Raw genomic sequence first — 114,284 nt, 5'->3', positions numbered from 1 at the left:
GCCCTGCGCGAATCCGTGCTTGCGCTGCTCGCACCCGTCATCATCGTCGGCGGCATCCGCTTCGGCATCTTCACGCCGACGGAAGCTGCAGGTATCGGCGTCGCCTATGCGCTGGTGGTCGGCCTCTTCGTCTATCGCAAGCTGACATTCTCCAATATCTTCAGCCTCTTGCGCGATACGACTGAAATGAGCGGTTCCATCCTTATCGTCATCGCGGCTGCCTCGGTGTTCGGCTGGATTCTAACGGTCGAGCAGGTTCCGCAGCTCGTGGTCAATGCCATTACCGGCGCGACCGAGAGTGCCACCATCGCGCTCATGCTGATGATGGTTGCCGTCCTCGTGCTCGGCACCTTCATGGAATCGATTGCCATCATCCTCATCCTGGCGCCGGTCTTCCTGCCGGTGCTGCGGGTCTACGAGATCGATCCCGTCTATTTTGGCGTGCTGTTGACCATCAACCTGGCAATTGGCGCCAATACGCCGCCGCTCGGCATCGACCTGATGGCGGCGTGCCGCACCGGCGGAATTCCGATGTCGGCTTCCTTCCGCTACCTGCTGCCGTTCATCGGCGTCATGACGTTCATCATGTTCCTGTTCGTTCTCTTCCCAGGTCTGATGACGCTGATGTCCTTCGGCATGTGAAGCGTTTCGTCCGCAATCGCATTTGAAAGGTGAACCATGTCGTTCGCACAAGATACCCGCGTCAAAATCGATCGCTTCTGGTCGACGATTGAAAGCTCCGCCGAGATCGGCAAGGGCCGCCCCGGCGGCCTCGCTCGGCTCACGCTGACCGACGACGACCGCCGGATGCGTGACATGTTCGTCAGCTGGTGCCGGGATGCCGGCCTCAGCGTCGAGATCGACGAACTCGGCAACATCTTCGGCCGGCGCGAGGGCCTTGACCCCTCGCTTGCGCCCATCCTGATCGGCAGCCATCTCGACACGCAGATCAATGGCGGCCGCTTCGATGGCATTGCCGGCGTGCTCGCCGGGCTCGAAGTCGTTCGTACGCTGAACGATGCGGGCCATGTCACCCGCCGGCCCATCGTCGTCGTCGATTGGACGAACGAGGAGGGTGCGCGCTTCTCGCCGCCGATGGTTGCCTCCGGCTGTTTCGTGGGAGCCTACGATGTCGATTGGGTGAAAGACCTGATCTCCGACGACGGCGCGCGTTTCGGCGCCGAGCTTGAGCGCATCGGCTACGATGGCAACAGGCCCTGCCGCGCCGGCGAGATTGACGCCTATTACGAGCTGCATATCGAGCAGGGGCCGATCCTCGACCTTGAAAAGCGCGATGTCGGCGTGGTGACGGGTGGATATCCGAGCTACGGCATGCGAGTGCGCTTCACCGGCAAGACGGCCCATACCGGGCCGACACCGATGGACTTGCGGCGCAATGCGCTGGTCGCTGGCGCGCGCTGGCTGACCGCGGTGGACGATATCGGCTGGGATTTCGCCGTCGGCGACGGCAAGGCGACGGGCGCGCGGCTTGCCGCCTGGCCAAATAAGCCGGGCATTCTGTCCGACACCGCCCAGGCGATCTGCGACGTTCGCCACCCCGATCCCGCGACAGCCCGGGTCATGGGCGAAAAGATGCGCCGCGCGGTTTTCGAAAGTGCGGCCCGTGCCGGCTGCGAAGCGGTCATCGAGGACGAATGGTTCTGGGGCGGCGACATCTTCGACCATGCGATGGTCGATGGAATTCGCGCGGAAGCAGTGCGGATGAACTACGACTGGCGCGACATCCAGTCCCAGGCCGGGCATGACGCCTATTTCCTCGCCCGGCATTGCCCGACGGCGATGATCTTCACGCCCTGCAAGGGCGGCATCACCCATAACAACGACGAAGACTGCGATCCAGACGACCTCGCACCGGGTCTCAATGTCCTGTTGCACGCCGTCGTGGCGCGCGCCGACCGCTGATGGAGCGAGGGTGCCGAATAGGCACCCTCAATGCATATCGGGATAGAGCGCACGCAGTTCCTGCACCAGGTCGATGAAATGCTGCTCCGCGCGCGAATAGGCGCAGTCGGGATGCGTCACCAGGAAGACGTCGGCACCGAGCGGATAGCCCTTGATTTCCAGCGGCCAGAGAAGGCCGTTCGCCACCTCGTCATGTACCGCCGTCAGCGGCAGGATGCCGATGCCGAGCCCGGCAACAATCATTCGCCGCACTTCCTCGAGGTTGGGGCTTTGCCCGCTGATCCGCTCGCCAAGGCCAAGGCTCTGGCTGAGCACCGACATGGGCTCGAGACCCATCCCCCCGGTGGCGCAGGTGAAGGACACGAAGGATTCCTGGCGCAACTCCCGCTTTTCCACTTCCTTTCGGCCGAAAAACGGATGTTCCGCGCCGCAATAGACGCTGAACTCTTCGCGAAACAGCAATTCGCACCTCAAGCTGAAGACCGGGCGTGCCAGCAGGCAGAGGCCTATCCCGCATTTCTCCGTCTGGATCCGCTTGATCGTGTCCTGACTGTTCTGGACCTCCATGATCCAGGTGACGGAGGGATAGCGCTGGTGGTAGAGGCGTAGTGCCTCGTTCACGAGCGGGGATTCCAGGTTCGAGATGATCTGGATGCGCACCTCGCCGAATTCTTCGACGGTTTTTTCCTGCGTGAGATGGCCGATACGTTCCACTGCGCGGAAAATCTCGCCGCATTCCTCGTAGACCTTCTGTCCGCGCGCCGTCAGCTCAAACTTCCGGCTTCCGCGCAGCACCAACTGACACGCCAGGTATTCCTCCAGCCGCTGCAGCGCCTGGCTAACCGATGGCTGGCTCATGTTCAGCCGGGCTGCTGCCCGCGTGAGACTACGCTCCTCGGCGATCATGAAGAACGACCGCAGGAGATTGAGATTAAGATCTGTCAACATCGGGCCAACCTAGCGGTTAGCACCGAAGCCGGCAATGCGATGTAAGCAGAGTGAATGGAGATGTGTGCTTTCAGGGCAAGTTGTGCGCATTTATCCGCATCGCCAAAGCCCGCTGACTCCGATCTGCGCCCTGAAAAATGATCCTTTTTTAAAGTTTCTTATTCCAGCAGCGCCTCGCATTTGCTCTTGAAAGAGCTGCATTGAACGGCCACATAGGGCCTATGCAAATAGGCACGATTATCAGGATGTCGAGGCTCGTCGATCAAGCATGCTCCCCTACCCGGAGCAGGTAGCCTTGATTCTGTAACGCCGCCACAGACCCGCCGCTCCGGGAACCACACGATCAAACAGTGCGGTTCATGTCGCGCCTATACGGCGCACCAATGGAGCGTATCCATGTCCGTGTTCCGGTCTCGTCCGATCTGCGTCACCTGTCATCATCAACTTCCCGGCGCTGCCACCCGGTGCCCCTGGTGCAAGACCCCCGCCATTACTGTTCGTCGTGTGTCCAGCGCTGTTCGCGAATGGAATGTGGGATCGCCCCGTTCCGGTTGTTTCGACGGGGGCGACGGACGATGAGCTATTCGACGAAAGCCGACGCCCCCGCCTTGAGAGCCAGCGGCGTGGACGATTTGCAGCAGGTCGGCGTTTTTCCCTGGCGCATCCGAAGCGACGGCGAACTGAGGGTCCTGCTTATCACCTCGCGCCGGCGGGGGCGATGGATCATGCCCAAGGGATGGCCGATGAAATGTTGTTCGCCCCTCGTCGCGGCTTCGCGGGAAGCCTTCGAAGAGGCCGGGATTTTCGGGGATATTTCGCTGAAGCCCGTAACGACCTATCGCTACGTTAAGGCGTTGGACGACGGTTCGCGGGCTTCTTGCCGCGTTGCCGTGTTCGGCATGAACGTGCGTGGCACGCTCAGCCATTGGCGCGAGAAGGAACAAAGGCAACGCCGGTGGTTTTCCCTGGCGGCCGCAGCAGACCAACTCGACGATGCCGAACTTGCCGCGTTCGTGAGGGCACTTGATGCCGCGCCGGAGCGTCTGGAAGCCTTCAGCCGGTCCGGCAGGCACAATCTGCCCTTCAACGCCCTGCGTACGACCGGCAACTGAGGACGCTCCGATGTTTCCAACGGGTTTTGTCCGCCGCTGCCGACGGGCCTTCATCTCTCCCATTCGCAGGATCAGCACCGGACGCTGACAGCCTGGCGCCACTACCTGCGACGGCAAGAGTGGCGCCAGGAGTTTGCCAGATCCGAGACTATAACCTGCGGAGCAACGCCGGCCCATTCTTGCTCGGCCGTTGCTCATTTTTTAGAAAGTGCCAACAATGAGCTTCCGATACACCCACACGTTCCCCATCAGCGGCCCGAACAAGCTGCCCCGCTTCAAGCAATGGGCGACCGAAAACATTCCGGGCGTCGCCCTGTCCCTGCCGCCGCAGGTGCCGGTCAAAAGCATGGCCCTGACAGTGCGGCTGAGATCCATCGAGGACCGCAACCTGCTGATCGGGAAACTGGAAGGCGTTAGCTTCTAGGAACGTTACCAGCAAAAGTGCCTGGCGAGTTTGTGAATAAAAACGCGCCAGGCACCTGAGACGGCGGCGAACGACTGGCTTTTTACCGCTTCCTAAACATTCGGCTCCACAAGGACGGTTATGGGAGTGGTCGTGTCGTTCGCCGTGTATGCCTGCACGCACCCCGATACACCGACATCCCTCGACATCAGCGACTTTTCGGATCAGACATCATGGTAAAGGCCTTCGTTTCCAATCAACGCTATGCAGCGTTTCTCTTTTTCGGGGCGGCGACGTTTGCCTCCCTCGGCGGGGCCCTGATCTACAATGGCTGGCTGCTCTTTGTCGCTGCGATTTGCGGCGCGTTGTTCCTTCTCGGCGTTCACGATCTGCGCCAGCGCAAGCACGCGATCCTGCGCAACTATCCGGTGGTTGGGCACTTGCGCTTCCTGCTCGAAAGCATCCGACCGGAAATCCGCCAATACATCATCGAAAGCGACAACGACGCTGTTCCGTTCAACCGGCAGGATCGTGGTCTCGTCTATCAGCGCGCCAAGGGCGTGGAAGACAAAAGGCCCTTTGGTACGATCGAGAATGTCTATGGTTCAGGCTATGCCTGGCTCACCCATTCCGCCACCCCGGTCACCATTGCCGATACGGATTTCCGGGTGCGTGTCGGCGGCCCGGCCTGCAAACAGCCCTATAGCGCCAGCCTCTACAACATTTCGGCCATGAGCTTCGGTTCGCTCTCGGCCAATGCCATCCTCGCCCTCAATACCGGGGCAAGGAAGGGTGGTTTCGCCCACGACACCGGGGAAGGCAGCATCAGCCGTTACCACCGGCAGGGCGCCGGTGACCTGATCTATCAGATCGCATCGGGCTATTTCGGCTGCCGCGGCGATGACGGCCGGTTCTCTGCAGAAAAGTTCGCAGAGCTTTCCGCCGATCCCCAGATCAAGATGATCGAGATCAAGCTGAGCCAGGGGGCGAAGCCTGGCCATGGCGGCATGCTGCCGGCCTCGAAGATTTCGCCCGAAATTGCTGAGGCGCGCGGTATCCCGATGGGTATCGACTGCATGTCGCCTGCCGCGCACAGCACATTTTCAACGCCGATCGGCCTGATGCAGTTCGTCGGCCAACTGCGTGAACTTTCGGGCGGCAAACCGGTCGGGTTCAAATTGTGCATCGGCCATCGCCGGGAATTCATGAGCATGGTCAAGGCCATGTTGCAGACCGGGATCGTTCCGGATTTCATCGTGGTCGATGGCGCGGAAGGCGGGACGGGTGCTGCCCCGGTCGAGTTTGCCAACCGTGTCGGCATGCCGATGCTTGAGGGCCTCACCTTCGTTCACAACACGCTGCGGGGCGCAGGCATTCGTGATCAGGTCAGGATCGGGGCTGCGGGCAAGATCGTGTCGGCCTTCGACATTGCCCGCACGTTGGCGCTCGGCGCGGACTGGTGCAATGCCGCGCGCGGCTTCATGTTCGCGATCGGCTGCATCCAGGCGCAGTCCTGCCACACCAACCAGTGCCCGGTCGGGATAGCCACGCAGGATCCGGTACGCCAGCGCGCGATCGACCGCGGCGATAAGAGCGACCGCGTCGCCCGCTTCCATCGCAACACCATGCGGGCGCTGGGGGAAATCGCTGGTGCCGCCGGCCTGAACGATCCCAGCAATTTCATGCCCTACCATTTCATGTTCCGGCAGAAGGATAACGAGTTTCTCGACGGCAACGAGGCCTATCCCTATCTTCCCGAAGGCTTCCTCGTATCGGGCGCGGAAATTCCGGAACTCGCCGATTGGTACGATCGCTGGGACCGCGCCGGCGCTGACAGTTTTGCGCCACCCGAAATCCCGCACGGGCCGTTTCGAAAGCGCAAGGCGGCGTAAAGGCCCGAGGATCGGGTCCGCCAAGGTGTTTATTTCGAGAGCTTAGCTTATAGAATGGCGTTTGCACACGGATCTGGAATATGGCGGATCCCGATCTTTGATGATGTGGGCTGCGCCAGTCTTTGCGTCCCGCGATCGGGTTTCTGGCGTGTACAGGGAAGCGCCCGGTTGAGGACGACGAACGACAACCGCAAACGGTCGCGGGGACATCCGGCGCCCTTCCAGCCATCGGTCTGCTGTGAGAGACAAGGACCGAGCCATTGAGAAACGCAACATTGAAAAAAATTACCGCCATCGCCTGCGTCCTGATCGCCGCCGTGTCTCTGGTAGGCTGCGCGCGGAACTCCTGCAGGGATTGGCCAGGAACATGTATCATTCAATAAAGAATAGTGCTGTCGTGGGCGACATTACGTTGTCTGCGGCTTACCAATCTTCATTGATCAGAAGCCATTGGGCCATTTCCCACGACCGATGGAGACGGGGCGTCACCATAAAATCTGTCGTTGTTGTCTTTGATTGATGAGGCCGCGTACGATTCTTTGAAATCTTGTTTCGACCTCAAAAAATCGGAACTGCGATCTATGTTCTCAAATGAGCGCAATTCCGCTTTCGTGTCGTCAAGTTTTTCGGTAGCGTAACGACGCTCTTAATGGGAGAAGTAGCGTAATGGCGCTTGATATTGCGAAAGAACTCGGTTCACAGCTGCAGACGACCCGTAAAGCAAGGGCGATGACGCAGCCGGATCTTGCGCAGCGCGTGGGCCGGGACCGTGCGCGGATTTCCGAATTGGAACGAGATCTCGTTCATAGCCGCAAGGGCAAGGACCGATTGGCCCTTCTTCTCGACTGTTGCGACGCTTTGGGTGTCATGCCGCTTCTGGTGCCGAAGGAACGATATGCGGATGTAGCGGAGTCTTTAGCCCCCAGACGGGCCTCATCAAAAAGGGGTGATGAGTACAACGAAACGTTCGAAAACCTCTTTGTTGATCTTTCCGATGACGAGGAATCTTGATGGCGAAGGAGAGTGCAGTTTTAGCCGTTAGGCTGGTTCGGCCCGACCAAAGTATGGTTCGCGTCGGTACACTTTCGCGCGACAGCACCGGCGCGTCCGCCTTCTTCGTGGACGAAGCATATTTTCGCGATGACCAGCGGCCAATTGTAAGTTTAAGCTGGTATGTCCCCGGCGACGAAGAAGCGTTTTGCTGGTCGCGGTGACAAAATCGGTCTCAATGGCTATCTGCCGCCATGGTTTTCCGGCCTATTGCCCGAAGGCGCACTGCGTGATCTCGTCATGAGTGAGATGGGACCTGGCGATCACGACCAGTTCGATCTCTTGATCCGTCTCGGGGCAGATTTGCCGGGAGGAATTATTGTCACGCCTGAAACAGCGGTGCCCTCGTCTGTTGGTCCGATCGAAGTTCAAAGTATCCGCGGCGTGGCCGCCCCTTTGCCTGAAGGAGCCGTGAAATTTTCCTTGGCTGGCGTTCAACTCAAATTTTCGGCAATTGCAGATGGCGATCGGATTACTGCGCCGGGGCGCGCCGGCGAAGGCCGGTGCATTTTGAAAGTACCAACGAAGCAATATCCCGGTCTTCCAGAGGCCGAGTATGCCGCGATGACCCTCAGCAAAATGCTCGGGATTGACACGGCAAATTGTCGCCTAACGTCGACCAAGAATATCTACGGCATAGATGAGAGGCTTCTCAGCGAGGGGGAAAACGCCCTTGTCGTCGATCGCTTCGACAGGCCTGGTGCAGAGCAACGCATTCATATGGAAGATGGTGCTCAAATCGTGGGTGCGGTAGGGGAGCGGAAATACACCATGGCGACCTATGAAACGATGCTGAATATGATAAAGCGCTTTAGTACGGACTGGCGTGCTGACGTCCTTGAGGGGTTTCGCAGGATGGTTGCCGATGTCCTCATTGGAAACGGTGACAACCACCTGAAAAACTGGTCTTTTATTTTACCAGCACCGGGCGTGATACGGCTGTCGCCGGCTTACGATATCGTCCCTACAGTCTTGTTCGCCCCTGGTGATCGGCTCGCATTGAAAATGGCGGGAACTTACGATTTTTCCAAGGTCAGCCTGCATCGCTTTCGCCGGATTGCCGACTTCCTGGAGTTGGAACCGGACTGGATCGAAAAAGAAATCAAAAAGTCGGTGAGGATAGCTCTCGATAACTGGCCTGATATGCTGAGGACATTGTTGCCGATAAAGGCCGCGGAGAACCTGTTATACAGAATGAACCAAATGCCGTTAGTCGCCGAAAGCAAGTCGTAGGCTTACCGCAGGAAGAAATCCCTTTGCCAGCTCTCGATCGGAGCGTGCTCGAATGGAGCGCGTCTTACTGGCAATGCCCCAAGGGGGTACCCGGTTGGAATGTTGGCGCAAGCTCGGCCTGCTGGCCACCGCCGGCGTTGAAGCCCGCCCGTTCCGGCAAATGGAACCTGCCGCAAACGCGTTCAGCCACTCATAGTTGCCTGCAGTCGCGGCGTCTCCACCGGAGAAAAACCGAAACGCTTCTTATAGCAGGTGGCAAAGTACTGGCTGGACGAGAATCCGCAGTCGAAGGCGACGTGGGTAACGGATTGCTGACCACTCTCGAGCAGTTGGCGTGCCGCCGTGAGTCGCAGCATCTGCAAATAGCGAACAGGCGTCATGTTGGTCAGTACCTGGCAATGCTGGGTGAACTGGGTGCGTGAGAGATTGCACTCGGCCGCCATGTTCTCCAGCGTCCAGTCTTCGTCGAGCGCGTGTCGTAGTCGTTTCAGGAAAATCTCCACGGTGCGTTTCGAGCTCGCAAGGGCAAGGTCCAGCACCGGCGACTGGCTTTCCAGCATCTGGCGGAACTGCAGCAGCATCATCGAGATCAGCAGGCGCAGCCTCGCTTCGCCGCCCTCGATGTCGCCGCCGGCGACCACCTCGTGAATCTCCAGGAAGGTGCGCGTGACGTCGCGTGAAGCGAGATAGGAAATCTGCTCGTTTTTCGACAGGAGTTCGCTCAGCCTTTTGCGATCCCGCTCCGGCCAGCCGATCCAATCGGGCCATAGCCAGGTCTCGTGCGGGCGGCGCACGCCCATATCCATCAGGACCCAGATGATATGGCTGGCGCCGATGGTCGGGTCGCCGAGCGCATGCAATTGCCATGGCCGCACGACGAACATCTGGCCTTCGTTGAGCGTGGTTTTACGGCCATCCATCGTGACGGTCAGCGAACCGCGCGCCAGATAAGCGATCTTGACACCCTCGTTGCAATGTTCGCGCAGGCCCCAGTCCTGCGGCGTCGTCGCGTCCCAGCCGCCGACAGAGCAGACTTGTGGCAGCGCCTTGCCGAGGTCCGTCCCCGGATAACCTCGCCTCGTCCAGGCATTGAGCGCGACCTGTCCGGCAAGCGACGCCTTCATCAGGTCCTGGCAGTTGCCGGCATAAAGCAGGGCGCCCGGCTCACGGAAAACAGCGGGCCGGCCGACGGCCCGTTCGTTGTTGGCTTTGTTCATCACTCTCCTCCGCCGATGTTCAAAATTTACCACTCCTCTATTTCGAACGCGGGCAACCATTTATTGCGCAATACTTGACCATCATCAAGTGACAAATCGAAGCACCGGTGATTTGCCGTTGAAACTCAATGGCATGGAGGGGAAACAGGGAGGATTTGCCGGTGCGGATAGGCTTCCACACGGACGCGTTCAATTCGGCCTACTGGTCGTTCGAAAAATGCTTGCAGTGGGCGAACGACCACGATGTGCACTTCATTGAGTGCGGCTTGATCGACGGCGTGAGCTGGATTCACGGCCTCGGCTACCAGCCGCATGTCGCGCTCTACGAAGACCCCGCACTGCTTCGCCGCAAGATGGACCGATACGGCGTGCGCTTCTCCCAGGTCGATGCCGCCTATCCGCTTTCCGGCGAGGACGGTCCGCTTAGGGGTGTGCCCTATGTGCTGAAATCGATCGCCTGGGCCGCGCAGGCCGGCAGCCCCTGCGTCGACACGACGGATGGGCTGCACATGCCGGAGGGCTTGAGCGAAGAGGAATCGATGGCGCTGATGAAGCGCAGCTACGAGAAGATCATCGAGGTCGCGGAGGCACACGAGATCATCGTCAATATCGAGCCGCACGGGCATTTCACGACACGCCCGGAATTCATGGCACGCATGCTGGACTTCGTCGATTCGAAGTGGCTGCGTATGAACATGGATACCGGCAATACCTTCATCGCCGGCCAGGAGCCGACCGAGTTTCTTCCGCGTTTCATCGACAAGGTCAGCCATGTCCACGTCAAGGACGTGTCGCAATCGCTGGCAGACGCAGTGCGGGGCGGACAGACCGGCATTGCCGTCAGCCATTGCGCGCTCGGCGACGGGGTCAATGCCGACAATATCAGGGCCTGCCTCGCCCAACTGCATGACCATGGCTATGACGGCGTGCTCAGCCTTGAATGCGAAGGGGCGGCGGGGCCGATGATCGAGAAGTCGCTGGCCTGGATCCGCGCCACTTGCCGTGATCTCGGCATCAAGCTGCATTGAGCGCGCCATGAAACTCGGCATCAACCTTCTGTGCCTGACGGATTTCGTCGAGGACAGTCATTTCGATAACATCGGTCGGCTGCGTGATCTCGGTTACGACGGCGTTGAGGTGCCGGTCCTCAAGGGCGAGGTCGCTCACTACGAGCGCCTGGGCAAAAAACTCGACGCCCTCGGACTTGGCCGGTCGACCACCTCGATCGTGCCGACACCGGAGGCCAGTCCCATCAGTGGCGATGCCGAGGTTCGGGCGCGCGGGCTTGCCCATCTCGACTGGGCGCTCGATTGCGCCATCGCGCTCGGCGCCGAAAGCATGGGTGGGCCTTTTCATGCGCCGATCGGCGTCTTCACGGGCACCGGCGCCAGCGAAGACGAGTTAAAATACGGTGCGGATGCACACCGCGCGCTGGCCGAGCGGGCAGCGACCCACGGGATCTATTTGAGCCTCGAGCCGCTCAACCGCTTCGAGACCTATTATCTCAACACGATGGAGCAGGCCCGCGCCTATGTCGACCGGGTCGGGCATCCCGCCTTCAAGATCATGTACGACACGTTCCATGCCAATGTGGAGGAGCGCCGGCAGGAAGAGGCCATCCGGCTGATCGGTCCGGATATCGGCGTTTTCCATGTGTCGGAAAACGACCGTGGCATCCCAGGGCGGGGGCACATAGACTTCGCGGCGATGTTCACCGTGTTGAAGGAAATCGGTTATGACGGCTGGTTGACGCTTGAGGCCTTCGGGGCCGGCCTACCGGCGATTGCGGCGGCGACCCGCGTCTGGCGGCCGCTGTTTCCGGATTTCGAGACGCTTTTCTCCGAAAGCGCAACGTTCATTCGCAAGACATGGGCAGCAGCATGAACAATCCCGCAATCGAGATGCGCGGCATCACCAAGAGTTTCCCCGGGGTAAAGGCGCTGAAGAGCGTAAGTTTTTCCGCCTATCGGGGTGAGGTACACGCGCTCGCCGGCGAAAACGGCGCCGGCAAGTCGACGCTGATGAAGATTCTCTCCGGCCTCTACCGGCTGGATGGCGGCGCCGTGGTCGTCAGCGGCGAGGAGCGGCATTTCACCCACCCGCTGGAGGCGATCCGCGCCGGTATCGCCGTGATATACCAGGAATTCTCGTTGTTGCCGGAGCGCACCGTCGCACAGAACATCTTTCTCGGCCGCGAGCCGACGCGGCTCGGGCTGATCGACCACAAGGCGATGAACGCAGAGGCACGGCGCGTGCTGGCGCTGTTCGGTTCCGCGCACCGGATCGAGCCGGATACGGTCGTGGCGGACCTCGATGTCGCCAGCCAGCAGCTGGTCGAGATCGCCAAGGCAGTGTCGCTCGATGCGAAGGTTATCGTGATGGATGAGCCGACCGCGGCGCTCAACGAGGCGGAATGCGAGGTGCTGTTCGGCCTCGTCGACACGTTGAAGAAGCGGAATGTCGCGATCATCTATATTACCCACCGCATGCGCGAGATCACGCGGCTTGCCGACCGGGTGACCGTTCTGAAAGACGGCGAGACGGCCGCGAGCTTCGATCATGTGCCGGAACCCGATACGATCGTGCGCGCCATGGTTGGCCGCGATATCGGCGATTTCTATGCGGCACCTGCGACGCCGCAGGAGATCGGCGACGTCGTGCTGTCCGTGCGCCATGCCGGCAACGACCGGCTGAAGGATATTTCCTTTGAGCTTCGCGCCGGTGAGATCGTCGGTTTTGCCGGATTACAGGGGGCAGGGCGGGTGGCGCTCGCCCAGGCCATCTTCGGTTTTTTACCCTTCACCGAGGGCGAGGTTTTGCTTGTCGGCAATCCGGCGCTCTTCACCAATCCACGCGACGCTATCCGCGCCGGTATCGGCTTGCTTCCGGGCGATCGCAAGGCCGAAGCGCTGGTGCTGATGCAGTCGGTGGCGGATAATGGTTTGCTGACGTCAAGGGCACTTTCCGGGCTCGCCGGCAAGGCCGATGCGACGCCGTTTACCTCAGCTGAAGAGATGAACAAGCTGCTGCACGATCTTGATGTCAGGGCCGGCAGCTTCTCCCAGGAGATCAAGGCGCTTTCGGGCGGCAACCAGCAGAAGGCGATCGTGGCGCGCTGGCTGGCGCTCGCACCGCGGCTGTTGATTTTCATTGAGCCGACGCGCGGCATCGATGTTAATGCCAAGGCCGGTATCTATCACCTGATGCGCGATCTCGCGCGCAAGGGCACGGCGATCATGATGGTGTCGTCCGACCTGCCGGAGGTGCTGGGTGCTGCCGACCGCATCCTAGTCATGCGCGCCGGCGAACTCGTGGCCGCGTTCTCGCGTGGCGTGTCGGAGGCCGATGTCATGCTCGCGGCGACCGGCGAAGAGGCGGTGGCGGCATGAACACGGCGACCCTCACCAAACGTCCTGCCTGGCGCATGGAGCGCTATGCACCGGCTTTGCTGCTTGCAGCAGCGCTCGCCATCTATATCGCGATCGCGCTCGGCCTCGGCCTCACACGCTTCCTGACGCCGGAAGCGGCGATCTCGATCCTCAACCGCTCCATCGCGCTCGGCATCACCGCCGTTGGCCAGACCTTTGCGGTCCTCGTCGGATCGATCGACCTGTCGGTGGCGCATCTGATCTCGGCGTCCGCTGTCGTTTCTTCGGCGATCATGAACGGCGATCCGGCGATGATGGTGCCTGCCATTCTCGCCGTGCTGCTGATGGGTGCCGTGGTCGGCACGCTCAACGGGCTGATGATCACCAAGCTGGAAGTCAATCCGCTGATCGCGACACTTGGTATGGCGCTGATCATCCAGGGCTGCCTCGCCTCCTTCCATGGCCGGTTTGGCGGCTCGGTGCCGGATGCGTTCCAGTATTTCGCCTATGGCGAGGTGCTCGGGCTGCCGGTCAGCCTCATCGTGCTTGTGCTCCTCGTGCTGGCGGCCTGGGCTGTGCTGCGCTTCACCCGCTTCGGCTCGAACATCTATTCGGTCGGCGGCAACCGCGATACGGCGCGCGCTGCCGGCATCAAGACGACGCGGGTGGTGATGGCAAGCCACATCATCTGCAGCCTCTGCGCCTCACTCGCCGGCCTCTATCTCGCAAGCCGTCTCAAATCCGGGTCGCCGTGGATAGGCGCGGAAGGCGCCTATGACCTCGAGTCGATCGCGGTGGTTGTCATCGGCGGCACGATCCTGTCCGGCGGCAAGGGCGGAATCTGGGGTACTGTCGCGGGCGTCATCATCTTCTCGCTGATCGATTCGATCTTCAATCTCGCCGGCGTCGATGCCTTCGCAAAGCAGGTGATGCGCGGCGTCATCATCGTCGCTGCCGTCGCTTTCTACGCCGTACGTTCGAAGAGGATAGTGGCATGATCCAGGAAACCGTCGGTTCCGCAAAGGCGCCCGGCGCGACGAACAGCGGTCGTCTGCCGAAGATCAATCCCGTCTTCTTCGTGCTCACAGCGCTGCTTGTCGCCATCACGCTGTCCAACCCGAATTTCGTCGAGCCCACCGGCTACATGAATTTCCTGAAGCGGGCCGCACCGCTTGCGATCCTTGCTGCCGGTCAGATCTACGTCATCGTCTCCGGTGGCTTCGATCTCTCGGTCGGCTCGGTGATCACGCTGACGGTGGTCGGTTCCTCTATGCTGCTCAACAACAATGCCGATGCGAGCTGGTGGGTAATCCCGGTCATGTATGCCCTCGGGCTTGCCGTCGGCGTGGTCAACGGCCTCGTTGTCAGCTATCTGCGGGTGCCCTCGCTGATCGCGACGCTCGGCATGATGATCACGCTGAATGGCGCGGCGTTCATGTGGTCGAGCGGTTCGCCGCGCGGCTACCTGCCCGACACGTTCCGCTTTTTCGGGCGCGTGAACATTCAGGGCATTCCGCTCATCCAGTTCCTGCCGGTGGCATTGCTCGTGCTTGTCGTGGTCGGCCTCTGCCTGTTCTGGCTGATGCACCGCACCAATCTCGGGCGTCTGCTGCATGCGATCGGCGACAACCCCCGCGCTGCACAGATGTCGGGCGTTCCCTTGGAGCGGGTACGCATCATCGCCTTCGTCATCTCGTCGCTGAGTGCCGTGACGGCTGGCATCCTGCTCGGCGGTTTTGCCGGTGTCTCGACCGATGTCGGCGTCGGCTACGAATTGCAGGCGATCACCGCCTGCGTCATCGGCGGGGCGCAGCTTCTCGGCGGGCGCGGCTCGGTGCCGGCGTCGATCGCCGGCGCGCTGACGCTGACGGCGATCTTCACGCTGCTCAATTTCATCGGCTTGCCGAAACCGGTGCGCGACGTCGTGCAGGGCGTGATCCTGATCGTCGCCGTCGTGCTTGCCACCTACCGGCGCAACCGCGCCGGCCGGACCTGAATTTCGCCGGCCGCAAGGCCGCCGGGAGGAACCTGACTATCATGATCAAATGGGAGTGAGACATGAAAAAACTGCTGACCGCCGCCCTTTCTGCTGCCCTGCTTGCCAGCACGGCACAGGCCCAACAGCTGAACTTTGATGACCCCGCGGAATTTGCCCGCCAGCGCGAAATGCTGACGGCGAAAGCCAATGGTCCGGAGGGGGAACCATGGGTGCAATATTACGGTGACCAGATGGCCGACACCACGCAATACAAGAAGGAGGGTCCCTACACGATCTGCTTCTCGAATGCCGGCGTGAACAATGCTTGGCGGGTGACCGGCTGGACCAACATGCAGGCCGAGGTGAAGCTGCATCCGGAGATCAAGGAACTCATTCATGTCGATGCCGAAGGCTCCGACGACAAGCAGATTTCCGACATCGATGACCTGATCAACGGCGGCAAGTGCTCGGCGCTGATCGTCTCGCCGAACACCACGGCGGCGCTGACGCCCGCAGTGGAAAAAGCCTGTGCGAAGCTGCCGGTCATCGTCTTCGACCGCGGCGTCAACACCAAGTGCCCGGTGACCTTCATCCACCCGGTCGGCGGCTACGGTTTCGGCATCCAGGCCGGCGAGTTCGTGGCGTCCACCGCACCGGCCGGCGCGAATGTTTTGATGCTGCGGATCGTGCCCGGCGTCGACGTGCTGGAAACCCGCGCCTCTGCGGCCAAGCGCATCTTCAAGGAGAAGGGGCTGAACGTCATCGGCGAGGAATTCACCGAGGGCGACAACGCCAAGACCAAGTCCATCGTCGAGGACTATCTGCAACGCGGCTCGATCGATGCGATCTGGATGGATGCCGGCGCGACGGCCGTCGCCGCACTGGAGGCCTTCGAGGATTCCGGCTTGCCGCTGCCGATCATCACTGGCGAGGACCAACAGGACTTCCTGATGAAATGGAAGGCAGAGGGCTTCAAGGCAATCGCGCCGACCTATCCGACCTATCAGTGGCGCACGCCGGTCATCGCGGCCGTCAAGGTGCTGAAGGGCGAGGCGGTGCCGGGGCCAGAATGGGTAATGCCGCAGCCGGCGATCTCCGCCGAGACGCTTGACCAGTATGTGAACGACAAGATGCCGCCGCTGCACCACGCGATGTGCGGCTGCGAAAAGCTGCCCGACTATCCGGCAGCCTGGGGCGGGAAGTAACGACAATCTTCGAGCCGCGCGGTCGGTGCGGCTCGATCCCCACGTACACTCACGACGGGAACGATGACTGGTGCGCTTCAAGTCGACACGTCAATGCCACCGTTTCGTCTCAAGCCACAGTCAGATCGCAAATCTTTTCCACCTTCATCGCAAACATCCACCCGCAACTGATCACAGCCAGATTCGAGCCCGCGCGATCTCTACCTGGCGCGAAATCGCGTGGTCGAACGCTGCCTGAAACGCGGATGTAAATCCTCCCTGCGAATTGCGGCAAGTTAAGGCGACGCCCTCGTGCGAGAAAATATCGACAGCTGGAGCCTTTTGAAAATGCTGGGACTCAGAAACGGACATTTTCCGGATGGTTGGAGAAACCGGGGTACAACGCTAGGTTTTTCGCCCATTCTCCCTGTGAAAGAGCATCAGGATGGCGAAGAAAATCACGATGCCGCCGACGACGACTGCAAGGCGGATCGGTTCGCCGAACATGGCCAGGCCAAACACCAGCGCCAGCGGCAAGCGGATAAAGTCCACCACAACAAGAAGCGATGCGTCGGCGAGCTTCATTGCGCGCGCAAAGGCAAGCTGAGCCATCAGGCCGCCAACACCCTGAAAGGCCATCAGACACAGGGCATAGAAAGATGGCATCTGCCAGACCGGGAGTGCGATCAACAAGGCAACCGGAACAGTGATGACGAGATTGAGCCAGGCGATACGCAGGGGATCCTCGCGGCCCGCTGAGACTTTCATCAATAGAGCGACCGCCGCCAACCCGATTGCGCCGGCAAGAGCCCAGGCAGCACCGGCGTTCAGCGTGGCGGCGCCCGGCTGCAGCACGATCATGACGCCGGCAAAACCAAGCACAAGGGCGGCGACACGGGCAGCGTAGAATTTCTCGCCGAGGAAGAACACCGACCCCAGCATCACGAAAAGCGGCATGGTGAAGGCAATCGCTGTCGCGGCAGCGAGCGGCATCTGCGTGACTGCCATGAAGCCAGCCACCAGTGCTAGGAGTTTGATTACCGCGCGAACAGCGTGCACCCAGAAGAAGGTGTTGGTGTCGCTGTAAAGCTTGCTGCGCGGAAAGATAGCATAGATCGCGATCAGACTGAACAGGTTGCGAAAGAAGACGATGCAGAGCGGATGAACTTCGCCTGCGATCAGCCGGACGATGACGCCGTCCATGGCGGCGACGAAAGAGTTTCCGGCCATGAACAGGGCACCCGCGACGATCGCGGGTACGGCGTAGGATCTCATGCGGGCAGCGGCACGGGAGCGGCCTCCCATTTTGGCCGGGGCGTCGCGTTCATGAGCTGTCGTGTATAGGCGTGCTGTGGATTGCGGAAGATATCCTCCGTCCTTGCATGCTCGACGATCGCGCCATTTTTCATGACGATGATGCGATCTGCGAAATGCCGTACGATCGGCAAGTCATGCGTAATGAAGATATAGGCAAGGCCCAGCCGGTCGCGCAGTTGCGCCAGGAGATCGATCACCTGCACCTGTACGGAAACGTCCAGTGCCGAGACCGCCTCATCGCAGACGATCAGTTCCGGATCACAGGCAAGGGCGCGCGCGATCGCGATGCGCTGCCTCTGGCCGCCGGAAAACTGGTGCGGATAGCGGTCGGCATGTTCCGGCTTCAGGCCAACAAGGCCAAGCAGTTCGACGACGCGGTCGCGCCAGCGTGGCTTGTCGAGAATATCCTTATGGATACGCCACGGTTCGGAAACGATGTCGAAAATCGTCATGCGCGGGTTCATGGAGCTGTAGGGGTCTTGGAACACCATCTGAACCTTGCGGCGGAAGGCGAGCAACTCCTTCGGCTCCATCTTGAAAATATCGCGGCCGTGAAACAGCGCCTCGCCACTGGAGACATCGTTGAGACGCAGGAGAACCCGCGCCACAGTCGATTTGCCAGAACCGCTTTCGCCGACGATACCAACGGTCTCGCCCTTGGCAATCGTGAAACTCAGGTCCTTCACCGCATGCAATTGGATACTCTTAGCGAAGAAGCCGGAGGAAATGCCGTAGTATTTGTTGAGGTTCTTCACCTCTAGGATTGGCTTGCCGACATCGGTCGTTGAGCGACGGCCGGTTCCGCCGGTGGCATCTGCATGGGGCAGGGCGTTGATCAGGGTTTTGGTATAGCTGTGCTGCGGGTTTTCAAAAACTGCGCGCGCCGGGCCTTCTTCGACGATGCGGCCGGAATTCATGACGATCACCCGGTCGGCCATGGACGCTGCGACTTCCAGATCGTGGGTGATCATGATGATGGCCAGCCCATCCTCGGCCTGAAGTTTTTTCAGGAGATCGAGAATCTGTGCCTGAACGCTGACATCGAGCGCGGTCGTTGGCTCGTCGGCGATCAGGATTTCTGGGCGCAGGGCAATCGCCATGCCGATCATGATGCGCTGGCGCTGGCCGCCCGAGAACTGGTGCGGATATTGGTCGATGCGCTTTTCCGGCTCCGGTATGCCAACGCGGCCCAGAATGTCGATCGCCTTGGCGCGGGCCTGCGCACCTGTCGCCACCCCGTGGGCGGAGAATACTTCAGCCATCTGCCAGCCGATTGTGTAGACCGGGTTGAGATGTGACAACGGATCCTGGAAGATCATTGCGATCTTCTTGCCGTTGAGATCGCGTCGTTCTTCGACGCCGCAATCGTCGAGTTTCTTGCCACGATAGGTGATAGTGCCCGAACAGATTTCGCCCGGTGGTGTGTCGATCAGACCCATGATGGCGCTGGCGCTGACCGATTTTCCGGACCCGGATTCGCCCAGGATCACCAGCGTCTCGCCGGCATCGACATGGAAGCTGACGCCGTTGGTGGCGCGGAAGGCGCCCCCTAGCGAGAGGAAGTCCACGGTCAGGTCCTTGACCTCAAGCAGATGTGCTGGCGGCAATTGGAAAGCGGTCATGTGCGTTTCTCCGGAATTCCCTTTTTCGAGCGGGCAAGTTCGATGCGCCAGCGTTGCTGCGGATCGGCATAGGTGCGCCACCAGTTCGAGAGAATATTGAGCGACAGGGTCGTGAGCAGGATGGCAAGACCCGGCCAGAAGGCGATCCACCAGGCAGTGGCCAGGTAACCCCGACCTGTCGCGACCATCGCACCCCACGTAAATTCCGGTGCCTGGATGCCCAGGCCGAGAAAGCTCAGCGAGGACTCAGCCAGGACCACCGTTGCGAAATCAATGGCACCGATGGTGACGAGGGTCGGGAGAACGATCGGCGCGATATGGCGAAAGATGATCCGCATATGCCCGGCGCCCAGCGCCATGGCAGCACTGACGAACATGCGTTCACGGACCTCGAGCACCTCGGCACGCGTGGTGCGCAGATAGATCGGAATGCGGGTGACGGCAAGGACGATAACCAGATTGGTGACCGAAGGGCCAAGACTGAACAGCACGATCAGCGCCAGGAGCAGCGATGGGAAACTCATGACGATATCGGCGACACGCAGGATGACATTGCTGAGCAGCCCGCGGGAATAGCCGGCGATTAGCCCGAGGAAGCCGCCGATCAGCATGGAGAAGAACACGGCGAAAAGCGCGATGCCCAGCGTGTTTTGCGCCCCGACAATCAGGCGGGCCAAAAGACTGCGGCCGAGCGTATCGGCGCCAAGCACGTATGCCCAGCCTTGAGCAAGACTGAAGGGGGCCATGTTGCGGGCACGGAAGTTCGGCTTGTCGATCAAGTTGCCCATCAGCCACGGGCCGAAGATGGCGCAGAGCACCACGAGCGTCAGGAAGATCACGGCGGCCAGAGCCAGCTTGTTGCGCGCAATCAGACGAAGGGCCTGAAAACGCCCGGCCGTTTTCTGTTTGGTGTCTGCAGGTATGGTCATCGCTGGCATACTCATTTCGCTTGAAACCTGATGCGCGGGTCGAGCCTTGCATAGAGAAGATCGATCAGGATGTTGAGAACGAAGATCGCAATGGCGGTGATCAGCACCGTCGCCTGGATCAGGGCGAAATCACGCCGAACGATCGCATCGATCATCAACTTGCCGATCCCCGGCCATCCGAAGATGGACTCGACGACCACGGCGCCGTTGACGAGGCTTGCAGCAAGATCGCCGGCAACAGTGATAACCGGCAGCAGCGAGTTTCTGAGCGCATGGCGAAAGATGATCTGGGTTCGTTGGACACCCTTGGCGCGGGCGGTCTTCACATAGGGCGAGGCAAGCGCGCTGATCATCGTGCCGCGCACCACCTGCACCAGTAGACCGAAAGGACGTAGCGTCAGCACGAAGATCGGCATGATCCAGTGTAAGGGCGTGCCGGTGCCCGAAGTGGGCAGCAGGCCGAGGCCGACGGAAAAGACGAGAATTGCAACGATCGCCACCCAGAAATCCGGAGCGCTGGCGCCGGCCAGGGATGCGGTGCTCGCAATCCTGTCGAAGAGACTGTCCGGCTTTGCTGCGGCGAGCGAGCCGACCACGACGGCAAGAACGAGCGCCAACGACATGGCGATGACGGCAAGCTTCAGCGTCTGCGGAAAGGCTTCTAGCGCCACCTCCATGGCTGGCCGGTTGCGGCTGAGCGCCGTGCCGAAATCGAGATTGGCGACACCAAGCAGATAGCGTCCGAACTGGACGTAGACCGGATCGTTGAAGCCGTTGGCTTCCGAGAAAGCCTGACGCTGAGCTTCCGAGGAATCCAGCGGCAGATAGAGATAGGCCGGATCGCCCGTCAGGCGGGACAAGAAGAAGACGAGGACGAGCAAGCCGATCACAGCGATCAAGCTCTGTGCCGAGCGTCTCAGAATAAAGCCGAACACTGCCATTTCCTTCCAGAATGAAAAAAGAAAAGGCACGGCGGATCGACCGCCGTGCCTAGGCAAGGTTAGTCCTTGAGCTTGATCTGAGACAGTGCGATTTCGCTGTTTGTCTTCAGGTCCGGCTTCCAGTCGAGACGGTTTCCGACCCGGACATAGCCGATCATGTGGTACATCGGGACATCAGCAACGATCTCGTCGTGGACCTTGAGGAAGGCTTCCTGAAAGAGTTTTTCGCGCTCGCCGCCGGTGGCCGCCATCGCTTTTTTCAGGACCACGTCGAGTGCCGGATCGGCGATCGTTGAATACTGCCCATCGCTCAGGAACATCACCGGAGCAGTAAAGCCAGCGTCGCCGGTATTGTTGTCATGCTGCTGCTGGAAGAGGGTCGGCCCGCGGCCCTGGGGGAAGGGTTTGTCGAGGTAGCGAACCCAGTCTGCAGCCTCAAGCTGTCGCAGCGAAACCTTCAGGCCGATCTCCTGCCACATCGCCATCATCGCTTCGAGGGATTCAGCGGAATTCGGGAAGAAACCATTGCGGCCGATGATGACAATTTCGGTATCAACCGGGACGCCGTCCTCTTTGGCCTCTTCGATGAGCTTCTTTGCCTGATCAGGGTCGTAAGGCCATGGCTTGATGTCCGGGTTATGGCCCAACACGCCCGGAACGACCATCTGCGAGGCACGCAGCACGTCCTTACCGAACAGTGCTTCACCCATGCCATCCCAGTCGATGGCGAGATTGAGGGCCTTGCGCACGCGCACGTCGTTGAGCGGCGGAATTTCCGCGTCGATGCGCATGCGGGTGGTTTCGGAATTCAGATAGGCAAAATCGGTCGAGGTATTGGTGGCGTCCTGCACGGCAAGCGACGGTGTCATATCCGCTTCGCCCGATTCAACCATTGCAGCGCGGATGGCTGATTCACCGCGCCAGACATAGGTTGCCTTGGCCACTTCCGGCTTTGCGCCCCAGTAGCTATCGCTGCGGGCAAGAACGATCTGCTCGTTGGTGGCGCTTTCCAGCGTGTAGGGCCCGGTGCCGACTGGCGCATTGGTTTCGCCATCGAACGGCATGTTGGGGGAGACGATTTGAACAGTGCCGAGCAATGTCGGCATGATCGGAAGCGGCGTGTCGGTGGCAATTTCAAGCGTCGTCGCGTCAATCGCCTTCGGTGTCAGTTTGACGTCGCCGAACTTCGAGCGGCTGTCGCATGTCAATTTCGGATTCATGAGCCGGTTGATTGACTTGGCAGCGGCCTCGGCGTTGAAGTCAGCGCCGTCCTGGAACTTGACGCCTGATTTTAGATGAATGCGCCAGGTGAGCTCGTTGACCTGTTCCCAGCTTTCGGCAAGCCATGGCGCGACCGTGCCCTTCTCTGGTTCGATATTGGTCAGCGTCTCGGTAATGTTGGAATTGATCACGCGCCCGATATCGGAGCGGATCGACCGACAGGGCTCAAGATTGGCGGGCTGCTCCGGCAGCACGATCTTGACTTCTCCTTCGGCCGCATGGGCGGCGCCGGCAAACAGGATCGACATCAGTGCAGCCGATACACCCCGGGAATACTTGGTGGTCATTGTCATTCTCCTCCTGGTCAAAGACCGTGATGCGATGGTGCACGGGCCGCCGCATCGGTATGCGCGGCCCGGATACAGTGCCTCCACACTGTCAAAACACACTAGAGCACTAATGTATTAGTCTAGGTGCGACGAGCTGTCAACTATTGGCCGGCCATCCGTTTCTTAAGGGTCGAAACCCGGGAAATGGCTTGATTTTCGGCGACTTTCAAAGCGTCAACCGCAGCCTGGACCGGTTCCAATTTTTCCACAGGAAGGTTTGAAACCATTGGCATAAGCGGGCCGGTATCTGCAATTCCGGAAAGCCGCAGGCCGTCATGCAAAACTTGCAGGCCACCGAGATCGAGGCGAATCTTTTCGAACTCCAGGAAAGCCCGGCTCAATTCGAGAGCCTCGGCTGCTCGGCCGGTCTTGTAGAGTGTCAGCAGTTCGGATGCAGCCACCGGTGCAATGCAGACGGCGCCAGATGTGTAAGTCGTCAGCTTGCGCAGTCCAAGATGGTCATGAATTGGGGTTTCCCCCATGCCGCTCGCCAGATGGTCCGTCCCGATCGCAGATAGGACAGCATCAAGATAGGGATCCTTGGAGGCGTCGGATTTCTCGACGGCGTACTTGACGAAGCTTACGGCTTTTTCTGCGACCAGCTTTGCCAGTTCGTCGGGATCTGCGTAGTGTTCCCGCTTCAGATAGAGGATAAGGCCGGTGCCGAATGCGTCGGCAAGTTTACGTACGCCGTTGGCGACACCTGCCGGGTCGGCTGGGAAGTTTGTCGGCAGGACCATGACATTCTTGAAGCCGAGATCGCGTGCAATGGGAGCCTGCGCCATCGCCTTGCCGAAGTCGGGGCCGATGGAGGTGATGAGGTGTGTCGTCGGTGCGGCCGCTGCCTTGATGCTTCGCATCGCAGACCGATAATCTTCAAGGCTGAAATGATAGAGATTGGCATTACCGCCATAGAGCAGGATATCCACTCCACCGCCTTCGATATGCTTGATGATGGCCTCGTTGGCGCCCGCATTCACCGAGTAATCAGTGTTTAGCGCAATGGGAGGCACGGCGACTACAGACGAGGCGTAGTCGGCTTGCGTCAGTGCTTGTTGCATAGTTGACCCTCCTAAAGTCAACTATCCTTACTGAATTAAAGAAAAGTTGTAAACATAAATTACATATTTTGGCATTTAAGGATCCAGATCACCATTTGTCATCCGTCGACGGGCCTGAAGAATATGGCTTTCCATTGCGACGCGAGCCCAAATGGGGTCCTTGTTGCGGATGGCATCGACAATGTCTGCATGCTCTCCGATCACCTTTCGCGCGCGTGCCGGAGATCCTGACCGTGTTAACGACAACGAGACGTTCATGAAGCTGCTCAACGACACGTCCGGACCTTCGAGAGCCATGCTGAAAAACTCGTTTCCAGTTGCTTCCGCGATCGACAGGTGGAAACGGCGGTCGCTTTCCGGCAGCAAGAGGCCGCGGGCGACTTGGCTGGTGAATTGCTCGTGCGCTTCGACGATGTCGCCCAGCGCCTTATCTGTGCGTCGTTCGGCTGCGAGTGCTGCTGCATTGCCTTCGACGCAAAGCCGAAGCTCCTGGTAGCGTAGAAAGCGGGAAATATCTGTCAGGTCGGCAAGATCAGGCAGGTTTCGGGACGGTGTGCTGAGGACGTAGGTGCCGCTTCCTCGACGCGCTTCGACGAGACCATCCAATCGCAGTCGCGCCAGGGCGTCGCGAATAACCGGACGAGACACGCCGAAACGGTCGCAGAGATCGCTCTCGGATGGCAGCTTGCTACCCGGTGGAAACGTACCTTTCAAAATATCCTGCAAAACATGACCGTAGACCTGATCCGCATAGCTGGACGGCCTTATTTCCGGTATGTTTGCAATAGGAGCGGTGTCTTCCGTCAAGAGTGCGGTACCTTCTGCGAAAAATGCCACTAGGGGCGAAGCGCTTCACACTAAAGCATTAATGCATTAAGACAGTCAAAGACGATTTGAAAAGGAAGATGTCTTTGACCTCCGATTTGCCCTTTGCCAAGCATCGTAGTGGCCTGGATCGCACGCGCCAGATTGCTCCGCAGATCGTCGAATATCTTCGCGAGAAAATTCTAGAACTTGAGCTTGCGCCCGGCACTGCTCTGTCCCGCCTTGAATTGCAAAAGCAGTTCGGTCTGAGCCAGACCCCTGTTCGCGATGCATTGATGCGTTTGGAAGAGGAGGGGCTTGTCACGGTCTATCCTCAATATGCCACGTTGGTATCGAAGATCGATATCAACCTGGCGAGGCAGTCGCATTTCATGCGGCGTGCCGTCGAGCAGGAGATCGTCCATGAACTTGCATCCAGGCCGGATCGTCGATTTATCAGTCGCCTGACCGCTGCAAACGAAAAGCTCAAGGCTCTCGTCTCTTCCAACGAATACGGGGATTTCCTGCGCCGCGACCGTGACTTCCACCATATTCTCTATGAAGAAGCAGGACTGGAAGATATCTGGCCGGTGGTTCGGCGTCACAGCGGTCACATCGATCGGCTTCGCCGGCTCAACTTGCCTAATGTCGGCAAGGCGCGCGTTGTCGATAATCACGATGCCATCATCGAAGGTATTGCTGCCGGGGTCCCTCAAAGGGCCGAGGAAGCGATGAAAATTCATCTCTCGGGGACGCTGTCGATGGTTGATAGCATCGTCGAGCGCTATCCGGATTTCGTTCAGCTCTGACGGCGGCAGGGTGAATTCTACCACCCGTGTCCGGAAAAACCCCGCCCGATGCTCAGGCCGGGTATCCATCGCCATTCCGTTCTAATTTTCCATATTCTTATAGCAGGTGAAGGGTTTGATCGTCACATAAATGCTAATGCATTAGTGTATTGCCGTTCCCTATTGCCTGTGCTAATCCGGAATTCGAGAAAAAACACGATGTAGGAAACACCGATGTCCAAGACAGTGAGCGCACTGCGCAGCGCACGATGGTTTGCTCCTGACGACCTTCGGTCCTCGGGCCATCGCTCGCGCCTGATGCAGATGGGGTATGATGAGAAAGATTGGGGCAAGAAGCCGATCATCGCCATTCTCAACACGTGGTCCGATCTCAATGCTTGCCATGCGCATTTCAAGCATCGTGTCGAGGATGTGAAGCGCGGGGTATTGCAGGCGGGGGGCTTTCCTGTCGAGCTGCCGGTCCAGTCCCTGTCTGAAAGTGCGCTGAAGCCGACGACGATGCTCTATCGCAACTTCCTGGCGATGGAGGCGGAAGAGCTTTTGCGCGGCCATCCTGTCGATGGCGTCGTGCTGATGGGCGGTTGCGACAAGACTACGCCCGCTCTTGTCATGGGCGCCGTCAGCGCCGGATATCCGATGATTTTCCTGCCTGCGGGGCCGATGTTGCGCGGCAATTACAAGGGCGAATATCTGGGCTCCGGCTCAGATGCCTGGAAATATTGGGATGAACGCCGTGCAGGTACGATCTCCGACGAACAGTGGACCGGCGTCGAGGAGGGTATTGCCCGCTCCTACGGTCATTGCATGACCTTCGGTACGGCCAGCACAATGACGGCGATCGCCGAATCCATGGGGCTGACGTTGCCGGGGGCAAGCTCGATCCCGGCCGCCGACGCCAATCATATCCGTATGTCGACCCGCTGCGGTCGCCGGGCCGTCGAGATGGTGTTCGAGGATTTGACGCCGGACAAGATCATCACCCGTGAATCCGTCGATAACTCCGTCGCTGTTGCCATGGCAACAGGCTGTTCCACCAATGCTGTCGTGCATCTGATTGCCATGGCACGCCGCGCCGGGGTACCATTGACGCTGGACGATCTCGACAAGGCGGGCCGCATCACGCCAGTGATCGCCAACATCCGCCCCTCCGGCAAACAATACCTGATGGAGGATTTCTACTATGCCGGCGGCCTGCGGGCACTGATGAACGAGATGAAGGACAGGCTCAGTCTCGACGTCATGACGGTCAGCGGCTTCACGCTCGGCGAAACGCTGGAGGGCGCAGAGGTCTACAACGACGATGTCATCCGGCCCCTGTCCAACCCGATCTATCACGAGGGGTCGCTGGCGGTCCTGCGCGGCAACCTTGCGCCCGATGGCTGCGTCATCAAGCCATCCGCCTGCGAAGAGCGCCTGCGCGTCCACGAAGGCCCGGCCCTCGTCTTCGATAGCTATCCGGAGATGAAAAAGGCAGTCGAGGACGAAAATCTCGACGTTACCGCCGACCATATCATGGTGCTGCGCAACGCAGGTCCAAAGGGTGGTCCAGGTATGCCGGAATGGGGCATGCTGCCGATCCCCAAGAAGCTGATCAAGCAGGGTGTGCGCGACATGCTGCGAATCTCGGACTCACGCATGAGCGGTACCAGTTACGGCGCCTGCATTCTCCATGTGGCCCCGGAAGCTCACGTCGGCGGACCGCTAGCCTTGGTGCGCACCGGGGACATCATCCGCGTCGACGTGCCGAACCGCTCGATCGACATGTTGGTCGACGAGGAGACGTTGGCAAGGCGCCGCGCGGAATGGGTCGCGCCTGCCGACAAGTTCGAGCGCGGTTACGGCTGGATGTTTTCGAAACACATCCTGCAAGCCAATGACGGCTGCGACTTCGACTTCCTGAAGACGGAATTCGGCAAGTCCGCCGGCGAACCCGACATTTTCTGAGTGCCGATTACGGCCAAGCATTTCTGACTGGAGGAACTTATGACCGATTACATTCTCTCAGACGCGACGCGAACGAAATACGAAGGCGTCAGCACCGCAACACTCTGCACGGCGCTCTTCAAGCGCGGTTTGCGCAACCAGTTCATCCAGGATGTACGGCCGCTCTCGCAAAAACCGAAGAATATGGTCGGCCAGGCCTTCACGCTGCGCTATATCCCCGCCCGCGAGGACCTGAACCAGCTTTCTGTGTTTCAAAACCCGGATCATCCGCAGCGCGCGGCCGTCGAACAATGCCCGCCGGGCTCGGTGCTTGTGATGGACAGCCGCAAGGATGCACGGGCCGCCTCCGCCGGTTCAATCCTTGTTTCGCGCCTGATGGTTCGTGGCGTGGTCGGCGTCGTCACGGATGGTGGTTTTCGCGATAGCCCGGAAATTGCCGAACTCGATATCGCCGCCTATCACAGCCGGCCGTCGGCGCCGACCAACCTGACCCTGCATCAGGCACTCGATATCAACAAACCGATCGGTTGTGGCGATGTCGCCGTCTGGCCGGGCGACGTTGTCGTTGGTGACCGCGAAGGCGTGATCATCGTTCCTTCGGGCATTGCCGACGAGATTGCCGAAGAGGCCGTGGAAATGACGGCGTTCGAGGATTTCGTCACGGAGGAGGTTCTGAAGGGCCGCTCGATCATTGGTCTTTATCCTCCGACAAAAGACCAGACCAAAATCGATTTCGCCGCATGGCGCGAAACAAAGGGGCGGTAAGCGCCGCCCCGAATTTTTCCACCAAGCGATGGGCAGTTTCATGCACAAAGACATCACCATTCTTCAGGCAGCACACCTCCCGGAAAAGACCGAGCGGGAACTGAACGAGACCTTCGATATCCTGCATTTTCCAGAGGACCATGACGAAGGCGCACGTTTACTAGCCGAGCATGGGCCGAATATTCGCGGCATTGCCGTGCGTCATGCTCATATCGACAAGGCGATGCTCGACCTTATGCCGGCGTTGGAGATCATTTCCAGCTACAGCGCAGGGCTGGATGGAATTGACGTCGAAGCCGCGCAGGCCAGCGGCATCGCAGTTCATAACACCTCGAAAATCCTGGCAGAGGATGTGGCCGATCTTGCTGTCGCGCTTGCCATTTCAGTAACGCGCGGCACCGTTCGCGGCCATGATTTCGTGCGGCATGGGAATTGGGAGAATGGCGGTACGTTTCCGCTCGGCCGCTCGCTGCGCTCCTTGAAAACCGGCATTGTCGGCCTTGGTCATATCGGCTCCGCCATAGCAAGGCGCCTGCAGGCCATGGGCGCGACCGTCGCCTATCAGGGGCCACGGAAGAAGCCGTCCGATCTTGCCTATTTCGCCACCGCCGTAGAACTCGCCGAATGGGCCGACCTGCTCATCGTGACCTGCCCGGCCATGCCGGAAACAATCGGCCTGATTGATCAGCAGGTTTTGGACGCGCTCGGCCCGGATGGATTTCTCGTCAACATTTCCCGCGGCACCATCGTCGACGAGGCGGCGCTGATTGCGACATTGGCGCGCAATGGCATTGCCGGCGCTGGCCTTGACGTCTTCGAGAAAGAACCGCACGTGCCGGAGCCATTGAGGAACGATCCCCGCATCGTGCTTTCGCCGCATATGGGAAGCGGCACGCGTGAAACGCGGCAACAGATGGGCGACCGGCTGGTCGAGGCGCTGCGCGAACATTTCGCCGATCGGTGATTTTGCGGACTTGTATTTCAAGCCGGCCTGCGTCGAAACCGATGCTTTTTGAAGGAAACCAACATGTTCAACAATCTCATCGCCGGTGAATGGGTCGTGGGTGCAGATGCCATTGAGAATATCAATCCCTCGAATACGAATGAGGTGATTGGTCTTTACGCGCGGGCGAGCCTCAAAGACGCCAAGACCGCGATCGCCGCTGCCAAGGCCGCGTTTCCGGCCTGGTCGCGCTCGGGCATCCTTGAGCGTCACGCGATCCTGAAGAAGACGGCCGACGAAATCCTCGCCCGCAAGGAAGAGCTGGGCAATCTGCTTGCCCGCGAAGAAGGCAAGACGCTTCCGGAAGCCATCGGAGAGACGATCCGCTCGGCACAGATCTTCGATTTCTTTGCTGGCGAGGCTTTGCGTCTCGCGGGTGAGACGCTGCCGTCGGTCCGTCCGAACATCGGTGTCGAGATTACCCGCGAGCCGATCGGCGTCATCGGCATCATCACGCCGTGGAACTTCCCGATCGCCATTCCCGCCTGGAAGATCGCGCCGGCGCTCTGCTACGGCAACACCATCGTCTTCAAGCCGGCCGAACTGGTGCCGGGCTGCTCCTGGGCGATTGTCGATATTCTTCATCGCGCCGGTCTGCCGAAGGGCGTGCTCAACCTGGTCATGGGCAAGGGTTCTGTCGTTGGTCAGGCGATGCTCGACAGCCCGGATCTCGCCGGTATCACCTTTACCGGCTCGACCGGAACCGGCAAGCGGGTGGCTGCCGCCTCCATCGAGCATAACCGCAAGTTCCAGCTGGAAATGGGCGGCAAGAACCCGATGGTCGTGCTTGACGATGCCGATCTGACTGTTGCCGTCGAGGCTGCGGCCAATTCCGGCTTCTTCTCGACCGGCCAGCGTTGCACCGCCTCCTCACGCCTGATCGTCACTGAAGGCATTCATGACAAGTTCGTCGCCGCACTGACCGAAAAGCTGAAGACGCTGGTGGTCGACGATGCGCTGAAGGCTGGCACCCATATCGGCCCTGTTGTCGATGAGCGTCAGCTTGCCACTGATACCGACTATATCGCCATCGGCAAAAAGGAAGGCGCCAAGCTCGCCTTCGGCGGCGAGACGATCGAACGGGAAAATCCGGGCTTCTATCTGCAGCCGACGCTGTTTACCGAAGCCACCAACCAGATGCGCATCAGCCGCGAGGAAATCTTCGGCCCTGTCGCCTCGGTCATCCGCGTCAAGGATTACGAGGAAGCCTTGTCGGTCGCCAACGACACGCCGTTTGGCCTATCGGCTGGCATCGCCACGACGAGCCTCAAGCATGCCACCCATTTCAAGCGCAATTCGGAAGCCGGAATGGTGATGGTCAACCTGCCGACCGCCGGTGTCGATTTCCACGTGCCGTTCGGCGGCCGCAAGGCTTCCTCCTTCGGCTCGCGCGAGCAAGGCAAGTATGCAGCCGAGTTCTTCACGGTGATGAAAACGGCCTACACGCTGGCGTAAAATCGCTGATATCGGTCTCCCACTCTTTGATGGGTCCTCCCTCACGTTGGCGAGCCGATCCACCAGCGTCCCGGATTCTCCAGTGTAACCTGCAACAATCCAACGCCACCATATCGCAGCCAGTCCTCTGGGGAAGTTCATGACGAGCCTTCAGCTTAGTCTTCGACGTCCGGTTTTCGCAAGGTTGCGAGAACGGCGGCGGTGTCATGTTCGGGGATGTCGCCGATCGCGCTCATCTTGGCATCGAGCTTGGCAAGCATCGCGGCAAAGATGTCGGCGAGCGCGGGATCGTTGGCCCGGTTGTGCAGCTCGAACGGGTCCGTTTCGCAATCGAAAAGTTCCCATTCAGGCGGCTCGTCGCCGGCATAGGCCCCCAGCTGACCAAGCGGATCATTGTACCAGTAGATTAACTTGTAGCGGCCGTCGCGCACGCCGTAATGGGCGAAGGCGTTGTGGAATTCGTCCTTGTGCATCCAGTAGCGATGATAGGCAACGCGCTGCGGATCGGGAGCGACGGTCTGTTCCAACGTCGAACGCATGCTTTCGCCCTGCATGTAGCTTGGCGTCGCCAGCCCCGCATAGTCGAGGAATGTCGGTGCGAAATCGACGTTGGTCGCGATCACCTTCGAGGTCGATCCTGGCTGGATCCCGGCCGGATAGCGGATCAGAAACGGCATCTGCAACGATTCCTCGTACATGAACCGCTTGTCGAACCATCCGTGCTCGCCCAGGAAGAACCCCTGGTCGGACGTATAGATGACGATGGTGTTCTCGCTCAGACCCTCAGCATCGAGATAGTCCAGAAGCCGCCCGACATTCTCGTCCACGGCGGCTATCGTCTGCAGATAACGCATCATGTAGCGCTGATATTTGAACAGATCCAGCGCGGCCGCGTCGGTGAAGACATAGGCCTCGCCAGTGTTCGTGTCGATCAGCCTGAGTTCCTGGCCTTCGGTGATGCCCGGAACCTTGCGCTGCGACCAGCCGGGCAGAAGAAGGTCACCGACTTCCTCGCCGCCCTCCGGCTGCACAAGCCCCAGGTCCTTGTAGGTCATGTCCGAACGGATGCGCATCTTGGCGGCGGCCGCAGCTGCGGCGCGGTTCGAATAATCGTCGCCGAACGTCTCGGGGACGGGCAGCTTGCCGTCGGCATAGAGATGGCGATGGCGCGGATGCGGCTCGAAGCTGCGATGGGGGGCCTTATGGTGGCACATCAGGAAGAACGGCCGGTCGGCGTCGCGCCGCGCCAGGAAAGCCAGGCATTTGTCGGTGATGATATCGGTGGCATAGCCCTGTTGCGCGTGCGGACCGGTACGGTCGATCATGACCGGATCGAAATACTCTCCCTGACCCGGCAGGACGGACCATTCGTCGAAACCGGTGGGCTCATGGGCCTTGCCTTCCCCCAGATGCCACTTGCCGAAAATCGCGGTCTGGTATCCGCTGGCGCTCAGGTGTTTGGCGACGTTCGGCAGACGGTTGTCGATATGCGTGTCGAGCGTCGTGACCAGATTGACGTGGTTGTAGGTGCCCGTCAGGATCGCCGCCCGGCTCGGCGTGCAGATCGAATTGGTCACGTAGCAGCTGTCGAGGCGCATGCCTTCATGTGCAATACGGTCGAGATTGGGCGTGCTGTTCAGACCGGCGCCATAAGCGGAAATCGCCCTGGCGGCATGGTCGTCCGACATGATGAAAAGGATATTGGGTTTCTGGGTCATTCGAGGCTCGCTAAAATGTGCCCGACGCAACGCCAAGCGTCGCGTCGGGCAACTGGAAACTAGTTACCGGCGTAAAGGTCCGCCAGATAGTAGTCCTTGGGATCGAGAGGGTTCTGGAGCTTGCCGAACGAGACGAACTGCTCGTTGAGGCCTTGCAGCCATTTGAACACGGTGCCGTCCTTGGTCGCGGTTATGAACTCGGCCGACGTCAGGAACTGGCCGTTTTGGCTTTCCGTAACCAACGGCTCGGCGGGAACACCGAGGAACTTGGCCGTGATCTCGACCGAACGCGGCACGTCCGCAGCGCGGAAGTCGTTGGCTTCCTTGGTCACGGCGATGAATTTCTTCACCAGCTCGGGGTCCTTTTCGGCCACCTCGTTGCGCGCTACAAAGGCGGAGGGGAAGGAGTTGGCGGGGTAGAAGTCCGCGCTCTTGGCGACCTCCATGAGATCCGGAACCGTCTTCTTGATGATGCCGACCAGCGGATACCAGATGCCGGCGGCATCGATCTGCTTGGAGGCGAAGGCCGATACGACGGTCGGCGGATCCATCTTGATCACTTCGACGTCGGACAGCTGCATGCCGGCCTTGGCCAGCGCCAGCCGTAGCAGCATGTCGCCGGACGTGCCCTCGGGAACGCCGATCTTCTTGCCCTTCAGGTCTGCCATCGAGTTGAAGCCTGCCTGGGCGATGACCCGGTCGGACAGGCCGAGCGCGTTCATCGCGACGATCTTGGCCTTGCCGGTCGCCGGCAGCCAGAGGGCGCCCGGACCGACATATCCGAAATCGAGGCTGCCGGCGCCCAGCGCCTGGATCTGGATGGGGCCGTTGGTAAAGACCTTGAGTTCCGGTTCGAGGCCATGCTTGGCCCAAAGGCCCTGATCGCTAGCGATCGCCGTCAGGCTGGTACCGAAATAATCGGCGATATAGCCGATCCGCACGGGGGTGGCCTGGGCGAAGGCGCCGCGCGTCGTCAGCGACAGCGCCGGGACAGCGAGCGCGCCGGCCGCCGCGGTGGTCAGAAAATGACGTCTGGTCAGTGTCATGTCAGAGTTCCTCCTCTTGGATGCTTGGTTCGATCTGGGGCTTTTGGTGGTAGACGGCATGCCAGACCCGGTTGCGGATATCCGCGAACGCCTGCGACAGGCGAATTTCCTCGGTGCGCGGATAGGGCAGGTCGACAGGGATGATGTCATGAAGGCGGCCGGGACGCGCCGCCATGACGATGACGCGATTGGCGAGATACACAGCCTCGTCGACGTCATGGGTGATGAAAACCACGGTACGCCGCTCGCGGGTCCAGGTATCCAGCAGCTGGTCCTGCATGTTGACGCGGGTCAGCGCATCCAGGGCGCCGAAGGGTTCGTCCATGAGCAGGATCGAAGGGTTGACCGCATAGGCGCGCGCGATGGCGCATCGCTGCTTCATGCCGCCCGACAGGGTTTTGGGCAGCGCGTCGGCAAAGTCGGTCAAGCCGACCAGACCGATGAAGTGATCCGACACGCGCCTGCGCTCGGCCGCCGGCATGCCCTTGATGCGAAGGCCGAACTCGACGTTCTGGCGCACGGTCAGCCAGGGAAAGAGGGCATATTGCTGGAAGATGACACCGCGCTCCGGTCCCGGACCGTCAACGCCCTTGCCATCGACAAGCACGCGGCCGTCGGAGACTGCGGTGAGGCCTGCCGCGATGTTCATCGCCGTCGACTTGCCGCAACCGGAGGGGCCGACCACCGTGACGAACTCGCCATCGGCAATGTCCAGCGACAGGCGGTCCAGCGCGAGAAAGGCACTGTTGCCCTCTCCGAAGCGCCGGCTGACATTTTGAAACGAGATTTTCGGGTCGGCGATCGCGGAAAGTGTCATCAGACGCGCTCCTGCCATTGGGTGAGCCGGCGCTCCGCTGCCTGTACCATGCGGTCCATGAGAAGCCCGAGAATGCCGATCGTGATCAGGCTGACGAAGATCGTCGGCAGGTCGTAATAGAGTTGCGCCTGCTGCATGCGGAAGCCGAGGCCCGACTGCGCCGCAATCAACTCCGCGGCGACCACGGTCGCCCAGGCCGAGCCAAGACCGATGCGCACACCGACCAGAATGAACGGTGTGGACGCAGGGATGATGACCCGCGGGAAGATGACACGATCCTTCGCGCCCAAAACGCGGGCGGCGTTGATCAGCGTGCGATCGACGCTGATCACGCCCTGATAGGTGGCGACGACGCAGGACAGGAAGGACGCGAGAAAAATGACGAAGACCTTCGGCGCTTCATCGATGCCCATCGTGACAATCGCCAGCGGAATGACCGCCAGCGGCGGGATCATCCGGAAGAACTGGATGTAGGGCTCGATCAGGGCGCGCGCCACGCGGTACCAGCCCATCAGGAAGCCGACGGGAATAGCCAGGGCGACGCCGAGCATGAACCCCGTCAGAACGCGGCGCAGGCTGGACACGATATCGATCAGCAGCTGACCACTCGCGATCAGCTCGATCCCGCGTTGAAACACCTCCACCGGCCCCGGCAGCACGACCAGCTGTGCTGCGGTGATCGCCCACCAGACGGCGACGCCGAATGCAAAGGCAATAAGGTTGAGGAGGATCGGGGGCCAGTCTGCAAGCGATCGGCTCCGTGCGGGTTGGTCGCCAGCGGACACTGCGTTCATTGCCTCACTCCAGAATAGAAAAAATGATCCAGGGCCACGACCGCGCCGCCGATCGCGCCGGCAGGCGGGCCAAACCCCGAACGTTCGATCCGCAGGACATCGCGCATATGGGGCATGACCCGGGGCGGCAGATTTTTGAGCAGATGATCGAACAGGCTGTCCGGGGCTTCACCCAGATGGCCGCCGAGAATGATCAGGTCGGGCGTGAGAAGATTGATGGCGATGGCCAAGGAATCGGTCAGCCGGTCGAGCGTCGGCGCCCATGCATCCGTTGCCTCCAGGCACTGCATGAGATTGCCCGGAGCCTGTCCTTCGAGACCGACCGCGCGCATCAATACGCTTTCGTTGACATAGCTTTCCAGGCAGCCGTGGTTGCCGCAGCTGCAGAGCGGGCCGTCGCGCGAAATCTGGATATGGCCCAGTTCGACTGCGCCATGGCCCCCCGGCCGGAACGGCATGCCGTCGACCACCAGTCCGGCACCCAGCCCGGTTCGCAAGTACACATACAGCACCGCCGGAACGTCACGGCCGATGCCATATCTGACTTCGGCGAGCGCCATGGAGCTGACATTGTGCTCGAGTACGACGGGAAGGCCGGTTTTCGCCTCGAACATGTTGGCCAGTGGCAAGTTGCGCCATCCGGTGTTGATCGAGGCAAGGATGGAGCGCTGGTCGGCATTCACTGGACCCGGCACGGCAACGCCGACGCCCAGCAGGGAAGGGTCGCCCGCCTCGCGCATCAGCCCGGACAGCATCTCGGCCGCACGCGACACGACATCGCCGGGCTCCGTCTCTCTGAGCGAAAAATCAAAGGACGCAGTCGCCTTGGCGCGGGCCTTGAGATCGGTGATCACAATCTGCACCAGCCCGGCGCCAAGATGGAGCCCGGCGACATGGAAGGCATCGGGGATGAGCTGGATGGCCTGTCCAGGCCGGCCGACGCCGGTGGTTTCGGCAGTGTCGCATTCCGCCACCACGCCGTCGCGCAACAATTGGGCGGTGACGTGGGTGAGGGTGGTGGGCGACAGTTTGCTGGACCGCGCCAAGGCCGCCCGGGACTGCGGACCGCGATCCCGGAGAATGCAAAGTACCTGCCCGTGATGGATACCCATAGCCCACCTCCCATTTAATTTCTAAAGTTTAGAAATTAATCTACGCTCCTGTCAACACGTCAATGTTCGATACGAGAAAGGTGCAATGATCCTGACCTCCAACCGCGGTTTTGCAGAATTGGCGATGTCTTCGGCGACGCTGTCGTTGCAACACCGCTGCTGGACAGGCTGCTGCATCATGCTGTCGTCATCCAAATCGAGGGCTCAAGTTACCGTCTGCGCCAGCATGCGATGTTAATGCCGGAACATGTCCGGTCCAAAGCTCTGATAACGCCTCCCTCTTACGCTCCACCACCACGGCCACGGGGCAGGCCTCCGAAAAAATGGCCAGTCCTCCTCGTCCGACGCGGCATGATTGGGGAATTTTACCTCCGCAGCCCCTTGTAGCTACGGTCCGCACCTTGCCGACTGTCTCTGCGTAATCGCCGATGATATCGCCGCTGACCGACAAGGAGGAGCTATCGAGGAAATCTGTGCGGAAATAGCCCGGCTCGATGACCGTGACGTGAATGCCAAGCGGTGCCAGTTCGTCATGCAGAGCTTCGCTCAGGCCCCCGACGGCAAACTTAGTCGAGGAATAGACACCGAACCCCGCGGCGCCACGTTGCTGGTAGCAGCTTTCCGGAATTGAGAAAGGTCGTCGGATCGAGAGAGTGACGATGTATGGACAAAATGGGGCCATCAGCAGTTGGCGCGAGTTGAAGTCGGCCGCGATTACGGTTCGATCGATGCTCGGTGTCAGCCCGTCTGCATATCAGGATGCCTGCTACGCAATGGGGCCTGAAATGGCCGCCGCGGCGACGGCCTGCATTCTGGAAGGGGGAGGCCACATCAGTTCGGCCGGAGGGTATTTGCGGGATCTGACACGGCGAGCCAGGAAGGGCGAGTTTTCGCTTGGGCCGATGCTGATGGCGCTCGAGCGAATGGCGGAGCTGAGCAGAAGACGGGATGAAGGACGCCGCGGGGGAGGGCGTGAGAGTGCACGCGGTCAAGCGTCAATAATTCGCCGATCTTCCGCTGCAGTTTCCCTCAACCCTGGGTGAGCCGAGCGTTGTGATCGGAAGACGAAATGTGCAGCCACGCCAGCGTGCGATCCAAGCGTATGAGACATACGCATAGAGCGAGCGTTCTCTAAGCTTTCCGGATTGTTACATCGATGGACCTCAGCGCTGCAATGAGGTCGGGATGTCGAATAAGATTTACTGCGGGTGTTGCTTCAAGCTTGATTGAGACGGCGCGGTCATAAACGGCGACGCATTCAGCCGATGTCAGTCTCGACGAATAGAGGACGCCAGGTGGCCAGACGCCGGCGTACTGTATCGGGCGCGTGTGGTCCGTAGTGCGGAGAAACCCTTGGTCACGCAGGCTCTCCTCGACCGCGGCCGGCATGCCGTGGTCTGGATCAGCGTCCCGCTGTAGTGGCTGCCACAGGTGATGCGCGACGAATTTCAGGAGCAGCGCTTCAGCGCCGGCCAGGGGAGAGAGTTTTTCGTCGTGGCGAGCGACCATGCCTGTAGGTAAGCAAGGTCAGAAGTCAGAGCGCGCAGCGTGTTTTCGCCCATGCCCTCGTTGACCAGGTGACGCAGCGTTTCGACATCCTGGTCGGTCAGCAACTCTGCCAGCTCGTCGCCGCGTTCAATCGGCAGCACGGCAGCGATGGTGTCCAGCGCTTCGGTGCGGTTTTCGATCGAACGTGACGACGATCTGTTCATTTTGGAAGCTCGTCCTTGTCCTAAATTACATCGAGGGTCGAAATCTGATTATTATTTGCAGATCTTCTTCGGCCGTTTCAACCAATCACCAACGTTGTCGCCCTTCACCAGACCCTTTCGTGCAGGATCGCGTCAAACGCCAGATCGGTCGAGACGAAGGTGCAATGCTCCAGCCGCACCTGGGCGGCAAGAATGCGGTCCCACGGATCTCTGTGATCCCAATCGAACGCCGCTGCGAGCTCGGCATGCAGATCGGAGATGGCAAGCGTCTGCAAGCCGCTGGCTGCAACGGCCGCTCGCAGTTCCTGTGGCTTGAGGTCGAGCTTGTTGAGGCGCATCTTGTTGTCCAGCTCATAGAACGACACTGCGCTGACCAGGACAACGTTGGCCTTATCCTCGGTCAGCGTTCGCGCCCTTGAGGAGAGGCGATTGCTTCCGATGGTCCACCAGTAGATGGCATGGCTGTCGAGCAGGATCTTCATTGCGTACGGCCGCCGTCATCAGGTTTGCCTTGCCAAACGCCGGTATCGTCATTCCAATCGCCGGCGTCGATCGCGGCCTGTTCTGCATCGGCTGTGTCGAATAGATCGTCTGGTAGACCCCGCTGCCGTAAGAGACCGAAAGGTCGTTTACCGCCGTCCGCGGCGGGACCAATACGGGCGTAAATTTCGTTGCCGCGCATGATGACGATTTCCTCGCCCTGGTTGGCGCGCTCAAGCACCTCGGCGAAATTCTTGCGCGCTTCGCTGATCTTATAGCTGGTCTGGGGCATCGTGCGCTCCGATGTTTTGCTCTCATGGCCATTTACTATCACTGCCCCGGCGCGTGTACAAGCCTCCTGTACAGATTACTTACGATAAGAGGTACTTATCGATGGTTATAACCTCCGCTCCGAATAATACCACGTGAGGAATCACAACATCACTATAGATTTTTAACAAATCATTTACTATGATTTCAGTGACTTACGATCTCGCGAAAATCAGTATGATAGCCCTGATGCGGCCGGCTTTCGACGCCGGCATAGCGCTCACCCGGCTCGACGAGCGCATTTCTCGCTCGCCCGTCGGCGGCGGCTGGATCGAACGATCCCATTTCAGCGACGCCTGCGCCTCGCTGTGGATCGACGGCGAGCTTGTCCACCTCGAAGACCTCGTCCTGCACGATGCCAGCCATGATATCCGCACCCCGACCCACGAACTCACCATTGCCCGCGACGTCTTGCGCACCCGCCGGCGCATCGCCGGGCAGCCGCCCGGCTGGGCGCTCAGCCCGGACGGTCTCCGCAGCCTGCGTCGCCACAACGTCGTCGCCGGGCAGGCGTGGCCTGCACCATCAGTGGGTGAGGACGGCGGCGTTGGGCGTGAAAGCGTCTCGGTGCATGCCGATGCGGCGGGAGACGGGGAGGGGGAATACGACGACGCCAGCGTCTTCGACGCCGAGCTGGCCGCCATCGATGCGGTGTTGGCGCGCTCGGAAGCGGTACTGAAAAACGCTGCCGATCCGACAAGTCGGTCGCAGGATCGCGATCCACTCGTCTACGATCCCGACTGGGACGAGGACGCGCGGCTGGAGAGTGGCGCGCCGTGCTGCGACAGACGGATCATCTGCCGGCGGTGTTTCGGGCCATCGTCGCACTCGATGCCTAGAACGAGATTTTGGTCCTGCAGCATGCGCCTTGGCTCGGCCGGTTGTTTGCCGCCTCGATCCTGCGAGAAGCCAGCATCACATCAGGTACCCATCTCGCCGCCATCAACCTCGGCCTCAAAACCATCCCCGTCGATCAGCGCCGGCATCGCGACCGAGAGACGCGGTTGCTTGCCATTGCCCATGGGATGTTGGCAGCTGCCGACATCGGTATGAAGGAGCATGACCGGCTGACGCTGGCGAAAACGATGTTCGAGCGAAAACTCGAGGGGCGTCGGACGTCTTCAAAATTGCCGGAACTGGTCGAGCTCGTCATGGCGAAACCGCTGGTGTCGGCAGGAATGGTGGCGAAAACACTTGAGGTGACGCCGCAGGCGGCGCGGCGGATCGTTTTGGAACTTGGCCTCAGAGAGATGACGGGGAGGGGGAGGTTTCGGGCGTGGGGTGTATTGTGACAAGCCGATAGCGACCTTATATCGTTCGCCGGAATCTCGCTGGCCTCATAGTCGGTCAATGTTCTCTGGTTTGTCATAGACCGGCAAAAATACCGGCAATATGATTGCTTGAGATGCAACCTATCGCTATGTTCTCAAAGAGAAATCAAACGGCATTAAAAGCGGCAAAATATGGTCACCTTGGCGAGCATGGAACCACTGCTTCCCGACAGCAACAAAGAGTTGGAAGACGTCGCCATCGAACTTACCTCGGCGGCCAATCGGTTCGCGGCACGACTGCACCCGATTATGCGGGCGTCGGTCGGAGACCTCGTGCGTTCGATGAACTGTTATTACTCGAATCTCATCGAGGGACACAACACGCTTCCTATCGACATCGACCGCGCAATGGCAGGGGAGTATGCGCAAGAACCAGAAAAACGGAACCTTCAGCTTGAGGCGCGTGCCCATATTGAAGTGCAACAGCTGATCGATAGCAGCGAAATGCCTTTTCCTGTTCTGTCGCTCGACGGCATCTGCTGGATACACGGAGAATTCTGCCGGCGGCTACCCGATGAGCTGCTCACCGTCCGCAATCCAGACACGGGCGAAGAAATAAAAATGGTTCCCGGGCAGCTGAGAACACGGCATGTGAAGGTCGGCGAACACATTGCGCCGGAGCCTGACATGATCAGGCCGCTAATCGGGAGGTTTGTCGAGGCCTATTCATTCAAGATGCTTTCCAAGTTGCAGAAGATCATCGGGGTTGGCGCATCTCATCACCGCCTCGCGTGGATCCACCCATTCTTTGACGGCAATGGGCGTGTCTCACGGCTATTTTCTCATGCGCTTCTTCGAGATCTCGGGATCGGTTCAGAACTGTGGTCTGTGTCACGAGGGCTTGCCAGAAATGTCTCCGACTACAAGCGGTTGCTTGCCCAAGCTGATCAGCCCCGCCGCGGAGATCTTGATGGACGGGGCAACCTAACTCAAGCTGGCCTGGCCGAATTCACCTCCTTCTTTCTGACCTGCTGTCTGGACCAAGTCACTTTCATGGAAACTATTCTCAAGCCAGAGGAGCTGTTGAATCGAGTCGAAGTTTGGTGCGCCGAAGAAGTTCAAATGCAGCGGCTTTCAAAAGGCAGTTGGCCGCTGTTGCGTGAAGCTATTCTTGCAGGTGAATTCGCGCGCTCGCAGGTACAATCTCTGACAGGATATCAAGAACGGCAAGCCCGCACCGTCCTATCCGGTCTGCTGGACCGCGGTGTACTCACTTCGCCCAGCTCAAAGGGAAAAGTCCGTCTCGGTTTCCCGGTGGAAATAATCGAGCGATGGCTTCCGCGTCTCTACCCGGCCGTTCAATAGTCGGGCGCTCGCCGAGGCGAAGGTCGATCAGCTCGAGGCCGAAGAAAAATTCTGGGCCGCGGCGGCCCGGTACGCTTCGGGACAGCCCAATCCAGCTTGGCTGCCAACGGTCACGACCGATGCAGAATTCTACGAGCGATTGAGAAAAGAAGCGGAAGCCGGCGCTGCTATCCAAGGCCTTGGGATACTAGACAAGGTCAAGGCCGCCGCCAAGAAGCTCAAGGGCGGCGCGTCAAATCTAGTCAATGGTCCGATAGCCCGGGCGGGATGCGAAAAGATCACGCCAGGCCTTGCGATATTAATCGGCGACGTGTTCCGATATCTGCGCGAGGCGGATCCGCGCCAAAAAATACGTGAGGTCGTCTCGAACGACATCATTGCGGCCGCAAAAGATCTCAAGCAGGGCGAACCGCTTGTGCTGATTGGTCATAGCATGGGAGGCATCATTCTTTACGACCTTCTGTCTGATCCAGAGGCAGTCGCAGAGATGTCGGGGGCCATTGGGCGCGATCTCAAGGTCGATCTCTTCCTATCCGTCGGTTCAAAAATCGCCCTGTTTGAAGAGATGAAACTGTACAAGGCAAGCTCTGCCGACTACTCCGCTGCGGGCAAGCGTGTTCCGCCGCCCGCGGTCGTGCAAGCGTGGTGGAACGCTTTTGATAAGATGGATGTGCTGTCGTTCGTCACCGAAACCGTGTTCGATGGCCCGAAGGATTTCTCGGTCGATACGGTCGCTGGCGTGCGGGATGCCCATGGCGCGTATTTCCTCAGCGCCATGTTCTACACGCGTCTCAACGTTCGGCTTAAAGAAGCTGGGTTGCTCAATTGACAACAGTTTATTTGCGGCCACCTGCCGATCACCCGCAGACCCACGTCTTCATTATAGGATGTGGGCGGTTTCCAAGCCTTCGCCCCGATGGCTCAGCAAATGCCGTCGCCACCACCGCCGGCGCGAGGGCGCTTGCGCGCATTCTAATCGACCAAGCAGACGCATTGGTAGCGCCACTGGGTTCGGTCGAAGTTCTGCTGTCCGATGCTACCGCTCAGCCTGGGCAAGATTTGCTGGGCATAGGCCTCCTGCAACATGATCCGCGGCCTGACGATCTAGTGTCGCCAGCAACCGAAGCCAATTACAGGACCGCCGGTGACTTATGGGTAGGCCGTTGCAGGCCCGGTGACCATATGTTCTTTTATATGGCCTCGCATGGCGTGGCCAACAGCGATGCGACTGCGGTTGGCGTGCTGGAGGATGTCAAAAGCGCCGCGCACCGTCCCTGGAGCCAATCCATCAATGTCACCCAGCTTGCGACAGCACTGCCAATCCTCGGGGCGGATGGCTGCTGGGTGTTCCTTGATGCTTGCCAAGAGGTCGTTCCCGAGATCCTGGAACAGGTCAATGGTGTGCAAAGCCAGCCTCTCATTACGTATAGCGTAACTGACTTGGCCAGGCGGCGGACAAGCTCTGTTGCATTGGCAGGTTCGCGCTTGGGAGGAACCGCGTGGGCGCCGACCGATGGCAATCCTCCGTTCTTCACGCAAGCACTGATCGAGGCGTTGCGTGGGGCTGGTGTGGAATTCTTTGCTGGTGAGGGCTGGATGGTGACCGGCTTGCAGATCCTGTTCAATCTGGATCACATCGCAAATGCAGCGCTGAACAATGCGGGTTTGCAGACAGAGTTCCTCACGCAATTCAATCGGAGAGTTAAGCTCCTCCGCGTCGCTGCACCGATGATCCCGGTGGTGGTCAGGACAGCCACGGAAAATCATATGTCCGTTGCCGTTTCTGTTACCGCTTCCGACGGCAACGGCCGGACGTACACGAAGGTTGGTAATGACCTTGCCTGGAGATTTCGCGTGGAGCCCGATCAGGCTGTCTTTACGGCGCAGGCGCAGTTTGCGGGTCCTCACCCTGTTTACCAGCCCGCTTCATTTATCGCCGCGCCGCCGGCGCAGATCGTGGAGCTGACCGAATGACCCAAGGCGAAACACATGTTGTTCGGCTAATCGGATCAAGTCCCGTTCCTTATCGGTTTCAAATCGTGGGTCCACCGGACCGGGGTGTGTTGGCCGAGATCCTCAGCGACGCAAATGGGGAGGCGGAAGCGAGACTCGAGACGGGACGCTATGTTTGTTACGCCGAAAACCTCTCACGCGGCACAGCGGAGACAGCACAATTCGCGATCCTTGACGGCGATCCCAATGACCTGAGCGTCCGTGTTGGAAATGGGAGGCGAGGCGAGGGGCTGCTCTTGCAGAACCTTCGGCCCAGCCGAGCGACTGCCTACCAAGCGCTTGGCTCCTTGAGTGGCGTAACGACAGATGATCCGGACCTTATTCCAGTCATCTCGCCCCGGTTCAACAACCTTCGCCTCCAGCTACCAATCTCCGCAACCCTAAACGATGCATTGGTCGGCACCCCGAAAAAAAGATTCTCGGTTGGTTTGTCTGTCGACACGACGCCTGGGAAACGTGGGGGATGGCGGGCTCTGAGAAGGAAACCTGATGTCCGTGTTCATTCGGATCCACAGAAACTGACATTGGAATTCAATCAGTCTATCGCTCCTGTTGGGGAAAAGGTCCGTATCAGCCTCAGCGTTGAAACCGAACGGGTCTGGCAGATTTATCTACCATTCTTCAGTAGCGGTCTGCGGGCGACGATTTGGTCCGCAGTAGCGGACTTTGGTCCAGAATTGACTCTGCAGGTGAGTGCTGTGGATCCCAGCCTCTCTCTCGTTCTCGCAAGCACCCTCGGATCCTACCCCAGTGGGATGGAGACCGTCTCGGGCTTCCGAGGTCGGGAAACGATGTTCCAGCCGCAGAAAGATCCTTGGGCAGCGATCGCTGTGGGCCTTTCTGCAGTTCGCGCCGGGGAACGCCTCGACGACGCCTTCGCCACACCTTGGCTGTGGTCGGCATTCGACAACGTTTCCGATGCGTATGTCCTTTGGGCCTGGGCAATCGCTGCGAAGGCCGAAAAGCCATCGTCGCAGATCGATGAGCGCTGCCTTCAAGCGCTCAAGAAAGCTAGAAAGCTTGGCCGCCCATACTTTTCGGCAACCGGCGAAATAATCGGCGAAACGCTGAATGCACTCGCACTTTCTTCAACGAGCGCGGACGTTCGATCTCAAGCGAAATCCGAGGCCAGGATCTGGTCAAACCGTGACCGGGCAAAGATCAGGAACGGACCTTTCTATTCATGGGAGCGTTCTGCTGATAATCTGCGGAGTGGTATACTGCCAAGTGAAACCTATAGTGTTGTAGTATCGGGACATGTGACAACCAACCGGATCGATGTCGCTTCGTGAATGTTCGGTACGGTATCACCAGCGGCCGACACCCTTCAATTTTGAGAAGATCGGCCGCGAAGCAAGCTCCGACATGAAAATCTTTATTTCCAACGCCTTATTAATTTTTCAAGGGGGTCGACAATTCTAATCCCTTCAAGGCGGTCAACAACAAGTGGCAGCAGACGAATTAGAAAGCGGTGGGCCGGAATTCTCAGACGACAGATTCGCCACCATCCACCACGAGGATCTGGCCGGTCATGTAGGATGAGCGGCTGGAAACTAGGAATAGGATCGATTCGGCGATCTCGCCGACATCGGCCCATCGGCCCATCGGCACCTTTTCCCGCACATAAGCCTCGATCGCTGCGCGCCCCCCCATCTGGGCGATGAAGGGGCTGTTGAAGGGGGTATCGACCCAGCCGGGGCAGAGCGCGTTGACCCGGATGCCGAACCTTGCGTAATCGCCGGCCATCTGCCTGGTCATGGCGATGACGGCATGTTTGGTGGTCGTGTAGGCGATCATCTCGCGGTCGTAGAGCACACCGGAAGAGGACGAGGTGTTGAGGATGACGCCGGCGCTTTGCGCCTTCATCGCCGGCATGACGAAGCGGGCGGCCATGAAATGGGCACGCACATTCAGGCTCCAGGAGCGATCGAAGCCTTCGATCTCCACCTGTTCGAGATCGCCCGCCACCTGAGCGCCGGCATGATTGTGCAGGATATCGATGCGGCCATGACGGGCAAGTACCGAAGCGATTCCAGTTTCAAGCGAGACATCGTCGGTGACGTCGAGGACGAGGCTTTCGGCGCTGCCGCCGGCATTTCGGATCAGCGCGACGGTTTCGGCTGCACCTTCGGCGCTACGATCGGCGACGGCGACATGAGCCCCCTCGCGCGCCATGATCGCAGCACCCGCCTGGCCGATGCCGGAGCCGGCGCCGGTTACGATAGCCACCCGGTCTTTCAGGATCATCGTCTACTCCCGGCTTGCACTTTTCGTGTCTTGTCCCGCATCAGCACGCGGGCAATCAGGATCATCAGCAAAGAGGCGATCAGAACCATGGTGGCGATCGCGTTGATCTCCGGTGTTACGCCGCGCCTGATCGAGGCAAAGACGTAGATCGGCAGCGTCGTCTTCGAGCCGGCAACGAAGAAGGCGACGATGAAATCGTCAAAGGAAAAGGTGAAGGCGAGCAGGAAGCCTGCCAGCACCGATGGCAGGATCTGCGGCAGGACGATCTGGCAGAAGGTGGTGAATGGCGTGGCATAGAGATCGCTGGAGGCCTCGACGATATCGCGGCCGAGGCTGGCAATGCGGGCCTTGACGATCATCGTCACCAGGGCCAGGGAAAACAGGCCGTGGGCTGCAATGATCGAGCCGTAGCCAAGGCCAAGCTGCGGTGGTTTTTCGCCCGGCCAGATCAAGGCGAGCGCGGGATTGAGGAAGGAGAACACTTCGACCAGCGCCACAAGCGTGGCGATGCCGATGACCACGCCGGGCACAACGATGGCGGCGGCAAACAGGCCGTCGAAGATGGCACGGCCGCGGCTGCTGAGCCGCTGCATGCCGAGCGCTGCCATCGTGCCGAAAACCGCCGCAAGCACGGCGCTGGTGAAGGCGATCATCAGACTGTTCTGCAGCGCGGTGATCAGGAACGTGTTGCCCAGCGCCTTGCCGTACCACATGGTCGAGAAGCCGGTGAACTCGCTGGCATTGCGGCCGGCGTTAAAGGAGAACATCACGACCAGCGCAATCGGCGCATAGAGGAACAGATAGACGAAGGTGATCAGCGCGCGCATCAGACGAGATCCACCTGTCTTGAGCCGGAGACTTTCCATGCGATCCGCATGGCGACGCTGAGCACGATCACCACCACGACCACCAGCGTGACCGCAATGGCCGAACCGAACGGCCAGTTGCGCGATTGCAGGAAGAGATCGACCAGCGCATTGCCTATGAAGAACACCTTGCCGCCGCCGAGCAGCTGCGGGATCAGGTATTCGCCGAGCAGTAAGATAGTCACCAGCGCCACGCCGGTCATGACGCCGGGAAGTGACAGGGGCAGAGTGATGCCAAGGAAGGTCGAAACGGGTTTTGCTCCGAGATCGGCCGAAGCTTCGAGCAGGCGGCGGTCAAGTTTTTCCAGGCTGACATAGATCGGCATGATCATCAGCGGCAGGTAGCCATAGACGATACCGAGCAGCACGGCGCCGGGCGTGTTGAGCAGCCTGATATCCTCGATGCCGATCATGCCGAGCAGATTGGGAATACCGCGCGAACCCAGAATGTACATCCACGCATAGGTGCGCACGAGCAGGCTCGTCCAGAACGGCACGACCACCAGCGAAACCAGCACCAACCGGTATTTCGGATTGGACTTGATCGCCAGATAATAGGCGGCGGGATAGGCTACGATCAGGCAGAGGAAGGCGCCGATAGGCGCGATCATCATGGTGTTCCAGAAGGCCGCCGCGCGGGAGGGTAGATTGGCGAACTGTGCGAACGTGAAGGCCGCCTGATATCCGCCTTCCGGCGCGCGCTCACCGAAGGCGAAGACGACCACGGCCATGAAGGGCAGGACGAGGAACACGCACAGCCAGAGCCCGGCCGGCGCTATAAGTGCGGCCGTAACCAGCTGTCTCTTTCTGTCGGTTGTCATGGGCTTCATTCGACTTTCGATAGCTGCGACTTCGCTCGAAGTCTGGACGGAATCGTGCCGTGAACATTCTCTTCTCCCCAGCGGGGAGAGGAGCCGAACGCAGTAAGGCGATGAGGGGAACCACACCCGGTGGGCTTCGCGCGCCCTCATCCGGCCCTGCGGGCCACCTTCTCCCCGTTGAGGAGAAGAGAAATCACGCCGATTTGAACCGCGCCATGAGCTCAGCACGGGCCGGATCGGTCAGCGTCACCGCCGCGCCGAATTCCAGCTTGGTCAGTGATGCTTCGTCCGGATAGACAATCTTGTTCGACGTTACATCGGCCGGAAGCAGCTTGAGCACGCGGCTGTCGGTGGTGGGCGCACCGTTGGCGATATGTTCCTTGACGGCGTTTTCCGGCGTCATCAGATAGCTGAGCAGCGCATAACCCGCCGATTTGTTGGCGGCGCTTTTGGGGATTGCGTAGAAATCGGTCCAGATTTCACCGCCGTCGGCGCCGAGGATGTATGCGATTTCTGGCATGTCGCGGTTGAGTTGGGCGCCGTCATTGGTCCAGCACATGGTCATCCAGGCGTCCGTCGCCCGCATGCCCGGCTGGTAGTCGCTGTTGATACCGTAGAGATGCGGCTTGACCTTGATCAACAGTTCCTCTGCCTTCGCCAATTCTTCCGGCTTGATCGAGTTGAAGGAATAGCCAAGCGACACCAACGCGCTGCCGATGGTGGTCAACTGGTAGTCATGCACCATGGCGCGGCCGTCGGCCTCGGTCATGGCGACTTCAAAGAAGTCCTTCCAGGAGGTCAGCTTCGTCTTGATCTTGGAGGTGTTGACGGCCATGCCGGTTGTGCCCCAGTTCTTCGGCAAGGCGTAGGTCGTGCCGTCGATGGCGCCTTCGGAGGTGAAACGCGCCGATTCTGTGGCTTGCGAGAAAGCGGGAACCCTCGACATGTCGAGCGGGTCGATCAGGCCGAGTTTCACATAGGTGGAGATCGTGTAATTGGTCGGCACGAACAGATCCCAGCCGGTGCCGCCGGCTTGGAGCTTCGCCAGCATTTCCTCGTTCGAGCCGAAGACGTTGACTTCGACAGCAACGCCGGTCGCCGCCGTGAAGGCTTCGAAGGTCGCCGGGTCATGATAGTTGGGCCAGGTGGCAAGCGACATGGTCGTACCGAGGTCTTCGGCGTAGGCGGTGGAACTGAACAGTCCGGGCTGGCGGGCAAGAACGGCTGCGGCGAGGCCAAGGCCGGTGACGCCGAGGAAGTGGCGGCGGGTGACCGAGCCGCGCTTCAGGCGCATCCATTCGTCAGTGAGGTTTTCGGCTGATATCGGGGCATTTTCTCTGTACCACTTTGTCATGACTTTGTTCCCTTCTTTGTTTTGACGTGTACGGCCGTTCCTCAGGCCGGAAAAACATGCACTTTGCCGGGATCGAAAGTGAGAGCGACCCGCTCGCCCGGTTCGACGAGATCGCTTTCCTGCATGCTGCGCCGGTCGGTAGTGACGAGGAAATCGCCAAGGCCATCGACGCTGATCTGGTATTCGGCGGTGGAGCCGAGAAAAATGCGGTGAGTGACGATCCCGGCCAGCGAACTGCCGTCACCAGTCGACTGCCGGACGAGGTCGATCGCTTCCGGCCTCAGCGCCACGATCGCAGCACCCGGTTTGAGGCAAGACCGTGCCGCGAGCGCCATTCCGTTCGACAGCCGCAAAGTGGTGCCATCGGGTTCGACGGTTACCGAAATCCGATTGGTCTTGCCGACGAAATCGGCCACGAAGAGATCAGCTGGCCGGTCGTAGATTTCCTGGGGCTTGGCCATCTGGACGATCCGTCCGGTGTTCATCACGCAGACCATGTCGCTCATCGACAACGCCTCTTCCTGATCGTGGGTGACCAGCACGAAGGTGATGCCGAGTTCGCGCTGCAGCGTCTGCAGTTCGATCTGCATGGCGGTGCGCAGCTTCTTGTCGAGCGCCGCTAAGGGCTCGTCGAGCAGAAGTACGGAGGGCTTGTTGACGATGGCGCGGGCAAGCGCCACACGCTGCTGCTGGCCGCCTGACATTTCATGGATGCGACGCTTCTCGAAACCGCCGAGGCGGACCATCTCGAGAGCCTCGCGCGCCCGGGCGGAAATCTCGGACACCGCCAGCTTCGGCCGCGCCTGTTTCAGGCCGTAGGCGACGTTCTGCTCGACGTCGAAATGCGGGAAGAGCGCATAGTGCTGGAAGACCATGTTGACGGGACGGCGATAGGGCGGGATGCCGTTCATTTCGCGGCCGTCGATCAGAACCGTGCCTTCGCTCGGCTGCTCGAAGCCGCCGATCATTCTGAGGCACGTGGTCTTGCCGCAGCCGGAAGGCCCAAGCAGCGCCACGAAGGCACCCTTCGGCACGGCCAGATTGATGTCCGAAACGGCGGTCACACTGCCATAGCACTTGGTGACCGAACGGAACTCGATGTCGTTCGCTGGAGCGGCTGTCACTTAAAAATTCCCCGCGGTTGTTTTTAGAATACCGGGCCACCTCGCGGCTGCCCGGTTTCTCACCGTCTGGCCAGCAGCCTATTCAAAACGGCCATTGGCGGTATATACCCCGAAAGGGGTATTTCAAGCCATTCTCCGCTGTGGAAGGTGTATACCCTGAAGGCAATTGCCACTCTTTTTTGCTGGCTGGACAGGATATATGGGCATCGATCTGGAGGCACTGTTCAAGACGCTCGGGCCGATGGTCGGTGGCGCCGCGATCGGCGACGAGGAGGCGGGTCGTCTTTTCTGTACGTTGATGCGTTCACTGGTCAGTTTCGACTATGCCGTCGTCTTTGCCTATCGTGAAAAAGAGCGGCCGATCGATCTCTACAGCACCTTCACGCCGGATGAACACGTCATTTTCGTGAGCTTGTATCAGGCCGGGCCCTTTCTGCTCGATCCATTCTACCATGCGGCGCGCGAGCTCAGACCGGGTGTCTGGCGTATGCGCGAGCTTGCCCCGGACCGGTTCTTTTCCAGCGAATATTTCCGCAGCTACTATACCCAGACAGGGCTGGCGGAAGAGATCGGGTTCTTCATCGTGCTGGAGGACGGTATCGCTGTGGTCCTGTCGCTGATGCGGAGGGAACGGTCAGGTGTGTTTCCTGCGGCCGATTTTGCCTTGCTGAAAAAGGCAGAGCCGCTGGTGGGCGGTCTGGTTCGCCATGCCTGGCCGGAGCTCGGCCGGCGCTTCGATGCCGCCTTGGCCAAGCGGGAACGGGGCGGGCGCAAGTCCGCGCATCCGGCTGCCGATCGGGTGTGGCGCAATCTCAACCTTACAGAAAGGGAAGCCTCGATCATCGAGCTTGTCCTGCAGGGGCATTCGTCGGAATCGGTCGGTCTGCGACTGGGCATTTCCACCGGTACCGTCAAAGTTCATCGCCGTAACGTATATCGTAAGCTTGGCATCTCGTCGCAGACGCAGTTGCTGTCAATTTACCTCAAGAATCTTGGGCAGTAGGGGAGGACAATATAGGCAGATGATGCTGATTTCTGGCGGTGTCATGTCTGGATGGCGCCCGTTTGGCCCATGCCGTTGAAATAGCGGCTGAAGCCGATCTCTGCGGATGTCGCCCGACGATGGATCTCAGCCATCGTTGGCTCAAATATTGCGTTCGCGCGTTCCAGCTGAGCATGAGTAGCCTGAAAGGCCGGCATTCTCTCACGAATTTCGGCAAGAATTTCCGCCTCGTCTATCGTTGTCATCCGATCATTCTCAACGACGATTTGTCCGTCGACCATCACCAGTTCAATGGAGCGGCCGTTCTCGCTATAGACCAGGTGCTTGCCGATATCGTTCAGTGGCGCAAAACCGATACTGTTGAGATTGAGCATCAGAAGGTCGGCTGCCTTACCGGTTTCGAGCGAACCGGTGACCCCCTCGAGGAGGGCGGTTCGTGCGCCGCCGATCGTTGCCATGGTGAGGACTTCGCCGGCGTTCAGCCAATCACCAAATTCAGGCCCGGTTGCACTCTGCACCAAAGCGGCAACGCGCATAACGTCGAAAATTCGCGCGGTATCGTTGGAAGAAAGGCCATCGGTGCCAAGACCTATATGTACGCCGGCGTCGAGCAGGCGTCGGATGGGCGCAATACCTGCGCCAAGCTTGAGGTTTGAGATCGCATTGTGGGCGACGGAACATCCAGCTTCGCCCACCAAGTCGATGTCCGCATCACTGACCCAAACGGAATGGGCGATCGTCGTGCTTGGCCCAAGGACGCCTAGATCGTGAAGGTAGGCAACGAGGCTTTTCCCGTAGAATTCCGGGCCAGTCACGGCCTGGGTTTTTGTCTCCAGCACATGCGTGTGCATGGGAACGCCGTGGCGAAGCGCAAGTGCATAACACGCCTGCAGCATGTCGGCCGTGCACCGCTGCGGCGCTGAAGGGGCCACCATGAAACGAAGCCGTCCATTTGCCCGCCCATGGAGGGTGGAAAACACCGCGCCGCAATAGTCCATATAGGCATGGGCCGGCATCGGCGGTCCGAAATCGAGTTTTGCCTTCAGCGCTTCCGGCATGATTTCTCGCGCATAGGGCAGGGCGTCCAACGTATGAATGTTCATCACCGCGCTGGAGACATTCGCGCGAATGCCCGCATCCTCGTAGGCAGAAAAGGCGCAGGCGAGCCGTTCGATATCGTGGCCGGGCGGGTCGAAGAAATCGTCGCAGAGTGTGGTGACACCGCTTTTCAGCGATTCCATCGCCAACAGCGCGCTCCGTAGATAGACGAGCCGCTTGTCGACCTGCGGGCCCATCAGCAGCGGGTAGGCGTAGAGCAGCCATATTTCCAGCGGCATCCGTTCATACCGGCCGCGCAGAAAAGTTTCGCTCGAATGCGTATGCGCGTTGACAAGGCCGGGCATCAGCAGTTTGTCGGTCGCGTCGATTATCCGCGCGCCATCGGCTGCGAGGTTCGGACCTATGGCCTCAATACGGCCATTCGAGACCAGAAGATCTCCGGCAAAGGCCGTGCTTCCATGCGCCTTGTCCATCGCCAGGAGAGTTGCGTTGCGAAACAGCGTTTTCATAGGCGTCTCCGCTAAGGTTCTGGGGCTCGCCCGTTCAGTTGTCACGTAACTCGGTGATGCCACCGTTGCTATCACCTCTCAGGCGGCTGCTGAGCCAGAGACCGAAGACCGTCGCGAGATAGGGGAGCGCCTGAATGAGATCGTGCGGCACGCTATCGCCGAACACGAGCTGCGCGCGGATGCCGATGGCGCTCAGCACGGAAAAGAACATCGCCGCCAGTGTGGCGCCCATTGGATGCGCAGCCCCGAAGATGACCGCGGCAAACGCCATGAAGCCACGTCCCGCCGTCATGTTCTGCCCGAAAAATTGCAGGCTGCCCGCTGCCAGCTCTGCGCCGCCCAATGCTGCCAGAATACCGCCGATCGAAAGAGCGATCAGGCGCATCATCGATGGGTTGACACCGACGCTGCGGGCCGCAAACGGATGTTCGCCACAGGCCGATAGTTGTAGGCCGAAGCGTGTGCGGCACAGAAGAAACCACAGTGCGAATACCACAACCGGCATCAGCACCACGAGGATCGAGAGAACACCGTAAGCGCCGAAGGCAGGTCCGAGGCGAGGGAGGCCAAAAGGCGCGTTGACTGCGGACTGGCTGCCGAAGAAGGATTGGATGGCAAGCGCCGTGCCGCCAAGCCCTAGGCCCGTCAACCCAAGTCCGGCGATGATCGGATTGGCTTTGAGTTTCTCGACTACGAACCAGAGGAGGATTGAAGCCAGAACCGCAAAGAGCATGGCGATCAGCAGCGCAAGTATGACCGAACCGGTGACGACTATGCCCAGGATCGTGGCGCAGGCGCCGATGATCATCAGACCCTCAAGGCCGAGGTTCCAGATGCCCGCTCTCTGGGCTATGACGCCGGCAAGGGTTACGTAGACGAGTGGGGTGCCGGAGCGCAGGATGGCTATGACGATGTCATTCATGAAGAACGTCCCCCTATGCGCAGGACCTTGTCGAGCAGTTTCGACCGGGCTGTGATGAAAAGGGCGATCGCCGCGTTGATAACGTCGATCGCGGCTGACGGTAGCCCCGCCATCACCGGCAGGTAGAGCGCCGCTGAAGCGAGCCCGCCGAAAAACAGGGCCGCTATCGCCGTTCCCGCCACGGAGAAGTTGGCAACAAGGGCAATCAGGATGGCAGTGAACCCATGTGCCGGCAGGAAGCCACTGGCGATGCGCCCGTTCGGTCCCATGAGCTCGATCGTTCCGGCAAGACCCGCCAAAGCACCGCTCAACAAAAAGCTGGTGATGCCGAGCTTCCAGAGAAGCGCGCCCTGCCATCGCACCATCACCGGGTTGCGGCCGGCGAGGCTTGCCAACATCCCGAAAGTCGTGCGGTTGACGAGTAGCCACATGGCCAGGCCGACGACCACAGCAATGGCGATGATCTTGACTGAGAGGCCTGACGATGTCGAGAGGCGATAGGCTGCCTCAAGCGGGCGGCTGGAGGCTTGTTGCCCGGAGCCCGATGGGTCCTTGAGTGGCCCGGAAGTGACATAGACCAAAAGCAGGCCCGCCATGAAATTCCCCATCAGTGTCGTTATGACCTCATCGGTTCCCGAGCGGATGCGAAGGTATCCCGGCCAAAACGCCCACAGTGCGCCCCCAACCATGCCAGCGACCATGCAGGCCGGTATGACAACGAACGCCGGAGCGCCCGAAAGCCATTCTGCGACGAAGGCCGCGCAAATGGAGCCGACATAGAATTGTCCCTGCGCGCCGATATTGAAGAATCCGGCACGGAATGAAATCCCAACCCCAACGGCGGTAATGAAGAGCGGCAATGCCCATCGGAGGCTCTGCGCCAGAGCGCCGGGCCGCAGGAATGCCCCATCTGCTACATTGGTCAGCACCATGGACGCAGAATACCCAGCAATCTGAAAGACGATGGAACACAGAACCAATGCGAAGATGACAAAGATCAAGCTGCGAAGAATATAGGAAACGCGCGCTATCATCGGGAACCCCCAATCATTGCGGCTCCGACCGCACCAATGTCGTAGGGAGCCGTGAATGTCCCGGCGACCCGGCCCGATAGCATCACGACGACGCGGTCGCTGATATCGAACAACTCATCCAGGTCGGACGAAATCAGGATGATGCCGCAGCCACGATCGCGCGCCTGGCGGAGTGCGTCCCAGACAAAGGCGGTGGCGCCGATATCGAGGCCGCGTGTCGGCTGCGCCGCGATGATCAGCTTCGCATCCGGGTCGATTTCGCGTGACAGGATGACCTTTTGCGCGTTGCCGCCGGAAAGCGCTCCCGCCTTCTGGGCGACATTGTCATAACGGACACCCCATGCTTTCAAGGCGGCGTCGCATTCGCTGCGCAACCGCGCCGGATTGACCAGACGCAGAAGCGGCTTTTCAAGGAGCGCACGGGCGGTCCAGTTTTCCCACAAGCTGGAGGTGAGGCTAAGCCCTTCCGTGTTTCGCTCGAAGGGAATGATACGTAACCCCATGATACGGCGCTGAGCGAGGGACTGGGCGGTAATGTCGTGTCCTGCCAGATGGACTTCGCCATGGCTCGCCTTGGCGAAATCCGCGATTAGGCGGACGAGCGTCCGCTGGCCGTTGCCTTCGACGCCGGCGATACCGACGATCTCGCCGGGGCGAACGTGAAAGTCCACATCCTGCAAAGCCGGGCCTTCCTGATCGACAAACGTGGTGATGTTTGAAAGCTTGAGAACCGGTGCGGCCGTTGCCGCCTCTGCGACAGTCGAAGTGTGTTCCACCGTGCCAGCGCCGGTTAGCGCCTGCGCATCGGCGGCTGCGAGCCCGCGGTTTGCCTCCCCGATGATGAGCCTGGATAACCGCGCTCCATCCACATCCGTCCTCATCAGCGGACCATCGACAAGCCGCCCGGCGCGCAGCACGGTTACCGTGTCGGCGACGGCAAGAACCTCGCGAATTTTATGAAGAATGAGAAGCACGGTAACGCCCTGCGCTTTCAGCCGGCGCACGCGCTCGAACAGTTTCTCGATGCCGGATGGCGATAATACTGCAGTCGGCTCGTCGAGGATGAGAACCTTGGCTTGCGTGACCAGCGCCCGGGCGATTTCGATCCCCTGCTGGCTCTCGACCGGCAGGTCGCGAATGCGGGCGCCGAGATCGACCGATATGTCGAGGCTTTCGAGATGGGCCCGCCAACGCGCAAACAGGCTCCTGCGGGTGAAGAACCGCCCGGTTCCCGTTGCGCCGAACTCCATGGCCTCTGCCACGGTGAACGATGGCGGCAGCGCGAAGCTCTGGTGAACCAGTTCGACACCGGCAGCGCGTGCCTCACCGACATTGCCACCGCGCATGACCCGGCCACCGATCGCGACATGGCCGGCGGCCGGCCGCACGAGACCGGATGCAACGCGAGCGAAGGTCGTTTTTCCTGCGCCGTTCTGGCCGACCACGGCGTGAATAAGGCCGGCATTGAATACGGTCGATACTGCATCGAGAGCGGTGACCGGCCCATAGGTCACCGAGACGTTCTGGCACAAAAGCGCCGGGGCATGAGGATCGGTCATGGGAGGCCCATTCACGTGGCTGAGATGACGGATGGCGGCGTGAACGCCACCCGCCTGCTCATCAGATTGTCGTATTGAAGGGAACAGTTATCGAGCCGTCGAGAATGCCTTTTTTGGCAGCTTCGATTTCCGGCATTATGTCCTTGATCTTGGCGACGACGTCCGCCGGGCCCTGCTCCAGGAAGAGTGGCGACACAATGAAATCGATAACGCCGGTGTCCAGTCCGGTTTTTTCATGCGTTCCGCCCTTCCAGTCCGGGCCGAGTGCCTTGGTCACTTCGTTATAAAGTGAAACGCCGAAATCAAGCTGAACGATACTGCTGATCGACTTTGGCCCCTGCGGGAACTGCGCCTTGTCGAGAACGCTAACGATGCGGCCTTCCTTCTCATTTGCCGCAGCGATGATGCCAGCGTCGGTCGCCGCTGAATCGGTCTGGATGAAGTCGATACCGTCATTGAACATCTGCGCGGCGATTTCCTGCCCCTTCGCCGGGTCCTGGAACGAGCCCGCAAAAGCCACAGTCACTGTTGCCTGCGGGTTAATGGAGAGAGCACCTGCCTTGACGGCGTTGAAATCCGCGTTGATCGGCGGAATGGAAATGCCGCCAATGAAGCCGACCTTGCCGGACTTGCTCATTCGTCCGGCGAAAATGCCCGAGAGATAGCAGCCGAGATAGTAGTCGTAAGAGACGGTAACGACGTTTTGGATCGCGGGCTCCATCGGGTCACCGAAGAGCTGGATCCATTTGATCTCGGGGTACAATGGTGCCAGGGCCTTGAAGGGCTCAGCCACTTCATTGAAGGTCGAGACGATGACGGTCGCACCAGCATCGCAAAGCGTGCGGAAGATCGTCTCGTAGGTGGCTGGATCCTGTGCATAGACGGCACGATACTCGAAGCCCTTTTCCTCCGAGAGCTTCTTCAGATTGGCAATCATCGTATCGACAGGGCCGCTGTCGCCTGCCGATTGCGTATGGACGAGAGCGACAAGTCCGCCTTCGGCATGGGCAACCGCAGGCAGTAATCCGCCAGCCAGCGCCAACGCCGCCGTGCCGGCTGAAATTTTCAGAAAGTCGCGCCGATCGAACGAGTTCTGGTTAAAAATATTGGCAGTCATCTTCTGTTCCCTTTTTTGGTTGATTGGTTGACCGGGCAGCACTGCTGCCCGGTTTTCTTCAAACTTGCGGAGAGTAGGAAGCCGGGTTCATGATCATGACATCCTGGCGCTCGATTGCGTTTAGCGCCCAGATTTCGCCGATGAATTTCTGCCAGTCTGGGTCGGCATACATGGCCGCCCGCCGGGCCTCGCGATCCGCAAGGCTTTCATAGGCCCACATCAGCACGGTCGTATGCAGGGTGCCGATCTCCGACACATAGAGGCCGACAAACCGGTTGAGATGCCGCTTCTGTACCGGCAGGCCTTCTGCCTCGTATTTTTTCATCCAGCCATCAACCGTGCCGGGGCGAAAAGTATAGGTGCGGTGTTCCAGGATCATTGCCGGTCTCGCTTCAGCTGTTGAGAATGAAATCTGCGCAACGCTCGCCGATCATGATCGCCGGTGCGTTCGTATTGCCGCTGGAAATGATCGGCATGATGGAGGCATCGGCGACCCGCAGTCCTTCGACGCCTTGCACCTTCAGGCGCGCATCTACCACTGCCATCGGATCGTTGCCCATCTTGCAGGTTCCAACGGGATGGAACGTCGTCATCGCGGTTGCCCGCAGCCATTTCGACAGATCGGCATCGTTGAGCGCTGCCGGTCCCGGCGCCAGTTCCTTGCCGCGATATCGGTCAAAAGCGGGTTGGCTGATAATGTCGCGGGTCAGCCGGATGCCGTCGATCATGGTGCGCATGTCGAAATCGGTCTGCAGATAATTGGCAAGGATCTTCGGTGCCGCCATCGGATTAGATGAGCGCAGGGTGATTTCGCCACGGCTTTCCGGATTGACCGGCCCGACGCGCAGGGTGAAGCCATGGTTGGCCTCGACCGTCTCGCGCTTGAAGGGGTTTGGAAAGTGCAAATTGGCGGTCTTCTCCAGAGCCGGCATGAAGTGAAGCTGGATATCCGGAGCGATAAGGTCCGGCCGCGAGCGAACGAAGGCACCAGCCTCGTAGGGAAATGTCGTGGTGATGCCTTTCCCGAAAAGCATGCCTTGAATGACGGACAACGTTAGCTTGTCGGCACGCAGATCCGAATAGAGCGTCACCGGCTTGCGGCACTCCCAGGACATCACGCAATCGACGTGATCCTGAAGATTCTTGCCCACACCAGGGAGCTCCAGCACAGTATCAATGCCATGCGTGCGTAGTTCGTCGGCCGGGCCGATGCCTGAGAGCAACAGTGTCTGCGGCGAATTGACTGTTCCGGCGGAGAGAACGACCTCGCGCTCGGCATAGGCCTTCTGCATCGTGCCGCGATGAAGGTATTCCACGCCGACGGCGCGGCCTTTCTCGACCATGACGCGGTGAGTGTGCGCCTGTGTCATCACTGTCAGGTTGGGACGCGACAGGGCCGGGCGCAGAAATGCAAAAGATGTCGACCAGCGTTTGCCCTGGCGGATCGTGAAATCGTAACGCCCGAACCCCTCCTGTTCGATACCGTTGAAATCATCGTTGAGCGGATAGCCGGCCTGGTGGCCAGCTTCGTTGAAAACATTCAGCAGCCTGTTCCAGCCGCGTGCACGGCAGACGGTCAGCTCGCCATTTTTCTCGTGGAAGGTGTCGTCGCGCTCGAGGTGCCCTTCGGAGCGGCGGAAGGCGGGCAGTACCTCGTCGTAGGACCAGCCTGGAAGGCCCATCTGCGACCAGCGATCATAATCGTGACGATTGCCACGCACGTAGATCATGCCGTTGATGGTTGACGTTCCACCCAAAACCTTGCCGCGAGGCCAATACAGAGAGCGGCCGTTGAGATAGGGCTCGGGTTCCGTGTGATAGTGCCAGTTATAAAGGCCGGAGTGAAAAAGCTTGCCCATCAGCATCGGCAAGCGGAACAGCGGATTGCGATCCTTGCCTCCTGCTTCCAACAACAGCACCCGGTTGGCCGGGTCTGCCGAAAGCCGGTTCGCCAGTACGCACCCCGCAGACCCCGCACCGATAATGATGAAATCGAAATGATCGCTTCGCGCCATGGTCACCACGCAATGGGATTGGATCCCATGTCCTCTAGAAAGTCGTTACAGAGAATGAAGGGATTGGCGCGCTCTAGTACCGCATCAGCGCGGGCTGGATGATCCCGCAGGATTGCGGCGATGCTGCCGTTGCGCCCCTCGTGAATACCGGCTGCCGCGAAGGCTTCGGCGGCCACATCGCCAAAGGCGATGAAGACGATCGGTCTGCCGCTGCCGGCCAGCATGGCCAGTGTTTTTTGAATGAGGGGGCGCCAGAGAGGAACGTGGCCGTGGGACTGATGCGGGTCGATGCCCACCTGAAAGCGCGTCAGCGTCAAGGAGGCATTTAACAGGAGCACGCCTTCGCCGATCCATCGATCGGCGACCGCTGACGGCGCCTCCATTTCGACCGAACCCTGCTCGATATCGCGAAGCGTTCTTGACCACTCGGAAAAGCCACTGGCATAGGAGGCATCACCGGTGCGTGCCGCCACGATCAGTTGCGTGAAAGCACGGATGCTGCGGGAAAACATCTTGTCGAGCTCACGCCATTCGGCAACGTTACCGGCCTCAAAGGCCCGGCCGGTGGCAAAGCCCGGCTCGGGGTAAGGGTCCTGGCCGAGAATGACGCAAGAGACCTGTTCCGGCGCAATGCCGTCATAGGCGCGAAACAGATGTGCGCCCTTGGGCATGCCAGGAAAATGACGACTGCGGCGAACAGGAAAGATCGGCTCCCAGATCTCAAGATCAAGATCGCCGTCGATTGCTTCTAAGTCGGGCGCTGCACCTGTGCAAAGGTCCCGCCAGGCTGGCGGCATATCTGCCTGCCACCCGTCAAGAAACTCCCGCATCGCATTTCTCAGTGACGAAGACATTTCGACACCCCTCCCTTGTCATCGGCTGTGATGCTAGTCAAAAGCTGACCAAAGTGTCAACTTATTAAACGAAAAAACCTGACCGGATCGTCAGATTATATCGACGTGCGTGATGAAGTGTGAAAAGGTATGGTTGCGGGGCCGGTAATCACTGCCTGTCTTCACCGCAATAATCTGGAATAAATGAGCGACGTAAGATGCCAAAGATGCCCCCCAACCAGACCCCGAAGGACGGGGGCGATGACGAAAAGATTCGCGCCCGCAACATCCGCGAGATATTGAAGGCTGCGACGGAGATTTTTTCAAGAAAGGGCTTCGACGGCGCGCGCATCGCCGAGATTGCCGAGGCATCCGGCCTTCCGAAGGCCAATGTCTACTACTACTTTTCCTCGAAGGAAGAGATTTACCGCGCCGTTATCGAACACCTGATCGAAGGCTGGGACGACGCGTTCACCCATATCTCGGGAGATCGTGAGCCGCAGGATGCGATCCGGTCCTATGTCGCGGCCAAGCTGGCCTACACCCGTCGCAATGTCATCGAATCGCGCCTGTTTGCCAACGAGATCATTCGCGGCGCGCAATTTCTGTCGCGCAAGGATCGCCAGCATATGCGCACGGTCACTGATGAAAAAGTGAAGGTCATCGAGGATTGGATCGCTGCAGGCAAACTTTTGCCTGTGGATCCCAGGCACCTGTTTATCATGCTGTGGTCGGCAACTCAGTTTTACGCAGATTTTGAGCCGCTGGCTTGCGACGCTCTGCACACGACTAAACTCAAGAGCATGGATTATTCGCATGCCGCCGCAACGATCAGCGAAACTGTGTTGCGAGGTCTTCTCCCCGCAGGACAGATCTGACGCCTAGGTTTCCATTTGTGAAACAGCTGCGCTTGGGTGGACGGAAATGGGAGGTGGCTTTTGTATTCCTGGTGTGGGTGGACATCGCTATGACGACAGACAGCTGGATAGACCAGAGTTAGACCGCAGATTGGTGGCGCATGGCAATGCATGCGTGTGCCTCCGGCGTCGCCACGTGACTTGGCGCGCTTAAAGGAAATTCTTCCTACCAGGATAGTATAGCGCCAACGGTGCTAATGATTGCGTCCAGTGTGCCAGGACGCGGACTAGTCGCCCGGCTGCGATGTTTTCGCGGACGTCAGCCTCCATGACATATCCAAGGCCGACGCCCCTTTGTGCCGCTATCTTCACCAGACTGGATTCGTCGAGGCTGATCGAGCCCTGAACGTCGATCTGGACCGCCTCCCCATCCTTCTCGAATTTCCGTCGAAACAGCGCATTGTTGGGAAGACGGGGGCGAATGCATCGAAACCGGTAAAGGTCGGGAGGAATCCTCGGCGTGTCATGCGTGTGGAGAGACTCCGGAGATGCGACGACGGCATTGCTTCGTTTCAGGCCCAGAGGCACGGCGATCATGTCGGCTGGGACGAGATCGGCTGGCCTGAGGCCCAGGTCGAAACCAGCAGCGACATTATCGACGATCCGTCCCTCGGTGACCAGATCGATATGCACCTGCGGATAGCGCTGCATGAACGACAGGATTAACGGCTCCATCACCTCGCGGGCTGCCGTCGCAAATGCGTTGATCCGCAAGGTTTGAGCTTCAGCGGCCGATGAATGTCGTCCGCCTGCCATCCCTTTCGCTTGATGACCGTCGTGCGATCCAGGCGCTTGGGTATCCGACCTGTACGCGGTGGATTCGCAACCGTCCCTCCGGCGTCTGTCAGGAACGCCCGGGCCGGTCTCAATCGATGAGATGCAGGCGGCCTTAAGGCAACTTGATCGCCGCTCATCATTGATCGTAAAGGTCGGCAGCACGGGAAAGCAGAGAAGTTCGCCGGCACGGAGCCAACCGACGGTTTTGGGGATCGACGACCGGAACCGCATCTGTCTCAACACAATACAAAACTGCGGATTCAAAATCCTGGACCCGGGTGAGAAGGTAACGCCTCTGCTTCAAGATAGCCGGCCGCGCCGGCCCGATACCTTATCGGACGGACCGGACGGGATGATGTAAATCACCGCATGGCAATCCAGAATTCACCGTGGTTTCATCGGTGCGGGACGGAAGGATCTTTCACGTTGTTTAGGTTCGCGCCGCCGGAATAACAATGTTCCAACCGCTATCAAGCGCCCAGTGCGTGCGGTATCTAGCTACGTCTCCTTAAGTGATCATTGGTGAATTGCTTGCATTCTGCCTTTAGAATTGCAGAACGCAGGTAAATCCATGAAATTGATTTCGAATATGCGCGCCACTTCCCGCAAGAAGCGCGTTGGCTTGGTCACTATTCTTTTCACAGCCGTCGTCAGTCTGATCGCCAGCCTCGTCTTCTCTGCTGTGGTCTACATGAGAGATGAAGCCAACAAAATCGATGATGCGCGCGCGAACAGAGCTGTCACATCTGCAATTCGGTCCTTTCAAACTCGCCTTGCCTCCACAGTTCAAGACAACGCTGTTTGGGACGACGCCTTTAAAAGTATTGGATCCGCAAACGCATCCGCTTGGGCCTATGAAAACTGGGGCAAGACCAGCGAGGACTATCCTCTGTATGATGTAGCCGTCGTTTTGAAACCTACAGGTGCTGTTTTGAGCGCCTATAGGAAGGGTGCTCCCTTCGATGCACACTCCGAATTCGGCAACAGCATTGGCGAGTTGGCGGCTCGGGCGTCTGCTTCGGGGCAACGGGCGGTCACCTCTTTCGTGCCAACGACGGAAGGTGTCTATCTTGCTGCGGCTGGTGCGATACAGCCATTTGAGGACGGTCCGTCGCAAGAGGCGCTCAGCACACTTGTATTCGCAAAACTGTTGACGCCTGACATCGTTGCCCAGCTCGACGAGACATTCGACATTGGGGGCCTTAGGCTCGTTGCTACTCCATCACCTGACAAATTGAGCATGCCGCTCCTCGGCAATCATGGTCGCTCCGTCGCTTATCTGCACTGGCCGAGTCGGATGCCGGGCAATCTGACATTTGACGGCGTTTATCGGTCGCTGCTTGCCGCAGGCACGCTGTTCTTGATATTTGTCGTCGCGATCATCGCGACCGCGGTGGCGGTGATACGTGGCCTGCAGCGTGATACCGTCGCGGCGCGGTTTAAGGCTACCCACGACAGCCTAACGGGCCTACTGAACCGGGCGGGCCTTTTGGACGAGATCGACGTGGCGAAATCGTCACTCACCGGACAACAGGCACTAGCGCTAATCGATCTGGACGGTTTTAAAGACGTTAACGACGCATGGGGTCACGCGATTGGTGATGAACTGATCAAGTTAGTTGCCAATCGCCTGACGAAGACGTTGACGCACACGGAAACGATATGCCGCCTCGGGGGTGATGAATTTGCGTTCCTGGGCTCTGCCAACCAGATCGGCATCTGCTCGAAAGCACTGGTACAAGCGTTACAGGAACCATTCCGTATCGGCGGCCGTACGATCGAAGTGGACGCCAGCATCGGGACCGCGTTGCTTACATCAGATATTCCAGATGGCTACGAGCTCCTGCGACGCGCCGACATGGCGCTCTACGAGGCGAAGGAAAGCGGTCGAGGTCGGATAGTCGACTATCTCGGCGAACTTGACCTCCAGCGCAATAAGCGAGCCGCAATGGAAGACAAGCTACGCCGAGCTGTCGAAAATCGAGAGGTCCGCCCGGCGTTTCAGCCACTGGTGGACGCTAAGACCGGGTCGTTGCGTGGGGTTGAAGCGCTTGCACGCTGGGTTCCCGATACGGGACCGGTCAGCCCGGAAGTGTTCATCACCGTCGCTGAACGGGCAGGTCTCATCGATGAACTGGGGCGGCAAATCCTTGAGATGTCCATAGAAACGGCTTCGAGCTGGAATGACATTGGCTTGTCGGTGAATGTGTCACCCGTACAACTGCGCAATCCGGAATTCGCTGTAGTTGTCGAAAAAGTGTTGGAAACGAGAGGTTTCGATCCAAGCCGATTGACGCTTGAGATTACCGAAGGGGTTTTGATGTCAAACCCGGAGCAAGCGAAGCGTTCGATTGCCAGGTTGAAGGCGATCGGAGTGAAATTTGCTCTGGACGATTTCGGCTGCGGTTATGCAAGTATCGGCGCCTTGCGCGAGTTCGGATTTGACCGAATGAAGATCGACCGTTCGCTTGTGACGGCGCTGCAGGAGGAGAAGGGCGCTGGAATCCTCAGCGCAACGCTTTCGCTTGCGCACGCTCTCGATATTCCAGTGACTGCCGAAGGCGTTGAAACCCAGGAACAGGCAAATACCTTGACTGCATGCGGATGCGATCAGCTTCAAGGTTACTTCGTTGGAAAGCCAATGGGCGCAAAGCAAATCGAAGATGCTTTCCTCAAGGCTGCCGCATAGCATCGGGCGGTTGGGATGTAGGCCGCTGGAACGACTTGGAACACGCAAGGAGCGGGAGCATGGTGAAAGAACATCCGCCATGTAACGCCCGCCAGGTCTGCTGGCGGCCAGAGGGTCGAGGTCGGGTTGTCATCGAGATAAAGCCCCGGTGATCTTCACCAGCATTACAGGTCGTAGGTTCTGATCCTTTCAAGGCGAAATAGTCTCAGTGGCGATCCATGGTGCGGGATCGCCACTTTGTACCAACGCTAGAGCGCCTTCGCCGCTGTCTCAATGACGTCAGCAACCTTCTGGGGCTGAGAGGAGAAGACGGCATGGCTGGATACAACCTCAGTGACAGTGCTGCCCGCACGCCTCGCCATCTCGCGTTCCAGTTCAGGATTGATGGATCGGTCCGCGGTCGCCACAATGGCCCAGCTTGGCTTTGTCTTCCAAGCAGGATCGGCGATCCTGGCCGAGAAAGCTTCCTTGGAGGCGAAGACCTGCGACCTTGCCAGAAACGCTGCGTCGTCTTTTGGCAGGTCGGCGGCGAAGTCGTTCGCGAAGGCGGCGGGGTCGAGATAGACGTATTTTCCGTCCTTCGTCTCGCGGATATTCATGCCGCCAGCAGGCTTTGAGCTTGCAAGGCTGAGCAGGCTTTCGCCCTTGTCCGGCTGGAAAGCGGCAACATAAACGAGACCGGCGACAATGGGACTACGACCTGCCTCGGTGATCACCATACCGCCATAGCTGTGACCGACGAGAAGCGTCGGGCCATCCTGCAAATCGAGCACCCGGTTGGTGGCGGCGATATCGTCGGCGAGCGACGTAATCGGCTGCTGGACGATGGTAACATTGAACCCTCGCTCGACAAGGATATCAGACGCCTTGCGCCAGCCCGAACCATCGGCAAGTGCGCCATGGACGATGACGATGTTTTTGACCTCGGCGGCCTGCGCCGAAAATGCGATGATGCTGGTGGCGAAGGCGAGTGCGAGGATCGAGATGGAATGTCGGTTCATGCGTTTTACTCCTGTTGTCGTTAAGTGATCTTGATGCGGAGGATGGGTCAGCCGAAGGTAAAGGCGTAAGCTTCGACACCTGGATCGAAGAAACGGATCTCAAACGTCCGTTCCCCCACGTCGCCCGACTGGCGAACGAGCTGGTAAAGCCTGGTGGAGGTTATGGTACCGCGGCCGTCGGCATCGGTATCTGCACCATGATCGAGCCCCGGCGCCTTGCTGTCGATCGTCACCTGGAAGCGAATGGGTTTGCCGGTAGCACCGGGTCCGAGCACAAGATGCAGGTCGCGCGCGCTGAAACGATAGACGACGCTGCCATCCGGCTGGTCCAGTACGGCGCGTTCTGCACCCACGGTCCAGGTGCCAGAGAGACCCCATTCATTCAGGCCCGGCTGCGAGATAGAATATGCATTGGCGGCGTCGGCATGCAGGCCCTCCGGAGAGACGAAGCCCACGGCACGCTTGTATCCAAGATAACTCTCACCGGAGCGGATGTTCTTGAGGTCGGGGCTTGCCTCGGCACCCTTGGCATCGGGCGTTATCGTTGTGGTCGCCGCCATCTCTTTGCCAGCTTCGTGAAGCAAGTCCTGGATTGCTTGCTCGGTCTGGCGATAGTTGCCCTCACCGAAATGATGGTAGCGGATCTGGCCCTTTGCATCGATCAGGTAGTGTGCCGGCCAGTAGCTGTTTCGAAAGCGCGCCAAATCTTGTAGTCGTTGTCGATCGCAACCGGATAGCGGATCTTGAGATCGTCAATCGCTTTACTGACATTGTCGATCTTCTTCTCGAAGGCGAATTCAGGGGCGTGCACGCCGATCACGACGAGGCCCTGATCCTTGTATTTTTCTGCCCAGGCGCGGACATAAGGGACGGTTCGGATGCAGTTGATGCACGAGTAGGTCCAGAAATCGACAAGGACGACCTTGCCGCGAAGCTGTACCGTGGTCATTAGCGGCGAGTTCACCCACTCGACCGCGCCATTCAACGACGGCGCTTCGCCCTCGACAGGCAAATCACTCCGAAACGGCTGAACTTGATCGACGACAGGTGGCATCGCACCGCTGCTGGTAACTCCGGACATTGCATCGTCAGCAGCCTTGTCGTGCAATTGGTCAAGCACAGCCTGTTCGAATGTGGCCGTGCTGGCATAGGAAAGCCGCGCCAGGAGACCGGTATCGAGACCGAGGACAATGGCGGCAACGCCAACCAGAACCGCGGCACCCAGTGCTTGGCGGATACGCTCACTGACGCCGAGCGACCGTTTCATGCCGGCGAAGATCTTACCCCCGATAAGCAGGGCAACAGCAAGCGATGTCGCGGCACCAGCGGCATAGGCGGCGAGCAGAAACGTTGTCTCGAGGTTCGCGCCATCCAACGCCGCACCCGTCAGCAGAAGGCCGAGGATAGGCCCGGCGCACGGCGCCCAGAGAAGCCCGGTCGCGACGCCGAGGATGAAGGAGCTCGCGGCAGTCCGCACTGAGCCGGGTCTACCCGACGCGTTCAGCAGCCTGTTGCCCAAATCGACGACTGGTTGGGTGACGATGCTCGCAATGCGGGGTGACAACAGGCTGACCCCGAAGATGGCGAGCAGCAGTATCGCGGCGAGACGACCGTATTCATTGGCATGGATCGCCCAACTCCCGCCGACCGCTGCGAGTGTCGCGACCAATGCAAACGTGACGCTCATCCCGACCAGCATCGGAAGGGTACTTTTGATGAAGGGCTCCCCGGCCCTGGCAAATACGAAGGGGAGAATGGGAAGGATGCACGGGCTGAGGATGGTCAGCGCCCCTCCGAGATAGGCAATGATGAGAAGTGTCATCGTCGTTTCCTTGAAACCGGTTGGTCGGGTTCTGGACGGCGATGGGGCACGACCAGCAACAGGACCAATCTGGCTGGAGCGACGTATCCCGGATGTGTCCGGCTTCCATCGGAAATGTACCGCAGTGTAGGGCCCGGCCTTTCCACGACACAGTGATCAAATCGTTGGCCAGCCCGGTCGGCGGTTGGTGCGAATTGTATCAGACTGTATCGAGGGCGCTGGAGGCTACATCCGCATTCAATTCTGCGCTTGACGGGACACATGCGGGATACGTGCAGTCGGCTTCTTCCCATCACGATCAATCGAGATGGAGAGAACGATGTCACCTCAAATCAATCACCAGCGCCGCCGCTTCTTCGGTATCGCCGCCATGACCGTGGCTGCCACCCAATTGGGCATGAGCACGATCGCCCATGCCCAAGCGCCCGCTGCGTCCCCTGCCTCGGTCAAGGCAGGAGGGCATACTTCGTTCGCATCACTCAAGCAGATCAAGACAGGTCTGCTTGATGTCGGATATGCAGAAGCCGGCCCCGCAGATGGCCCTGTAGTCCTGCTCGTTCACGGCTGGCCATACGACATCCATAGCTATGTCGATGTCGCGCCGATCCTGGCCGATGCAGGTTACCGCGTGCTTATCCCCTATCTGCGTGGTTACGGGACGACGCGTTTCCTTTCGGATGAGACGCCGCGCAACGGTCAGCAGGCGGCACTGGCTGCCGACATGATCGCCTTCATGGATGCACTCGGTGTCGAAAAGGCGATCCTGGGCGGATATGACTGGGGTGCGCGCACTGTCAACATCATGGCGGCTCTCTGGCCGGAACGCTGCCAGGCGATGGTGTCGGTCAGCGGCTATCTCATCGGCAGCCAAGCCGCCAACAGCAAGCCATTGCCGCCGGCCGCGGAACTCTCCTGGTGGTACCAGTTCTATTTCGCTACCGAGCGGGGGCGGCTCGGTTATGCCGCCAACACGCACGAGTTTGCAAAGGTCATCTGGCGGACGGCATCGCCCACCTGGACGTTCGACGACGCGACGTTCAATCGTTCTGCCGCCGCCCTCGACAATCCGGATCACGTGGACATCACCATCCATAATTATCGCTGGCGGCTCGGTCTCGAAGAAGGCGAGGAGAAATACGATGGCTTCGAGAAGCAGCTCGCGATGGGTCCGGACATCACCATTCCGACGATCACCATGGAAGGCGATGCCAATGGTGCGCCCCATCCGCAGCCATCGGTCTATGCAAGGAAGTTCTCGGGGCAATATGAGCACCGGGATGTTGCGGCTATCGGGCATAATCTGCCGCAGGAAGCGCCGGAGGCATTCGCTCAGGCCATCCTCGATGTCGCGAAATTCTGATTGCAGGGCTGTTGCGAGAAACCGCTTTACTCGCAACAGCCGAGACGAAACAAATGTCGCCTGAGTGCGGATGCTTGAAAGGCAAGAGATGGAGCATGTCGACCACATTCTGATCGTCGATGACGACCGCGAAATTCGCGAACTTGTGTCGAGCTATCTGAAGAAGAACGGCCTTCGAACGACGGTTGCCGCCGACGGCCGGCAGATGCGCAGTTTCCTGGAGGCCAGCACTGTTGACCTGATCGTCCTCGACGTGATGATGCCGGGCGATGATGGCCTGGTGCTGTGCCGGGAACTGCGCGCCGGCAAGCACAAGGCAACGCCGGTTATCATGCTGACGGCCCGTGACGATGAAATGGACCGGATCATCGGGCTGGAAATGGGCGCCGACGACTATCTGCCGAAGCCGTTTGCGGCACGAGAACTTCTTGCCCGCATCAAGGCGGTGCTGCGGCGGACCCGAATGTTGCCGCCCAACCTGCAGATCAGTGAGGCCGGGAAACTGCTGACGTTCGGAGACTGGCGGCTCGACACAGTCGGCCGTAATCTGTTGGACAAGGACGGCACGGAGATCGCGTTAAGCGGCGCCGAATATCGGCTGCTGCGGGTATTCATCGATCATCCGCAACGTGTGCTCAATCGCGACCAGATCCTGAACCTGACGCAGGGCCGCGATGCCGAACTGTTCGACCGTTCGATCGACCTTCTGGTCAGTCGCCTGCGCCAGCGGCTTGGTGATGATGCACGCGAACCGACCTATATCAAGACGGTGCGGGCCGAGGGCTACGTGTTCTCTGTGCCGGTCGAAATCTCGGTGCCCAGAACATGAGTGTAGGCGGCAAATCCTGTTACCGCTGGTGGCCAAGCAAGCTTCGCTCGCGATTGTTCCTGATCCTGTTTGCCGGACTGGCTGTCGCCTATGGGTTGTCCTTCAGCATTCTTTTTGCCGAGCGCTACATGTCAGCCAAGGCTGTCATGCTCGGGACACTGGAAAGCGATTTGGCAACGTCGATCGCAATTCTCGACCGTCTTCCCGCCAACGAGCGGACGGATTGGCTGGATCGGCTGAGCCGCGGAAGCTACCGCCTTGTTCTCGGGCCAGGGCTTCCAGGTGTTCCGGATTTATCGGGTCGTGGTGCTGAGATCGCGGACCGGATAGGCCAGGCGGCCGGCAACAGGTTTCCGATCCGCGTCGAAGCCATCCCGGGCGACCACACGCGGCTGCAGGCGCATCTGACGCTGTCGGACGGTTCGCCACTGACAATCGATGTGACCCCGCGCGGAGTAATGCCCCTGGCCGAATGGCTGCCATATGTTTTTGCAGCCCAGATGGTTCTGCTCATTCTCTGCACCTGGTTTGCGGTGCGCCTCGCAATTCGTCCGCTTGGCGCTCTCGCCGCTGCCGCCGATGCACTCGATCCCGGCAGACAAGGTTCGCCCCTGAACGAGGATGGACCGAGCGAGGTTGCGCATGCGGCACGGGCCTTCAACGCCATGCGTGACCGTATTGCCCATTACCTGGAAGAACGGGTGCAGATTCTCGCAGCAATCTCCCATGACCTGCAGACGCCGATCACGCGCATGCGGCTTCGCGCCGACATGGCGGATGATAGTCCCGACAAGAACAAGCTGGTCAGCGATCTGCGCGAGATCGAGCGCCTAGTGCAGGACGGAATTGCCTATGCGCGCAGTTCACATGGCAATGGCGAGAAAAACGCGCGCATCGATCTCGCATCCTTCATCTACAGCATCGTTTACGATTATCAGGATACCGGCAACGCGGTTTCGGTGACTGGTATCGCTCAGGGGACTGCCGTGACCAAGCCGCACGCACTGCGGCGTATTTTGACCAACTTCATCGACAACGCCCTCAAGTTTGCGGGTGCTGCCGAGATTAGCGTTGAACGCAAAGGCGAAAAAGCTCTGGTAATTACGGTTAAGGACCATGGACCGGGCATTCCCGACGACAAGCTGGAGTCCGCCATGCAACCGTTCTACCGGCTGGAGACATCTCGCAATCGGGATACAGGAGGCACAGGGCTTGGACTGGCCATCGCCCAACAGCTTGCCGTCTCGATCGGTGGAACGGTGCGGATCTACAATCGCGACGGTGGTGGGCTTGCCGCGGAAATATCGCTACCCTAATAGGCCCGACCAGCAGCCTCTACGCTGCGATACAATTCCGACCTTTTCGAAAACATGCCGGATACGTCGATGCGGCAAAACACATCCGTCAACCACGTCGCGTTACGCGACAGAACGAAGGAGTGTTCCATGACAAAGATCGACAAGGTGCTTTATACCGGCAAGACCCACACCACCGGCGGGCGCGACGGTGCGGCGCGCAGTGACGATGCGCAGCTCGACGTCAAGTTTTCGCCCCCGGGCAGCGGCAAGCCCGGTACCAATCCCGAGCAGCTCTTTGCGGCTGGCTGGTCCGCCTGCTTCATCGGCGCCCTTGGCATAGCCGCAGGCAAGCGCAAGCTAGCACTCCCTGCGAACACGGCAGTCGATGCCGAAGTAGACCTCGGCATGAGGGACGGCGCCTATCTTCTGCAAGCCCGGCTGAATGTCAGCCTTCCGGGGCTGGATATCGACCTTGCACGGGCGCTGATCGACGAAGCACACCAGACCTGCCCCTATTCCAAGGCAACACGGGGCAACATCGCGGTCGAGCTGACGCTCGTTTGAGCCGTTCCGCAATCTCACGGAGTGTTCCATGAAACGCCTGATCATTGGCATGCTTGCGCTCGCCGTTTTTGCCGCGCCGTGCGTTTATGACGTGTTTTCCAACGAACCGTCGCCTTTGGCTGCTATCGCCACAGCGGTAGGCCCTCAAGGGTAGCCTGAGTGGAAAATAGGATAGGAGCGGCTGTGAAACAGTCGCTCCCTTTGACTATCACGACTTGTCGCCTTCGTTCTTCAGCAACGCCGCAGCTTCGATCGCCAATGGGTCGGCCTTGAGAAGAAGATAAGCCAGCACCGATTTCAGGCTGGGATCGCTGAGGTCAGCCGGCATCAAGACACCCTTCGAATTCATTTCATCCTGACTGATCAATCCGTCGCCGTCGTGTTCCATGCGTTCGCTGTAATCGATCGTTGGCTTTCCCTGCTCATCGGTGTCGATGCCGGGTTTCAGGATCTCGTTAAATGTCTTGAATTCATCAGAGTTGAGTTTTCCATCTCCGTCCCTCTCAAATTTTCCAAACGCATTATTGAGCATCTGCGAGAGGGGGTCCCGGATCATTGCCGCGGCATTAAGGAGGGCGGCCGAAACGTCCGTTTCGTCAACAAGGCCGATCGAGGGAACCATTCCACTCGGGATTAGTGCATCGGTATCCGTGCCGGTGGTGGGAATTCCCACGGCTTCGCGCATAAATCGGATCTCGCCAACAGAGCGATCGAGGAGACGCCCTTTCTCAACGTTCCTAAGCACTCCAATTTCATTGGCGGTACGGATTAGGTCGACAATGCAATCCGTGGTGAACGTCACAAAAAATCCCTCGTCCACAGATCCACCGGACTCGCCGTCGTCAGAGCCACGTGGACGCCCTCAGCGTTTGCCTACACCCGGTAGAACGGCCATTCCATCCGCCGCTCCAGCCAAGCCAAGCGCCAACGATAGGTTGATAGCTATTCAAGCGGGTAAGTTTCCTTGACTCAAATATCCATGGCTGAGAAGCGTGTCTGGCACTGCCCGACGGAACTTCTTGCCGCCAATCAGCTTTCCGTATCGGCGATTGGGAGCTTCGATGAGCAGAGAACAGATATTTGAGCCGCTCGATCAAGGGATCGTTGAACGCATCAGACGATTGCAGATGCTGGCAAAAATCATGGACACCGCCGTTCGTATCCCCGGCACAAACATCCTGTTTGGCGCCGACGCGGTCATTGGACTGGTTCCCGTGATCGGAGATGCAGGTAGCGTATTGGTAGGTTTGTACATCGTCAACGAAGGTCGTCGCTTGGGTCTGCCCGCCAGCAAGATTGCGAAGATGTTGGCCAACCTTGCAGCAGACGGTGTCGTCGGGGCAGTCCCTTTGATAGGAGACGTGTTCGACGTCTATTTTAAGTCACATCGCAGGAATGTTGCCATCATCCTCGACCATCTGGGTATGTCGCCTGCTTAAGCGTCCGAATTTTTTGCCCCACAGCATCTTGTTGGACTATCATTTGAAGACAGCGGATATGCAGATAAATCATCGACCGGCCAGGTGGCCCAAGTTTGGAACGAATTCTCGTCTCGCGGATTTCTGTGTCGCATTTCACTCAATGAGGAGACACATCATGAAATCACTGGCCGATGTATTCGAACACACGCTGCAGGACGTCTATTATGCCGAAAACGCGATAGTCAAAGCCCTGCCGAAGGTAGCAAAGGCTGCCAAGAGCGCGGAACTGAAGAAGGCTGCCGAGGACCACCTTGCAGAAACGAAGGACCAGATCAAGAAGCTTGAACTGGTCTTTAAATCCATTGGGAAAAAAGCGTCGGGGGAAAAATGCGATGCCATCGAAGGTCTAATTAAGGAAGCCGATGGGCTTATGAAAGATGCCGAGGGCACGGCTCTCGATGCGGGCCTGCTCGCGGCATGCCAAGCGGTCGAGCACTACGAGATTGCGCGTTACGGCTCGCTTCGAGAATGGGCAAAAGATCTTGGCCATGACGAGGCTCACAAATTGCTGAGCGAAATTCTCGACGAGGAAAAGGCAACCAACAACAAGCTTACCAACCTGGCCGTGACCTCGATCAATAAGACCACCGTCAAGGCGAAGGCAGCGTAACGCTTCCACAGTTCGAAAAATAGAGAGCCGGTCCATGGCCGGCTCTTCTTCAGCCCGCGATAGGGAGCAGACAGGCCGATGTCGGACCTTTACAGGCCATAACGAGGTCGACTGTACGATCCCTCAGTTCGCGATGGCGGGATGGAGTAGTCGGTCTTTAGCATCCCTTCAAGGCGCTAGACTGCGCGGAGGTGCCCTAAGCCAGGTGAGCAGTCTCTAAATTCTAGGTGACGGCCTACAGAGCTTGCGCCATGATTCCGGCATATTCAGGCCGTCGATCCTTTCGCCACTCATCGCTATTTCGCCGTCCCGTTCTGAACAGGAACTGACGGGAAGTCTGCATGGAATTAATGGCATGACGCTTCTTCGCTATAGGGAGCAAAATGGCGGCATCCCGCTTACGCAATCCCTGGGCGCATTCCATCGACAATGCCTGGAGTGGACGGCCCACGCTTTTCAGTGGCCGGGTCTGAGCCGGCTATTCTCTATTCAGTGAGCAAAGTCCTGAACGAACCGGAACTTCCTCCCCTATCGGTTCAGCATTGGACTCTGCAGGACCCTGGTTTGATCGTCACTACAAGCACGCCTCTGTCGACGAAGCATGGCCGAACTATTTTCGGCGATTTTGGACAGCTTCAGGCCGCGCTCGCCGAATGGATATTGGTAGCGCGAATTCAGGCCTTTCTTCTGAAGCCGCTGCTCTGTTCTGGTTTCTGCGTCACATTCTGGTGTTGTCTCGAACAATCCCGGCAAGTGGGTGACACTTGGGGATTTCGCCGGTTGGGCGATCCCCATCAAGGTGTCCCGGGCAAAAGTGCCGTTCGGCCCCAGACACGAAGCGAGTTTCTTCATAACCTCATTACGATGTTCTGAAACCGCGGCTTATTGAAGCTCTTCCGCTTCAAGGCTCTGCTACGATCGGTTGATGTCCCCGGAGTGGCTCATGTTCTAATCATTCGCGGTCATGGTGATTAGCCGCGGGGAATATGTGACTTTTTCTGTAACTGCAACCAAACGATCTCTCGCGCGTTTGTTCCTCGGAAGATAAATCAGAGGAGAAGTTAGATGGACTGGAATCGTGTTGAAGGTAATTGGAAGCAGTTCAAGGGGAACGTGAAGGAACAGTGGGGCAAACTCACAGACGACGACCTTGATCAAATCGCCGGTAAGCGGGATCAACTCGAAGGCAAGATCCAAGAGCGCTACGGGATCGAAAAGGATCGAGCAAAGAGTGATGTGGACGACTGGTATAGCCGCCAGTCCTGATTTTTTGCCGTGGAATCAGTAAAGCCCCGTGGAAGCGGGGCTTTTTGTCGAGATAAGTGCTGTTTTTTGGGCTGCGGCAGCCTGGGTAGTTATTGGCGCAGCGGTAGGCCGACGCGTCCCACATAACTGCACATTCTTGTCTAACCGAAAAATGCGTCAACACACCTCTCGTCAGCGCGCTTCATTATGTTTTGGCAGCGACGCGGTCACAGCAACGCGCGGTCACGCCAACGTTAGCGTGAAATTTTTCGAATACTGCAACGAGCCCCCAAGATGAACTCGTTGCAGCGATCACCGCGTAGGTGGCTATCCGAATAGTAGGCTGCTCAGGCATCTGCGCCATGAAATGGAACACTTGCCTACGGTTTTCCCTCAGAATTCCTCCCAACTATCAGTCGAAGGGGCCGCTGCGGTGGCAGTCGAACTGCGTGCAGAGAACGCCCGCGTCAACTTGTTTGACATAGTGCGAGCGGGAGATGAAAACGGCGTAGCGTTTGCCGGACTTAACGCAACCGGGCGTCTCGTGGGCGTGTTTCTAATCTCGTTGGGAGTAGAGTTGGTGCCAAGCTGGAACTGAGCCACGAGATCCTTCAGCTTGGCCGACTCGGTTGCAAGCGTTGCTCCGGCAGCATTAGCCTCCTCAACCATTGCAGCATTCTGCTGTGTCACCTGGTCCATCTGATTAACGGCGGTGTTAACTTCGGCCAAGCCTATCGCCTGTTCTTTCGCTGAGGTAGCGATCGAGTCCATGTGCTGGTTCATGGTGACGATAAAGGCCTCGATCGTCTTGAGAGCTTCACCGGTTTGGCTGACAAGTTGCACGCCGCTCTGGACTACGCCCGTGGACGTTTTGATGAGATCCTTTATCTCCTTTGCAGCCTTCGCCGACCGTTGCGCAAGTTCGCGCACTTCCTGCGCCACAACGGCAAATCCCTTGCCGGCGTCGCCTGCGCGGGCGGCTTCAACACCGGCATTCAGGGCAAGCAGGTTCGTCTGGAACGCGATCTCGTCGATAACCCCGATAATATTGGAGATTTCATTCGACGAATGCTGGATCTTGCTCATCGCATGCACGGCATTGCCGACCACCATACCGGATTGATGGGCACTGTCGTTTGCTTGCACGGCTATGGCGCGGGCTTCTTCGGCACGTTTCGACGAATTGCTAACGTTTGCCGTGATCTGGTCCAGGGCTGCAGCGGTTTCTTCGAGGGAGGCTGCCTGCTGCTCTGTCCGTCGTGACAGATCGTCGGCGCTGCTGCTGATTTCGCGCGAACCGCCTTCGATCGATGCGGTGGCGGAAGCAACCGACGCAAGGGTCGTACGAAGCTGCTCGACCGCCCCGTTGAAATCGGCGCGCAGGCTTTCAAAGTCTTCTGTAAACCGTTCAGTCAACTGGAAGTTGAGGTTACCGTTTGCCAGATGTTTGAGGCCGTCAGCAAGACCATTTGTGGCTTGGGCCATGGCTTCGGCCCGCAGACGTTCCTTCTCCGCGAGGACTTCGGCTTGCCTCGGATTGAGATCGCTTGAAGCATGCATCTGCCAGAAATCATTTTTCACCATCACGTTGTCGAGGGTCAGCAGCGCCTCGCCAACAGCATAGCCCAGCCGATCGAGGAACCACTCGATCCAGTTCGTGATGTCGAGGCTACCTTCGCTGGTAATTGATTGCAGGGCTTCATAGTATCCGATGCGGGATCGCTCGATTGACTATGAGGACTAAAATTCGCTGACCAAACTCCACTTTGAGGCAGCCCATTCCATAATTGGCTGGAAGATGAAGATACAAGCGGATCAATAATGTAGATTGCCTAATGTGGGTTATGCACCTGAAACAACGCAAGCTTTAATCCGTATGCGCAGCCAGACGCGCTGCGGGCAGGGCGTTTGACGATGGGACAGATCGGAAGGCGTTGAGGTACAGAGCGCTTATCGAATGGTGCCGCCAAGGGCGGCATTTCGATAAACGGGCCGTCCATGCCGGGCTCGTCCTGATTGCGGGGCCGAAACAAGAACTGTTCGAAAACGTACGGTAGACGTGAACGAAGGATGAATCTCAGGCGAGCGCTATTGCTGTTGACGTTCGCAACGGTCTGAAGCCGCTGTTAGCGAAGGTCGGTGGTTCATATCCCTTCAACGCGGGTGGTAATTGCTATCGAAGACGGCGTTTCACCGTGAAGCAATGACAGCGGCTCCGGCTGCATCGAACAGCGACAAACGGACATTGTCGATATGGATGCCTACCGTCTCGCCGATGCCAAACCCGGTGTCCGCAGGTGCGCTGACATTGATCAGCCCGAGTTCAGGATTGCGCACAAACACGGAGGTGGTGCCGCCAAGATACTCGCGGGCTTCGACCGTTCCCCGGCAGTGCCCGTTTTCCGGGGCAACCAGCGACAGATGCTCGGGACGCGCGCCGAGCTGCACGGGCGCCGCGTCGCTCCTTAACGGCATCTTCAGGAACCCTTGACCTGAGAGATCAAGCTGGTCATCCCCATTTCGCTTGCAGGCCAGAATGTTCATCTTGGGGCTGCCGATGAATTGGGCGACGAACAGATTGGCGGGATTTTCGTACAGTTCGTATGGCGTACCCTGCTGCATGACGCGGCCGTCTTTCAACACGACGATGCGATCCGCCAGCGTCATGGCCTCGACCTGATCGTGGGTGACGTAGATCATGGTGGCGCCGAGCGTGCGGTGAAGCTTGGCAATCTCGAGCCGCATATCCACGCGAAGGGCGGCATCCAGATTTGACAGTGGTTCGTCGAACAGGAAGCCGACCGGTTCGCGCACGATCGCCCGGCCGATGGCAACACGCTGGCGCTGGCCGCCGGAAAGTTCCTTCGGGTAGCGATCGAGAAGCGGAGTCAATTTCAACGTATCGGCTGCCGCATCCACCTTTGTCTTGATTGCGCCGCTCGAGAGCTTGGCGAGTTTCACGCCAAAACCCATGTTCTGGCGAACGGTCATGTGGGGGTAGAGCGCATAGGACTGGAACACCATGGCGAGCTTGCGCTCCACCGGCAGGGCCTCGGTCACGTCGCGTCCGTCGATGATGATCTGGCCGTCGGTCGTCGCCTCCAAGCCTGCGATCATCCGCAATAAGGTGGACTTGCCGCAGCCGGAAGGACCGACGATGACCACGAATTCGCCGTCGGCGATCTCCAGGTCGAGATCCCTGATGATCTCGACAGTGCCATATTGCTTGCCTGCCTTGCGCAGCGAAATCTTACCCATGGTAATCTCCTGAAATAAGATCAGCCCTTGACTGCGCCGGCCGTCATCGACCCGCTGATCTGGCGATACATGATGAGACCGAGCAGCACCGGCGGCAATGCGCCGACGATCATAACGGCTGAGGCGACGCCCCATTGCACGCCGCCTCCACTGGCAGCGAAGAAGAATGAAGCGCCAACGGTGATCGGCACTGCCTTCGAGGTGGTCAACATCAAGCCAAACAGGAATTCGTTCCATGCGGTGATGAAGCCGAAGATCAGGCTGGTGACAATGGCCGGGCGGCAGACAGGCGCAATGACACGGAGAAGAATCTGCGTACGGCTGGCGCCATCCATCAGGGCCGCTTCGTCGAGTTCCTTAGGAAGGTCGCGGATGGCGTTGACCAGGATGACGAGGGCCAGTGGCAGGTTGACGATGGACAGGATCAGACCGAGGCCAAGGCGGGTGTCCAGAAGCGCCAACCACTGGAACATCATATAGAGTGGGATGGCAAAGATGATCAGCGGCACGGCGCGCAAATTGACGATAAAGGGCAAAAGCGTACGTTCGCCGAGCCGGCCCCGGGCAATTGCATATGCCGCCGGCAGGGCAAGAACAACCGCTAACGTGGTGCCGATGAAGGCAACCGTCATGCTGTTGAACAAGTAGAGGAAGATGTTCAACCTATCGGACACTTGGAACACCGCGAGATAATTGTCGAGTGTCGGCGCCTGCACCCATAGTCCGGGATTGGTTGACAGTTCGCGCGTGCTCTTTAAGGAGGTGACAAGCGTCACCAGAATCGGAAAATTCATCGCAAAGGCGGCAAGGGCGAAGACGAGCCAGCGAAGAGCATTGATCATGTGAGTGCTCCCTTTCGACGGCTGGCAATGAAATTGAGGCCGTAGAGGACGGCGAAGGAGACGGCGAACAGGATCACGGACGCAGCTACTGCCTTGCCGATGGCGCCCTGCTTGAAGAAGGCCTCGTAGATATAGATCGATAGCGAGGCTGTGGAGCCGCCGGGGCCACTGCCTGTCAGAACGTAGACGTTATCGAAAACACGGAAGCCATCGATAAAACGGATGAGAAGGGCAACGACAATCGTCGGAGCCATCAATGGCAATTCGATGTACCACAACAGATGCCACCGCCGGGCTCCATCCATCGCGGATGCCTCGACGATCTCTGTAGGGATCGCCCGATAGGCCATATAGAACAACAGCAGGGCAAACGGTGTCCACTGCAAGGTTTCCACGACGATCAGCGTCCAGAATGCGGAGGTGGGGCCGAGGAAGGAAACACTGGTGCCGAACCAGGCCCAGAGATAATAAGGCACCGGGCCCGCGAATTCGTGCAGCACGAGACGATACATCAGGCCGACCAACGCCGGCGCCACCATCAGAGGCAGCATCAGGATCGCCATCAGCCAGCTGCGTCGTTCGATCAGCGGCGACAGAAATATGGCAAGGATCAGCCCGAGCGTGCATTCGAGCAGCGCGGTCAGCGCTCCGAAGCGCAATGAAAACCAGCTGGCCTGCCAGAAGGCTCTGTCGTTCCAGACCGCAGCAAAATTCGACACACCGGTGATCTTGGGCTGGCGCAGCGTCTCGAACGATACGTCGGAGACGGAATAGATCAGGTTGACGATTGCCGGAAAGCCGAGGAAGACCAGCAGAAACAGGACGAGCGGCATGGCCAGCAGCCGAAACTCCGAAGAATGGGCGCGCTGCGTGTTCATCGAACCGCTGTCCTTCCTGTAGCAACTGGGTAGGCGTTCATCCGGCATGTCCGTTCGGTTAGGAGATTGCTTGTCGGCCCGTCGTCGCTGCGCCGGTTCTTGCGGTAGATGCTGGCGGCGATCAAGCCGCCGCCAGCAAAGCCGCTACTTGAGCAGCTCAGTCATGCCCTTTTCGGTATTGGCAAGTGCATCGTCCAGCGACTGTTGGCCGGACCAATAACCGGTGAATTCCTTGGCCTGAAGTTCGTAGACAGACAGCGCCTTTGCAGCGGTGCCGCCGTTCATGACGTAGCCGTATTTAGACGCGAACTCGCCGAGCTTGACGAGATCGGGGCGTTCTTTCGCGACTTCGGTGACGACTTCTGGCGTCAGCGCTGGCGCGCCGTTGTTCCGGGCGTAGGTCAAAGCAGCTTCTTTCGACGAAAGCCATTTGATGAAGGCCTGGCCACCGGCCTTGTTTTCGGCGTTCTTGTTGAGACCGAAACCAAGGCCATGAATGTGGGTGAAGCGACCTTCGGGGCCAGCGGGCGGAGCAACCGTTTCCGTGACGTCGGCGACCGTCGGCGACTTTTCCTTGTTGGTCAGGTCGGATGCGGCAGCATTCCACTGCATCATCGCGGCAACCTGGCCCGACGTATAGGCGGCATTCGCTTCGGCAAACTCGTACGATAGTGAATCGCTAGGCGTCGCCCCGGCATCGTAGAGCAGCTTGTAGGTCTCCAGCCCCTTGCGATAGGCATCGGAATTGACCGTGATCTTGCCGCTCGCATCCATCCAATTGCCGCCGTAGGCACGCGGCAACGACTGGAACACCATCATGTTGAACAGAAGGTTCTTCAGCTGCAGAACGGTGCCGTATCGCGTCGGGCTGTCAGGATTGATGGCCTGGGTGAAATACAGCGCGGTTGCGGCGTAGTCATCCCATGTCCATTCGTCCGGGCTCTTCGGCTCGAGCTTCTTGCCAAGGTGCTTTTCAGAAATTTCGGCATACTTCGCCTTTGCGGCGTCGTCCTTCATGAGGGCCTCGACCAGGTCCTTGCGATAGTACATGAAGTGCATCGAAAGGTCGGTCGGAACACCAAACTGCTTGCCTTCGTATTGCATGGTCTTGAGCACGGATTCGCCGTAGACCGAGGCCGCCTCGTCCGAAAGTTCGACCGGCTCCATGAACGGCGCGTATCGGCCGATGGAATAGGTTGCAAGCAGATTGACGTCGAAAGCCTTGGAACCGGCAGCGAGGTCGGACTGGAGCTTGTCCCAGAAACCATCGCGGTTGAAGAACAAAAGCTCGACCTTGTCGTTTTCAGTGACATCTGGTCTCCCATTATAGACGTCGGTCACGGCCCGCAGCGCTGTCTCTTCAGGTCCGCCCGGCCAACCGAGCACGGTCACTTTGGCGAATGCGGAGCTTGCCAGAAGGCTGGCGATGGCAACTGCCAGAAGGCTGCCTTTCCTGATCGTCGTCAATGTCATTTTAGTTCTCCTCTATTTGATTTTTCTGGTGATTTTTGCAAGATCGGCGATCCCCACGACGCCGGCACTTTCCCCAAGAGCGGCGGCGTGGATTTTTGGTGTGAGCCGCGGCGGCAGGCCTTCGAGTGCCTGCCGGACGGTGTCGAGATAGGTGGGCGCTAGCCCGATACCGCCGCCGATGACAATGCGCGGCGGATCGAGTGCAAAATGGATATTGCGGCAAAGCTGGGCGGTCTGGCGTGCCGATGCGCCGATTATGTTCATGGCCCACGTCTTGCCAGCGGCTGCAGCTTCGAAAACATCCCGCGCGGTCGCGCCTGCGTGATGATCCTGGGCCTGGCCGGCTATCCAATGACCTGAAACCTGATCTTCCAGCGTCCCGGCTACATCCTCGGCGACGCGGAACTGCCCGAAATGGCCGGCAAGGCCCAACATCGGTTTGCCGTTGACGACGATGCCACCGCCGATGCCGGTTGAGATGGTAAGAAACACCATGTCTTCGTTCTGGCCAGCGCCGAAACGGAATTCGCCCCAGGCTGCTGCCTGCGCATCGTTAGCGGCGAGAACCGGCACTCCAGAAAGGCGTGCGACCGTTTCTGCAAGAGGAAAGCGATCCGGGAGGTCAAGCGTGTTGCGGTTGAGCGCCGACCAGAAGCCTTGATCGACAATGCCGGTGACGGCCGCGCCCGCTATCGCGTAACTGCCTTGCCACGAAGTGATGGCTGCAAACAGCGCTTCAAGCCACTGTTTGGGATTGCCGCCGCGGGGTGTCGGGACCTTGTGGTTATCCAGGACAACGCGTCCGCGCACCAGTGCGGCAAGCATCTTGGTGCCGCCTATGTCGAGTGCGAGAACAGTATCCTGGTCGATCATGCGGGTCATGCTCCGACCGAAGCGAGGGTGTCATCGAGCGCGGCGCGGAACCAGGAGGTGACGTGTTCCGGGCGCGTGATCGCGGAGCCAACCACCACCGTGAAGGCGCCACTTGCAAGGGCTTTCGAAGCTTGCTCGGGTGTGCGGACGTTACCTTCAGCGATGACATGAGGCGTAAGCTTCGAAGACGCCGCGATCAGCGCGAAATCGGGCTCCGTGGGTTCGACCGGTCCGGTATATCCGGCTAGTGTGGTGCCGACGATCTCGGCGCCCTCGGCCAGTGCCCGTTCGGCATCCGCCAGAATAGAACAATCGGCCATCGCGATGCGGCCATGTGCGTGGATACGGTCGATCAGCGTCTTGGTGTCGACCGGACGGATGCGCTGGGTTGCGTCATAGGCGATGATATCTGCACCGGCTGCTACCAATGCATCGACATCCTCGATCCATGGCGTAATGCGCACCTGCGTGTCATCGAGGTCGCGCTTGACCAATCCGATAATCGGCTTGTCGGTTGCCGCACGGACGGCGCGGACATAGTTAGCCGACTCGATGCGGAGCCCCGCCGCACCGCCATCCAATGCCGCCAAGCCGAAGCCGACGACCATCGCGGCAGTGTCCATCGCGCCACCTTTTACCGGCTGACACGATACGATTAGTCCATTTTTTAAGGCTTGCATATCAAGCAGCACGTCCGGCTCTCCTGTTGTGTGATCACGGTAGCAGGACAAGACCAGATTGCAACAGGACTCTAACTGGTATTACCGCATAAGCTCAATGACGAAATCGTACACGTCGCCGCGATATTTCGTTTGCGTGAACTCAACGATCTGGCCGTCAGCAAGAAAGCAGCGCCGCTCCATGATTAGCAGACTGGCAGCTTCAGGGGTGCCGAGAAGATGGCGCTCCTCCTCGCTGGCGGGCTTTGCCTGCATCCGCTGGAGCGCGCGCACGGGAAGCGCGCCGTTGGCTTCCAGATATTCATAGAGAGAGGCCTGGATGGCCTGCGGGTTGGGCACGAAACGTGCCGGTAAGGTCGCGATTTCGATCGCGATGGGGGTATTGTCGGCTGTGCGCAAACGCTTGAGCCGCACGACCTTTTCGCTGCCTGAAATCCCCAGAGCCATCATTTCGGCGGGCGAAGGCCGCGAAATATCACGCGAAATCCATACGCAACCGGGCTCCAGACCACGGGAGCGCATATCCTCCGAAAAGCTGGTCATGGTAGCAAGCGATTTTTCGAGACGCGATGAAACGACAGTTTTGGCACCTTGGCGACGATCGAGAAAACCGTCGGAAACCAGATTGTCTATGGCCTTGCGTACTGTCACCCGAGAAATGTCGAGAGCCGCACACAAGGCGCGTTCACTGGGGATGACGGCGCCCCGCTTGATATGTGCTGTCCCGATCGCCGCCTTGATCGCATCTTCAAGCCTGCGGTAAAGCGGCTCGCCACTTTCGCTGGCCAGAGCTTTTGTGAGAAGGGTTAGAACCGCTAGATCGCTCAATCGAAGCACTCGCTTAAGAGAGAGCTTCCTTATGCAAAATTTTTTTTAATAGGTAAACTGGTATTGTTCTGCCGCGACCAGTTCGCGGTATTTTGCCTGTTTGGCCCGGCACCGCTGGCGACGAACCCACTGCTTGGAAAGGTCACGCCTTGGCGACGCTTTTGCCCGATCGCTGGTCAGGCGAACGCCGGTGCTACCTGATGTGGTGCGTGCTCGTTGGTGGCAAAGTTAATAGGGGGCCGAGAGTTCCTGTCTGTTCGAGAAAGTGTGAACGTTTGTCCAGTTGCACCAAAGGCGCCTTTCCCTAACGCGGAGTCTGGCCCAGCCTTTAGCAGGGCCCGCCCCGTCGGGCGACCCGTCGGCGAGCCGCCCGTCTGCTCGAGAATGATCTCGTATAGCTGGTCGTCATGGGGTAGCGGCAAGGAAGGCCCATCTCAACGGACAGACTGTATGCCCTCGATCAAACCCGGTGACACGGGCCCAATCCTTTGACGGTAGGGACCTGTACCGTTCTGTCCGCAGGAACATCGATGTCAGCGAGTAGCCTTATCATCGCTTCATCTAAGCTTGTTCTAAAGGTTCTCTGACGAAGAGACAGTGAGCGAACTTGATGAAACTCTCTCCTCAGGCCTCCACACTCACACGGCCGATAGGCTTGGAGCAACAGGCGAGGATGTAGCTGTCCTCGATGTCCTCATCTGTGATGCCGCCATTGTGAACCATATGGACCTGTCCGTCCGTCTTGCGGATCTTGCAGGTGCCGCAAATTCCCATGGAGCACCCCGAAGGAATGAACAGTCCAGCGGATTTCGCCGCCGCGAGGATGGTGTCCGTTTCGCTACATTTCGCGGTGATGCCCGAGAATGCAAACTCGATTTCGGCCCGGTTCTGCGCATCGGGAACCACATCAGCGGGGACGTCTTCGGCATTTGCAGGTTCGGCCGAAAAACTCTCCTGATGGTAGCGGTTCATGTCGTAGCCGAGGGCGGCCAAGGCTTCTCGAACGGCGCGCATGAAAGGCTCGGGCCCGCAACAGAAGACCTCTCGGTCAAGATAATCCTGCGCCATAAGGCCAAGCATGATCTGGTTGAAGATGCCCCGATACCCTGTCCAGGGGCGGAAAGGATCCGCCTCTTCCACGACCCATTTCAGGTCGATGCCGACGATGCGCGACGCCATCAGTTCCATCCGCTCACGCAAGATGATCTCCGATGGGCGGCGCGCACAATTGATGAAAACGATATCCGGTTCGCGCCCGGAATCGTACATCCACGTCGTCATCGCCACCATCGGTGTAATGCCTGATCCGGCCGAGATGAAGAGGTACTTGTCAGCCGGGTGATGGGCGATCGAAAATTTGCCGGCTGGGCCGATCGCCCGGACCTTCATGCCCTTGTGCAGATTGTCAAGCATCCAGCGTGTGCCGAGGGAGGCGCGCTGGGCCTTGACGGTGATCGTCAGGGCCGTTGGCCGCGACGGCGAGGACGATATAGTATAAGTCCTGTAGAGCGGCCCGCCGGGTACGGGCAGTTCCAGCGTGACGAACTGCCCCGGATCATGGTTGAACAGTGCGCCGGAAGGGCTCTGGAAGCTGAAGGTCACAACGTCGGGTGCTTCTGGCGTGCGCGTCACGCATTCGATCATTTCCGCGTCGGTCCAGAAGGCGAGGTTCTTGAAGACGCTCATGGCGTTTACTCCGCGGCTTGCCGCATCGGCGCCAACGAACGTTCGAGCCACGTGGCATACCAATCGACGAACTGGATGACGCCGCTTTCCTGGTTTGGCGAATAGGGGCCAGGAACATAGGCGGGTGAGAGAATGCCCCGCTGGTTCGTCTCGACGATTTCCCGGTCCTCGTCGTTGGTCGCGATCCAGACCTCGGTGAGGCGGTTGCGGTCGTAGTCGACACCCTCGACGGCGTCCTTGTGAACAAGCCACGTCGTAGTGACTTCCGTCTCCATCGGGCTGATCGGCGTCACCCGGAAAGTCAGCGAATGATCCGGCAGGAAATGGTTCCAGGTGCTCGGGTAGTGGAATTTCAGAAGCGTGCCTGCATCCGGCAAACGAACGCGACCGAGATTCCGGCCAACGGCGGCCTTGCCGTCCATCGTATAGCTTAGCGCCTTTTCCTGGAGCGGCATGCGGGCAAAACGATACTGCCCGTCGTCGGAAATGCGAAAACCTGATGTCGCGCCGGAGGCTTCGCAGCGATCGAAATGCGCCTGCAGCACGGCCGAAACAGAACCATCCGGCGAAACCCCGGCGACATCGGGGTCCAGCGGGAACGAGCGACAGAGAGCGGGATGGTTGCTGCTACAATGATAGCATTCCCGATTGTTTTCCCAGACCAGCTTCCAGTTCGCCTTCTCTACGATCGTCGAGGTGTAGGCGACCTTGGCATCAGTAAGGTCATGAATGGCGAGGTAGGGGCGCGCGAGCTCAGCGAAGGCGTCGAAATCGGGCGGCGTCTGCGATAGGCAGATATAGATCAGCCCTTCGAGATTGTGCAGGTTCACCGGTCTAAGGCCGTGTCTCGAAGCATCAAAATCGGCTCCCATGTCATTCGCCCAGATCAGCTTGCCGTCGAGTTCATAGGTCCACTGGTGATAGGGACAGACGAGTTTGGCCACCTGTCCCTGCTTGGACTTGCAGATGAGCGAACCGCGATGCCGGCAGGAATTGTGGAAGGCGCGGATTTCGCCGTCGCGGCCGCGCACGATGATCACCTCATAGGCTCCGACCCGCATGGTTACATAGCTTCCAGCTTTCGCGAGCTGACATGCTGGCGCGGCATAGAGCCATTCTCGGTAAAAGAGGTGCTCCAGGTCGAGATCATAGACAGTTGGTGAGGTGTAAAAGGCCTGTTCGAGCGCGTGGCCCGGAAGGCGGCGAGCCAAAAGATCGTGGATGAATGGCGAGGAGGCTGTCATGGCGAATGTCCACATTCCGAGGGTTTAACTGACAGGAATTGTCTTTGCGCCAAGGCCAATTGACAACGGCATTTTTTTTGATGTGAGATTAGATGATCTAATGTCGAAACGATCGGGTGACGCCATGCAAAGACCATATGATCTTCCCTCCCTGACGGCTCTTGCCTGTTTCGAAGCCGCCGCGCGCAAGGCGAGTTTCAAGGACGCTGCGCAGGAAATGAATGTGACGCCGGCGGCCATCAGCCACCAAATCAAAGCGCTCGAGATGGACCTCGGCTGCAGCCTGTTCATCCGCCGCAGCCGCGGCGTTGAACTTACGGAAAAGGGAGCGTTCCTGTTTCTCTCGATCCGGCGCGGCTTCGAGGCAATATCGGAGACCGTCGCGCAAATGCGCGAGCGCCGCGACACAGTCGACGTGACGATCCGCACGACGACAGCGGTGAGTTCCCTCTGGCTTACACCAAAGATCTCCGCCTTCTGGAAAATCTATCCGGCTGTGACTGTCTCCCAGATTATCAGCGATATTCCGGGCGTCAGCGGGCCCTGCGACCTCAGTATTCATTACGGCGATCCGGATGAAAGCGGCCTTGAGCACCGCATCCTCTTTCAGGATCGCATTGTCGCGCTGGGAACGACGGCCTTCGCCGAGCAATACCGCATCGCGAGCGTCGAGGACCTGCTCAAGGTTCCGCTTATCCATATGAGCAATGAGGAAAACGGCTGGACGACCTGGACCGACTGGCTACGGTCGCTGGGATGCGCGGCGCCGAAGGGGCGGAGTTTCTACGTGAACAACTATATGATCGCCCTCCAGGCGGCCCAGGACGATGTTGGAGCGGTGCTCGGCTGGGACAGGCTGGTGAAAAGCGTGCTGGACGCTCGACGGCTTGTTCCCTTAGTGCCCGAATCCGTCTCCTCGCCAGTGCCCTTCCATTTGAAAATCCATGCGAGGGCGACCGCTCAGTCTCGCGTATTCGTCGACTGGCTGGTCAAGACCACATAGGTAAGATGGCTTCGCGTCTCATCACCCTATTTGGGATCGGAACGGCCAGCTGCAAATGCGTGAATGGCCTCATAGATCGCGGCCGGGATCATCAACTTCTTCGTGTGAGATGGCGGAAATTCAGACTTGCTGATGCCAGGAATATAGACATCGAGCCCCGCGAGCCGACGGGTCTGCGCGTGGGCACGGGCGACGCGCCCATGTTCGGGAGGGCCTGGCATCATGGCCAGCACGGTCAGCCCGACCGCCGGACGCGTACTGCCAGAGCGAAAATCCGCCGTATCGATTGACCATGGCCCGCCGGAAAGGCCTGCCGATAGCATTTCCACAAGCAGGGCGACGTTTGCGCCCTTACGCCCGCCGAAGGGAAGCAAGGCCCCGCCAAGAGCTTTTTCCGGATCCTCCGTGTCGGCGCCGTTCGTGTCCAAGGCCCAGCCCTTGGGAATTGGGCGTCCTTCGGCCGCAGCGGCAACGATATTGACGAAGGCCGTCGCGCTGGAGGCCTGGTCGATGATCAAGGGCAGTGATGTCTCGCCTAGTGGAAAACCGAAGGCCATGGGATTGGTACTGAAGACGGAAGGGCCACCGGGTTTCGACACGACCATGGCGTTGGCGTTGGTTGCCGCCAATCCGACAAGCCCTACCTTTGCGAGACGACGCACAAAGTAACCGAGTTCGCCGGCCGTGTAGCTGTTGGTCTGGGTAAACATCGCGATGCCGAAGCTTCGCGCCGCGTCGACGATATCGCTAAAGGCAAGGTCGAAGCCCAGTTGGGCGACGCCGCCGTCGGCGTCGGAGACGAGCATGGCGGGATACGGCCGGGTGAGTGTCGGTACGGGTGCACAGTTGATGCGGCCTTCGCGAAAGCTGTTCAGGTAATCCACCATATGCGGAAAGCCGAGTGTCGCTGGGCCGAAGCGCGCTGCCGACAGCGTCGCATCTACGAGAGCCTGCGCGCTCGCTTCGTCGGCCCCGGCGCCGCGGCAAGCCTTTAACGCCAGTTCTTCAATTTCCTTCTGCTCAATTTCGATTTCGTCTGCCATGTCAAATCGCCAATCCGGCCTTGCGGCCCTCGAAAAACGCATACGGCGCCTGCCGTGGCGCGGCGCAATCGCCGATTTGGTGTGTCGCTATGCCTCGTTCCCGAAGCCCCGGCATCAGCCAGTCCATCGCAACGTTCGTGGTCGCGGTGACGAGCGTGTCTGCCTCTATGAAGCGATGCCTACCGGTACTGTGGTCGATGATGGTCGCGCCGTTGCCGTGCCATTCGGTGATGCTGGCTTCTACGATCCAGTCGACGCCGAGCTTTCGCAGCGTCTGGCGCATCGGCACGTCTGCTGCGGCTCGCTGTAGTTCCTTGCCGACGAAGGGGTCTGGCGTGAGGATCGTCACCTGATGGCCTTCCTCGGAAAGTTTCCAGGCCGTGCCACCACCGCGCCAGCCACCACCTTCGTCGAGTAGCAGCACGTGTCTGCCCGGCCGGGCCTGCCGCGCCATAACGGCTTCCACCGTGAAGACATTGCCTTTCTCGATCCCGGGCATGGTTTCCACCGCCGGCAACGCCTTCTGAAAACCGGTCTCGGGCGGATAAGAGCCGGTCGCGGCAATCACGATGTCGAACTCGGAAGGATCGATCTCCTCGGCGTCCATATAGCTGTTGAGGCGAACCTCGATGCCCAGCTTTTCGAGCTGGCGTTCATACCAGGCGATGAGATCGAGAATCTGCGCCCGTCGTGGCTGCATGCCGGCCAGAAGAAAATTGCCGCCGAGGCGCGTGGCGGCTTCCGTAAGCGTCACCCGATGACCGCGCTCGGCGGCGACACGGGCGGCCTCTAGCCCGGCCGGGCCCCCACCGATCACCAGCACGCGTTTCGGCTCGTCGGTCTTACGGAAACGGTCGCCGCCCCATTCGACCTCGCGGCCGACGGAAGGGTTGATCAGGCAGCTAATCCAGTAATCGCGGGAGCGGCGCCCCCAGCACATCTGGTTGCAGGAAATGCAGCCTCGGATATCGTCCGGCCGGTCCTCGCCGGCCTTAATGGCGAGATGCGGGTCGGCGATCTGGCCACGCACGATGGAGACGAGATCCGCCGCGCCTTCGCCAAGCACCGTTTCGGCATTGTCAGGGGTGCGAATATGGCTTTCGGCGATGACTACAGCCTTCTTGACGACGCCCTTCAGTACAAAAGCTAGGTCCGCGCCGAGCTTTTCCGGGTAGAGGAAGGTCGGCATCAGCTTATAGAAATCGAGATAGCCACCCGAGCCGCAGGTGACGTAGTCAATCAGGCCGAGATCGTCATGCAGCTTAACGATCTCGGCGAGTTCGTCGCTCTGAAGGGCAACCTTCACATCCGGCTCGTCGGAGACGGCAAGACCGATGATGAAGTCGGGGCCGCAGACGTCACGGATGCGCGACAGGATTTCGCGTGACATGCGCGTCCGGTTTTCCAGCGAGCCGCCCCATTCATCCTCGCGCCGGTTGCACCAAGGCGTCCAGAACTGGTCGACCAAGCCGAGATAGGCAGCCCAGACCTCGACTCCGTCGAAACCGGCGTCGTGACATCGACGCGCAGCCGCCACGAAACCGTCAATCGTCTCGTGGATTTCGGCCTTGCTCATCGGGTGCGAGCCGTCGCTGTCGTGATAGCTCGGCCCGCCAGAGGGCGACCAGTGGGGGTGGAAGGAATTGTCGGAATCGCCATGCGCGCCGACATGGTAGAGTTGCTGGATCGCGATGGTACCGTGCCGCTTGATGGCCTCGACCACCCTTCGGAAATGAGGAATGACAGCATCGTCTGAGTGACGGAAATTACCCCGGGTGAGCACGGCGGCGGCGTGCACCGGCATGGGCTCGACGACGATCATAGCCGCGCCACCGATCGCGCGCTCCTCATAATAGGCGGCATGGCGTTCGGTCGGGAGGCCTTCGACGGCCATGTTGGCAGTGTGCGCACCGAAGACGATCCTGTTTTTCAGCATCCGGGAACGTAGCCTCAGCGGTGAGAAAAGGCGGGGGAATTTTTTCGACATCGCTGAATTCCGAACCTAGAAATGACTATTGGGATGCCGAGGTGGCAGGGCCGGCACTATCTTCGGCTCTGCTAAGATCAACCCGGTGGCCGCTGTCGTGTGCATTGACCATTGCGCTCGCCAATTGACGGAAGGTCACGGTACCAAGCGGATTGCCAGCTGCATCGATGACGGTGATGTCGCCCTCGGGTGCCGTGGCAAGAGTACGCACGGCGTCTTCGATCGTAACGTCGGCGGCAATAGCTGCTCCGGCCGTTGTCGCTGTTGCACGAAGCGGGCTCATGACCGCTTTTACATGAACGACCCGTCCGCGGTTCACTTCCTTGACGAAGTTGGCGACATAGTCATCAGCGGGGCGCAGCACGATTTCTTGGCTGGTGCCCTGCTGAATGACCTCGCCGTCGCGCAGGATGGCAATCTGATCGCCGAGCCGTAGCGCCTCGTCAAGATCGTGGGTGATGAAGACGACGGTCTTCTTGATCTCCTTCTGGAGATCCAAAAGTACCGATTGCATGTCCACGCGGATCAATGGGTCGAGCGCCGAATAAGCCTCATCCATCAGGAGGACAGGCGCATCATTGGCGAGGGCACGCGCAAGGCCAACGCGCTGCTGCATGCCTCCGGAGAGCTGGTTGGGATACTTTTCCTCGAACCCTTTGAGCCCGACACGTTCCAGCCAACGCATGGCTGTGTCGAGGCTCTTCTGGCGCGGTACGCCCTGGATTTCGAGGCCGAAGATCGTATTGTCGAGCACCGTGCGGTGCGGCAGAAGTGCGAACTTCTGGAACACCATCGCCGTCTGATGGCGGCGGAATTCGCGCAGTTCGGCCTCCGGCATTTTCACGACGTCGATGCCGTCGACAAGAACCTCCCCGGCCGTCGGGTCGATCAGCCGGTTAATGTGGCGGATCAGCGTCGATTTGCCGGAGCCGGAAAGGCCCATGATGACCTGGATCGAACCGGAGGGCATTTCGATGTTGATATCGCGTAGGCCGAGTACATGGCCGTATTGGGCGTTGAGCTCGGCCTTGGTGAGGCCGTTCTTGACGGCCTCAACGTGGCTGGCCGCATTGGGTCCGAAGATTTTGTAGAGATGGCGGACTTGGATGCCGCCGAAGACCTGATCAGCCATGGACGATCTCCCGGTGTTTCTGGAGGCGCTTCCCATAGGCCTGGCTGACGCGGTCAAACATGATGGCAATACCGACGATGGCGAGACCGTTGAACATTCCGAGCGTGAAGTACTGGTTGGCGATGGCCTTCAGCACCGGCTGGCCGAGACCCTGCACGCCGATCATCGAGGCGATAACGACCATGGCGAGCGCCATCATGATCGTCTGGTTGATGCCGGCCATAATCGTGGGCAGCGCTAGGGGAAGCTGGACCTTGAAGAGCTTCTGCTTGTGGTCAGCGCCGAAGGCGTCGGCGGCTTCCAGCACATCCTTGTCGACAAGGCGGATGCCTAGGTCCGTGAGGCGGATCATCGGCGGGATGGCATAGATGACGACAGCAATGAGGCCCGGCACCTTACCAATGCCGAGCAGCATGACGACCGGAATGAGATAGACGAAGCTCGGCATGGTCTGCATCACGTCAAGTACTGGGTTGACGATACGCTGCAATCGGTCGGAGCGTGCCATGAGGATGCCGATGGGTATGCCGATGGCGATCGACAGCACCGTGCAGACGAAGATCATCGAGATCGTCCGCATCGTGTCCTCCCACATGTCAAGGTAACCGATGATCATGAGGGTGACGAGACAGCCGGCGGCGATGCGCAGGCTGCGCGTCGCGGCATAGGCGATAGCGAGGATAAGCAGCGTGATAATTGGCCAAGGGGTCTTGAGCATGAAACGCTCCGAGGCGATCAGGAAGTGCTGCAGAGGCGTAAACAGGCCCTCGATCAGCTCGCCATAGCTTCGGGTAAAGCCGCGAAAGCCGTCATCGATGGCCTTTTTCAGGTCACGGAGCGCGTTGTCGTCCATATGCGGAAATTTATAAAACCAGTCCATTCGGTTCCCCATCCGGAAAGAGGTCGGGCCACGTCCTCTTGTTCTTGGTATGTCGCCAGGTGAGGTGCGATATGTGCGAGCACACATCGCACCGGTTCTGCGAAGGCCGCCAGTCGCGGCCATCGAACAAGGTTTAGAGCGCAGCCTCGATCTTAGCGGCCGCTTCCGGCGATACCCACTTTGTCCAGATGTCCTTGTTCTCCTCTAGAAAGTGCTTGGCGCCATCCTCGCCGCTAGCCTGGTTGTCGGTCATCCACGCCATTAGCTGGCCGAGAGTCTGGTTGCTCCAGGAGCGTTTAGCCAGATAGTCCATGACCTCGGGGCCAGCCTTTTCGGAGAAGGGCTTGGCGACCAGCGTTACGATCGTATCGACCGGCCAAGCGCTCGGCTTGGGATCCGTGCAGTCCGCGATGGTCACGCAACGCTTCCATTCCGCCTGGTCGTAGGGAACGCCAGCTTCGAGCTGCACCATTTCGTATTTGCCGAGGAGGGCGGTTGGCGCCCAGTAATATCCGACCCAGCCTTCCTTGCGCTCATAGGCCTTGGCAATCGAGCCGTCGAGACCGGCGGCCGAGCCCGTATCGATCAGGCTCCAACCCGCCTTCTCCGCCTCGAACGCCTTGTAGAGTTGCGCGGTAACGACCGTGCCACCCCAGCCCTGCGGGCCGTTAAAGATTGCGCCCTTGCTCGGATCTTCCGGGTCCTTGATCAGGTCCGGATGCTTCAGGAGATCGGGGATCGTTTTGATGTCCGGGTGCGCGTCGGCGAAGTATTTGGGGATCCACCAACCCTGCACGCCGCCATCGGGCAGCGGCGAACCGACCTTGATGATACGGCCTTCGTCGGTACCCTTCTTGACCACGTCAGGCAGCAGGTCGATCCAGGCTTCCGGTGCGATATCCGGCTCGCCCTTTTCGGCCATCGAGGTAATGGTCGGGACCGTGTCGCCGATGGTGATCTCGGCGTTGCAGCCATAGCCTTCGTTGAGGATGATCTTGTCGAGGTTAGAAATCACCTCGGCACTCTGCCAGTTCATGCTGGCGATGGTGATGTCGCCGCACTCGGCGGCTTGGGCCATCGCAGAGCCGGCGACGGTTCCCAGGAAGAGGCAGGTCGATGCAAGCAGTTTCTTCATTATCGTTCCCTCTGCATGCGGCTTGGTTTTTGGGAGCGGGGCGCCGCGACACCCGCTCTTGACGGCGCTAGGAAGGTTCCCCCATGCGGACCGATTTCTTGAAGGCGGCGGCAAGCCCGCGTGTCACGGCGCTGCCGAAGCCCGCCGAAAGCATTTCCTCCATCGCGGCGGCCGTCGTGCCGCGATAGTCGCGGAAGGTCTGGACCGTTTCGGTGGGACAGTCGTCGCGCTGTTCCAGCAGGCGACCGGTGCCGATAAGCACCGTGTTGACAGCCCGTTGAGCGACCTGACGGTCGAGGCCGTGGGCGACGGCATCTGCCATCATGGCCTCGGCAAGTAAGGCCGGAAAAGCCGGGCCCGACCCGGTAAGGCCGGTCAGATAATCGATCTCCGCCTCGGTCCTTACCTCGTCCTGCACACCGCAGGCGTCGAAAATTGCCCGGACAACAGCGCGGTCGGTATCGCTGACATCCTTTGTGGCAATCCACGGCGTATAGGACTTGCGGACCTGCGCAGCCGCATTCGGCAATGTGCGTACGGCGCGGAGAGTCCGATGCCGTTCGCCAAGCGCTGTAAGGCGTATGCCGGCCATGACGGAGATGACGAGCCTGCCCTCGGCTTCGACCCTGAGGTCGATCCAATCGGCCGGGCGGACGGAGAGAATAATGACGTTCGAGCGGTCGGCGAGGGCCTGGTTGTCCGAGGTCCAGAATGCGTCGGGGAAACGATCCGGACGCGTGCTGCGGTAGGAAAGGGCGAGATCCTGAGGTTTTGCGATGCCGGAGGCGAGGACCGCTTCGGCAATAGCGGAGCCAAGCCATCCGCCGCCGCCGATCACGCCGATCCTCAAAACCTTGTCTGTTTCCACCTTCGACTCACTCCGGTTTGTATTGATGCCTTGCGAAGAAGCGGTCGAGTTCGCGCTGATGCGGAACCTGTCCGGTATAAATGGCGATGTATTCCGGTATGCGTTTCATGCGCAGTGCGAGGTTTTCCTGCGCCTGCATAGAGATGTATCCGATCTGGACCAGATAGGTTGTTCTCGCGCGAACGTCGGCCTGGGCCACTTCATACCCGAACCGCATGAACATGCGGCTGATCGCCTCCATGCGCGTCTGGTCAGCCATTTGCACCTCCGCCAGTGTGTCCGGCGATTGCAGGGCCCAGCTGCGCACGGCAAACTCGAATTGCGAGTCAAACAGCTCCTTGTTCAGCCAGCAGTCGAAGACGTTCAGCATCGCTTCGGCGAGCGATTCCGCATAGGCCTCGGATTGCTTGACCAGGTTGCCGGTGTTCTTCTCCCTCCACCGCGAGATCAGTGCATCGAGCAATTCCTCTCGATCCTTGAAGAACCAGTAAAAGCTGGTCCGGGAAAGATTGAGCCGTTTAGCGAGCGGCATGATCTTCACCGAATCCACGCCGGACTCGAGCAGAGAGTCGTATGCGGCTTGCAGCCATCCTTCCTGGGAGCCGCGCCAGCCGCTGTCGCTTGTCGTCTGTTCCATGAATGCCTCCTAACAAATCCCGCCTGCGGCCGCAAGTAAAATGTACATTACTGTCTATCTTTTGATCTCAAGTGTTTTGATCATTGACACATATGTACATTCCCGCGTACCGTTTCCCTGATTTTCCTTAAACCGGAGCCCGGCGCATGTCGAACGATCCTCTGCTTCAGCCCTACCGGCTCAAGCATCTGACCCTCCGCAACCGTATCATCGTCACCTCGCACGAACCGGCCTATCCGGAGGATGGCATGCCGAAGGGCCGCTACCGTGCCTATACCGTGGAGCGCGCAAGGGGCGGGGTGGCGTTGACCATGACGGCGGGTTCGGCCGCCGTCTCGAGGGACAGTCCGCCGGTCTTCAACAACCTGCTCGCCTACAAGGATGAGATCGTTCCGTGGATCCGGGAGATGACCGACGCCGTGCATGAAGAGGGCGCGGCGATCATGATCCAGCTCACTCATCTCGGCCGCCGTACGCGCTGGGACAAGGGCGATTGGCTGCCCGTCATCGCACCGTCGCATCATCGCGAGGCAGCGCACCGAGCGTTTCCCAAGAAGGTGGAAGATTGGGACATCGAGCGCATCATCAAGGATTTTGCGGATGCGGCCGAACGCATGAAGGCGGGCGGAATGGACGGTGTCGAACTGGAGGCCTATGGCCATCTGATCGACCAGTTCACCTCGCCGCTTACCAACGAGCTTGATGGCCCCTATGGCGGCTCGCTCGACAATCGCATGCGTTTCTGTTTCGACGTGTTCAAGGCAATGCGCGAGCGTGTCGGCGACGACTTTATCCTCGGCGTACGCTATACGGCCGATGAATGTCTTCCCGGCGGGACCGGAAAGGCCGAAGGTCTGGAAATCTCCCGCCGTCTCAAGGAAAGCGGCCTGATCGACTATCTCAACGTCATTCGCGGCCATATCGACACGGACCCGGGCCTGACGGATGTCATCCCGATCCAAGGCATGGCGAGCGCGCCGCATCTGGATTTTGCCGGCGATGTTCGGGCCGCAACCAAGTTCCCGACCTTCCATGCGGCGAAGATCCAAGATGTCGCCACCGCACGCCATGCGATCGCCGCCGGCAAGGTCGACATGATCGGCATGACCCGCGCCCACATGACCGATCCACATATCCTGCGCAAGATTATTGAAAAGCGCGAGGACGACATTCGCCCCTGTGTCGGCGCGAACTACTGTCTCGATCGTATCTACCAGGGCGGTCTTGCGTTTTGCATCCACAATGCGGCTACCGGCCGTGAGGAGACCATGCCGCATAACATCCCCAAGGCGGATGTGCGCAAGAAGGTCTTGATCGTCGGCGCAGGCCCGGCGGGTCTGGAGGCGGCGCGTGTCTCCGCCGAGCGCGGGCACGAGGTCGTGGTCTTCGAGGCCGCGAACAATCCCGGCGGCCAGATCCGCCTGACGGCGCAGAGTGAGCGCCGCCGCGAAATGATCGGCATCATCGACTGGCGCATGAGCCAGTGCGAAAAGCTCGACGTGACCTTTCACTTCAACACCTGGGCGGACGCCAATACGATTACCGCGGAAAACCCCGATGTCGTGATCATCGCAACGGGCGGCCTGCCGCACACGGATGTCCTTAGCAGTGGCAATGAGCTGGTCGTGTCTTCATGGGACATCATCTCGGGCGACGTGAAGCCCGGCACAAATGTGCTTGTCTATGATGATGCCGGCGATCATGCAGGGCTGCAGGCGGCCGAGTTCATCGCCAAGGCGGGCGGCAAGGTTGAGATCATGACGCCGGACCGCGCTTTCGCCCCGGAGGTCATGGCGATGAATTTGGTGCCCTATATGCGCTCGCTGCAGAAACTCGACACGACGTTCACCGTCACCTACCGCCTGGATGCGGCAGAAAAGAGCGGCAATCAGATCATCGCCCATGTCGGCAGCGACTATGGCGGAGTTTCCAAGCAGCGCACCGTCGATCAAATCGTCGTCAACCACGGCACCATTCCGCTGGATGATCTTTATTTCGAGCTCAAGCCCGGCTCAAAAAACGGCGGTGAAATCTCCTATGACGAGCTTCTGTCCGGCTCGCCCCAGACCACTGAGCGCAACCCTGGCGGCAGCTACCAGCTCTTCCGCATCGGCGATGCGGTCGCAGCTCGCAACACACATGCCGCGATCTATGACGCGCTGCGCCTCGCTAAGGATATCTGACGATGGTGCGAAGCGATGCATTGCAGGGCTTCCTTGACGCTGCCTTTGTGGCTTATGACCAGTGCGCGCAGGATCTTCGCGCTCGCGAATCTATCATGCACATTTTTGCCACTCTGGAAGCGCCCCAGCCCTCGCGACCAGATATCGGTAAGCGCCTTCCTGTATGCCGGAGATATCTGGAGGAGGCTTTTGCGGTGGAGACCGGTGGGACGGCGCTCGATGTATTTATCGAGCGGTTCAAGGCATTGGAGCCCTCTCTCGAATGGAAGTGGCGCCCTACCTACGACGATACCGCGAGCGAAAACTTCCTGATGAGCCACGCGAACACGATGATCATCGGCCCAGGCGGGTTCGAAGACCGTCGGGATGTATGGTTCGGTGCAAGCCTGATGGCGCCGAACGTGCGCTATCCGGATCACGATCACGCGCCGGAAGAGACCTATCTCGTCTTGTCCGATGGTGAGTTTCTACATGGCGATTCCGGCTGGTTTTCGCCTGGTATCGGCGGTTCCTTTTACAATCCACCGGGCATTCGCCACGCTATGCGATCGGGTGACAAGCCGCTCTTCGCGTTCTGGGCCTTGCTGCCAGACCAGACGAAACAGTGAAGACAGAAGCCGGACTGATGGGCCGAGGAAGGAAAATGACGATGAAAGTTCTGGTCACGGTCAAGCGTGTCGTCGATTACAACGTGAAGATCCGGGTGAAGCCGGATGGCACGGGGGTCGAGCTTGCCAACGTCAAGATGTCGATGAACCCATTCGACGAAATCTCGGTCGAGGAAGCGCTGCGGCTGAAGGAAGCCGGCAAAGTCGAGGAAGTGGTCGTCGTCTCCGTCGGACCGGCCAAGGCCGAGGAAACGTTGCGCACCGCTCTTGCCATGGGCGCCGACCGGGCAATCCTGGTCGAGACCGACGATGCGGTCGAGCCTTTGGCCGTTGCCAAGATCATCAGGCAAGTGGCGGAAGCCGAACAGCCCGGCCTGGTCATTGTCGGCAAGCAGGCGATCGATGACGATAGCAACCAGACCGGCCAGATGCTGTCGGCGCTGCTCGGCTGGGCCCAGGGCACCTTTGCCTCGAAGATTGAACTCGGTGACGGCAAGGCTGCGGTCACCCGCGAAGTCGATGGCGGCCTGCAGACCATCGAGATCAAGCTGCCAGCGGTGGTGACCACCGACCTGCGCCTGAACGAGCCGCGTTATGCCTCGCTGCCAAACATCATGAAGGCCAAGAAAAAACCGCTCGACAAGAAGAGCCCGGCCGATTTCGGCGTTGACACCGCACCGCGTCTGAAAGTTCTGAAGACCGAGGAGCCCTCGGGCCGCAAGGCCGGCATCAAGGTCAAGACGGTTGCCGAGTTGGTCGACAAGCTCAAGAACGAAGCCGGCGTCCTTTAAGACATCCAGAATAAGGAGACTAACATCATGGCCATTCTTCTTCTGGCTGACCACGACAATGCAACGCTTTCCGACCAGACCGCTAAGGCGCTGACGGCTGCTGCCAAGATTGGTGGCGACGTGCATGTGCTGGTGGCAGGCTCGGGTGCCAAGGCTGCAGCCGATGCAGCTGCCAAGCTCACCGGCGTTTCCAAGGTGCTGCTCGCAGACAGCAGCGATCTTGCCAATAATCTGGCCGAACCGCTGGCAGCCCTGATCGTGTCGCTGGCCGGTTCCTACGACACCATCATCTCGGCCGCCACCTCGACCGGCAAGAACGTTCTGCCGCGTGTTGCAGCCCTGCTCGACATCGCCCAGATCTCGGAAATCACCGAGGTCGTTTCGGCCGATACGTTCAAGCGGCCGATCTATGCTGGCAACGCCATCCAGACGGTGCAGTCGGGTGAAGCCAAGAAGGTCATCACCGTGCGCACGGCCTCGTTTGCCTCGGCAGCCGAAGGCGGCTCGGCATCGGTCGAGACCATCTCGGCGGCTGCCAATCCGGGCCTGTCGACATTCGTCAAGGACGCCCTGTCCTCGTCGGACCGTCCGGAACTGACATCGGCCAAGATCATCATTTCCGGCGGCCGCGCGCTCGGCTCCTCGGAAAAGTTCCAAGAGGTCATCCTGCCTGTCGCCGACAAGCTCGGTGCCGCCGTCGGCGCCTCGCGCGCTGCCGTTGACGCCGGTTACGCGCCGAACGACTGGCAGGTCGGCCAGACCGGCAAGGTCGTAGCTCCGCAACTCTATATCGCTGTTGGCATCTCCGGCGCCATCCAGCATCTGGCCGGCATGAAGGACTCGAAGGTCATCGTCGCCATCAACAAGGACGAGGAAGCCCCGATCTTCCAGGTTGCAGACTATGGCCTCGTCGGTGATCTCTTCACCATCCTTCCGGAGCTTGAAAAAGCGCTCTAAACGTTTCGAGAATACAACCAACGGCCGCGCAACTCTGCGCGGCCGTTTTTCGTTTTAGAAGCAATGCGTTTCCTTAACCCACAATGACCTCTACCTCGAATAAAGGCTGGAAAATTGGGCGCGATGCCTTTATCACTGGCATCTAAATACCTCGCCCCAACGGGCGCTTTGCTTTTTGCACGAACGGAAGCGCAATCGCCCTTTCGTATGGATGATGGAAAATCGGCTCGATGATCAAGAATGTCGGAATTGTTGGCGCTGGACAAATGGGCTGCGGCATTGCCCAGGTATCGGCTTCGGCCGGGTACAAGGTGCATATCTACGACATTTCGGCCGACCGCGTTGAAGCGGGACTGGCAACCATCAACGGCAACATGGCGCGTCAGGTCTCCTCCGGTAAATTGACAGACGAGGAGCGCAAGAAGGCGCTGTCGCTGATCAAGGGATCGGCTGACCTTAATGATCTGTCGCCGATGGATCTGGTGATCGAAGCCGCGACCGAGGACGAAAGCGTCAAGCGCAAGATCTACGGCCAGGTCTGTCCGGTGCTGAAAGCCGACGCCATCCTTGCCACCAATACCTCCTCCCTGTCGATTACACGGCTCGCGTCCGCGACCGACCGGCCGGAACGCTTCATGGGCATCCACTTCATGAATCCGGTTCCGGTGATGAAGCTGGTCGAACTGGTCCGCGGCATTGCCACCGAAGAAGGCACCTTTGCCACCGCCAAGGAATTCGTCGCAACGCTCGACAAGACGATCACCGTCGCCGAAGACTTTCCGGCCTTCATCGTCAACCGCATCCTCTTGCCGATGATCAACGAGGCAATCTACACGCTCTATGAAGGCGTCGGCAGCGTCGATGCCATCGACACGGCGATGCGGCTCGGCGCCAATCACCCGATGGGACCGTTGCAGCTGGCCGATTTCATCGGTCTCGACACCTGTCTGTCGATCATGCAGGTGCTGCATGATGGCCTGGCGGATTCCAAGTACCGCCCCTGCCCGCTGCTGGTCAAATATGTCGAGGCCGGCTGGCTTGGCCGCAAATCCGGCCGTGGTTTCTACGACTACCGTGGCGAAGTTCCTGTCCCGACACGCTAACCTGCGATCGTCACTAAATCAGCAGTAGAACATTCAAGCGATCTTAACCTGTTTCCGTCACGGTCCAGACCTCACAAAAAGGCCGGGCCATGACAGTTCAGCAGAGACTTCGCTTCGCCGCCTTCATGCTGTGTTTTGCCGGCCTGTTTGTCGGCGCTCTCTATTACGTTCATTCGGCTTTCATCACCTCGTGGAACGAGAAGCAACTGCGCCAGATCGCCACCGACACGGTGGTGCGCACGGAACTGGCAATCGATTCCGCCACCATGAAAATGAGTGACGTCATCGTCAACCGCAGCACGTCCTGCGCAACCGTCGATCCGGCGGCGATGACCAAGGCGCTCTACGGCTCCAGCATCATGAAGAACATCCGGCTGGAAACGAAGGATGGCATCTGCTGGAGCCATGATGAAAGGGACGAGGCGCTCGAACAGTCGATCTCGAACGCAAAGCCCAACCGGACCAACAGTCCCGGCTACTCGCTCTTTTCGCTTGGTTTTCCGGGGTGGGCGGGTCTCGGCGTTCGCTGGCAGTATGGCGAGCACGAAAATATCGTCGAGGTTCTCGCAACAGGCGGCTTGCTCTTTGGTATCCTGCCACAGGAACTGCGCGAAAGCGCGCTGATGCAGTTGACCCTTGAAGATGGCTCCTCCTTTGCCACCTATCGCCCCGAGCGCAAATGGTCCAGCGAGAGTGCCGGTCTCGTCACCTTCACTGAGACGTCCACCAAGTATCCCATCTCGTTGAGCATGAAGATCGATGCCGCCGCGCTGGGCCATTGGAACCAGACGCTATCACCACAGATGATCGCCGCTGCAGCGGCCTTCGGCCTGGGTTTCGGGTTTCTTGCCGCCCGCGGCATGATGCGCAACACATCCATCCTCGACAACCTCGACCGGGCCTTGTCGAGCGGTCAGATCCAACCTTATTTCCAACCGATTTTCGGTCTTGAGGACAGGGAGCTTCTTGGCTTCGAAATGCTGGCGCGCTGGATCAAGCCGGACGGCACGATGATCCCGCCACTGGCCTTCATTCCGCTTGCCGAAAGCAGCGGCCGGATCGAACGATTGACCATGGAACTGCTCAGACAAGCGGGAGAGCAGCTTGGCGGGCTTCTGGAAGTACAAACACAACTCAAGCTGACCTTCAACGTCACGCCTGACCAGTATCTGGCTGATGATTTCGTCACGAACCTGGTCGCCAACACCACCCGCTTCAACCTTCCCCACCGTGCGCTTGTGGTCGAGGTAACCGAACGGCAGGCCATTGCCGACAAGAAACGGGCAGCGATCGTCACCGGCAAACTGAACGATGCGGGCCTGCGCGTTGCCATCGATGATGCGGGGACGGGTCATAACGGGCTTTCGGCAATCTATGCGCTCGGTGCCAACTACCTGAAGATCGACAAATTCTTCATCGACGGGGTCACGCTCGATCGGAAATCGTCGGAACTGGTGGAGATGCTGGCCGGGCTCGCAACGAAATTCGGCATGATTGTCGTTGCCGAGGGTATCGAGACGGAAGAACAGATCACTGCGCTTCTGCAGCTGGGCATCCGGGAGGGACAGGGATTTGTCTATTCCCGCCCGGTCCCGGCCGCAGCGATCCTCGCGATGGCGGCGAAGGACATGGCTGCGCCCGGGCCAAGAAAAAAGAGCCGCGTCACTTTCCTCATGAGCGCCTGAGCGAGCTCTGGCGAGAGCAAGTCTATAGCAACCCCTCCGCCCGCAATGCGCGCTGAACTGCAGGCCGGGCCTCCACATCGGCGACATAGACAAGCAGTCTTTCAGGAACCGGCATCTCGACCATCCGCGCCCAGCGCAAGGTGACATAGAGCAAGGCATCGGCCACGCTGAACCGGTCTCCCAGCAGATAACGCCCGGCGATCTGTCCGGCAATCAGGATGAAGCGCTCCTCGACCATGCCACGCAGCATCGCGACCGCTTCGTCGCCCGGCAGGAAGAAGGAGAAGGCAAACGGCCTCTGCACTTCGGTCGACAGAAACGCCAACGTCTCGATCAGCCGGTGCCGCTCCATTCCTCCTGCTCCTTCGTGGCCAGTAGTGTGCTGATCGATCCAATCGAGGATCGCCACGGTTTCCGTCAGCGGCACGCCGTCTTCGATTTCAAGCAGCGGCACATAGCCCTTCGGATTGACGGCGAGATAGTCTCCCGGACGCTCCAGCGTCCGCGTCATGATGTCGACCTTGACCAGCACCGGCTCAAACCCGGCTTCAAGAAGGGCGATGTGGCCTGCCAATGCGCTGGTGCCCGGAGAGAAATAGTACTTCATCTCAAAAATCCTTCCATGTTGAACGACGCGGGATTCAGGCTGCAGCAGTGCGGCCAAGATAGGCGACCAAGCCTTCGAGCATCGCGCCCCAACCTTCCTTGTGCCCTTCCGGGCTATCCCCATCGAAATAGAAACCGCTCTCGGTCAGCCTCAGATCCGTACCGTTGGCCGCCGGGGCCAGTTCCAGCAAGACCGTACCGGCGAAAAGCATGCCGTTCTCATGCGACACGGTGCTCGAAGAGAGGATGAATTGATCGGTGCGAATGGCATGATAGTGGACCGTGTTGACATACGGCTTCGCGCCAGACGGGCCGAAGGTCAGGACATCGGTATGACCAGCGCGAAATTCGAAGACCTGATAGGCCATCTCCCACCCGTCCCCCGGTGCGCTCCAGTCAAGAAGTGCCTCGCGGCTTGACCAGGCAGCAAAGACCTCTGCCGGTGCCGCGGCAAGAGTGCGTTCAAAAACGATGGTTGCGTGATCGATATGCTGAATTGTCATGGGCTTGCTCTCTGTGCGGTGTTGAATATGCGGGAACCCTAGCTGCTTACAGTGGCGCCCTTTAGTGGCAGGATGGACAAAACCGGGGCATACGTGCCAAATTGCCATCATGTTTCCAAAACAGTTCACGCCCCCGCCGCTGCGCATCAGTATTCTGGTTTTGCCGGAAACCGCGCCGATGGCCGTCTACGGGCTCTATGAAGTGCTTGGTTCGGTTGGAAAAATCTGGCCGCAATTGACCGGCGAGACGGAGAAGGTCCGCGGCATCGTCCCCCGCATCGTTGCAAAGACTGCAGAGCCTTTCCAATCCGTCATCGGCGTTCCCATCACACCGCAGGCATCAATCAGCGACGACAATGACGCCGATGTGGTAATCGTCTGCGATATCGAGTTGCCGCTGCGAGGTAGCCCTGAGGGCCGATGGGCGGAGGAAATTGCCTGGGTGCGCGCAGCCCTTGCGAGAGGTGCGCTGGTGTGCTCGACCTGCAGCGGGTCCGTTCTGCTGGCCGAGGCTGGCCTTCTCGACGGATGCGACGCCGCTTCGCACTGGAGTGCGGCAGAACTGTTTCGCGACCGCTATACGCGCGTTCGCTTCCGGCCCGACCGTATTCTTTGCGACAGCGGCCATGAGGGCCGGCTACTCACCGCCGGTGGCGCATCCTCCTGGCAGGACCTGTCGTTGTACTTGATTGGCCGCTATTGCGGATCCGCAGAGGCCATGCGTGCCGCAAAGATCTTTCTGATCGGCGATCGCAGTGGCGGACAACTACCCTTTGCCGCGATGACGCGTCCGCGCCAGCATGACGATGCCGTGATCGCTGAAAGCCAGACCTGGATTGCCGATCATTATCCGGAGCCAAACCCGGTGACGAGGATGGTCGCGCAATCGGGTCTTGCCGAACGCACCTTCAAGCGGCGGTTCACCAATGCGACCGGCTATACGCCGGTCGACTATGTGCAGGCGATCCGCATCGAGGAAGCCAAGCAGATGCTGGAAACCACCCGTGACAGCATCGACGGCATTGCCGCCGAGGTCGGCTACGAAGACCCGACGTTCTTCCGCCGCCTGTTCAAGCGGATCACCAGCCTCAGCCCGGCGCAATACCGGCAGCGGTTCCAGACCGCTGGCATCCGTCAGGGTGCTTGAAAGGCCTAAACCCCGCCGGCGGCGGCCTTGATCAGCGCCCTGGCATCGTCGCTATCCCATGCGGCCGGCCCGTTCATCGACGAGATCAGGCAACCCTTGTCGTCCATCAGCAGCGTGACAGGCAGGCCAAAGGCCAGGCCTTCCTTCTTCAGCGAATTGAAAACGCCCATCGATGCATCACGGTAATAGCCGAGGTCATGCACGCCGGTTTCGTTGAGAAATGCCGTCGGCTTCTCATCGTCACCGATATCGATATTGACGGCAACCACCTCGAACTTGTCGCTCCCCGCAGCCTTTTGCAGCGCATTGAGGGCCGGCATCTCTTCGCGGCAAGGGCCGCACCATGTCGCCCAGAGATTGAGCAGCACGGTCTTGCCGCCAAAATCGGCAAGCGTCAGATCCTTGCCATCCTTGCCCTTGAAACTGAGGCTGGACATGGAGCGCGGCTCGCTGACCGGCGCCATCGCGGCGACCTGGCCCTTGAGGAACGGTGTGATGGCCGCAACCTTGCCTTTTGCCGCTTCGCAGATCTTGGCGTCTGCGGTTTCCACCGCCACACCATTGCCAGACCCGCTTTCCCTGACGTATACCGCTGCCGCACCGGCGATCACGCCTCCAAGGGCAGCGATCATTACCAGTCTGGCAGGAGGAAAGCGTTTCTTCTTGTCGTTTACTTCATTTTCCAAAACGGGTCATTCTCCAGGGCGGGCATCTTCATGGCTGACGGCACTTCTGAAACCAAAAGCTCCAACCAGATGTGGGGCGGTCGCTTTGCTCAAGGACCGGCGGCGATCATGGAGGAGATAAATGCCTCGATCGGCTTCGACAAGAAGCTTTTCGCCCAAGACATCCGCGGCTCAATGGCGCATGCGACCATGCTGGCGCATCAAGGCATCATTTCGGCCGATGATAAAGACAAGATCGTTCACGGCCTGAGCACGATCCTGTCAGAGATCGAAAGCGGCCAGTTCGAATTCTCCCGCCGGCTCGAAGACATCCATATGAACGTGGAAGCACGGCTTGCAACCCTGATCGGCCCGGCCGCCGGACGCCTGCACACAGCGCGCTCGCGCAACGACCAGGTGGCGCTCGACTTCCGCCTGTGGGTAAAGGAAGAGTTGCAAAAATGCGAGGGAATGCTGACGAGCCTGATCGCGGCCTTCCTCGACCGCGCCGAAGAGCACGCCGAGACGGTGATGCCAGGCTTTACCCATTTGCAGACGGCCCAGCCGGTGACCTTCGGCCATCACTGCATGGCCTATGTCGAAATGTTCGGCCGCGACCGCCAGCGCGTGCGCCACGCCATCGAGCATATGGACGAAAGCCCGATCGGTGCTGCAGCACTCGCCGGCACCGGCTTTCCGATCGACCGCCACATGACCGCCAAGGCGCTTGGTTTCCGCGAGCCGACCCGCAATTCGATCGACACCGTTTCGGATCGCGATTTCGCGCTGGAATTCCTGTCAATCGCCTCGATCTGCGCCGTGCATCTGTCGCGGCTGGCCGAAGAAATCGTCATCTGGTCGACACCGCAATTCGGCTTCGTGCGCCTGTCGGATGCGTTTTCGACCGGCTCCTCGATCATGCCGCAGAAGAAGAACCCGGACGCTGCCGAACTGGTACGCGCCAAGACCGGCCGCATCAACGGCTCGCTGATCGCGCTTCTGACCGTGATGAAGGGCCTGCCGCTCGCCTATTCCAAGGACATGCAGGAAGACAAGGAACAGGTCTTCGACAGCGCCGAGAGCCTGGAACTGGCAATTGCAGCGATGACCGGCATGGTCCGCGACATGACCATTCGTGCTGACCGGATGAAGGCCGCTGCAGGCTCCGGCTATTCCACCGCTACCGATCTTGCTGACTGGCTGGTGCGCGAAGCGGGGCTTCCCTTCCGCGACGCCCACCACGTCACTGGCCGCGCCGTGGCGCTGGCCGAACAGAAGGCCTGCGAACTGGCTGAACTTTCTCTCGAAGACCTGCAGACGATCCATCCGGATATCACCGACAAGGTGTTCGGCGTGCTGACGGTCGAGGCTTCGGTTGCCAGCCGCACATCATTTGGCGGCACAGCGCCGAGCGAAGTCAGGAAGCAGATTGCCTGGTGGCGGACCCGCAACTGAGAATACGATTCAGGGTGCACAATGCCCCGAAAAGCCGTTATGAGTTTTGGCGAATTTGCGAAGAAGGGCTGATTGCCCGGACCGGGAACCATCGATGCTGTCACGAAACACCACCATTCTGCTTGCAGTCCTTGCCATTGCCGGCCTGACGCTGTCCGGCTGCGGGCGCAAGGGCGACCTCGATCGTCCGGGCTCCTCCGCTCCGATCAACACCAAGGCGGTACCCGGCAGCGTTGAAAAACAGGACGAAGCGCGCGGCAAGCCCTTCTTCCTTGATCCCCTCCTGTAACAGAGCACACTCGTGAACCATTTCGAATATCGTGACGGCATTCTGTTTGCTGAAGACGTCTCCGTCATCGACATCGCCAAGGCGGTGGGAACCCCGTTCTACTGCTATTCTACCGCAACGCTGGAACGGCACTACTCGGTCTTCTCCAAGGCATTTTCCGATATTGACGCCATGGTCTGTTACGCCATGAAGGCCAATTCCAACCAAGCCGTACTGAAGACGCTCGGCCGTCTGGGCGCCGGTGTCGACGTGGTATCCGGCGGCGAACTGCGCCGGGCGCTGGCAGCCGGCATCCCGGCCAGCCGCATCATGTTTTCCGGCGTCGGCAAGACCGCCGCCGAAATGGACCTGGCGCTCGACGCCGGTATCTACTGCTTCAACGTCGAATCCGAGCCGGAGTTGGAAGTGCTCAATGCCCGCGCCGTGCGCGAAGGCAAGAAGGCGCATGTGTCCTTCCGCATCAACCCGGATGTCGACGCCAAGACCCATGCCAAGATTTCGACCGGCAAGAAAGAAAACAAGTTCGGCATCGCCTATGAGCGCGCCCGCGCCGTTTATGCCCATGCCGCGACCCTGCCCGGTATTCAGGTGACCGGCATAGACATGCATATCGGCAGCCAGATCACCGAGCTGCAACCTTTCGCCGACGCTTTCAAACTGTTGCGCGAGCTGGTCGATACCCTGCGCGCCGACGGCCACAACATCGATCACGTCGACGTTGGCGGCGGCCTTGGCGTGCCCTACAAGCTGGACAACAACCCGCCGCCCCTGCCCGACGCCTACGCGACGATCGTCAAGGACCAGCTGCGCGAACTCGGCTGCAAGATCGTCATGGAGCCCGGCCGGCTGATCGTCGGCAATGCCGGCATAATGGTGACGGAAGTCGTCTACGTGAAGGACGGCGGCTCGAAGACCTTCGTCATCGTCGATGGTGCCATGAACGACCTGATCCGCCCGACGCTCTACGACGCCTATCACGAAATCCAGCCGGTGCGGATTTCCGCCGCCAACGCGCCGCGTATCAAGGCCGACATTGTCGGTCCGGTCTGCGAGACCGGCGATTATCTGGCGCTCGACCGGGAAATGGCCATGCCGAAGCCCGGCGACCTGATTTCGATAGGTACCGCCGGCGCCTATGGTGCGGTGCAGGCAGGCACCTATAACAGCCGTTTGCTGGTGCCCGAGGTTCTTGTCAACGGCGATCGCTTCCACGTGATTCGTCCGCGCACGACCTATGAGGACCTGATCGGGCTGGATTCCGTGCCTGACTGGCTCGACTGACGGCCTTTCAGCAGCTCCCGGTCCGGCGTTGTTGATAGCACCGCGGCGGACCACCGAAATCGATCACGATTGCGTTGCCGCCCTCGTCTTCGCCACAAAGAGTGTTATCCTTCGCGGTACGTTTCAAACGTTGAAAGGGAACGGATGACGGAAATCCGGCGGGACAGCTCGACGGCGGCGGCAGGCTTCATGCGAAGCCTTGCGGTCAAGCGGACGCTTGCGCGTATCGTCCTTATCGCCGAACAGATGGCGCCCCGCGCCCTGCCGCTCATTGCCATCGTCTTGCTGTTTCTCTCCGCCGCCTGGTTCGGTTTCTTCCGCACCGCCCCCGGCTGGCTGCATGTCACCGCCCTGATAGCCTTTGCCGCTGCCTTCGTCGCCGTATTGATCCCGCTGCTGCGCATCCGCATTCCCGGCAATACCGAGGCCGACCGGATGCTGGAGGAGCGCAACCACCTGCCGCATCAGGCAATCCGAGTTCAGGACGATCAACCGGCCACCAGCGGCGCCTTCGGCCAGGCGCTCTGGCAGGAGCATCAGACCCGCATGGCGCGGATGATCGGTTCGCTACAAGCTGGACTGCCCAAACCGGACATCGCCCGCACCGACAGCTATGGCCTGCGTGCGGTTCCGGTGCTGCTTGCCTGCGTTGCCTTTGCCTATTCCTACTCAAACCGCGCCGGTCTGATTTCCGATGCCTTCCGCCCGCCGCAGCAGATCGCCGCGATACCCGATGTGCGCATTGATGCCTGGGTGACGCCGCCTGCCTATACTGGCAGGGCGCCGGTTTTTCTGACGGACAGGCAGGGCGCTGAACAGATTGCCGGCAGCGCAGAGCCGCTGCGTATCCCGCAGTTCAGCGAATTGACCGTGCGCATCACCAGCGGCGGTGAAGGCACGCCCGTCACGTATCTGGAAGACGGCGCGGCCCAACCGCTGGTAATCGCCGCACAGGCGGCCAAACCCGGCAAGGACGGCAAAGTACCTGTGGTAGCTGCTGCTGCCGATCCGGCAAAACCCGGCAGCGACACCCATATGATGAAGATCACCAAGGACGGTTCGCTCTTTGTTGGTGGCGAACAATGGGCCTTCACGGTGATCCCCGACAGCGTTCCGGATATTGCCTTCGACGGCATTCCGCGCACTACGGTCAACGCTGCGCTCGAAATTGGTTTTGCAGCCAAGGACGATTACGGCATCCAGGATGCCTGGGCCGAAATCGTCCCTCTCGACAAGCAGGCTGCCGATGCGCGGCCGCTTTATCCCCTGCCGGAATACCGCCTCGATCTGCCCAAGCGCAACGCCCGCGAGGCCAAGGGGCTGACCAGCCGCAACTTGAGCGAACACCCGCTTTCTGGAAAGCGCGTCCGCGTCACGCTGGTTGCCAAGGATGCCGCCGGACAGGAAGGCCGCAGTGTGCCACAGGACATGATTCTGCCCGCCCGTCCCTTCTTCGAACCTTTGGCCGGAGCGGTCGCCGAAGAGCGGCAGGTGTTTGCGCTCAATGCCAACGATCTGCCACGCGCGATTGAACTTAACGACGCCCTCTCGGTGCGGCCCGACGAAACCATCCCGAACCTGACGCACTTCCTGCTTCTGCAATCGGCCCGAACCCGCATGGCGCTTTCGCGCAATGACGACATGCTGCGCGATGCAGCAGCCTATCTCTGGGATATCGCACTCGGCATCGAAGGTGGCGACATGGCGCTGGCCGACAAGCGGCTGCGCGATGCTCAGCAGAAGCTGTCCGAGGCGCTGGAAAGAGGCGCATCGGACGAAGAAATCACCAAGCTGATGCAGGAACTGCGCGACGCCATGAAGGACTACATGGAGGCGCTGGCCAAGCAGGCGGCAAAGAACCCGCAAGTGGCGGCCAACCCCAACCAGAACAACGTGCTGCGTCAGCAGGATCTGGAAAAGATGATGAACCAGATCGAAAACCTCGCCAAATCCGGCGCCAAGGATCAGGCGCGCCAGATGCTGTCGGAAATGCAGCGCATGATGAACAATCTCCAGGCCGGCCGGCCTCAGCAACAGCAGCAGGGCCAGGAAAACAGCGAGATGCGCAAGCAGATGGACAAGCTCGGCCAGCTGATGCAGGAGCAGCAGCAACTGATGGACGAGACGTTCAAATACGATCAGGCCCTGCGCGACCGCATGCAGCGCGGCGATCCGCTGGAGGGAGAGGACCATGAACTCTTCGACCAGGAGATGCCGCAGGAACCCGGCCAGCAGCAGGATCAAAATGCCCAGCAGCCCGGCCCGCTCGACAATATGACGGCGGAAGAACTGAAGCAGGCGCTAAAAGACATGCAGGCGCAGCAGGACCAGCTGGGCAAGCAGCTTGGTGAATTGCAGAAGGGCCTTGAAGGCATGGGCATCAAGCCCGGCAAGGGTTTTGGCGAGGCTGGCCGCGAAATGAAGGGCGCTTCCGGCGCTCTCGGCAAGGGCCAGGGCGAACAGGCTGTCGGTAGCCAGGGCCGCGCATTGCAGGCGCTGCGTGATGGCGCGCAGGACATGATGCAACAGATGCAAAGCCAGGGCCAAGGCCCCGGGCAAGGCCAGGGCGTGCCGCAATATGGCCAGAACGGCCGTGACCCACTGGGCCGCCGCCAGCAGAACGCTGGGCCGGACTTTGGCGATCAAGTCAAGGTGCCTGATGAAATCGATACGCAGCGCGCCCGCGAAATCCTCGACGAAATCCGCCGCCGCCTTGGCACCAACTCGTCGCCGGAGACGGAGCGGCAATATCTGGAAAGGCTGTTGGATATTCGGTGAAGGCCAGCTCCCAAACGCGCCGCATCAAGATGCGGTGCCGCTCCACAGCCAGAGCGGCGCAAGAACAGGCCTAAAGCACCGACATTTTCGCCGGCTTCTCAGAATGGCTTGCTGATACAGGCGTATTTCCGGTCCAGGCCCAATCTCATATTTCCGCCGGTCACCTGTTTGATTTTACCCGCGCCACACGAGTTATCATCAACCAGAACCTTGATCCCGCTTTGAATTTTCCCGGGACGGGGTTCCGTTTGGTATATTTTCGGGCCTTTGTGGCCGGTTGCCTGCGTACATCCCACCAAGAAAAACGGAAATAGAAAAAGAACCATAGCTTTCTTCATCACGCCCCTCAGCAACGAACCATTAATAAAGCATCTCACTTTAATAATTTTAGGGATAATGAAAACAAGAAAAATTGTGAGACCGGAAAGTCTAAAGCCGACGCCGCTCAAGCCGCCAATGCAACGGCAACGGCCTTGCGAATATCCGGCAGCGAAAACGGCTTGGAGACCACATCGATAACCTTGCCGGTCAGATTGTCGGCCCGCTCGCGCTGTTCGGCATAGCCGGTCATCAACAGGATCTTCAATGCCGGAAAGGCGGCTGATGCCTGGTGGGCAAGCTCGATACCGTCCATCACGGGCATACGGATATCGGAAAGCAGCAGGTCGAATCTATCGCCCTGAAGGCAGGCAAGGCCCTCGGCGCCATCGGCAGCCTCGACGGTCTCATGACCATCCAGCTGCAAGGCGCGGGCAACGAAACGGCGCAGGCCGTCCTCATCTTCGGTAATCAGGATTTTCGCCATCATGGCCTCCGTTTCGGCAACAGCTCTGCCGGGACGTTTGCCATGACGGCATCCGGTCCCTGACCCGCAGCACAGGCTGCGGGTCAACACCACCAGAGTTTTGTTTGTTTTCCGTAAACGCGGATGGCCAGATCAGGGACTGTCCACAGGCGGATGATTATTCGGCATCGCCAGTGACAATGCCGACGAACGGCAGCTCGCGGAAAGCATAGGCCACATCCATACCGTAGCCGACGACAAAATAGTCGGGGCATTCGAAACCGACATAATCGGCTTCGAGATCGGTCTGGCGCTTGACCTTTTTGTCGAGCAGAACGGCGATTGTCACCGATTTTGCGCCGCGCTCCAGCATCAGTTCCTTGGCGAAGCGCAGCGTGCGGCCCGACTCAAGAATGTCATCAATCAGCAGAACATCGCGGCCATGCACGTCGCTGTCGATGTCCTTGATGATCTTGACGCCCTGCGACACCGTGCCTGTGCCATAGCTGGACAGCGTGATGAACTCGACTTCCGGCGCAAGGCCGACGGCGTGCATCGCGCGGATGAGATCGGCGGCGAAGATGAACGAGCCCTTGAGGACGGCGATGACCAGGAGGTCATTGAGCGGTCCCTTGGCAATTTCTTCCGCCATTTCAACGTTTCGCGCCGAAATGACCTCGGCAGTATAAAGCGGATCGATGTTCTTTCCACGAACGACGGGCATGGGAATGGTCTCCAGAAATAAAAATGGAGACTGCGTTTTATGCCTCCGGAACCTAGCCGCTTAGCACAGTCAGGGCGCCGAATCACCCGGTTGGCCGAAGGAAACGGCCACGCCCGGCAGTTTTCCACCTGTGTGTAGGAGACGGGTCGAGAACGGGCGGCTCTCGCCGGGGGCCAGAACAGCCTGGCCTTGCTCAATCCGCGTGGCCGTCCGCCGATGTCCATTGGCAACCACATCGACCAGGAGTGGGGGAACCATCTTCGGTGCATCGGATTGATTTTTGACTGCACCATAGACCGACAGGATCTTCATGCCGTTGGCATCATTGAGCGATGTGGTGACATCACTGATCGACAATGCCTGTACAGGGGCAATATCGGGCTGGTACTGGGGCAGGCTGGCAAACAGCACGAAGACCGGGGCACACAGGCAGGTGACGAGGACGGCAAATGCCTTGGGGGATGCCGTCTGGAGCAGGCGCTCGAAATGGTTCACCACTCGCCCGAACCCAGATGCTACACGATGCGGGTTCTGGTTCGCCGGGACTGCAGTGCGCATCCGATTGTCGTTGAAGACGGGATAGACGTTACGCCGGCCATTTGCCGTCACGGTTTCGAATTCGGCATCGACGATATTGGTGCGATCGGGCATGCCCCTTGCGGGCGTGGCCCGCCCCCGCCGCTCAGGCGGCAGAAAATCCATGCGGGTTGCGGTGCCGTTGGAACGGAAAGCGTTCATCGTCTCTCCTTCGCAGCCACGCTGGCCGCGCCAGAATGCCCGGGGCATCGACAGGCCAGAATCGGGCATTGAAACAAACCTTTCTCAGACGTAAACCTAAATGGTTAATGCTTCGAAAACGGCGCTGCCAGAGTGCGTGTTTTCACGCTAAATTAACTACTGTTTAACCATGTTGGCGCTGTAACAGCGAATATCGCGCCATATGCTGCAACAAGGGCCATCAGCCTGCCGCGAACAGGTGGCATGCTGGATTGAAGAGAAGCTGGACACTGACCCGTTGATTCATTTTGAAAATGTCGGATTGCGCTATGGAATGGGCCCGGAAATTCTCCGCGACCTGACCTTCGACATTCCCAAGAAATCATTCCAGTTCCTGACCGGCCCTTCGGGTGCCGGCAAAACGACGCTGCTGCGGCTGCTGTTTTTATCGCTGCAGCCGACACGCGGCTTGATCCGCATGTTCGACCGCAACATCTCGACCATTCCCCGCGACGAATTGCCAATGCTGCGCCGCCGCGTCGGCATCGTTTTCCAGGATTTCCGCCTGCTCGATCATCTGACGACATACGAGAACGTCGCTCTACCGTTGCGCGTGCGCGGCAAAGACGAATCGTCCTACCGCTCCGACGTTCTCGAACTGCTTGGCTGGGTCGGACTTGGCGAGCGCATCAATGTTTTGCCGCCAGTTCTTTCCGGCGGAGAAAAACAGCGCGCAGCCATTGCCCGCGCGCTGATCGACCGGCCGGAAATTCTGCTTGCCGACGAACCGACCGGCAACGTCGACCCGCCGATGGCGCGCCGCCTGCTCAATCTGTTCCTCGAACTCAATCGGCTCGGTACCGCTGTCGTCATCGCCACCCATGATCTTTCGCTGATGGATCAGGTCGAAGCGCGGCGGATGATTCTTTCCCAAGGGCGGCTCGATATCTATGAGTGAAGCGCCCGCCAGCAATCACGCCGGTCAGACCGCGCCGCAGGAGCGCAAGGCATCGCTGCGTGTGCGTCCAACGGCGCCGATCGTCCCGCCCGCAAACGTCTCCGGCAATGCGCTGGTGCTGGTCATCGCCATCATGGCCTTCCTCGCCTGCCTAACGCTCGGTGCCGTCAGCATGGTGCGCTCGACGGCGCAAAGCTGGGAAAGCCAGATTTCCCGCGAGATCACCATTCAGATCAAGCCGGACGAAAAGCTCGACATGGAAAAGGCGCTGGCCGACGCCCGCGACCTTGCCCTGACCTTCGAGGGCACCACCAACGGCAC

General features: G+C 59.5%; 99 protein-coding genes and 10 pseudogenes (2 of these 109 cut by a window edge). 51 read left to right on the top strand and 58 right to left on the bottom strand.

Features of this window, described 5'->3' with window-relative positions:
- Window positions 1-642 carry the 3' portion of a TRAP transporter large permease gene (locus ACSQ3J_RS18515; RefSeq protein ID WP_436039789.1) on the top strand. Its footprint begins 639 nt before the window's first position, so 642 of the gene's 1,281 nt are visible here — the last part of the coding sequence; its start codon lies off the left edge, out of view; its stop codon occupies window positions 640-642.
- Window positions 643-678: 36 nt separating this feature from the next.
- Window positions 679-1,923, top strand: a complete 1,245-nt coding sequence (locus ACSQ3J_RS18510) for a Zn-dependent hydrolase (protein ID WP_060504085.1) — start codon at window positions 679-681, stop codon at window positions 1,921-1,923.
- A 27-nt stretch (window positions 1,924-1,950) separates the two neighbouring features.
- On the opposite strand, the gene ACSQ3J_RS18505 is transcribed toward ACSQ3J_RS18510, so the two are convergent.
- Window positions 1,951-2,829 carry a LysR family transcriptional regulator gene (locus ACSQ3J_RS18505; RefSeq protein WP_244482076.1) on the bottom strand — a complete coding sequence of 293 codons (879 nt, stop codon included), beginning with the start codon at window positions 2,827-2,829 and terminating at the stop codon, window positions 1,951-1,953.
- A gap of 617 nt (window positions 2,830-3,446) precedes the next feature.
- Between ACSQ3J_RS18505 and ACSQ3J_RS18500 the strand changes: the two genes are divergently transcribed.
- From ACSQ3J_RS18500 to ACSQ3J_RS18480, 5 genes are all read left to right on the top strand, one after another.
- Window positions 3,447-3,983, top strand: a complete 537-nt coding sequence (locus ACSQ3J_RS18500) for an NUDIX hydrolase (RefSeq protein WP_082512102.1) — start codon at window positions 3,447-3,449, stop codon at window positions 3,981-3,983.
- 217 nt (window positions 3,984-4,200) lie between these two features.
- Window positions 4,201-4,407 (top strand): hypothetical protein, encoded by a 207-nt coding sequence (locus ACSQ3J_RS18495; protein ID WP_060504087.1) that lies wholly within the window; start codon window positions 4,201-4,203, stop codon window positions 4,405-4,407.
- Between the two features lie 212 nt (window positions 4,408-4,619).
- On the top strand, window positions 4,620-6,278 hold the full coding sequence (locus ACSQ3J_RS18490; RefSeq protein WP_060504088.1) for an FMN-binding glutamate synthase family protein: 1,659 nt from the start codon (window positions 4,620-4,622) through the stop codon (window positions 6,276-6,278).
- A 666-nt stretch (window positions 6,279-6,944) separates the two neighbouring features.
- Window positions 6,945-7,289 (top strand): helix-turn-helix domain-containing protein, encoded by a 345-nt coding sequence (locus ACSQ3J_RS18485; protein ID WP_060504089.1) that lies wholly within the window; start codon window positions 6,945-6,947, stop codon window positions 7,287-7,289.
- Between the two features lie 162 nt (window positions 7,290-7,451).
- A complete protein-coding gene (locus ACSQ3J_RS18480; RefSeq protein ID WP_436039786.1) occupies window positions 7,452-8,561 on the top strand; it encodes a type II toxin-antitoxin system HipA family toxin in 1,110 nt (369 codons plus the stop codon).
- A 182-nt stretch (window positions 8,562-8,743) separates the two neighbouring features.
- On the opposite strand, the gene ACSQ3J_RS18475 is transcribed toward ACSQ3J_RS18480, so the two are convergent.
- Window positions 8,744-9,778: an AraC family transcriptional regulator gene (locus ACSQ3J_RS18475; RefSeq protein ID WP_060504091.1), complete on the bottom strand. Its 1,035-nt coding sequence runs from the start codon at window positions 9,776-9,778 to the stop codon at window positions 8,744-8,746.
- Window positions 9,779-9,939: 161 nt separating this feature from the next.
- On the opposite strand from ACSQ3J_RS18475, the gene ACSQ3J_RS18470 reads away from it, so the two are divergent.
- The 7 genes and pseudogenes from ACSQ3J_RS18470 to ACSQ3J_RS18440 form a co-directional block, all read left to right on the top strand.
- The gene (locus ACSQ3J_RS18470) at window positions 9,940-10,806 is read left to right on the top strand and encodes a sugar phosphate isomerase/epimerase family protein (protein ID WP_436039784.1); all 867 of its coding nucleotides are present in this window, start codon (window positions 9,940-9,942) and stop codon (window positions 10,804-10,806) included.
- 7 nt (window positions 10,807-10,813) lie between these two features.
- On the top strand, window positions 10,814-11,662 hold the full coding sequence (locus ACSQ3J_RS18465) for a sugar phosphate isomerase/epimerase family protein (RefSeq protein ID WP_060504093.1): 849 nt from the start codon (window positions 10,814-10,816) through the stop codon (window positions 11,660-11,662).
- On the top strand, window positions 11,659-13,167 hold the full coding sequence (locus ACSQ3J_RS18460; RefSeq protein WP_436039781.1) for a sugar ABC transporter ATP-binding protein: 1,509 nt from the start codon (window positions 11,659-11,661) through the stop codon (window positions 13,165-13,167). Before ACSQ3J_RS18465 ends, ACSQ3J_RS18460 begins: the two co-directional genes overlap by 4 nt.
- A complete protein-coding gene (locus ACSQ3J_RS18455; RefSeq protein ID WP_436039779.1) occupies window positions 13,164-14,144 on the top strand; it encodes an ABC transporter permease in 981 nt (326 codons plus the stop codon). Before ACSQ3J_RS18460 ends, ACSQ3J_RS18455 begins: the two co-directional genes overlap by 4 nt.
- Window positions 14,141-15,142 carry an ABC transporter permease gene (locus ACSQ3J_RS18450; protein WP_436039777.1) on the top strand — a complete coding sequence of 334 codons (1,002 nt, stop codon included), beginning with the start codon at window positions 14,141-14,143 and terminating at the stop codon, window positions 15,140-15,142. The genes ACSQ3J_RS18455 and ACSQ3J_RS18450 overlap by 4 nt, the downstream gene beginning before the upstream one ends.
- Before the next feature lie 62 nt (window positions 15,143-15,204).
- Window positions 15,205-16,329: a substrate-binding domain-containing protein gene (locus ACSQ3J_RS18445; protein WP_060504096.1), complete on the top strand. Its 1,125-nt coding sequence runs from the start codon at window positions 15,205-15,207 to the stop codon at window positions 16,327-16,329.
- Between the two features lie 67 nt (window positions 16,330-16,396).
- A pseudogene (locus tag ACSQ3J_RS18440) lies at window positions 16,397-16,567 on the top strand (IS6 family transposase); the annotation flags it as partial.
- Between the two features lie 146 nt (window positions 16,568-16,713).
- Here the strand turns inward: ACSQ3J_RS18440 and ACSQ3J_RS18435 are convergent.
- From ACSQ3J_RS18435 to ACSQ3J_RS18405, 7 genes are all read right to left on the bottom strand, one after another.
- On the bottom strand, window positions 16,714-17,583 hold the full coding sequence (locus ACSQ3J_RS18435; RefSeq protein ID WP_060504159.1) for a DMT family transporter: 870 nt from the start codon (window positions 17,581-17,583) through the stop codon (window positions 16,714-16,716).
- A complete protein-coding gene (locus tag ACSQ3J_RS18430) occupies window positions 17,580-19,232 on the bottom strand; it encodes an ABC transporter ATP-binding protein (protein ID WP_156397522.1) in 1,653 nt (550 codons plus the stop codon). The genes ACSQ3J_RS18435 and ACSQ3J_RS18430 overlap by 4 nt, the downstream gene beginning before the upstream one ends.
- Before the next feature lie 11 nt (window positions 19,233-19,243).
- Window positions 19,244-20,191 (bottom strand): ABC transporter permease, encoded by a 948-nt coding sequence (locus ACSQ3J_RS18425; RefSeq protein WP_060504098.1) that lies wholly within the window; start codon window positions 20,189-20,191, stop codon window positions 19,244-19,246.
- Window positions 20,188-21,111 (bottom strand): ABC transporter permease, encoded by a 924-nt coding sequence (locus ACSQ3J_RS18420; RefSeq protein ID WP_060504160.1) that lies wholly within the window; start codon window positions 21,109-21,111, stop codon window positions 20,188-20,190. The genes ACSQ3J_RS18425 and ACSQ3J_RS18420 overlap by 4 nt, the downstream gene beginning before the upstream one ends.
- Window positions 21,112-21,176: 65 nt before the next feature.
- Complete coding sequence (locus tag ACSQ3J_RS18415; RefSeq protein ID WP_436039775.1) at window positions 21,177-22,685, bottom strand: ABC transporter substrate-binding protein; 1,509 nt, start codon at window positions 22,683-22,685, stop codon at window positions 21,177-21,179.
- Window positions 22,686-22,828: 143 nt separating this feature from the next.
- Window positions 22,829-23,788, bottom strand: coding sequence for a dihydrodipicolinate synthase family protein (locus tag ACSQ3J_RS18410; RefSeq protein ID WP_436039773.1), 960 nt, complete (start codon window positions 23,786-23,788; stop codon window positions 22,829-22,831).
- A 75-nt stretch (window positions 23,789-23,863) separates the two neighbouring features.
- Complete coding sequence (locus ACSQ3J_RS18405) at window positions 23,864-24,595, bottom strand: FadR/GntR family transcriptional regulator (protein ID WP_060504161.1); 732 nt, start codon at window positions 24,593-24,595, stop codon at window positions 23,864-23,866.
- A 104-nt stretch (window positions 24,596-24,699) separates the two neighbouring features.
- Between ACSQ3J_RS18405 and ACSQ3J_RS18400 the strand changes: the two genes are divergently transcribed.
- The 5 genes from ACSQ3J_RS18400 (at window position 24,700) to ACSQ3J_RS18380 (ending at window position 30,568) form a co-directional block, all read left to right on the top strand.
- Window positions 24,700-25,401: a GntR family transcriptional regulator gene (locus ACSQ3J_RS18400; RefSeq protein WP_436039901.1), complete on the top strand. Its 702-nt coding sequence runs from the start codon at window positions 24,700-24,702 to the stop codon at window positions 25,399-25,401.
- A gap of 213 nt (window positions 25,402-25,614) precedes the next feature.
- Entirely contained in the window at window positions 25,615-27,345 is a 1,731-nt protein-coding gene (araD, locus tag ACSQ3J_RS18395; RefSeq protein ID WP_060504101.1) for an L-arabinonate dehydratase, read from the top strand.
- A 39-nt stretch (window positions 27,346-27,384) separates the two neighbouring features.
- Window positions 27,385-28,110, top strand: a complete 726-nt coding sequence (locus ACSQ3J_RS18390) for a ribonuclease activity regulator RraA (RefSeq protein ID WP_060504102.1) — start codon at window positions 27,385-27,387, stop codon at window positions 28,108-28,110.
- Window positions 28,111-28,150: 40 nt separating this feature from the next.
- A complete protein-coding gene (locus ACSQ3J_RS18385) occupies window positions 28,151-29,074 on the top strand; it encodes a 2-hydroxyacid dehydrogenase (RefSeq protein WP_436039771.1) in 924 nt (307 codons plus the stop codon).
- A gap of 63 nt (window positions 29,075-29,137) precedes the next feature.
- On the top strand, window positions 29,138-30,568 hold the full coding sequence (locus ACSQ3J_RS18380; RefSeq protein ID WP_436039770.1) for an aldehyde dehydrogenase family protein: 1,431 nt from the start codon (window positions 29,138-29,140) through the stop codon (window positions 30,566-30,568).
- A 155-nt stretch (window positions 30,569-30,723) separates the two neighbouring features.
- Here the strand turns inward: ACSQ3J_RS18380 and ACSQ3J_RS18375 are convergent, their stop codons facing one another.
- The 5 genes from ACSQ3J_RS18375 to ACSQ3J_RS18355 are packed head-to-tail and all read right to left on the bottom strand — an operon-like array spanning window position 30,724 to window position 36,055.
- Entirely contained in the window at window positions 30,724-32,286 is a 1,563-nt protein-coding gene (locus ACSQ3J_RS18375; protein ID WP_060504103.1) for a sulfatase family protein, read from the bottom strand.
- A 59-nt stretch (window positions 32,287-32,345) separates the two neighbouring features.
- On the bottom strand, window positions 32,346-33,326 hold the full coding sequence (locus ACSQ3J_RS18370) for an aliphatic sulfonate ABC transporter substrate-binding protein (RefSeq protein ID WP_436039899.1): 981 nt from the start codon (window positions 33,324-33,326) through the stop codon (window positions 32,346-32,348).
- 7 nt (window positions 33,327-33,333) lie between these two features.
- Window positions 33,334-34,149, bottom strand: coding sequence for an ABC transporter ATP-binding protein (locus ACSQ3J_RS18365; RefSeq protein ID WP_060504104.1), 816 nt, complete (start codon window positions 34,147-34,149; stop codon window positions 33,334-33,336).
- Window positions 34,149-34,943 carry an ABC transporter permease gene (locus ACSQ3J_RS18360; RefSeq protein ID WP_082512105.1) on the bottom strand — a complete coding sequence of 265 codons (795 nt, stop codon included), beginning with the start codon at window positions 34,941-34,943 and terminating at the stop codon, window positions 34,149-34,151. The genes ACSQ3J_RS18365 and ACSQ3J_RS18360 overlap by 1 nt, the downstream gene beginning before the upstream one ends.
- The gene (locus ACSQ3J_RS18355) at window positions 34,940-36,055 is read right to left on the bottom strand and encodes an ROK family transcriptional regulator (RefSeq protein ID WP_060504105.1); all 1,116 of its coding nucleotides are present in this window, start codon (window positions 36,053-36,055) and stop codon (window positions 34,940-34,942) included. Before ACSQ3J_RS18355 ends, ACSQ3J_RS18360 begins: the two co-directional genes overlap by 4 nt.
- A gap of 52 nt (window positions 36,056-36,107) precedes the next feature.
- Here ACSQ3J_RS18355 and ACSQ3J_RS18350 point away from each other — a divergent pair.
- Window positions 36,108-36,442, top strand: a pseudogene (locus ACSQ3J_RS18350) (ATP-binding protein); the annotation flags it as partial.
- On the opposite strand, the pseudogene ACSQ3J_RS18345 reads toward ACSQ3J_RS18350, so the two are convergent.
- Window positions 36,441-36,659, bottom strand: a pseudogene (locus tag ACSQ3J_RS18345) (SDR family NAD(P)-dependent oxidoreductase); the annotation flags it as partial. The pseudogenes ACSQ3J_RS18350 and ACSQ3J_RS18345 overlap by 2 nt on opposite strands.
- Window positions 36,660-36,735: 76 nt before the next feature.
- Between ACSQ3J_RS18345 and repC the strand changes: the two are divergent.
- Window positions 36,736-36,984, top strand: a pseudogene (gene repC, locus ACSQ3J_RS18340) (replication initiation protein RepC); the annotation flags it as partial.
- A 353-nt stretch (window positions 36,985-37,337) separates the two neighbouring features.
- Here the strand turns inward: repC and ACSQ3J_RS18335 are convergent.
- The 3 genes and pseudogenes from ACSQ3J_RS18335 to ACSQ3J_RS18325 form a co-directional block, all read right to left on the bottom strand.
- Window positions 37,338-37,767, bottom strand: a pseudogene (locus ACSQ3J_RS18335) (integrase); the annotation flags it as partial.
- Window positions 37,768-37,871: 104 nt separating this feature from the next.
- Window positions 37,872-38,249 carry a type II toxin-antitoxin system VapC family toxin gene (locus ACSQ3J_RS18330; protein WP_060504108.1) on the bottom strand — a complete coding sequence of 126 codons (378 nt, stop codon included), beginning with the start codon at window positions 38,247-38,249 and terminating at the stop codon, window positions 37,872-37,874.
- The gene (locus ACSQ3J_RS18325; protein WP_060504109.1) at window positions 38,246-38,539 is read right to left on the bottom strand and encodes a type II toxin-antitoxin system Phd/YefM family antitoxin; all 294 of its coding nucleotides are present in this window, start codon (window positions 38,537-38,539) and stop codon (window positions 38,246-38,248) included. The genes ACSQ3J_RS18330 and ACSQ3J_RS18325 overlap by 4 nt, the downstream gene beginning before the upstream one ends.
- Before the next feature lie 179 nt (window positions 38,540-38,718).
- Here ACSQ3J_RS18325 and ACSQ3J_RS18320 point away from each other — a divergent pair.
- The 5 genes and pseudogenes from ACSQ3J_RS18320 (at window position 38,719) to ACSQ3J_RS18300 (ending at window position 44,518) form a co-directional block, all read left to right on the top strand.
- A pseudogene (locus tag ACSQ3J_RS18320) lies at window positions 38,719-39,869 on the top strand (RHE_PE00001 family protein).
- A 189-nt stretch (window positions 39,870-40,058) separates the two neighbouring features.
- A complete protein-coding gene (locus ACSQ3J_RS18315) occupies window positions 40,059-41,213 on the top strand; it encodes a Fic family protein (protein ID WP_244482079.1) in 1,155 nt (384 codons plus the stop codon).
- Between the two features lie 139 nt (window positions 41,214-41,352).
- Complete coding sequence (locus ACSQ3J_RS18310; RefSeq protein WP_436039766.1) at window positions 41,353-42,042, top strand: hypothetical protein; 690 nt, start codon at window positions 41,353-41,355, stop codon at window positions 42,040-42,042.
- Between the two features lie 278 nt (window positions 42,043-42,320).
- On the top strand, window positions 42,321-43,187 hold the full coding sequence (locus ACSQ3J_RS18305) for a caspase family protein (protein WP_348270803.1): 867 nt from the start codon (window positions 42,321-42,323) through the stop codon (window positions 43,185-43,187).
- Window positions 43,188-43,276: 89 nt separating this feature from the next.
- Window positions 43,277-44,518, top strand: a complete 1,242-nt coding sequence (locus tag ACSQ3J_RS18300) for a hypothetical protein (RefSeq protein WP_436039765.1) — start codon at window positions 43,277-43,279, stop codon at window positions 44,516-44,518.
- A gap of 193 nt (window positions 44,519-44,711) precedes the next feature.
- On the opposite strand, the gene ACSQ3J_RS18295 is transcribed toward ACSQ3J_RS18300, so the two are convergent.
- From ACSQ3J_RS18295 to ACSQ3J_RS18275, 5 genes are all read right to left on the bottom strand, one after another.
- The gene (locus tag ACSQ3J_RS18295) at window positions 44,712-45,473 is read right to left on the bottom strand and encodes an SDR family NAD(P)-dependent oxidoreductase (protein WP_037103217.1); all 762 of its coding nucleotides are present in this window, start codon (window positions 45,471-45,473) and stop codon (window positions 44,712-44,714) included.
- A complete protein-coding gene (locus ACSQ3J_RS18290; RefSeq protein ID WP_436039764.1) occupies window positions 45,470-46,300 on the bottom strand; it encodes an ABC transporter permease in 831 nt (276 codons plus the stop codon). Before ACSQ3J_RS18290 ends, ACSQ3J_RS18295 begins: the two co-directional genes overlap by 4 nt.
- Entirely contained in the window at window positions 46,300-47,160 is an 861-nt protein-coding gene (locus ACSQ3J_RS18285; protein ID WP_060504166.1) for an ABC transporter permease, read from the bottom strand. The genes ACSQ3J_RS18290 and ACSQ3J_RS18285 overlap by 1 nt, the downstream gene beginning before the upstream one ends.
- 193 nt (window positions 47,161-47,353) lie before the next feature.
- The gene (locus tag ACSQ3J_RS18280) at window positions 47,354-48,514 is read right to left on the bottom strand and encodes a polyamine ABC transporter substrate-binding protein (RefSeq protein WP_060504116.1); all 1,161 of its coding nucleotides are present in this window, start codon (window positions 48,512-48,514) and stop codon (window positions 47,354-47,356) included.
- Between the two features lie 41 nt (window positions 48,515-48,555).
- Window positions 48,556-49,638: an ABC transporter ATP-binding protein gene (locus ACSQ3J_RS18275; RefSeq protein WP_436039762.1), complete on the bottom strand. Its 1,083-nt coding sequence runs from the start codon at window positions 49,636-49,638 to the stop codon at window positions 48,556-48,558.
- 199 nt (window positions 49,639-49,837) lie between these two features.
- Between ACSQ3J_RS18275 and ACSQ3J_RS18270 the strand changes: the two genes are divergently transcribed.
- Entirely contained in the window at window positions 49,838-50,641 is an 804-nt protein-coding gene (locus ACSQ3J_RS18270) for a helix-turn-helix transcriptional regulator (RefSeq protein ID WP_060504118.1), read from the top strand.
- 41 nt (window positions 50,642-50,682) lie between these two features.
- On the opposite strand, the gene ACSQ3J_RS18265 is transcribed toward ACSQ3J_RS18270, so the two are convergent.
- The 8 genes from ACSQ3J_RS18265 to ACSQ3J_RS18230 all read right to left on the bottom strand — a co-directional run bounded on the left by ACSQ3J_RS18265 (window position 50,683) and on the right by ACSQ3J_RS18230 (window position 59,710).
- Window positions 50,683-52,209: an amidohydrolase family protein gene (locus ACSQ3J_RS18265; protein ID WP_060504119.1), complete on the bottom strand. Its 1,527-nt coding sequence runs from the start codon at window positions 52,207-52,209 to the stop codon at window positions 50,683-50,685.
- A gap of 34 nt (window positions 52,210-52,243) precedes the next feature.
- A complete protein-coding gene (locus ACSQ3J_RS18260) occupies window positions 52,244-53,131 on the bottom strand; it encodes an ABC transporter permease (protein ID WP_060504120.1) in 888 nt (295 codons plus the stop codon).
- Window positions 53,128-54,165, bottom strand: coding sequence for an ABC transporter permease (locus ACSQ3J_RS18255; RefSeq protein WP_060504121.1), 1,038 nt, complete (start codon window positions 54,163-54,165; stop codon window positions 53,128-53,130). Before ACSQ3J_RS18255 ends, ACSQ3J_RS18260 begins: the two co-directional genes overlap by 4 nt.
- Complete coding sequence (locus ACSQ3J_RS18250) at window positions 54,162-55,724, bottom strand: ABC transporter ATP-binding protein (RefSeq protein WP_060504122.1); 1,563 nt, start codon at window positions 55,722-55,724, stop codon at window positions 54,162-54,164. The genes ACSQ3J_RS18255 and ACSQ3J_RS18250 overlap by 4 nt, the downstream gene beginning before the upstream one ends.
- A gap of 61 nt (window positions 55,725-55,785) precedes the next feature.
- A complete protein-coding gene (locus ACSQ3J_RS18245) occupies window positions 55,786-56,841 on the bottom strand; it encodes a BMP family ABC transporter substrate-binding protein (RefSeq protein WP_436039759.1) in 1,056 nt (351 codons plus the stop codon).
- Between the two features lie 58 nt (window positions 56,842-56,899).
- Entirely contained in the window at window positions 56,900-57,220 is a 321-nt protein-coding gene (locus tag ACSQ3J_RS18240) for an NIPSNAP family protein (protein ID WP_037103231.1), read from the bottom strand.
- Window positions 57,221-57,233: 13 nt separating this feature from the next.
- Entirely contained in the window at window positions 57,234-58,856 is a 1,623-nt protein-coding gene (locus tag ACSQ3J_RS18235; RefSeq protein ID WP_060504124.1) for a GMC family oxidoreductase, read from the bottom strand.
- 2 nt (window positions 58,857-58,858) lie between these two features.
- Window positions 58,859-59,710: a uracil-DNA glycosylase gene (locus ACSQ3J_RS18230; RefSeq protein ID WP_244482081.1), complete on the bottom strand. Its 852-nt coding sequence runs from the start codon at window positions 59,708-59,710 to the stop codon at window positions 58,859-58,861.
- A 197-nt stretch (window positions 59,711-59,907) separates the two neighbouring features.
- On the opposite strand from ACSQ3J_RS18230, the gene ACSQ3J_RS18225 reads away from it, so the two are divergent.
- Window positions 59,908-60,567, top strand: a complete 660-nt coding sequence (locus ACSQ3J_RS18225) for a TetR/AcrR family transcriptional regulator (RefSeq protein ID WP_244482083.1) — start codon at window positions 59,908-59,910, stop codon at window positions 60,565-60,567.
- A 189-nt stretch (window positions 60,568-60,756) separates the two neighbouring features.
- Here the strand turns inward: ACSQ3J_RS18225 and ACSQ3J_RS18220 are convergent.
- Window positions 60,757-61,329, bottom strand: a pseudogene (locus ACSQ3J_RS18220) (LysR substrate-binding domain-containing protein); the annotation flags it as partial.
- 625 nt (window positions 61,330-61,954) lie between these two features.
- Here ACSQ3J_RS18220 and ACSQ3J_RS18215 point away from each other — a divergent pair.
- The gene (locus ACSQ3J_RS18215; RefSeq protein WP_436039756.1) at window positions 61,955-64,072 is read left to right on the top strand and encodes a bifunctional diguanylate cyclase/phosphodiesterase; all 2,118 of its coding nucleotides are present in this window, start codon (window positions 61,955-61,957) and stop codon (window positions 64,070-64,072) included.
- Between the two features lie 248 nt (window positions 64,073-64,320).
- On the opposite strand, the gene ACSQ3J_RS18210 is transcribed toward ACSQ3J_RS18215, so the two are convergent.
- Window positions 64,321-65,073 carry an alpha/beta fold hydrolase gene (locus ACSQ3J_RS18210; RefSeq protein ID WP_060504127.1) on the bottom strand — a complete coding sequence of 251 codons (753 nt, stop codon included), beginning with the start codon at window positions 65,071-65,073 and terminating at the stop codon, window positions 64,321-64,323.
- Window positions 65,074-65,120: 47 nt separating this feature from the next.
- Window positions 65,121-66,895 (bottom strand): annotated as a pseudogene (locus ACSQ3J_RS18205) (cytochrome c biogenesis protein DipZ).
- Between the two features lie 319 nt (window positions 66,896-67,214).
- On the opposite strand from ACSQ3J_RS18205, the gene ACSQ3J_RS18200 reads away from it, so the two are divergent.
- From ACSQ3J_RS18200 to ACSQ3J_RS18180, 5 genes are all read left to right on the top strand, one after another.
- Entirely contained in the window at window positions 67,215-68,255 is a 1,041-nt protein-coding gene (locus ACSQ3J_RS18200) for an alpha/beta fold hydrolase (protein ID WP_060504128.1), read from the top strand.
- Window positions 68,256-68,343: 88 nt separating this feature from the next.
- Window positions 68,344-69,084: a response regulator gene (locus ACSQ3J_RS18195; protein WP_060504129.1), complete on the top strand. Its 741-nt coding sequence runs from the start codon at window positions 68,344-68,346 to the stop codon at window positions 69,082-69,084.
- Window positions 69,081-70,400, top strand: a complete 1,320-nt coding sequence (locus ACSQ3J_RS18190; RefSeq protein ID WP_436039754.1) for a sensor histidine kinase — start codon at window positions 69,081-69,083, stop codon at window positions 70,398-70,400. Before ACSQ3J_RS18195 ends, ACSQ3J_RS18190 begins: the two co-directional genes overlap by 4 nt.
- Before the next feature lie 129 nt (window positions 70,401-70,529).
- A complete protein-coding gene (locus ACSQ3J_RS18185) occupies window positions 70,530-70,946 on the top strand; it encodes an organic hydroperoxide resistance protein (RefSeq protein ID WP_060504131.1) in 417 nt (138 codons plus the stop codon).
- Window positions 70,947-70,974: 28 nt separating this feature from the next.
- Entirely contained in the window at window positions 70,975-71,100 is a 126-nt protein-coding gene (locus tag ACSQ3J_RS18180; RefSeq protein WP_280140012.1) for a hypothetical protein, read from the top strand.
- A gap of 54 nt (window positions 71,101-71,154) precedes the next feature.
- Here the strand turns inward: ACSQ3J_RS18180 and ACSQ3J_RS18175 are convergent, their stop codons facing one another.
- Window positions 71,155-71,748, bottom strand: a complete 594-nt coding sequence (locus ACSQ3J_RS18175) for a hypothetical protein (RefSeq protein WP_436039751.1) — start codon at window positions 71,746-71,748, stop codon at window positions 71,155-71,157.
- 259 nt (window positions 71,749-72,007) lie between these two features.
- On the opposite strand from ACSQ3J_RS18175, the gene ACSQ3J_RS18170 reads away from it, so the two are divergent.
- The 3 genes from ACSQ3J_RS18170 to ACSQ3J_RS18160 all read left to right on the top strand — a co-directional run bounded on the left by ACSQ3J_RS18170 (window position 72,008) and on the right by ACSQ3J_RS18160 (window position 74,303).
- Window positions 72,008-72,385: a DUF4112 domain-containing protein gene (locus ACSQ3J_RS18170; protein WP_060504133.1), complete on the top strand. Its 378-nt coding sequence runs from the start codon at window positions 72,008-72,010 to the stop codon at window positions 72,383-72,385.
- Window positions 72,386-72,542: 157 nt separating this feature from the next.
- Window positions 72,543-73,037: a YciE/YciF ferroxidase family protein gene (locus tag ACSQ3J_RS18165; protein WP_060504134.1), complete on the top strand. Its 495-nt coding sequence runs from the start codon at window positions 72,543-72,545 to the stop codon at window positions 73,035-73,037.
- A 1,065-nt stretch (window positions 73,038-74,102) separates the two neighbouring features.
- Complete coding sequence (locus tag ACSQ3J_RS18160; protein ID WP_060504137.1) at window positions 74,103-74,303, top strand: CsbD family protein; 201 nt, start codon at window positions 74,103-74,105, stop codon at window positions 74,301-74,303.
- A gap of 372 nt (window positions 74,304-74,675) precedes the next feature.
- On the opposite strand, the pseudogene ACSQ3J_RS18155 reads toward ACSQ3J_RS18160, so the two are convergent.
- From ACSQ3J_RS18155 to ACSQ3J_RS18115, 9 genes and pseudogenes are all read right to left on the bottom strand, one after another.
- A pseudogene (locus ACSQ3J_RS18155) lies at window positions 74,676-75,800 on the bottom strand (methyl-accepting chemotaxis protein); the annotation flags it as partial.
- Window positions 75,801-76,472: 672 nt separating this feature from the next.
- Window positions 76,473-77,540 (bottom strand): ABC transporter ATP-binding protein, encoded by a 1,068-nt coding sequence (locus ACSQ3J_RS18150; RefSeq protein ID WP_436039748.1) that lies wholly within the window; start codon window positions 77,538-77,540, stop codon window positions 76,473-76,475.
- A gap of 20 nt (window positions 77,541-77,560) precedes the next feature.
- Complete coding sequence (locus ACSQ3J_RS18145) at window positions 77,561-78,382, bottom strand: carbohydrate ABC transporter permease (protein ID WP_060504141.1); 822 nt, start codon at window positions 78,380-78,382, stop codon at window positions 77,561-77,563.
- Window positions 78,379-79,260 carry a carbohydrate ABC transporter permease gene (locus ACSQ3J_RS18140; RefSeq protein WP_060504142.1) on the bottom strand — a complete coding sequence of 294 codons (882 nt, stop codon included), beginning with the start codon at window positions 79,258-79,260 and terminating at the stop codon, window positions 78,379-78,381. The genes ACSQ3J_RS18145 and ACSQ3J_RS18140 overlap by 4 nt, the downstream gene beginning before the upstream one ends.
- Before the next feature lie 144 nt (window positions 79,261-79,404).
- Window positions 79,405-80,733 (bottom strand): ABC transporter substrate-binding protein, encoded by a 1,329-nt coding sequence (locus ACSQ3J_RS18135; RefSeq protein ID WP_436039745.1) that lies wholly within the window; start codon window positions 80,731-80,733, stop codon window positions 79,405-79,407.
- Between the two features lie 12 nt (window positions 80,734-80,745).
- Window positions 80,746-82,286, bottom strand: a pseudogene (locus ACSQ3J_RS18130) (putative N-acetylmannosamine-6-phosphate 2-epimerase).
- Between the two features lie 81 nt (window positions 82,287-82,367).
- Window positions 82,368-83,123 (bottom strand): GntR family transcriptional regulator, encoded by a 756-nt coding sequence (locus tag ACSQ3J_RS18125; RefSeq protein WP_436039743.1) that lies wholly within the window; start codon window positions 83,121-83,123, stop codon window positions 82,368-82,370.
- A 615-nt stretch (window positions 83,124-83,738) separates the two neighbouring features.
- Window positions 83,739-84,800 (bottom strand): hybrid-cluster NAD(P)-dependent oxidoreductase, encoded by a 1,062-nt coding sequence (locus ACSQ3J_RS18120; RefSeq protein ID WP_060504146.1) that lies wholly within the window; start codon window positions 84,798-84,800, stop codon window positions 83,739-83,741.
- Between the two features lie 5 nt (window positions 84,801-84,805).
- The gene (locus ACSQ3J_RS18115) at window positions 84,806-86,044 is read right to left on the bottom strand and encodes an aromatic ring-hydroxylating oxygenase subunit alpha (protein ID WP_436039740.1); all 1,239 of its coding nucleotides are present in this window, start codon (window positions 86,042-86,044) and stop codon (window positions 84,806-84,808) included.
- Window positions 86,045-86,168: 124 nt separating this feature from the next.
- Between ACSQ3J_RS18115 and ACSQ3J_RS18110 the strand changes: the two genes are divergently transcribed.
- Entirely contained in the window at window positions 86,169-87,047 is an 879-nt protein-coding gene (locus tag ACSQ3J_RS18110) for a LysR family transcriptional regulator (RefSeq protein ID WP_060504170.1), read from the top strand.
- A 26-nt stretch (window positions 87,048-87,073) separates the two neighbouring features.
- On the opposite strand, the gene ACSQ3J_RS18105 is transcribed toward ACSQ3J_RS18110, so the two are convergent.
- The 7 genes from ACSQ3J_RS18105 to ACSQ3J_RS18075 form a co-directional block, all read right to left on the bottom strand.
- Window positions 87,074-88,090 (bottom strand): Ldh family oxidoreductase, encoded by a 1,017-nt coding sequence (locus ACSQ3J_RS18105; protein ID WP_436039738.1) that lies wholly within the window; start codon window positions 88,088-88,090, stop codon window positions 87,074-87,076.
- Between the two features lies 1 nt (window position 88,091).
- The gene (locus tag ACSQ3J_RS18100) at window positions 88,092-90,077 is read right to left on the bottom strand and encodes an FAD-dependent oxidoreductase (RefSeq protein ID WP_060504148.1); all 1,986 of its coding nucleotides are present in this window, start codon (window positions 90,075-90,077) and stop codon (window positions 88,092-88,094) included.
- Window positions 90,078-90,102: 25 nt separating this feature from the next.
- The gene (locus tag ACSQ3J_RS18095; RefSeq protein WP_060504149.1) at window positions 90,103-91,209 is read right to left on the bottom strand and encodes a quaternary amine ABC transporter ATP-binding protein; all 1,107 of its coding nucleotides are present in this window, start codon (window positions 91,207-91,209) and stop codon (window positions 90,103-90,105) included.
- Window positions 91,202-92,089: an ABC transporter permease gene (locus ACSQ3J_RS18090; RefSeq protein WP_060504150.1), complete on the bottom strand. Its 888-nt coding sequence runs from the start codon at window positions 92,087-92,089 to the stop codon at window positions 91,202-91,204. The genes ACSQ3J_RS18095 and ACSQ3J_RS18090 overlap by 8 nt, the downstream gene beginning before the upstream one ends.
- Window positions 92,090-92,222: 133 nt before the next feature.
- The gene (locus ACSQ3J_RS18085; RefSeq protein ID WP_060504151.1) at window positions 92,223-93,224 is read right to left on the bottom strand and encodes an ABC transporter substrate-binding protein; all 1,002 of its coding nucleotides are present in this window, start codon (window positions 93,222-93,224) and stop codon (window positions 92,223-92,225) included.
- A gap of 67 nt (window positions 93,225-93,291) precedes the next feature.
- Window positions 93,292-94,092: a pyrroline-5-carboxylate reductase family protein gene (locus ACSQ3J_RS18080; RefSeq protein ID WP_244482087.1), complete on the bottom strand. Its 801-nt coding sequence runs from the start codon at window positions 94,090-94,092 to the stop codon at window positions 93,292-93,294.
- A gap of 7 nt (window positions 94,093-94,099) precedes the next feature.
- On the bottom strand, window positions 94,100-94,729 hold the full coding sequence (locus ACSQ3J_RS18075; protein ID WP_060504152.1) for a TetR/AcrR family transcriptional regulator: 630 nt from the start codon (window positions 94,727-94,729) through the stop codon (window positions 94,100-94,102).
- Between the two features lie 146 nt (window positions 94,730-94,875).
- Here ACSQ3J_RS18075 and ACSQ3J_RS18070 point away from each other — a divergent pair, with 146 nt between their 5' ends.
- The 6 genes from ACSQ3J_RS18070 to ACSQ3J_RS18045 all read left to right on the top strand — a co-directional run bounded on the left by ACSQ3J_RS18070 (window position 94,876) and on the right by ACSQ3J_RS18045 (window position 102,056).
- Window positions 94,876-96,912 (top strand): FAD-dependent oxidoreductase, encoded by a 2,037-nt coding sequence (locus tag ACSQ3J_RS18070; RefSeq protein ID WP_436039734.1) that lies wholly within the window; start codon window positions 94,876-94,878, stop codon window positions 96,910-96,912.
- 2 nt (window positions 96,913-96,914) lie between these two features.
- On the top strand, window positions 96,915-97,520 hold the full coding sequence (locus ACSQ3J_RS18065) for a dimethylsulfonioproprionate lyase family protein (protein ID WP_436039732.1): 606 nt from the start codon (window positions 96,915-96,917) through the stop codon (window positions 97,518-97,520).
- A 41-nt stretch (window positions 97,521-97,561) separates the two neighbouring features.
- A complete protein-coding gene (locus ACSQ3J_RS18060) occupies window positions 97,562-98,311 on the top strand; it encodes an electron transfer flavoprotein subunit beta/FixA family protein (protein ID WP_436039897.1) in 750 nt (249 codons plus the stop codon).
- 27 nt (window positions 98,312-98,338) lie between these two features.
- Entirely contained in the window at window positions 98,339-99,268 is a 930-nt protein-coding gene (locus ACSQ3J_RS18055) for an electron transfer flavoprotein subunit alpha/FixB family protein (RefSeq protein ID WP_060511836.1), read from the top strand.
- A 230-nt stretch (window positions 99,269-99,498) separates the two neighbouring features.
- On the top strand, window positions 99,499-100,371 hold the full coding sequence (locus ACSQ3J_RS18050; RefSeq protein ID WP_060511838.1) for a 3-hydroxybutyryl-CoA dehydrogenase: 873 nt from the start codon (window positions 99,499-99,501) through the stop codon (window positions 100,369-100,371).
- 89 nt (window positions 100,372-100,460) lie between these two features.
- Complete coding sequence (locus ACSQ3J_RS18045; protein WP_436039729.1) at window positions 100,461-102,056, top strand: EAL domain-containing protein; 1,596 nt, start codon at window positions 100,461-100,463, stop codon at window positions 102,054-102,056.
- 22 nt (window positions 102,057-102,078) lie between these two features.
- Here ACSQ3J_RS18045 and ACSQ3J_RS18040 read toward each other — a convergent pair whose 3' ends face one another.
- Both ACSQ3J_RS18040 and ACSQ3J_RS18035 read right to left on the bottom strand, forming a co-directional pair.
- Window positions 102,079-102,663, bottom strand: coding sequence for a glutathione S-transferase N-terminal domain-containing protein (locus tag ACSQ3J_RS18040; protein ID WP_060506397.1), 585 nt, complete (start codon window positions 102,661-102,663; stop codon window positions 102,079-102,081).
- Window positions 102,664-102,697: 34 nt separating this feature from the next.
- A complete protein-coding gene (locus tag ACSQ3J_RS18035; RefSeq protein WP_436039727.1) occupies window positions 102,698-103,165 on the bottom strand; it encodes an SRPBCC domain-containing protein in 468 nt (155 codons plus the stop codon).
- Window positions 103,166-103,274: 109 nt separating this feature from the next.
- On the opposite strand from ACSQ3J_RS18035, the gene ACSQ3J_RS18030 reads away from it, so the two are divergent.
- Window positions 103,275-104,312, top strand: a complete 1,038-nt coding sequence (locus ACSQ3J_RS18030) for a GlxA family transcriptional regulator (RefSeq protein WP_436039725.1) — start codon at window positions 103,275-103,277, stop codon at window positions 104,310-104,312.
- Window positions 104,313-104,317: 5 nt separating this feature from the next.
- On the opposite strand, the gene tlpA is transcribed toward ACSQ3J_RS18030, so the two are convergent.
- Window positions 104,318-104,998 carry a thiol:disulfide interchange protein TlpA gene (tlpA, locus tag ACSQ3J_RS18025; RefSeq protein ID WP_436039723.1) on the bottom strand — a complete coding sequence of 227 codons (681 nt, stop codon included), beginning with the start codon at window positions 104,996-104,998 and terminating at the stop codon, window positions 104,318-104,320.
- A gap of 30 nt (window positions 104,999-105,028) precedes the next feature.
- Here tlpA and argH point away from each other — a divergent pair, with 30 nt between their 5' ends.
- From argH to ACSQ3J_RS18005, 4 genes are all read left to right on the top strand, one after another.
- Window positions 105,029-106,432 carry an argininosuccinate lyase gene (gene argH, locus ACSQ3J_RS18020; protein WP_060506399.1) on the top strand — a complete coding sequence of 468 codons (1,404 nt, stop codon included), beginning with the start codon at window positions 105,029-105,031 and terminating at the stop codon, window positions 106,430-106,432.
- Between the two features lie 94 nt (window positions 106,433-106,526).
- Window positions 106,527-106,721: an LPS translocon maturation chaperone LptM gene (gene lptM / locus ACSQ3J_RS18015; protein WP_060506400.1), complete on the top strand. Its 195-nt coding sequence runs from the start codon at window positions 106,527-106,529 to the stop codon at window positions 106,719-106,721.
- 12 nt (window positions 106,722-106,733) lie between these two features.
- Complete coding sequence (lysA, locus tag ACSQ3J_RS18010; protein WP_060506401.1) at window positions 106,734-108,002, top strand: diaminopimelate decarboxylase; 1,269 nt, start codon at window positions 106,734-106,736, stop codon at window positions 108,000-108,002.
- 144 nt (window positions 108,003-108,146) lie between these two features.
- Window positions 108,147-110,780, top strand: a complete 2,634-nt coding sequence (locus tag ACSQ3J_RS18005; RefSeq protein WP_060506402.1) for a TIGR02302 family protein — start codon at window positions 108,147-108,149, stop codon at window positions 110,778-110,780.
- A gap of 98 nt (window positions 110,781-110,878) precedes the next feature.
- Here ACSQ3J_RS18005 and ACSQ3J_RS18000 read toward each other — a convergent pair whose 3' ends face one another.
- From ACSQ3J_RS18000 to ACSQ3J_RS17985, 4 genes are all read right to left on the bottom strand, one after another.
- On the bottom strand, window positions 110,879-111,229 hold the full coding sequence (locus ACSQ3J_RS18000; protein WP_060506403.1) for a DUF6719 family protein: 351 nt from the start codon (window positions 111,227-111,229) through the stop codon (window positions 110,879-110,881).
- Window positions 111,226-111,585 (bottom strand): response regulator, encoded by a 360-nt coding sequence (locus tag ACSQ3J_RS17995; protein WP_060506404.1) that lies wholly within the window; start codon window positions 111,583-111,585, stop codon window positions 111,226-111,228. Before ACSQ3J_RS17995 ends, ACSQ3J_RS18000 begins: the two co-directional genes overlap by 4 nt.
- Window positions 111,586-111,742: 157 nt before the next feature.
- Entirely contained in the window at window positions 111,743-112,288 is a 546-nt protein-coding gene (gene hpt / locus ACSQ3J_RS17990; protein ID WP_060506405.1) for a hypoxanthine phosphoribosyltransferase, read from the bottom strand.
- Between the two features lie 69 nt (window positions 112,289-112,357).
- A complete protein-coding gene (locus tag ACSQ3J_RS17985; RefSeq protein WP_156393905.1) occupies window positions 112,358-113,026 on the bottom strand; it encodes a hypothetical protein in 669 nt (222 codons plus the stop codon).
- Window positions 113,027-113,303: 277 nt separating this feature from the next.
- Here ACSQ3J_RS17985 and ftsE point away from each other — a divergent pair, with 277 nt between their 5' ends.
- Together ftsE and ACSQ3J_RS17975 are read left to right on the top strand one after the other, a co-directional pair.
- Entirely contained in the window at window positions 113,304-113,963 is a 660-nt protein-coding gene (gene ftsE, locus ACSQ3J_RS17980; RefSeq protein WP_060506591.1) for a cell division ATP-binding protein FtsE, read from the top strand.
- Window positions 113,956-114,284, top strand: partial view of a cell division protein FtsX gene (locus ACSQ3J_RS17975; RefSeq protein ID WP_060506407.1) — the start only. It continues 682 nt past the right edge of the window; only the first 329 of its 1,011 coding nucleotides appear in the window; its start codon is at window positions 113,956-113,958; its stop codon lies off the right edge, out of view. The genes ftsE and ACSQ3J_RS17975 overlap by 8 nt, the downstream gene beginning before the upstream one ends.

The organism is Rhizobium sp. LjRoot98 (genome assembly GCF_964252935.1).
Classification (GTDB): Bacteria; Pseudomonadota; Alphaproteobacteria; order Rhizobiales; family Rhizobiaceae; genus Pararhizobium.
This window is presented reverse-complemented; position numbering and strand designations above follow the sequence as displayed.

What these genes read in the sequence shown, in the direction of transcription:
- ACSQ3J_RS18485 (WP_060504089.1), top strand. Translation starts at nt 6,945, where the DNA reads ATGGCGCTTGATATTGCGAAAGAACTCGGTTCACAGCTGCAGACGACC.
- ACSQ3J_RS18165 (WP_060504134.1), top strand. Translation starts at nt 72,543, where the DNA reads ATGAAATCACTGGCCGATGTATTCGAACACACGCTGCAGGACGTCTAT.
- ACSQ3J_RS17995 (WP_060506404.1), bottom strand. Translation starts at nt 111,585, where the DNA reads ATGGCGAAAATCCTGATTACCGAAGATGAGGACGGCCTGCGCCGTTTC.
- ACSQ3J_RS18135 (WP_436039745.1), bottom strand. Translation starts at nt 80,733, where the DNA reads ATGACATTGACGACGATCAGGAAAGGCAGCCTTCTGGCAGTTGCCATC.
- ACSQ3J_RS18360 (WP_082512105.1), bottom strand. Translation starts at nt 34,943, where the DNA reads ATGAACGCAGTGTCCGCTGGCGACCAACCCGCACGGAGCCGATCGCTT.
- ACSQ3J_RS18235 (WP_060504124.1), bottom strand. Translation starts at nt 58,856, where the DNA reads ATGGCGCGAAGCGATCATTTCGATTTCATCATTATCGGTGCGGGGTCT.
- ACSQ3J_RS18290 (WP_436039764.1), bottom strand. Translation starts at nt 46,300, where the DNA reads ATGCGCGCGCTGATCACCTTCGTCTATCTGTTCCTCTATGCGCCGATT.
- ACSQ3J_RS18060 (WP_436039897.1), top strand. Translation starts at nt 97,562, where the DNA reads ATGAAAGTTCTGGTCACGGTCAAGCGTGTCGTCGATTACAACGTGAAG.
- ACSQ3J_RS18065 (WP_436039732.1), top strand. Translation starts at nt 96,915, where the DNA reads ATGGTGCGAAGCGATGCATTGCAGGGCTTCCTTGACGCTGCCTTTGTG.
- ACSQ3J_RS18325 (WP_060504109.1), bottom strand. Translation starts at nt 38,539, where the DNA reads ATGCCCCAGACCAGCTATAAGATCAGCGAAGCGCGCAAGAATTTCGCC.
- ACSQ3J_RS18085 (WP_060504151.1), bottom strand. Translation starts at nt 93,224, where the DNA reads ATGAAGAAACTGCTTGCATCGACCTGCCTCTTCCTGGGAACCGTCGCC.
- ACSQ3J_RS18500 (WP_082512102.1), top strand. Translation starts at nt 3,447, where the DNA reads ATGAGCTATTCGACGAAAGCCGACGCCCCCGCCTTGAGAGCCAGCGGC.
- ACSQ3J_RS18200 (WP_060504128.1), top strand. Translation starts at nt 67,215, where the DNA reads ATGTCACCTCAAATCAATCACCAGCGCCGCCGCTTCTTCGGTATCGCC.
- araD (WP_060504101.1), top strand. Translation starts at nt 25,615, where the DNA reads ATGTCCAAGACAGTGAGCGCACTGCGCAGCGCACGATGGTTTGCTCCT.
- ACSQ3J_RS18090 (WP_060504150.1), bottom strand. Translation starts at nt 92,089, where the DNA reads ATGGACTGGTTTTATAAATTTCCGCATATGGACGACAACGCGCTCCGT.
- ACSQ3J_RS18100 (WP_060504148.1), bottom strand. Translation starts at nt 90,077, where the DNA reads ATGTCGAAAAAATTCCCCCGCCTTTTCTCACCGCTGAGGCTACGTTCC.
- ACSQ3J_RS18270 (WP_060504118.1), top strand. Translation starts at nt 49,838, where the DNA reads ATGGGCATCGATCTGGAGGCACTGTTCAAGACGCTCGGGCCGATGGTC.
- ACSQ3J_RS18445 (WP_060504096.1), top strand. Translation starts at nt 15,205, where the DNA reads ATGAAAAAACTGCTGACCGCCGCCCTTTCTGCTGCCCTGCTTGCCAGC.
- ACSQ3J_RS18110 (WP_060504170.1), top strand. Translation starts at nt 86,169, where the DNA reads ATGCAAAGACCATATGATCTTCCCTCCCTGACGGCTCTTGCCTGTTTC.
- ACSQ3J_RS18410 (WP_436039773.1), bottom strand. Translation starts at nt 23,788, where the DNA reads ATGCAACAAGCACTGACGCAAGCCGACTACGCCTCGTCTGTAGTCGCC.
- ACSQ3J_RS18330 (WP_060504108.1), bottom strand. Translation starts at nt 38,249, where the DNA reads ATGAAGATCCTGCTCGACAGCCATGCCATCTACTGGTGGACCATCGGA.
- ACSQ3J_RS18260 (WP_060504120.1), bottom strand. Translation starts at nt 53,131, where the DNA reads ATGAATGACATCGTCATAGCCATCCTGCGCTCCGGCACCCCACTCGTC.
- ACSQ3J_RS18295 (WP_037103217.1), bottom strand. Translation starts at nt 45,473, where the DNA reads ATGATCCTGAAAGACCGGGTGGCTATCGTAACCGGCGCCGGCTCCGGC.
- ACSQ3J_RS18450 (WP_436039777.1), top strand. Translation starts at nt 14,141, where the DNA reads ATGATCCAGGAAACCGTCGGTTCCGCAAAGGCGCCCGGCGCGACGAAC.
- ACSQ3J_RS18475 (WP_060504091.1), bottom strand. Translation starts at nt 9,778, where the DNA reads ATGAACAAAGCCAACAACGAACGGGCCGTCGGCCGGCCCGCTGTTTTC.
- ACSQ3J_RS18355 (WP_060504105.1), bottom strand. Translation starts at nt 36,055, where the DNA reads ATGGGTATCCATCACGGGCAGGTACTTTGCATTCTCCGGGATCGCGGT.
- hpt (WP_060506405.1), bottom strand. Translation starts at nt 112,288, where the DNA reads ATGCCCGTCGTTCGTGGAAAGAACATCGATCCGCTTTATACTGCCGAG.
- ACSQ3J_RS18240 (WP_037103231.1), bottom strand. Translation starts at nt 57,220, where the DNA reads ATGATCCTGGAACACCGCACCTATACTTTTCGCCCCGGCACGGTTGAT.
- ACSQ3J_RS18380 (WP_436039770.1), top strand. Translation starts at nt 29,138, where the DNA reads ATGTTCAACAATCTCATCGCCGGTGAATGGGTCGTGGGTGCAGATGCC.
- ACSQ3J_RS18210 (WP_060504127.1), bottom strand. Translation starts at nt 65,073, where the DNA reads ATGAACCGACATTCCATCTCGATCCTCGCACTCGCCTTCGCCACCAGC.
- ACSQ3J_RS18150 (WP_436039748.1), bottom strand. Translation starts at nt 77,540, where the DNA reads ATGGGTAAGATTTCGCTGCGCAAGGCAGGCAAGCAATATGGCACTGTC.
- ACSQ3J_RS18245 (WP_436039759.1), bottom strand. Translation starts at nt 56,841, where the DNA reads ATGACTGCCAATATTTTTAACCAGAACTCGTTCGATCGGCGCGACTTT.
- ACSQ3J_RS18185 (WP_060504131.1), top strand. Translation starts at nt 70,530, where the DNA reads ATGACAAAGATCGACAAGGTGCTTTATACCGGCAAGACCCACACCACC.
- ACSQ3J_RS18385 (WP_436039771.1), top strand. Translation starts at nt 28,151, where the DNA reads ATGCACAAAGACATCACCATTCTTCAGGCAGCACACCTCCCGGAAAAG.
- ACSQ3J_RS18095 (WP_060504149.1), bottom strand. Translation starts at nt 91,209, where the DNA reads ATGGCTGATCAGGTCTTCGGCGGCATCCAAGTCCGCCATCTCTACAAA.
- ACSQ3J_RS18120 (WP_060504146.1), bottom strand. Translation starts at nt 84,800, where the DNA reads ATGAGCGTCTTCAAGAACCTCGCCTTCTGGACCGACGCGGAAATGATC.
- ACSQ3J_RS18170 (WP_060504133.1), top strand. Translation starts at nt 72,008, where the DNA reads ATGAGCAGAGAACAGATATTTGAGCCGCTCGATCAAGGGATCGTTGAA.
- ACSQ3J_RS18465 (WP_060504093.1), top strand. Translation starts at nt 10,814, where the DNA reads ATGAAACTCGGCATCAACCTTCTGTGCCTGACGGATTTCGTCGAGGAC.
- ACSQ3J_RS18505 (WP_244482076.1), bottom strand. Translation starts at nt 2,829, where the DNA reads ATGATCGCCGAGGAGCGTAGTCTCACGCGGGCAGCAGCCCGGCTGAAC.
- ACSQ3J_RS18265 (WP_060504119.1), bottom strand. Translation starts at nt 52,209, where the DNA reads ATGAAAACGCTGTTTCGCAACGCAACTCTCCTGGCGATGGACAAGGCG.
- ACSQ3J_RS18455 (WP_436039779.1), top strand. Translation starts at nt 13,164, where the DNA reads ATGAACACGGCGACCCTCACCAAACGTCCTGCCTGGCGCATGGAGCGC.
- ACSQ3J_RS18255 (WP_060504121.1), bottom strand. Translation starts at nt 54,165, where the DNA reads ATGATAGCGCGCGTTTCCTATATTCTTCGCAGCTTGATCTTTGTCATC.
- ACSQ3J_RS18190 (WP_436039754.1), top strand. Translation starts at nt 69,081, where the DNA reads ATGAGTGTAGGCGGCAAATCCTGTTACCGCTGGTGGCCAAGCAAGCTT.
- ACSQ3J_RS18035 (WP_436039727.1), bottom strand. Translation starts at nt 103,165, where the DNA reads ATGACAATTCAGCATATCGATCACGCAACCATCGTTTTTGAACGCACT.
- ACSQ3J_RS18030 (WP_436039725.1), top strand. Translation starts at nt 103,275, where the DNA reads ATGTTTCCAAAACAGTTCACGCCCCCGCCGCTGCGCATCAGTATTCTG.
- ACSQ3J_RS18375 (WP_060504103.1), bottom strand. Translation starts at nt 32,286, where the DNA reads ATGACCCAGAAACCCAATATCCTTTTCATCATGTCGGACGACCATGCC.
- lptM (WP_060506400.1), top strand. Translation starts at nt 106,527, where the DNA reads ATGCTGTCACGAAACACCACCATTCTGCTTGCAGTCCTTGCCATTGCC.
- argH (WP_060506399.1), top strand. Translation starts at nt 105,029, where the DNA reads ATGGCTGACGGCACTTCTGAAACCAAAAGCTCCAACCAGATGTGGGGC.
- ACSQ3J_RS18285 (WP_060504166.1), bottom strand. Translation starts at nt 47,160, where the DNA reads ATGACAACCGACAGAAAGAGACAGCTGGTTACGGCCGCACTTATAGCG.
- ACSQ3J_RS18415 (WP_436039775.1), bottom strand. Translation starts at nt 22,685, where the DNA reads ATGACCACCAAGTATTCCCGGGGTGTATCGGCTGCACTGATGTCGATC.
- ACSQ3J_RS18250 (WP_060504122.1), bottom strand. Translation starts at nt 55,724, where the DNA reads ATGACCGATCCTCATGCCCCGGCGCTTTTGTGCCAGAACGTCTCGGTG.
- ACSQ3J_RS18070 (WP_436039734.1), top strand. Translation starts at nt 94,876, where the DNA reads ATGTCGAACGATCCTCTGCTTCAGCCCTACCGGCTCAAGCATCTGACC.
- ACSQ3J_RS18140 (WP_060504142.1), bottom strand. Translation starts at nt 79,260, where the DNA reads ATGAACACGCAGCGCGCCCATTCTTCGGAGTTTCGGCTGCTGGCCATG.
- ACSQ3J_RS18075 (WP_060504152.1), bottom strand. Translation starts at nt 94,729, where the DNA reads ATGGAACAGACGACAAGCGACAGCGGCTGGCGCGGCTCCCAGGAAGGA.
- ACSQ3J_RS18160 (WP_060504137.1), top strand. Translation starts at nt 74,103, where the DNA reads ATGGACTGGAATCGTGTTGAAGGTAATTGGAAGCAGTTCAAGGGGAAC.
- ACSQ3J_RS18145 (WP_060504141.1), bottom strand. Translation starts at nt 78,382, where the DNA reads ATGATCAATGCTCTTCGCTGGCTCGTCTTCGCCCTTGCCGCCTTTGCG.
- ACSQ3J_RS18495 (WP_060504087.1), top strand. Translation starts at nt 4,201, where the DNA reads ATGAGCTTCCGATACACCCACACGTTCCCCATCAGCGGCCCGAACAAG.
- ACSQ3J_RS18425 (WP_060504098.1), bottom strand. Translation starts at nt 20,191, where the DNA reads ATGAGTATGCCAGCGATGACCATACCTGCAGACACCAAACAGAAAACG.
- ACSQ3J_RS18055 (WP_060511836.1), top strand. Translation starts at nt 98,339, where the DNA reads ATGGCCATTCTTCTTCTGGCTGACCACGACAATGCAACGCTTTCCGAC.
- ACSQ3J_RS18040 (WP_060506397.1), bottom strand. Translation starts at nt 102,663, where the DNA reads ATGAAGTACTATTTCTCTCCGGGCACCAGCGCATTGGCAGGCCACATC.
- ACSQ3J_RS18005 (WP_060506402.1), top strand. Translation starts at nt 108,147, where the DNA reads ATGACGGAAATCCGGCGGGACAGCTCGACGGCGGCGGCAGGCTTCATG.
- ACSQ3J_RS18435 (WP_060504159.1), bottom strand. Translation starts at nt 17,583, where the DNA reads ATGAGATCCTACGCCGTACCCGCGATCGTCGCGGGTGCCCTGTTCATG.
- ACSQ3J_RS18315 (WP_244482079.1), top strand. Translation starts at nt 40,059, where the DNA reads ATGGAACCACTGCTTCCCGACAGCAACAAAGAGTTGGAAGACGTCGCC.
- ACSQ3J_RS18225 (WP_244482083.1), top strand. Translation starts at nt 59,908, where the DNA reads ATGCCAAAGATGCCCCCCAACCAGACCCCGAAGGACGGGGGCGATGAC.
- ACSQ3J_RS18460 (WP_436039781.1), top strand. Translation starts at nt 11,659, where the DNA reads ATGAACAATCCCGCAATCGAGATGCGCGGCATCACCAAGAGTTTCCCC.
- ACSQ3J_RS17985 (WP_156393905.1), bottom strand. Translation starts at nt 113,026, where the DNA reads ATGAACGCTTTCCGTTCCAACGGCACCGCAACCCGCATGGATTTTCTG.
- ACSQ3J_RS18490 (WP_060504088.1), top strand. Translation starts at nt 4,620, where the DNA reads ATGGTAAAGGCCTTCGTTTCCAATCAACGCTATGCAGCGTTTCTCTTT.
- ACSQ3J_RS18390 (WP_060504102.1), top strand. Translation starts at nt 27,385, where the DNA reads ATGACCGATTACATTCTCTCAGACGCGACGCGAACGAAATACGAAGGC.
- ACSQ3J_RS18215 (WP_436039756.1), top strand. Translation starts at nt 61,955, where the DNA reads ATGAAATTGATTTCGAATATGCGCGCCACTTCCCGCAAGAAGCGCGTT.
- ACSQ3J_RS18115 (WP_436039740.1), bottom strand. Translation starts at nt 86,044, where the DNA reads ATGACAGCCTCCTCGCCATTCATCCACGATCTTTTGGCTCGCCGCCTT.
- ACSQ3J_RS18045 (WP_436039729.1), top strand. Translation starts at nt 100,461, where the DNA reads ATGACAGTTCAGCAGAGACTTCGCTTCGCCGCCTTCATGCTGTGTTTT.
- ACSQ3J_RS18105 (WP_436039738.1), bottom strand. Translation starts at nt 88,090, where the DNA reads ATGGCAGACGAAATCGAAATTGAGCAGAAGGAAATTGAAGAACTGGCG.
- ACSQ3J_RS18365 (WP_060504104.1), bottom strand. Translation starts at nt 34,149, where the DNA reads ATGACACTTTCCGCGATCGCCGACCCGAAAATCTCGTTTCAAAATGTC.
- ACSQ3J_RS18195 (WP_060504129.1), top strand. Translation starts at nt 68,344, where the DNA reads ATGGAGCATGTCGACCACATTCTGATCGTCGATGACGACCGCGAAATT.
- ACSQ3J_RS18510 (WP_060504085.1), top strand. Translation starts at nt 679, where the DNA reads ATGTCGTTCGCACAAGATACCCGCGTCAAAATCGATCGCTTCTGGTCG.
- ACSQ3J_RS18280 (WP_060504116.1), bottom strand. Translation starts at nt 48,514, where the DNA reads ATGACAAAGTGGTACAGAGAAAATGCCCCGATATCAGCCGAAAACCTC.
- ACSQ3J_RS18230 (WP_244482081.1), bottom strand. Translation starts at nt 59,710, where the DNA reads ATGTCTTCGTCACTGAGAAATGCGATGCGGGAGTTTCTTGACGGGTGG.
- ACSQ3J_RS18050 (WP_060511838.1), top strand. Translation starts at nt 99,499, where the DNA reads ATGATCAAGAATGTCGGAATTGTTGGCGCTGGACAAATGGGCTGCGGC.
- ACSQ3J_RS18480 (WP_436039786.1), top strand. Translation starts at nt 7,452, where the DNA reads ATGTCCCCGGCGACGAAGAAGCGTTTTGCTGGTCGCGGTGACAAAATC.
- ACSQ3J_RS18180 (WP_280140012.1), top strand. Translation starts at nt 70,975, where the DNA reads ATGAAACGCCTGATCATTGGCATGCTTGCGCTCGCCGTTTTTGCCGCG.